Raw genomic sequence first — 115,343 nt, forward strand, 5'->3', positions numbered from 1 at the left:
ACTGCTCGCCAACACCGCCGCCGCCATGGCCCGCGAACGAGCAGAAGCCGGCCGCGAAGCCATGCGCGATCTCCTCGGCTGACACGTACGTGTCAACCAACCCACCCGCCCTTGACACGTACGTGTCAAGAACCTGCCACCCCGAGTAGGAAGGACCACCCCATTTGACCGCACCCACGATTGACGCTCCGGCCAAGGCGCTCTACCGGATCACTGAGGCCATGCGACTACTCAGCCTGTCGCGGACCGTGATCTACGAACAGATCCGCGCCGGCCGACTGCGCACCGTCCGACAGGGCCGATCCCGCCTCGTCCCCGCCGCCGCCATCACCGCCTACGTCGACCTGCTCGAACACGAAGCCCAGAAAGGAGGCACCCGATGACCACACGCCGCGCCCGAGGCGAAGGCGGCCTGCACTGGGACGAGTCCCGGCAACGCTGGATCGCCACCATCACCGTCGGCTACACCCCAGCCGGCAAACGCATCGTGCGCAAAGGCAGCGGCAAGACCAAGACCGAAGCCCGCACCAAACTCCGCGAGAAGATCCGCGACTACGAAGACGGGCTCGCCATCACCGAGCACCACTACACCGTCACCGAAGCCGTCACCGACTGGCTCACCTACGGACTCAACGGCCGATCAGACCGCACCAAGACCAAGTGCGAGATCCTGTGCCGCACCCACATCATTCCCGCGTTGGGCGCTCGGAAGCTCCGCGAGCTTCGCGCCCAGGACGTCGACCGCTGGTTAGCCGACAAGGCCACCACCCTCAGCACCCGCACACTTGGCGACCTCTACGGGTGCCTTAACCGCTCGATGAACCGAGCGATGGCCCGGGACAAGGTGAAGCGCAACGTCGTCGCGCTGTGCACCGTCCCGCGTGGCCAAGAGGGCAGGCCCTCAAAGTCTCTGACACTCGCTCAGGCCAAGGCGGTCCTCATCGCCGCCGAGAGCACTTGGCTCTACGCCTATGTGGTGCTGTCGCTCCTCACGGGAGCGCGCACCGAGGAACTACGCGCGTTGCGCTGGGATCATGTCGACCTTGATGGGCGACCGGACCTTGACCCGCCGCTGCCACCCTCCATGCAGGTGTGGCGCTCCGTTCGAGCCGGTGGTGACACCAAGACCAAGAAGTCGCGACGGACACTCGCACTTCCCCAGCGGTGCGTGATCGCGCTGCGGCTGCATCGAGAGCAGCAGAACCGGCACCGGGCTAGAGCCGGCAAGGACTGGCAAGCCCTCGGCCTCGTCTTCACGACCGGCTTCGGCACCGCCCTCGACGCGGCCAACGTCCGCCGGGCCTTCCGCCGAGTCGTCACCCTCGCCGGCCTCGACCCGGCCGACTGGACGCCCCGCGAGCTGCGGCACAGCTTCGTGTCTCTGCTCTCCGACAGCGGGGTGAGCCTGGAAGACATCGCGGACCTGTGCGGCCACGCAGGAACGACCGTCACGGAGAAGGTGTACCGGCATCAACTTCGGCCGGTTCTTCTCGGCGGTGCGCAGATCATGGATGCCATCTTCGGCGTGAAGCCGTAGTCACCCAGATAGTCACTCAGGAATGGAAAGAGGCCCAGATCATCAATGTGATCTGGGCCTCTACCTGGTGGGCGATGCTGGTATCGAACCAGCGACCTCTTCGGTGTGAACGAAGCGCTCTCCCACTGAGCTAATCGCCCTCAGCGCCGCTGACTCTACCCGATCGTGGAACCCGACCGGAAATCCGGGGTCAGTGCGTCGCGAAGTAGTGCATCGCCTTGGCCACCACGTCGACGCCGAGGCTGTACTTGAGCGACAGCCAGACCACCGTGGCCACGAAGACCAGGCCGACGGAACCGAGCACTATTCGCACCAGCAGTGATTGTCGCGTCACCCACTGTGTCCAGCCCTGGACGTGCCGGCGGGTGAACCCGAGCAGCCGTTGCGCCCAGTGGTATTCGACGGCCCAGATGCCCAGCCCGGCGATCACGAGCAGCCAGCCTGGCCCGGGTAGCGGGATGAGGGCGATGCCGATGGTCACCACGAGCGCCCCGGCGATCGCGATGAAGATCTTGAGGGCTATCCGGCCGGTGGGGTTGGCTCGGATGAGGTCGAGGGTTATCGAGATCCGCTCCCGCCAGCGAGGGCGGCGCGGCGGGTCCTGCACGACGATGACGCCACTGCCACGAACAGGGCCAACGAGCGACGGCTCGGCGCCACCGCCACGGCCTGCGCCGCCGTGAGACCGGTCGGCGTCGTCACCGCCGGGGCGATCGGCTCCGGACCTCGGCCGACCGGCCTGCTCGGGCTTCTCCATCCGCACTCCGTACCCCCGCTTTTCGGCTGCTCGGACCGCGACGTTCGGCGGGCCGGGTGCCTCCGCCGGATCCATTGAGGATCGCTTCGCCACCATTTCACCCCCCAGTGTCGCTCGCGCCCGTCACTGCAACGGCCGACTGGACGTTACCGGAGTAAGTCGACGACTGAACCACCCGATGCCGGGCGGGATCACGCACTGGGCAGAACCGGAAATCCTACATGAATGCTCACATTCACGCGGCCTTTCCGTCCCCCTTCCCACCACTGGGTGAAGTCAGCGTATGGCGGAGCGTAGCCAGGAGTAGCACCTGAGTATGGGAAAAGCGGGACACGCGCGTTCCGCAGCGGTGCCGGGGGGAGAACGTCCATGAGTGTCATCCGACCGACGACCGTAGAGGTCGAGACGTCGCTAAGGCTCGTCGCGCCTGACGCCACCGCATTGCCGGTGCGTGCCAGTCTGCGTTACGACCCTGCTGACCCGTATGCGGTCCATGTCCTGTTCCATGCCGAATCTGCCGGCGGCGAGGCGGTGAGCTGGTCCTTTGCTCGCGAGCTGCTCGTCACCGGCCTGGACGAGCCAGCCGGTATCGGGGATGTGCGGGTCTGGCCCTGGGCCACACCGCGCGGCGATTTCGTCGCGCTGGCCCTCTCGTCACCGGACGGCAACGCCCTCTTCGAGGTGCCGCGCAGCGTCCTGGTGCGTTTCCTTCGACGGACCTACGTCGTCGTCCCGCGCGGCCGCGAGGCCGAGCACCTGGACGTCGACACGGCGGTGAACCGGCTGCTCGCCGGTCGCTGACCACCGCCCGAACGGGCAACACCGGCCATCACGGGGCCGCGCGGATCTGCCGACCGCGCGGCTCCGGCACACCCGGGGGTACGCGGGCCCGCCCGCCCCGGGTCGGTCGGTGCTCAGCCGTGCGTGGTGATGCCGCCGTCGACGGGAATGACCGCGCCCGTGAGGTACGCGCCGGCCCGCGACGAGAGGTAGATGGCCGTTCCGGCCATGTCCTCCGGGCGCCCGATGCGGCCCAGCGGCACCTGCTGCTCGATGCTGGCCCGGCTCGCGGGGTCGCTCAGCGCGAACGCCATCATCTTGCTCTCGAACGGGCCGGGCGCGATCGCGTTGACAGTGATCTGCTCGCCGGCCAGTTGGTGGGCCAGGCTGCGGGTGAGCATGTGCACGGCCGCCTTGGTGGCGGAGTACGCGTACACCTCCATCCACGGCACTCGGATGCCGTCGATCGACCCGATGTTGATCACTCGGGCCGGGTCGTCGGCGCTGGCGGCGGCGCGCAGCGCCGGCAGCAGCGCGGTGGTGAGTCGGAAGACGGCCTTGACGTTGACGGCCCAGAGCTTGTCGAACGCGGCCTCCGGGTAGCTCTCCAGCGGGGCACCCCAGGTCGCTCCGGCGTTGTTGACCAGCACGTCGAGGCGGGGGAAGCGCTCCCGCACGGCGGCAGCCAGCCCTTCGGCGCCGGCGTCGTCGCCGAGGTCGGCCGGGATGGCCTCGCAGCGGCCCTCGGCGGAGAGTTCCTTGGCGACGGCCTCGCAGACGTCCGCCTTGCGGGACGAGATGATCACGTGTGCGCCGGCCCGGACGAAGCCCTGGGCGATCATCAGACCGATCCCCCGCGAACCGCCGGTGACCAGGACCGTCTTGCCTTCTACCGAGAACAGCTGCGTCATGCCCATCCCATCGCGAGTCGGCGGGGACCGTCGGCCGGACCGCGGACCGGACGGCGCTACCGCCGGGTAACGTAGCCCGGCCGCCCGGATCACTACAAGACGGTAGCCGCGCCGCGCTGGCTTCGGACCGACGGGCACCGGCGGCCGGGATGCGGTGACCTGCCGTTCGGGCTACCGTCGAAGCGATGGCCTCTACCGATCCCTCCCCCGCGCCGCCGATCGGAACGGCGCCACCCCTACCCGACGAGATTTCCACGTTCGCGCTGGCCGACCTCGCCGGCGACCCGGGCTGGCGCCGGCCGGTGCTCGTCGAGCGGGAGTTGCTGATCCTCACCACCCGGGGGCATGGCGACGCCGAGCTGGATTTCCACCTGTTGCCCTGCCGGCCCGGCACGTTGCTGCGGGTCCGCGCCGGTCAGGTGCTGCGCTGCGCCGGCCCGCAGTTCGACGCGACGGTGGTCGGGTGGACCTCCGAGGCGCTGCGCGGTCTCGACGTCGACCTGGACGCGCCGGTGACCTGGCGACAGTTGGCCGGTGAGGACGAAGACGCGGTGATCACCGAGGTGAGCCAGCTGGCGGTGGACTGTCAACGGCACGGCGATGGCCCCGCCGCCGCCCGTGCGCTGCTGCGTCACCAGCTTGCCGTGCTGCTGCTGCGCCTGGCCCTGCCCGGCGTGGACCGCTCTCCCCCGCGACCCGAGGTGGAGACGTTCCACCGGTTCTGCCGGGAGGTGGAGCACGCCTACCAGGGGACCCGGCGAGTCGAGGACTACGCCGCGGCGCTCGGGTGCTCGGTGCGGACCCTGACCCGAGCCTGCCTGGCCGTCACCGGGCGCAGCGCCAAGCAGGTCATCGACGAACGGGTCGCCTTGCAGGCCGGCCGGCTGCTCGCCGCGACCGACGAGCCGATCGCGCAGATCGGCCGGCAGCTCGGTTTCTCCGAGCCCACCAACTTCGGCCGATTCTTCACCCGGGAGACCGGAATCAGCCCAGGCGCGTTCCGGGCCGCCCGCGACCAGAGGGCAACCGGCCGGGTCGTCCGACCCCGACCGTCGGCCGAGACGGTGGGCACCAACAGCGGGCGGTTCCGCTCCGGCACGCTCGGCGAACCGGCCAACGGCGGTCACCCCGCGCGCCCCGGGTCGCCCACCGGCCCGGCAGCCAGCGCCGGCCGGGCATGATGACAGGGTGCAGATCTCCGCGCGCGGCGACTACGCGGTACGGGCAGCGCTGAGCCTCGCCACCGCGTACCCCTCGCTGTTGTCCACCCAGGCCATCGCCGCCGAGCAGGACATGCCCCGCAAGTTCCTGGAGGCGGTCCTGGCCGACCTGCGCCGGGCCGGTGTCGTTCGGGCGCAGCGCGGCGCGGAGGGTGGCTACACCCTCGCCCGGCCGCCCCGAGAGGTGACCGTCGGCGCGGTGCTGCGCGCGGTGGAGGGCCCGCTCGCCGGGGTGCGCGGCCTGCGCCCGGAGGAGACCCGGTACGAGGGTGCGGCGGAGAACCTGCCCGGCCTCTGGGTGGCCGTGCGGGCAGCGGTGCGGCGGGTCGTCGACGAGGTCAGCCTCGCGGAGATCGTCAGCGGCCGGCTCCCGGCTCACGTGCGGAAACTGACCGCCCTGCCGGACGCCTGGGAGCCACGCTGACGCCAGAGCGGCGGAGCAAGCGCCGCACCTGTCCTCAGCGGCCGAAGAGCTTGTGCAGCCAGGCGAGCTGTTCACGCTGGTGAGTCGCCTCGCCACCTTCGTGGTCGTTGAACTCGTACACGCGCACCTCCTTCTCACCGCCGTAGCGGTGGTAGGCGGCGAAGCAGGTCGAGGGCGGGCAGATCTGGTCCATCATCGCGATGGAGAACAGCGCGGGCGCGGTCGCGCCGGGCGCGAGCACGGCGGCGTCGACGTACGACAACGTACGGAACACCTGGTTGCTCCGGTCTCGGTACAGCGCGAGGTACTCGGCGACCTCGCCGTACGGGCCCTGACCCGCGACCTGGACACCGCGCCGGAAGTCACACAGGAAGGGCACGTCGGGCATGACCGCCGCCACGCCCGGGAACAGCGCGGCCACCGCGAGCGAGAGGCCGCCTCCCTGGCTGATGCCGGTGACCACGACCCGGTCGGGGTCGACGGCGGGATGCTTCTGGGCAGCCTGGGCGAACCGAACCGCGTCGGTGACCAGCCTGCGGTAGTAGAGGTCCTCCGGGTTGGTGACACCGCGGGTGAGGAAGCCCGGAACCGTGCCCGCTGGATACGGGTGCGGGTCGGCGGTGACGCCGGGCGCGGCGCTCCAGCCCTGGCCCCGGGTGTCCATGATCAGGTGCGCGAAGCCCGCCGCGGCCCAGAACAGTTTCTCGTGGGGCAGGCCACGGCCACGGCCGTACCCGAGGTACTCGACCACGCAGAGCAACGGCCCGGTGTCATTCGCTGGCAGATGGAGCCAACCGTGCACGGGCTCGCCGCCGTAACCGGCGACGGTGACCGAGTAGGTGCGGATCTGGGTGAGACCCGTGTCGACCGGCTCGTACGTCGCCGCCGCCGCGGGTTCGTCGGCACTCAGCGTCCGCTCCCAGAAGGCGTCCAGGTCCTCCGGAACAGCCAACTCGGGTCGGTACGCCCAGCACTCGGCGAGGGTGAGATCGCTCAAAGCCACAGCATGGCCTCCGTGACAGCAGGATTGTCAGTTGTGAGTACGGCGACGCCCGTCCGAGCAGGACGGCCGTCCCGTGGGGTGTGCCTCAGCCGCTACCGGGCGTCCGCCATCGCCTTCGCGAACCAGCCGGTGATGGTCGTGGGATGGGTGATCGCCGTGCCGACCACCACCGCCCACGCCCCGGCCCGCAGCGCCTGCGCCGCCTGCTCCGGGGTGTGGATCCGGCCCTCCGCGACCACCGGCACGTCGATCGCGGTGGCGAGCTGAGCGACCAGGTCCAGGTCCGGGCCCGGTTGCCTGGTGGTGTACGCGGTGTAGCCGGCCAGGGTGGTGCCGACCAGGTCGGCGCCCGCCGCGGCGGCGGCGATTCCCTCGTCGAGGGTGGAGCAGTCCGCCATCACCAGGGCCCCGGTCTGCTCGTGGACGGCGGCGATGGTCTCGTCGAGGGTTCGGCCGTCCGGCCGGGGCCGCGAGGTGCCGTCGAGCGCGACGACGTGCGCGCCGGCCCGGGCCACAGCCAGGGCGTGGTCGAGCGTGGGGGTGATGAAGACGTCGTCGTCGCCGTCCTTCCACAGCCCGATCAGCGGGAGGTCGACCGCGTTCCGGATGGCCGCGATGTCCGCCAGACCCTGGGCGCGGATGCCGGCGGCCCCGCCCCGCACGGCGGCGAGAGCGACCCGGCGCATCGTGTCCGGGTCACGCATCGGCTCACCGGGATACGCCTGGCAGGAGACGACGAGTTGATGACGGAGCCGCTCGATCAGTGCGTTCATGTGGTGCCCTCCCAGGCGAGTGAGGCGGCGCCGAGGAGTGGGGCGTCCGACCCTAGGGCCGAGGCCAGGACGGGCACGCCGTCCAGGCTGGGCAACGTCTCCCGCCGCACGGCGTCGCGAAGTGCCTGCCACCAGGGGTCGCCGAGGCCGGCGACGCCGCCGCCGACCACGACGGCACCGGGGTCGAGCATGTTGACCAGCCCGCCGACAGCCGAACCGACGGCGGCCCCGCCCAGCAGGACCACCTCCCGGGCCGTCGCGTCGCCGTCCGCGGCGCGCGCGGCCACCGCTCGCAGGTCGTCGACCGACTGGCCGGTACGCCGCACGTACTCCTCGGTGAGGCCCGGCCCGGAGGCGATCGCCTCCAGGTGACCCTGCCCGCCGCAGGTGCACGCCAGCCGCCCGGCGTACGGCGAGGGCTGGTGACCGGCGTGGCCCGCTGTGGAGTGGGCGCCGGCGAGCACGGTGCCGTCGATGACGAACGAGGCACCGATGCCGGTGCCGACGGCGATGAAGAGCGTCGTCTCGTAGCCGGCCGCCACGCCGTACCGCGCCTCACCGAGGGCGTGCGCGTGCACGTCGTTGATGACGGCGACGGGCAGACCCAACTGCTCTCCCAGTCGCCCTCTCAGGTCCGTGCCCGCCCAACCGGCCAGGGCGTCCGTGGCCGAGAGCACCTGGCCCGTTCGGTGGTCGATCACCCCGGCGCTGCCGACCCCGAGGGCACGGATGCGTGTCCCCGTCGCCCTCGCCCGCAGGCGATCGACGAGGTCGGCCGCCGTGTCGAGGATGGCGGTCGCGCCGGCCCTACCGGGGGTGGTGGCGGTGACCCGGTCGACGACCTCGCCGTGGCGCGTCACGATGGCGGCGGCCGTCTTGGTGCCCCCGATGTCGAGCGCGGCGACCGCCTCGTCGACGACCGGGGGCTTGCGTACCTTGGACATGACTAGAGGAGCCCCGCCAGTTCCAGCTGGGTACGCACTCGGCTGGTCTCGTCGGCGTCGAGCGGCCGCAGTGGCAGTGACACCGCGTTGCTGTCGATGACACCGAGCAGGGCCAGTGCGGTCTTGAACGCGCCCACACCCCGGGTCGCCCCTCCCGCCGTCGCCGGGTCCGCCGCGTCGACGATCCGGAACAGCCGGGTCAGGCGGTCCTGCTCCGCGCGGGCGGCATCCCAGTCGCCGCTGACGCAGGCCCGGTGGAGTCGCACGTAGCCCGCCGGGTCCACGTTGCCCAACCCGGGGACGGAGCCGGAGGCGCCGGCGAGCATCATCGCGTCGACCACCACCTCGTGCCCGGTCAACAGGCTGAAGCCAACGTTCGGCGCGTGTTCCGCGATCGCCAGCACCAACTGGCGGAAGGAGACGTCGTCGCCGCTGGAGTCCTTGACGCCAGCAAGGACGCCCTCGATCGCGAGCCGGGTCAGCAGGCCCGGGGAGAGCTTGGCGTGCACGCAGACGGGAATGTCGTACGCCAGCAGGGGAAGCTCGACCGCCGACGCGAGGGACCGGAAGTGCCGCTCGATCTCGTGGGGGCCGACGATGGCGTAGAAGGGCGCGGTCGCCACCAGGCCGTCGACACCCAGCCGCGTCGACGCGGCGGCCCGGTCGAGGACCCGGCGGGTGGTCGGCTCGATGCAGCCGGCGATGACGGGTACGGCGCCTCCGACGGTCTTCACGACGGTTTCGAGAGCCTGGTCCCGCTGGCTGTCGGTGAGGAACACCGTCTCGCCGGAGCTGCCGAGGGCGAAGATGCCGTCGACGCCGGCGGCGAGCATCCGCTCGACGAGCCGCTCGAGGGAGGCGACGTCGACCGCGCCCTCCTCGGTCAGGGGGGTGACGACCGGCGGCACGACTCCGGCGAACCGCGGGGCTGGGGTGGTCACGCTGACTCCTCGACATGTAGGGGGGTGGTGCGGCCGGTCGCTGCTCTGGCGAGTTCGACCAGCTCTGTGTTGCTGGATCCAGCGGGAACGGGGTGGTAGCACCGGAACTCGTGGGAGCCGCCCGCGTCGCCGCCCGGTTGGGTCGGTGGCATCTCGGTGGCGCACACGTCGGTGGCCTTCCAGCACCGCGTGCGGAACGGGCATCCGCGGGGCGGCCGGGTGGCGAGCGGCACGGGGCCGACAAGAGGGATCGGATCGAGCGGCGAGAGCAGCCCCGGCGTGGCGGAGAAGAGCGCCCGGGTGTACGGGTGCTGTGCGCTCTCGGGGAGCCCGGCGGCGGGTGTCTGCTCCACGATCCGGCCGAGGTACATCGTGACCACGCGGTCACTGATCCGCTTGACCGTCTGGATGTCGTGAGAGACGAAAACCATGGCCAGGCCGAGACGCTCCTTGAGGTCCAGGAGCAGGTTGAGGATCTGCGCCCGTACCGACACGTCGAGGGCGCTGGTGGGCTCGTCGGCGATGACCAGGCCTGGCTCAAGAGCCAGGGCACGTGCGATGGACACCCGCTGGCGTTGACCACCGGAGAGCTGGCTCGGCAGGACATCGGCGACCGACCTGGGCAGCCCCACCAGGGCCATCAGCTCGTTGACCCGCTCCTCACGCTGCTTGCGGGTGCCGCGACGGTGCACGTCGAGCGGGTCGCGCAGGATGTCGCGGACCGGCATGCGCCGGTTCAGCGACGTGGCCGGGTCCTGGAAGATCATGCCGACGCCGGCCCCGATGTGTTGGCGTCGTTCCGCCGCGTTCATCGACCACACGTCCTTGCCGGCGAAGGCGACCGAGCCGCTCGTCGGCCGCTGGAGGCCCACCAGCACCTTGGCCATCGTGGACTTGCCGCAGCCGGACTCACCGACGACACCGATGGTCTCGCCGGCCCGAACTGTCAGGTCCGCGCCGGTGAGGGCGTACACCCGCTCGCGGCTGAACATGCCGCCCCCGCGGGTGCGGTGAACCACGTGCACGTCGCGCAGCTCGACGATCGACTCGCGCGGGACTGACGCACTCATCGGGCCAGCTCCTCTTCCGTGACGGTGACGGCCGGGTGGTGGCAGGCGTACCGGTGGCCCTCGATGCCCTCGAGACGGGGCACCGTCTCCCGGCAGACCTCGGTCACCATGGGGCAGCGATCAGCGAACCGGCATCCCGGTGGGAAGTCGGCCGGCGACGGCACGACGCCGCGGATCTGGGTGAGCCGCTCCGCGCCGACCTCAAGGGAGAGCACGGAGCCGAGGAGGCCACGGGCATAGTGGTGCGCGGGCGCCCCGACCACGTCGGCGGTGACACCGCTCTCGACGATCTGGCCGCCGTACATCACCACGACGCGGTCCGCGACGTCGCTGACCAGCGCAAGGTCGTGGCTGACCAGGATCAACGCGAAGCCCAGCTGGCCGCGCAGCCGCAGCAGCAGCTCCATGACCTGCGCCTGGACCGTGACGTCGAGCGCGGTGGTCGGCTCGTCGGCGATGATGAGGCGCGGGTCCCGGGACAGGGCCATCGCGATCACCACGCGCTGCCGCTGCCCGCCGGAGAGCTCATGCGGGTACGCGGACAGGGTGCGCTGCGCGTCCAGGCCCACCAGGTCCATCAGCTCCTCGGCCGACCGGGTGCCGCCACGGCTGATCATCTGGGCGAGCTGAGGGCCGATGCGCAGTGAGGGGTTCAGGGCCGAGAGGGCGTCCTGGTAGACCATCGCGATCTCGCGCCCCATCAGGGCACGACGCCGTTTCGTACTCACCGTCAGCAGGTCGGTGCCCTGGAAGCGGACCTCGCCGCGGACCCGGGCGCCCTGCGGCAGCAGGCCCATCACGGCGAGGGAGGTCAGGGACTTGCCGGAGCCGGACTCCCCCACCAGGCCCAGCACCTCGCCGGGGCGGACGTCGAAGGTCAGGTCGTCGACGATGTCGACGCCCCGGTGGCGTCCCTCGAACCCGATCGACAGGTTCCGGACCTCGAGGACGGGCTCACCCTGCGGGAGCGGACGGGCGCGCTCGCGCAGCCGCAGCGCCGCCTCGGCCAGACCGGGCAGCTGAATGATCTCGCCGGAGCCGGGCTGCGCCTCCTCCTGCGCGTCGCCGGCCTTCGTTGCGGTGGCCCGCCGCGCCGCCGGGGCGGCCCAGGCGTCGGACATCCCCTCGGAGAGCACGTTCAGGGCGAGCACGGTGAGCAGGATCAGCAGGCCGGGGAAGAACGTGGCCCACCAGCCGCCGATCTGGACCATCTCCTTGCCGAAGGCGATGACCGAGCCCCACGAGGAGGCCGCCTCCTGGGGCGCCAGCCCGCCGCCGATGAAGGAGAGGGACGCCTCGAAGACGATGGCGTCCGCCACCATGACGGTGACGAAGACGAGGATCGGGGCGGCGCAGTTGCGTAGGACGTGCCGCCAGAGGATGTGCGGTCGCCGGGCGCCGATGATCCGTTCGGCCGCGACGTAGTCCTCCCGGTACTGCGAGAGCACGTTCGCGCGCACGATTCGCGCGATCGAGGGGATGAAGACGAAGCCGATCGCGACCACGAGGACCAGAAGGCTGTTCTTGCCGAAGGAGATGATCAGCAGGGCGGAGAGCACGATGGCGGGGAAGGCCATGACGACGTCGAGGCACCGCATGACGACCTCGTCGACCGCGGGCCGGCTGGTTCCCGCCAGCGCGCCCAGGATCGCGCCGACCACCAGGGCGATGCCGGCGCTGCCGAAGCCCACGATCAAGGAGCGTCGGGTGCCGGCGACCAGCCTCGAGAACACGTCGCGTCCGAGCTTGTCCAGGCCGAACCAGTAGTCGCCGTTGGGGCCGGTCAGCGCGGGACCGAGCCCGGCCTGCGCGGGGTCGTGCCGCAGGATCAGCGGCGCGAAGATGCCCACCACGACGATGAGCAGGACGAAGCTCAGTGCGATCCGGGCGGTGACGCTGAGGCGTTTGAAGGCGATGCCGGGAGCCGACAGCCGGGCGGTGAGTGTTCGGCGCATCAGTGGGCTCCGCGCAGTCGGGGGTTGGCGAAGAGGTAGAGGATGTCGACCACCAGGTTCACGAAGACGAAGCCGATGGCGATCGTCAGCACGGTCCCCTGCGCGAGGGCGGTGTCGTTCTGCTGCACCGCGCTCATGATCTGGGTGCCCATGCCGGGCAGCGAGAAGATGGCCTCGATGACGACCGTGCCGCCCAGCAGGTAGCCGATCCGCAGGCCCAGCACGGTGAGCGGGTTGACGAGCGCGTTGCGCAGCACGTTGCGTCCGACGACCACGCGGGGCGGCAGCCCGGCGCCGATGGCCGTACGCACGTAGTCCTTGTCGAGTTCCTCGACCATCGACGTCCGCACGATTCTGGCCAGCGAGCAGCCGACCGGCACGGCGAGAGCCAGCGCGGGCATGGCGAGGGACTGCAACCAGAGGGAGAAGGAGTCGCCGGGGTTGACGTACCCACCGGTCGGGAAGACCGGGCGGCGGACCGAGAACTCCTGGATCAGCAGAAGGGCCAGCCAGAACGACGGCATGGCGATCCCGGCCATCGAGATGAACCGGATGACCTGGTCGGGCCAGCGGTCCCGGTACAGCGCGGCGGGGATGCCCAGGGCCAACGCGATGACCAGCGCGCCGACGATCCCGAGAGCCGTCAACTGGATCGTCAGCGGCAGCGCGGTGGCGATCTTGTCGGCGACCGGGACGGACGGCGGGAAGGTCATGCCCAGATCGCCCCGGACCAGGTCGCCCAGGAAGTGCAGGTACCGCAGGGGCAGCGGGTCGTCCAGGCCGTTGGCGGCCTTGAACGCCGCCACCTGCGCGGGGTTCGCCTGGTCGCCGAGGACGGACAGCGCGGGATCGATCGGGGAGAACTGCATGATCACGAAGACGAACATCGTGATGCCCAGCACCAGGGGTATCAGGGTCAGGAGTCGTCGCGCGACCAGGCTCAGAACACTCAGCATGGTGTCTTTCTCTCGTCGAGGGCCGCCGGGACGTCCCGCCCAGCCCGAGGGTGTCAGGGGCTGGGCGGGACGTGGAGGGGCCGGGGTTCGGGCCCCCGAGACGGGCTCAGCTCTTTCGGCTGGCGTCCAGGAAGTACAGGCCGGTCGTCGAGGCACCCGAGAAGCCACTGAGCTTGCCGGGGTCGTACGCGGTGACGACCTTGGTGTGCAGGATCGGGTACAACGGGGCCTCGTCGGCCACCTTGTCCAGGGCCTGCTTCCACAGGGCCTTGCGGGCCGCCTCGTCGGAGGTCTGCGCCGCCTTGTCGAGCAGGTCGGCCATGGCCTTGCGGTCCGCGGCGTTCCAGCGGTAACGCTGGCCCGGCCAGGTCTCGCCGTAGTAGAACCAGCGCATCAGCAGGTCGGTGTCGACGCCGAAGACACTGGGGTCACCGGTCGCCATCAGCACCCGGAAGGTGTCCTTCGGAACGATGTCGCCGTAGATGGCCGACGAGGGCACCGTGTTGAGGCTGGCGGTGACGCCGATCTTCTTCCACTGCTCGATGACCAGCGGGGCGACATCCTTCACGACGGAGTTGTCGGTGGTGTCGAGCTGGAACGACAGGTTCGTGACACCGGCCTCCTTGAGCAGGGCCTTGGCCTTGTCAAGGTTGTAGTCGTAGACCGTAGCGGCCTGCTGGTAGTCCTTGTTGCCCTCGTCCAGGTAGCTCGTTGCCGCGGTGCCGTAGCCGTTGAGCGCGGTCTTGATGACCGCGTCCTTGTCGATGGCATAGTGCAGGGCCTGGCGAACCCGCTTGTCACTGAACGGCGCTGCCGACGAGTTGAACATGAGGAAGACCTGGTTGAAGGCCTGCTTCGCGTCGACGGTGTACTTGCCCTTGAGCGAGTCGACGTTCAGGTACGGCACCGACTCGATGGCCTGGACCCGGCCGCCCTGAAGGTCCGACACCCGCGCCGAGGCCTCCGACGTGGTGTTCCACGTCATCGTGTCGACCTTGGCGGGACGGGGTCCGCCGTAGTTCTCGTTCTTGCTGAGCTTGATGCCCGACTCCTTGGACGCGCTGTCCATCTTGAACGGGCCGGAGCCGATCGGTGCGGTGTCGAAGGCCTTCGAGGCGGCCGCGTCCGCGGTCTTCGCCTTCGGAAGGATCTTGATCACGGCGATCCGCTCGGCGAACAGCGCGAACGGGTACTTCAGCTTGAACTCGGCCGTCGTCGCGTCCTTGGCGGTGACCGAGTCGATGAACGACACGAACCCCTGCATCAGCGGCGGGGCCTTGGGGTCCGCCGGCTTCAGCACACGCTCGAAGGACCAGGCGACGTCCTCGGCGGTGACGGGGGTGCCGTCGGAGAACTTCGCGCCGTCACGCAGGGTCACGGTGTAGGTGAGCCCGTCCGCGCTGGGCATCGGGTCTGCCTTGGCCAGGGCCCGGTAAGGTTCGCGGGTGACCGGGTCGAGATCAACGAGACCCTCGAAAATGTGCTGGTTGACCGCCGTCGCCACCGCCGACGAGGCGTTCGCTGGGTCGAACCCGCTAGAGAGGGTGAACGCCAGGGTGGTCTCGATCGAGGATTTCCCCCCGTTTCCGCCCTCGACGGCGTTGGTCGAGGCCGGGCCGCCGCTGCACGCAACGAGACCGAGAGCGAGGGTTGCCGCAGTGGACGCGACGGCCAGCGAGCGGAACCGGCGCGGGGGGACGCGCCGACTCCCCGATGGCTTAACGGTGGTGCTCACGTAGCTGCCTCCATAGGCTCTTCATGCGCTCGCGTGACCGCTCGCGCTGAGGGATTCGAAGATAATGGGGTCTGACGTCTGACATCTGATGCCGATAGGGTGAGCGTGTCAGATTCGTGAGGGAAGGGCAAGTGGCAGATGACGACCATTGACGCGACTCCGTTACGCGGTTCGGAGCGCCCAGGTCCCCGCCGGCAGGAAGTCGCAACCAAGATCAAGGAGTACATCCTGCGCAACCGCCTCAAGCCAGGGAACCTCCTTCCCACCGAGGCGGAACTGTGCGAGGCGGTGGGTGCCAGCCGGTCCAGCGTGCGCGAGGCCGTCAAGATCCTCTCTGCCCTCGACATCGTCGAGGTGCGGCACGGTCACGGAACCTTCGTCGGCCGCATGTCCCTCGCCGCGCTCGTGGAAAGCCTGACCTTCCGCGGTCTTCTGAGCGGCGAGGAGGACCACCATGTGCTGGGGCAGGTCGTCGATGTCCGCCAGACCCTCGAGCAGGGGCTGGCGGCCCAGGTCATCGCCGTCCTCGACGGTGAGCAGCAGGCGGCCCTCTCCGCGCTCGTCGACGAGATGGAGAACCTGGCCGCCCAGGGGAAGGACTTCCTCGACGTCGACCGGGCCTTCCACGTGAAGTTGCTGGAGCCCCTCGGCAACGACCTGATCCTCCAGCTGACCGAGGCGTTCTGGCAGGTCCAGGCCATCGTCGCTCCCACGCTGCGTACCGAGCCGGAGGATCGGGTGATCACCGCCCAGCGGCACCGGGCAATCGTGGACGCGGCCGCGGCCGGCGACGTGGCGGACCTACGCGCCGCGATCGCCGAGCACTACGCGCCCGTCCGGGCGAGCATCGCCCGCGTCGTGCAGTCCTGAAGCGACACCACCATCGCCGCCCGATCCGAGATCGGGCTGCTGAATCGGGGCGAGATCCCGAGTAGACGGAAGGTCCACGGCCCGAGCCACGTCGTCACGTGGCCGGGGCCGCCAGGACGGTACGGGTGCTCCACGGCCACGGCCAGCAGCGCGGCTCCGGGCCAGCCTGGCGCTCTACGCCGGTCGAGTCGTCGAGACGTCGGAGGAGCAGCAGTGAGCGTGACGACCGAGGCGTTGCTGGAGGCGGGGGCCGTCGTACCTCTCGCGGGGCTGTCACCCGTCGGCTGACGCTCGCCGCAATCGCGCGGTTCTGAGTGGCCCGGTCACAGTGCCCGGCGGAGCCACTCCTCGACACCGGCGACGTGCACGGTGGCCCAGGAACGCGCGAGATCGGCCTGCCCGATCGTGATCGCGTCGACGATCGCCTGGTGCTGCTCCCGAGTCCGGGTGACGGCGCCCTCCTGGGTGACACCGCGCCAGATGCGGGCGCGGGTGGTGGGCCCGGAGAGCCCATCGAGCAACGAGCACAGCACCGTGTTTCCGGAGCCGACGGCGATCAGGCGGTGGAACTCCAGGTCGTTGGCGACCAGTGCCTCGACGTCGGGAGTGTCGCCGAGGCTGTCGAGCACCGCCTGGAGGTCGGCGATGTCCTCGGCACCCATCCGCTGCGCGGCCAACGCCGTGGCGGCTGGCTCAAGGATGCGCCGGACCTCCAGGAATTCCAGCACGGTGTCGTCGCGGTGGAAGTCCACGACGAAGCCGAGCGTGTCGAGCAGCAACTGTGGGGCAAGGCTCGTGACATAGGTGCCGTCGCCCTGGCGGACATCCAGGATGCGGATGATGGACAGCGCCTTCACCGCTTCGCGCAGGGAGTTGCGGGACAGACCGAGCCGCCGGGCCAGGTCCGCCTCCTTGGGCAGTCGATCGCCGGGGCCGAGCTCACCCGACGTGATCATCGTCTTGATCTTGCCGATCGCCTCGTCGGTGAGAGCCATCGCTGCCTCCGCAAAATGTTCAGGGTAGGGGCCGTTGCCATGATCGCGGGGGTTACACCCTCAGTTGGTAGACCCGCGCCGCGGTGCCTCCGAAGATCGCACTGGAGTCTGCCTCGGACAGCGGCGGCAACGCCTGGTGCAGCGCCGCCCGGACCCGGCCGTAGCTGCCGGCGAGCAGGCACACCGGCCAGTCGGAACCGAACATCAAGCGGTCCGGCCCGAAACGGTCGAGCGCCTCGCGGACGAACGGTCGCAGGTCGGTGGCGCGCCACGAGGCCCAGTCCGCCTCCGTCACCAGCCCGGACACCTTTGCCGTGACGTTGGGCTGCTCGGCAAGCGCCGCCAACGACCCGCGCCACCGGGCCAATCCGGGCGTGCCTGCCCGGATCTCCGGCTTGCCCAGATGGTCGAGGACGAAGCGGACGTGCGGCAGCGCTGCCGCGGCCCGGGCCGCGGCAGGCAACTGGTCCACCCGGACGACCAGGTCGAAGGCCAGCCCGGCCGACGCAACGACACGCACGCCGTGGCGCGCGTCCGTGCGGTCCAGGTAATCCGGGTCCGGCTCGGCCTGGATCTGGGCGCGGACACCGACCACCCGTTCGCCACCGGAGCGCCGGAGGTGCCGGGCAATGCGGGCCTCCAACCCGGGGTCGGTCAGGTCCGCCCACAGCACCACGCCGGTGATCTGCGGCGCCTCGGCCGCCCACCGGAGCAGGTCATCCGACTCCGCCTCGTCGCATCGCCCGCCCTCCACGAGAACGGAGCAGTCGACCTGGGCGGCGCGCAGTTGCGCCTGCCACTGGCCCACCGTGAACGGGCGACGGATCGACCGCATCCGGTCGTCGTCGAGCCAGGCGTAGGCGGCCGGATTTTCCCAGAGGTGATGGTGCGCGTCGACGGTCAGCACGCGGGCTCAAGGATGGCCGCGCGTTCCTCGCCGGGATGCCCTACTCGTAGAAGCTTCACTCGCACCGTCCCGCAAACATCGGGTGTTTCTGAAGGTATGAGCTCGGACATCGGATGTCTAGCAGGTGCCGTCGATCAGAGCAATAGGCCGAGATGGGCTGGCGGTTCGCCATCGAGGTCGCGATCTTCGTCGCGGGTGACCACATCAGACTTAGGCGTTCGAGCCATTGACAAAAATATACATCCCACGTTAACTCCCATGGCATAGAGGAGGCCCTATGCCTGTGACCGGCAGTATCCAGAAAGTCCTGCGGGCCGCAGCCGCGGTCCTTCTCGTGGCCGCGTGCCTGACCTCCGTGTCCGGCTTCGCTCCAGCCGAGGCGGAGGCCGAGGCCGAAGCCGCCGCCGACCCCGGGCTGGCGCTCTGGTACGACGAGCCCGCCGCCAACTGGGAGAGCAACGCGCTGCCGCTGGGCAACGGCGCGCTCGGTGCCATGGTCTTCGGTGGCATCCAGACCGAGCGCCTACAGCTCAACGAGAAGACACTGTGGACGGGCGGGCCCGGCGCCACCGGTTACAACCACGGCAACTGGACGTCACCACGGCCCGGAGCCCTGGCTGGCGTGCAGGCCCAGATCGACCGGGACGGACGGATGGCGCCCGGCGCGGTCGCCACCGCGCTCGGCCAGCCGGCCACCGGATTCGGGTCGTACCAGAACCTCGCCGACATGTACCTCGACATGACCGGCACCCCGGCCACGGTGAGCGGCTACCGACGCGAGTTGGACCTCGCCGAGGGCACCGCCCGCGTCGGGTACACCCACAGCGGGGTGACCTACCAGCGCGAGTACTTCGCCAGCTACCCCCGCAACGTGATCGTCGCCCGGCTGTCGGCCAGCCAGGCCGGGAAGGTCTCGTTCGTCCTGCGTCCCGCCTCGGCCCAGCCCGGCAGCACCGTCACGGTGGCGAACGGCCGGATCACCGCCCGAGGTGCGCTGCCCGGCAACGGGCTGATCCACGAAACCCAGTACCGGGTGGTGACCACCGGCGGCACCCGGACCGATGGCACCGACCGGATCACCGTCGCCGGCGCCGACTCGGCGTTCCTCGTGCTGTCCGCCGCCACGTCGTACGCCGACACCTACCCCGCCTACCGCGGCGCCGACCCCCACGCCCAGGTGACCCAGGCGGTCGATGGTGCGGCGGCCTCCACGTTCGCGGCACTGCGCACGGCTCATCTCGCCGACTACAAGACGCTCTTCGACCGCGTCCGGCTCAACGTGGGCGGGCAGATGCCGAACATCCCCACCGACGAGCTGCGCTCGGCCTACACCGGCGCCGCCGGACGGGCCCAGGACCGCGCGCTGGAGTCGCTGTACTTCTCCTTCGGCCGGTACCTGCTCATCGCGTCGTCGCGCGGCGGCTCCCTACCCGCCAACCTGCAGGGCATTTGGAACAACTCCAACAACCCGCCGTGGCAGGCCGACTACCACACCAACGTCAACGTCCAGATGAACTACTGGCCGGCGGAGACCACGAACCTGTCCGAGACCGCCACGCCGCTGTTCGACTTCATCGACGCCCTGCGGGCGCCTGGCCGGAGCACCGCGCAGAACATCTACGGTACGACCGGCTGGGTCACCCACCTCAGCACCAACCCGTACGGCTTCACCGGTGTCCAGGACTGGGCGACCGCCTTCTGGTTCCCGGAGGCTGCCGCGTGGTTGTGCCAGCACCTCTACGAGCACTACCGCTTCACCCGCGACACCGCGTTCCTGCGCGATCAGGCGTACCCGGCGATGAAGGAGGCCGCGGAGTTCTGGCGGGCCAACCTGCGCGTCGATCCTCGCGACGGCAAGCTGGTCGTCTCACCCAGCTACTCACCGGAGCAGGGTGACTTCTCGGCCGGCGCGTCGATGAGCGAGCAGATCGTGTGGGATCTGCTCACCAACACCATCGAGGCGAGCACCACGCTCGGCGTCGACGCCACCCTGCGCTCGCAGTGGCAGACCACGCTGAACAAGCTCGACCCCGGCCTGCGGATCGGCTCCTGGGGCCAGTTGCAGGAGTGGAAGGCGGACTGGGACAGCCCGACGAACGACCACCGGCACGTCTCGCACCTGTACGCCCTGCACCCGGGTCGGCAGATCTCGCCACTGACCACCCCTGCCCTCGCCAACGCCGCCAAGGTTTCCCTGACGGCACGCGGCGACGGTGGCACCGGCTGGAGCAAGGCCTGGAAGATCAATTTCTGGGCTCGGCTGCTCGACGGCGACCACGCCCACAAGATGCTCGCCGAACAACTCAAGAGCAGCACGCTCGCGAACCTGTTCGACACCCACCCGCCGTTCCAGATCGACGGCAACTTCGGGGCCACCGCCGGAATGGCGGAGATGCTGCTGCAGAGCCAGAACGGCGTCCTCGACGTCCTGCCAGCCGTGCCGGTGGCATGGCCGGTCGGTTCGGTCAGCGGCCTCAAGGCACGCGGCAACGTGACCGTGGACGCGGAGTGGCGCAACCGGCTGGCCAGCCGGATCACGTTGACCGCCGGCAGCAGCGGCACCCTGACGGTTCGTAACCCGCTGCTGGCGACCGCACCGCTGGTCGACCTGACCACCAACCAGACCGTGCCGGTGACCCGCTCCGGCAACCAGGTGAGCTTCACCGCCGAGGCCGGCCACCGCTACCAGGCGGTGTCCGCCACCACGGACGGCACGATCACCGGGGTGGCCAGCGGCCGCTGCGTCGACGTACCCGGCGCCGCCACCGCCGACGGCACCGCCCTGATCCTCTGGGACTGCTCCGGCGCGGCCAACCAGACCTGGACCCGCCAGGCCGACAACACCATCCGCAACCGCGGCAAATGCCTCGCCCCCGCCGGCACCACCGCCGGAACCGCCGCCACCATCACCACCTGCGGCACCGCCACCAACCAACGCTGGACCTACGACACCACCGCCAAGACCCTCCGCAACCAGGCCACCGGCACCTGCCTCGACGCCAACGGCGGCGGCACCACCAACAACACCACCCTCATCCTCTGGCCCTGCACCACCGCCACCAACCAGCAGTGGCTGATGTAGCAACCGCCTCACATCGCACACCCCCGCACCACCCCTTTCTGACCCGTGCCCGGAGAGGACACCCCGTGACCCCCACCCTGCGCCGCCCCGCGCGCGTCAGCGGCACAGCCCTGGCCACCCTGGCCCTGCTCGGCACGTACCTGGTCCAGCTCACCGCACCGGCAGCACCGGCCGCCGCGGCCCCGGCCGCCGCCGACGGCACGATCGTCGGGGTGGCCAGCGGCCGCTGCGTCGACGTACCCGGCGCCGCCACCACTGACGGCACCGCCCTGATCCTCTGGGACTGCTCCGGCGCGGCCAACCAGATCTGGACCCGCCAGGCCGACAACACCATCCGCAACCGCGGCAAATGCCTCGCCACCACCGGAACCGCCGCCACCATCACCACCTGCGGCACCGCCACCAACCAACGCTGGACCTACGACACCACCGCCAAGACCCTCCGCAACCAGGCCACCGGCACCTGCCTCGACGCCAACGGCGCCAGCACCGCCAACAACACCCCACTGATCCTCTGGCCCTGCACCACCGCCACCAACCAGCAGTGGCGCGTCGCCGCCGCCGACTACCAACCGCTGCTCGACGTCGGCTTCAGCGGCACGTTCACCTCCACCACCGGCTACACCCCCTCGACCGGGGAACTGGTCGACGGGCAACTCACCCGACTGGCCGGCAGCGAGACGATCAGCGGCTCGGCCGTCACGCTCACCGGCGGCGGCACCGGCATCGGGTTCTCCCCCCGGGTCCCGGTGACCAGCGCGAAGTACGTCAACAAGAGCCTGCTGGCCGAGGCGCTGGTGCGCCGTCAGAGCGGCGCCACCATCACCTTCGACACGGTGCTCAGCCTCGCCGGCGGCGGCTACTACCGCTATGCCAGCGGCTCACAGAACACGACCGAGTTCGGCATGTACGGGCCGGACGCGCCGTACCACGACACCCGGCAGAGCGGGCCCAACCTGTCCAACACGCAGGACACCCACGTGGCGCTGGCCTACGAGTACGTCAGCGACTCCACGGCCCGCCTCAACGCGTACGTCAACGGCTGCCAGATCGGCACCACCGTCACCACGCCGGTCGCCGCGGCCAACGCCGCACAGGGTCTGTTGAGCTTCGGCAACGACGCCGGCACGCGTAACCGCGGCTGGCACGGCACGCTGGACGCCATCGCACTCGCGTCGATGACCGGTGCCGCCGGCCCGGCCGACTTCCAGCTCGACGCGCCGATCTGCGGTGGCACACCACCGCCGGCCGGCTGCGCGGGCAATCCCGGCACCAGCGGCCCGGTCACCCCGGCCAACGTCATCGCCGTCGACCCCTGCGACACGCTCGACCGGATCCGGCAGAAGGCCGCCCAGGTCACCCCCACCACCGGCCAGCTGGCGTGGCAGCAGCGCGAGCTGACCGCCTTCCTGCACTACGGCATGAACACCTTCACCGACGTCGAGTGGGGCAGCGGCAACGAGGACCCCGCCCAGTTCAACCCCACCACGGTCAACCCCACACAGTGGATCGACGTGCTCAAGCGCAACGGCTTCAAGCAGGTCATCCTGACCGTCAAGCACCACGACGGGTTCCTGCTCTACCCGTCGCGGTACAGCTCCCACTCGGTACGCAGCAGCCCCTGGTGGGGCCGGACGAGCCAGAGCGACATCCTGCGCGCCACCGTCGACGCCGCCCGCGCCGCCGGTCTGGCCGTGGGCTTCTACCTCTCCCCCGCCGACGGCGCGGAGATTCCCGGCCGGCGCGGCGGCGACCGTTTCGGCAACGGCAGCGCCAAACGGTCGGTGACCATCCCGACGCTCGTCGCCGGGGACACTCGCACCCCGACGCAGACGTACGCGTACAACGCCGACGACTACAACGCCTACTTCCTCAACCAGCTCTACGAACTGCTCACCGAGTACGGGCCGATGGCCGAGGTGTGGTTCGACGGGGCCAACCCGTACACCGCGTACCCGCAGGCATACCAGGTCGGTGACTGGTACCGGCTGATCCGGACCCTGCAACCCGACGCCACGATCGCGATCAACGGCCCGGACGTGCGCTGGATCGGCTCCGAGTCCGGGGCGTTCCGCGCCGACGAATGGAGCGCCCTGCCGTTCAAGGGCACCGATCCGGGTGCGTTGAACCGCGACGACGACCTGCTGGGTGGTGCCGCATCGAGCGATCTGGGTTCCAGCGCGCTGATCGGACGCAACCTGGGGACGATCACGTACCTGTCGTGGTACCCGGCCGAAGCGGACGTCTCGATCCGACCCGGCTGGTTCTGGCACTCCGCCCAGAACGGTTCGGTCAAACAACCGGACGCCCTCCTGCGGCTCTACGAGAACGCGGTGGGTCGTAACGCCAACCTGCTGCTCAACATCCCGCCGAATCGGGCCGGCGTGATCGACGCACCCGACGTCACCGCCCTCGACGGGTTCGGCGCCACCAAACGCGGCCGGTACGCCCGGGAACTGTTCGCCAAGGCCGGTGCCACCGGCACGCACGCCGCCCTCACCGATGCGGCCCTGGGCACGTACTGGTCGCCCACGGGCAGCGCCACCACCGGCTCGGTCGAGCTGACCGCCTGTCGGGCACGCACGTTCGACCGGGTCCTGCTTCAGGAGTCGGTCGGCAACGGCCAGCGCATCGAAGCGTTCGCCGTGGACGCCTGGGTCAACGGTGCCTGGCAGCAGGTCGCCGCAGCCGGATCGGTCGGATACAAGCGGATCGTGCCGCTGTCCGCCGCCGTGACCAGCGACCGGCTGCGGCTGCGGGTGACCGCCGCGCGCGGCGTCCCGCAGGTCGCGACGCTCACCGCGTACGCGACCGACAGCACCGCCAACCCGTCGTCCTGCTGATTTCCAGCGTTTTCTTGAGAGGAGCGGTTCATGCGTCTTCGACGTATCAGCGTCACCGGAGCGGTGGGAGTCCTCGCCGCCGCACTGTTGACCGTGCCAGCGACACCGGCCTCGGCCGTACCGGGTGATCTACAGGTCATCCCGGCACTGAAGCAGTGGACGGCGGGCACCGGCAGTTACACCTTCGGCGCCACGACCCGCATCGTGGTCGATCCCGCGTACACCGCGCAGCTCAACGACGACGCGGCCACGTTCGCCGCCGACCTGCGTGACCTGACCGGCCGCACCGTCCCGGTCACCACCGGAACCGCCGCCGCCAGCGACATCCGGCTGACCCTGGGCGGCAGCCAACCCGCCGAGGGCTACACGATGACGGTCGGGTCGAGCATCGCCATCCAGGGCTCGACCGACGCTGGCGCCTTCTACGGGACCCGGACCGTACTGCAACTGCTCAAGCAGTCCAGCACGGTGCCGGCCGGCACGACCACCGACGCCCCGACGAAGTCCGAACGCGGTCTGATGGTCGACGTGGGCCGCAAGTACTTCACCGTCGACTGGCTCCGTCGACACGTCAAGGAACTCGCCTACCTGAAGATGAACCGGTTGCACCTGCACCTGTCCGACACGTTCGGATTCCGGCTGGAGAGCACCACCCACCCGGAGGTGGTGTCGGAGCAGTACTACACCAAACAGCAGATCCGCGACCTCATCGCCCTGGCCACCCAGTACCACATCGAGGTCATTCCCGAGATCGACATGCCGGGCCACATGAACGCCATCCTGGCCGACCACCCGGACCTCCAGCTCGCCGACACCAACGGCAACCGCAACCCCTACTACCTCGACCTGTCCAAGCCCGGCGCCTACACCCTCGCTCGGGACCTCATCACCGAGTTCCTGCCGCTGTTCCCCGGCCGGTACTGGCACATCGGCGCGGACGAGTACGTCGGCAACTACGCCTCCTACCCGCAGCTGCTGACGTACGCCCGCGCGACCTACGGGCCGAACGCCACCGCGAAGGACACCTACTACGGTTTCATCAACTGGGCCAACGACATCGTCCGTGCCGGCGGCAAGACCACCCGCATGTGGAACGACGGCATCGGCACGGACGGCACCATCCGGCCGGCATCGAACATCCACGTCGAGGTCTGGTACAACTACGGCATCACCCCGCAGGCCCTACTGGACCGCGGGCACACCATCTCCAACCAGGCGTGGAACCCCACCTACTACATCCTCGGCGTCGGCAAGCCGAACGTGACGTGGGGCTACGAAAGCTGGAACCCGGATCTGTTCCAGGGCAACAACACCGTCAACGCCCCCTCCCGCAACCTCGGCACTGTCGTGCACGTCTGGTGCGACTACCCAAACGCCGAGACCGAGGAGCAGGTCACCGCGGGCATCCGGACGATCCTGCGCGTGGTCGCCCAGCAGACCTGGGGGTCGCCGAAGCCGGCCGCCACGTACACCGCCTTCAGCGCGATCATCGACCGCATCGGTCGGGCTCCCGGCGGCCCGGCCGTGGTGACCGGCAACCTGGCAACCAACCGTCCGGTGACCGCGTCGTCGACCGAGACGGCCGCCTTCCCGGCCTCGGCGGCGGTGGACGGCGACCTCGGCACGCGCTGGTCCTCGGCCTACACCGACCCGAGCTGGATCCAGGTCGACCTCGGCAGCAGCCAGGAACTCTCCCGCGTCGCACTGCGCTGGGAGGCCGCCTACGCGAGGGCGTACCAAATCCAGACCTCCACCGACGGCACGGCCTGGACCACCGCCGTGACCGTCACCGCCGGGGACGGCGGCCTCGACGAACACCTGCTGAACACCACCGCCCGGTACGTGCGCATGCAGGGAACCGCACGGGCCACCACCTTCGGCTACTCCCTCTGGGAGTTCGAGGTCTTCGGCCCGAAGAAGGGCGTCATCACCGGCGCCGCGAGCAGCCGCTGCGTCGACATTCCCGGGAGCAACACCACCAACGGCACCGCGGTCAACCTCTGGGACTGCAACAGCGGGCCCAACCAGACGTGGACCCACCGCAATGACGGCGCCCTCACCGCCCTCGGCAAGTGCCTGGAACCGGCGAACGGAAGCCTGACCGACGGCACCACGATCGTGATTGGTGCCTGCACCAGCGCCACGACCCAGCGCTGGACCTACGACGCCGCCTCGGGCAGCTACCGGACCGGCGGCAAGTGCCTCGACGCCAACGGCGGCGCGACCGCCAACGGCACCAGGCTCATCCTCTGGCCCTGCACCAACGCCGCCAACCAGCGCTGGAGCACTCCCACCGCCTGAATCACCGTTGGAGGAGCGATGCAGCACAGAAGAACACGGTCGCCACGGCGACCCGTCACGATCGCTCTGGTCCTCGGCCTCGTCGCCGGTGCCGTCGCTACGGTCGGGGGCCACCCGGCCCCGGCCGGCGCGGCGGTCCCGGCCGACCCGGCCTACACCGACGCCGCCGGCCTGGTCTTCCCCGGTGTGCAGCCGGGGGCGGCCACGGCGTCGCTGTCCGGCGGCAGCTTCACCCTGGCCAACGCGGCGCTGTCGACCACGTGGAGCGTGCTCGGCAGCACGGTGTCGCTGACCCGGTTCGACAACCGGGCGGCGAACACCACCGTGCCGATGAGTCTGCGCGGGCTCTTCAGTCTCACCCTGGCCGACGGCAGCACCATCACGACGGCGAACACGGCGGTCTCCGCCGGTCCCGTGGTCAGCGACCTGCCGGCGAACGCCGGGTCGGCGCGGCTCGCGGAACGCTTCGCCGGCCAGGCGGTGACCACCACCTTCCGGTACGGCGGCGGCACGCGGACGCTCGACGTGCAGTGGCAGGTACGGCTGCGCGGCGGGGCAAACTCCGTTCAGCACCGCTTCACGGTGCGCTCGGTGGCCGGCACGTTCGACGTGACCTCCCTGCGCCTGGTGGAGCTGGGCCTGACCAACGCACGGGTGCTCGGCAGCGACGACGGCAGCCCGGTCGTGCACGGCACGGCCGGCAACGAGACGGTGTTCGTCGGCATCGAGAACCCGATGGCGAAGGCGACCGTGAACGGGTCCGCCGTCGACATCGTGGTGCCCCGCGCCGGGGACCTCACCGCCGGCACGTCGTGGGTCTACACCGCCTCCATCGGTGTCTCGCCAGCCGGGCAGCTACGCCGCTCGTTCCAGTACTACCTGCAACGCGAGCGGGCCCACGACCGTCGGACGTTCCTGCACTACCAGAGCTGGCTGGACCTCAAGCCACCCGGCGAGGTGATCAACAGCGCGGAGCTGACCCGGGCCATCAACCTGTTCGGCACCCAACTGCGCAACCGCGGCGCCACCATCGACAGCTTCTGGGTCGACGACGGCTGGGACTATCTGCGCGTCCCACAGGTCGACGAGACGAATCTGAACGTGTGGTCGTTCGACCCGACCCAGTTCCCCACCGGCTTCGCGCCGCAGAAGACCGCCGCCGCGCAGTACGGCGCATCGATGTCGGTGTGGATGTCACCGTTCGGCGGGTACGGCAGCAGCGCCGCCACCCGCCAGGCCGTCAACGCGAGCAAGCCGGCCGACCAGCGGCTGGAGACCCACAGCGGCGGTCAGTTCAAACTCGGCGGCGCCCGCTACTACGACCGGTTCCGGTCGGTCGCCTTCGACATGATGGACAACCAGGGGGTACGCGGCTTCAAGCTCGACGGCATCGGCGGCGGGCTCTACCAGTCCGGGCCGAACGCCAACTACATCGCCGACTACGAGGCCCTGCTCGGGCTGACTGGCGACCTGCGCGCGCACCAGAAGGACGTGTTCGTCAACGCGACCGTCGGCACCTGGGGCTCGCCGTACTGGCTGTGGTACACCGACTCCATCTGGCGCGACGGGCACGACGCGGGCCTGGTCGGCGCCGGCAGCGCACAGCAGCGCTACGTCAACTACCGCGACTCGGAGACGTTCCGCAACATCACCACGCAGAACCCGCTGTTCCCGATCCCGAGCCTGATGAACCACGGGATCATCTTCTCCGACCGCACACCGCAGTTCACCGCCGACTACGACCTGACCAAGCCCAGTGTCCAGGCCGAGGTGTCCCAGGACATCCGCACCTACTTCGCGCTCGGGCTCAGCCTCCAGGAACTCTACGTACGCAACACGCTCGTCGACGCGAACCGGCCGGGCGCGGCCTGGTTCTGGGACACCGTGGCGGCCAACGCCACATGGGCCCGCGCCAACCAGGGGCTGCTCAGCGACGTGCACTGGGTCGGCGGTGACCCGGCTGCGGGCGCGGTCTACGGCACGGCCGCCTGGAACTCCTCGGCGGGCGCGTCCAAGGGGATGCTGATGCTGCGTAACCCGTCGGCGTCCACGCAGAGCTTCACGGTCAACCCGCAGACGGCCTTCGAGCTGCCTGGTGGGACCCACCAGCGGTACCGGTTCACCGAGCGCGACGGGCGGCGCTCCGGCTTCGTGTCGGGTCCGGCCGCACCGGTGAGCATCACGCTGGCGCCGTTCGAGGTGGCCGTGTTCCAGGCCGTACCCACCGACGAGCCGATCGGCGGCGGAGACAGCCCGCAGCTGCCCCGTAGCCGCTGGACCGCGACGGCGGACAGCGTCGAGACCGTCGGCGAGAACGGCGTCGCCGCCAACGCCATCGACGGCAATCCCGCCACCATCTGGCACACCCGTTACGTCGGCGGTGTCGCCCCCATGCCGCACCAGCTCACCATCGACCTCGGCGGCAACTTCCGCATCGACAGACTCGACTACCTTCCCCGTCAGGACGGAGGCACCAACGGCACCATCGCGGACTACCAGATCCAGACCAGCACCGATGGCACCACCTGGACCCAGATCGCCGCCGGCACCTTCGGCCCCGGCAGTGCCCTGAAGTCGGCCGTCTTCGCGCCCACCACGACCCGGCACGTACGTCTGCGCACCACCCGCGCCGCGAACGGGGCCGGGTACGCCTCCGCCGCCGAGATCAACCTGTACGGATCGGCGGCCTGACCGCCCTCGCCGTCCCGGGGCGCCCCTATCATCGCCCCGGGACGGCAGCACCTGTCGCCCTCAGCGGGCGAGGACGTGGGCAAGAATCGCCACACCACCGACCGCCACCAGCGTTCCGGCAACAGCCAGCAGAGCGGCGCCGTCGGAGCGCCCGAGCCCGGTGGGCAGCCGGATGGTGCGATACCGGCGTCGAGCCAGCGCGGCCACCGCGACGGCCAGCGGTGCGCAGGCCAGCACGATCCCAGCGGCGAACGGATGACGTGGCACCAACTCCCGGCCGACGGCAACCAGCACCGTCGCCGTCGCCAGAGCCGTACGAAGCCACGCGAGCAGAGTGCGTTCGGCCTGCGCTCCCCGGTCGGCGAGCCGCGGGGGCTCCATCAGATGAGCACCACGACGGCGATCATCACGCCGGCCGCGACCACCCCCACCGCCGACACGACCGCGACGGGGGTGGACGGCAGCGGTAACTGAAGCCGCAGCGCCCGTTCATTGCGGCTCCACCGGGGGAACGCTTCGGCGGCCACCCCGACGGCGAGCACCGCCAGGACGACCGCCGCCCACTGCGAGCCGTCCGTGCCGAAGGCCTTGACGGCCGCGGCGGCCACCATGAGACCCAGCGCGGTCCGCAGCCACGCGAGGAACGTACGTTCGTTGGCGAGGGTGAACCGCGGGTCCGGCTCCGTGCCCACCCCGTAGACCCGGCGCGGCCAGCGGCGGTCGGCTGGTCCCGTCGGCTCGCTTCGGCTGGTCGACTCGTCCGTCACCCGATGACCGGCACCGGGGACTGCCACGGGGCGTCACCACACTCCCGCTGGACGCGGGCGAGTTCCTCGGTGAGCGCCGCCCGGATCTGCGCGTACGCCGGGTCGTCGTGGACGCTGCGCATCTCCCAGGGGTCGGCCCGCAGGTCGAACAGCTCCCACTCCGGTTCCTGTGCCGTGGCGGAGGTGCCGGGCAGGCCGAGCCCGTCGGCGTAGTAGTAGACGAGCTTGTGGTCGTGGGTGCGTACGCCGTAGTGCGCCCACACGTGGTGTTCGTCGTCGTCGTGTTCCCAGTAGCGGTAGTACACCGACTGCCGCCAGTCGACGATGTCCTCGCCGCGCAGGAGCGGTCGCAGTGAGCGTCCCTGCATGCGGGGGTCGGCCGGCACGTCGGCGTAGTCGAGGAACGTCTGGGCGAAGTCGACGTTCATGGCGAGCGCTCCGGTGGTGGAGCCGGCCGGGATCTCCGACGGGTAGCGGATCAGAAACGGCATCCGCAGCGATTCCTCGTACATGAACCGTTTGTCGTACCAGCCGTGGTCACCGAGGAAGAAGCCCTGGTCGGACGTGTAGACGACGATGGTGTCGTCGGTCAGACCATGCTCGTCGAGGTAGTCGAGCAGGCGGCCGACGTTGTCGTCGACGCTGGCGACGCACCGCAGGTAGTCCTTGATGTACCGCTGGTAGGTCCAGAGCGCGGCCTCGTCGGGATCGAGGTGTGGAGGCAGCATCTCCTTGATGTCGTCGGCGGTCAGGTCACGGTCCACCCGCATCCGGGCGGCCCGAGCGGCAGCGGCGTGCCCCGAGTGGTCGTCGTCGAACGATCCCGGCACGGCCACGTCGTCGAGGTACATGTCGCGGTGCTTGTCGTCGGGTTCCCAGTTGCGGTGTGGTGCCTTGTGGTGGACCAGCAGGCAGAAGGGCCGCTGCGGGTCACGCTGGTCGAGCCAGTCGACGGCCAGGTCGGTGATGATGTTCGTGCAGTAGCCCGGACGGACCTGTTCGCTGCCGTCCATGCCGATGAAGACGGGATCGCGGTAGCGGCCCTGGCCGGGCACCACCTCCCAGTAGTCGAAACCACGGGGGTCGTGCTCGCGACCGTGCCCGAGGTGCCACTTGCCGACGAGGGCGGTCTGGTAGCCGGCGCGACGCAGCAGCTCCGGGAAGACGAGTTGCCGGTTGTCGAACTCGGTCGACAACGTCTGCACGCCGTTGACGTGGTTGTAGGTGCCGGTGAGGATGGTGGCCCGGCTGGGCGCGCACAACGAGTTGGTGCAGAAGCAGTTCTCCAGCAGGGCACCGCCGACCGCGATGCGGTCGATGTGCGGCGTCTCGTTGATCTTGCTTCCGTAGGCGCCCACCGCGTGCGCGGCGTGGTCGTCGGCCATGATGAAGACGATGTTGGGCCGCACGGGTTGATCCTTTCTCACGCGACTGGGCTCAGGACGCGTACGCGGCGGCGTCGTAGTAGGTGCTGGGGTCGACCACGTTCGGCAGCTTGCCCAGGTCCTTGAAGAGGCCGTTGAGGCTGGTGAGCCAGCCCGCGACGGTGCCGTCCTGCGACTTGGCGGCAAGTTCCGCCGACGGCAGGAACCGGGCGTTGGTGGCCTCGGCGCGCAGTTGGTCGACCGGGGCCGACTTGAGGAACTTCGCGGTGACCTCGACCGCCCGGTCCACGTCGGCCGCCCGCTCGTCGTTGGCGGCACGCAGCACCGCGAGCACCTTCTTGACCAGTTCCGGCTTGCCGGTCACCACGTCGTTGCGCCCGACATAGGCGGACGGGAAGCTGATCTCCGGGTAGAAGTCGTCGTTCTTGGCCAGCTCCGCCAGCTTCGGCACCCGCTTCTGGATGGTGCCGATGAGCGGGTACCAGATGCCGGCCGCGTCGATCTGACCCGACCCGAACGCGGTGACCACCGTGCTGGGGTCCATCGCGACCTTCTGCACGTCGTCGATGGAGAGCCCGGCGCGCTTCAGGGCCAGCCGCACGATCATGTCGCCGGAGGTGCCCTCCGGCACGCCGATCTTCTTGCCCTTGAGCGCGGCGACGGACGTGATGCCCGGCTGGGCGATGAGCCGGTCGGCGAAACCGAGCGAGTTGATGGCGATGACCCGGGCCTTGCCGGAGGCCGGCAGCCACAGAGCGCCCGGGCCCAGGTAGCCGAAGTCGAGGTCGCCCGCGCCGAGGGCCTGCACCTGCAGGGGCCCGTTGGTGAAGACCTTCAGGTCCGGCTTGAGGCCGTGCTGGGCCCACAGCTTCTTGTCGTCGGCGATCGCCATGAGGCTCGCGCCGGTGAAGTCGGCAATGTAGCCCAGCTTCACCGGCTGGCTGCCGGAGCCGCCGGATCCGGACTGGTCGTCGTCGCCGCAGGCGGCGAGGGCTGCGGTGGCGCCGAGGCCGGCGAGACCGGCGAGCACGGCGCGACGGGAGAGAGGGCTCATAGCGATGCACCTTCCTGAGGGGTCTGGTGGTAGACAGCGCGCCAGACCCGATTACGGATCCGGGAGAATTCCGGCGAGAGGCGGACGGCTTCGGTACGCGGGTACGGCAGGTCGACGTCGATGACCTCGTGCACCCGGCCTGGCCTGGCCGCCATGACGACGACCCGGTTGGCGAGGTAGACGGCCTCGTCGACGTCGTGGGTGATGAACAGGACGGTCCGTCGCTCGGAGCCCCAGGTGGCCAGCAGTTGATCCTGCATCTGCACCCGGGTGAGGGCGTCGAGGGCGCCGAAGGGTTCGTCCATGAGCAGGACGCCGGGGTCGACGGCGTACGCGCGGGCGATGGCGCACCTCTGCCGCATGCCACCGGACAGCATCCGGGGCAGCGCGTCCGCGAAGTCGGTGAGGCCCACGAGGTCGATGAAGTGCTGCGCCCGTCGTCGCCGCTCGACCCGCCCGACCTTGGCGATCCGGAGACCGAACTCGACGTTCTGGCGCACGGTCAGCCAGGGGAAGAGGGCGTACTGCTGAAAGATGACGCCGCGCTCCGGGCCGGGCCCCCGCACCGGCCGCGAGTCGACGAGCACCTCACCGCCGGTGGGTTCGATCAGGCCGGCCGCGATGTTCATCAGGGTCGACTTGCCGCAGCCGGACGGGCCGACCACGGTGACGAACTCACGGTCGGCGATGTCCAGGTCGACGTTCTGCAGCGCGTGGAACGGCTTGCCGCCCACCTCGAAGGTGCGGGTGGTGGAGCGGAAGGAGATCTTCTCGGTCATCGGCCTTCCTGCCATCCGGTGAGGCGCTTTCCTACGGTGAGCAGGAGCCGGTCCATGATCAGGCCGAGCACGCCGATGGTGATGAGGCCGACGAAGATGCTCGGCAGGTCGTAGTAGATCTGCGCCTGCTGCATCCGGTAGCCGAGGCCTTCCTGCGCGGCGATCAGCTCGGCGGCCACCAGGGTCGCCCACGCCGCGCCGAGGCCGACGCGCATGCCGACCAGGATGAACGGGGTGGAGGCCGGAACGATGACCCGGCGGAACACCACGGCGTCGTTGGCACCGAGCACCCGGGCAGCGTTGATCATGGTGGTGTCGACGCTCACCACGCCCTGGAACGTCGACACGACGCAGGACAGGAACGCGGCGAGGAAGATGACGAAGATCTTCGGGGTCTCCCCGATGCCCATGAGCAGGATGGCCAGGGGGATGACGGCCAGGGGCGGGATCGTGCGGAAGAACTGCACGTAGGGCTCGATCAGGCCGCGGGCGGTGCGGTACCAGCCCATGAGGAAGCCGACCGGCACCGCGAGGGCACTGCCGAGCGCGAACCCGATGAGCACCCGGCGCAGGCTGGCGAGGCTGTCGTCGAGCAGGGTGCCGTCCATCGCGAGTTCACCGGCGCGGATGGCGACCGCCTTCGGCCCGGGAAGGCCCGACACCCCGACCCGGGCGAGAACGGTCCAGATGCCGAGGCCGAGCACGACGGCGATCACGTTCCACACCAGCAGCGGTACGGCGCGGCGCGGCGGCGACGCCGCACGGGTGGTTTCCGGCCCACGTGTCCGGGGCGGTTGGACGTCTATCGGCACGGTGGTCCTCCGTAGACCAGGTCGGACATTGGGGGTGCCCCTTTCCCGGCAGGCGGCTCAAGGTAAGCGAATCTTTGGCGACTCGACGAATCCTGTCAACCCTCCGGACTAAAATGGCCGAGCTGAGCGCGCCGCTTCGCGTTGTAAGACGTCGGATGTCTGGAGTCGACAGCCTAGGGGCGACTGCTCGACGGCGACAACGCCCACCCCTTGCCGACTCCTGCGCGCCGGGCGGCCGATTAATGTGCAACCCATTGACTGAATTGAAGAGCTTGGACAGACTTCGGCGTACCGAGCCACCCCAGCCGCCCGGCGATCCGGGCGACGGACGAAGGAGTCCCATGTCGATTCCGCGCTCCCGCCCCACCACCCGACCGAGACGCCGCCTGATCGCGGCACACGTCGCCGTGGTGATCGCCGCGACGCTCGGCGCACCGGTCCCGTCCGGCACGCCGGCCGTGGCCGCCGCGGCGCCGGTGAACCTGGCCCGGACCGGCACCGCCACCGCGTCGAGCGTCGAACTCGACCGCGCCGACTTCGTCGCCGCGCACGTCAACGACGGTGACCGCAACACCCGGTGGTCGTCGAAGTACCAGGACGACAACTGGGTGCAGGTCCGGCTGGCATCCCCCTCGACGGTCGACCACGTCGTACTGAGCTGGCCCAACGCCTGCGCCCGTGACTTCACCCTGCAGACCTCGGCCAACGGCACCACCTGGACCGACGTCACCCGCGTCCAGCGCGACACCTGCCCTCGCACGGACGTCATCGCGGTGAACTCGTCGCAGCCGGTGTCCCACGTGCGGATGCAGGGGCACCGGCGGTGGGCCGGCTACGGCTACTCGATCTCCGAGTTCGAGATCTGGAACGACACGGCGCCGGCACCCGCGCCCACACTGGGCCTGCTGCCCAAACCGGTGTCGATCACGGAGAACGGCGGCACGCCGTACACCCTGAACCGGAGCACGCCCATCGTCGCCGTCGGGTCGCAGGCGACCGCGCCCGCGACCTACCTCGCCGGCCTGCTACGCCCCGCCACCGGATATGCCCTGCCGGTGGTCACCCAGAGCACCGCGCCCGCGCCCGTCGTCGTCGAGGTCGGCCCCGGCAAGGGCCCCGTCGGGCAGACCGCCGAGGGGTACCGGCTCGTCGTCACCACCGCAAAGGTCCAGATCAGTGCCGACACGGCCAACGGCGCGCTCAACGGTGTGCAGACGCTGCGGCAGCTCCTCCCCCAGTGGGTGGAGTCCGACACCGTCGTCGGCGCCGCCTGGACGGTGCCGACGGTCACCATCACCGACTATCCACGGTTCGCCCACCGGGGCATGATGCTCGACGTCGCCCGCAGCTTCTACCCGATGAGCGAGATCAAGGCGTACATCGACGGCGCGGCCCAATACAAGATCAATCGTCTGCACCTGCACCTGACCGACGACCAGGGCTGGCGGATCGCCATCGACAACCCGGCGAGCAACCCGGCGAGCATCAACTACGGCCTGCTCACCACGGTCAGCGGCCGCACCGCCATGACCTACAACGACAACGGTCAGCTGATGGGCACCGAGTTGGGTGTCACCGGCTTCTACACCAAGGCTGACTACGCCGAGATCGTCCGCTACGCCGGCCTGAACGGCATGACCGTCGTACCGGAGATCGACATGCCGGGGCACACCAACGCGGCGCTGCACGCCATCCCCCAGTTGAACACGACCGGCGCCCAGCCCAAGCCGGTCGCCGGGCAGCAGACCGCCCCGGCCAACGGCACCGGCAACGTCGGGTACTCGACGTTCGACTCCGCCAGCACGGCGACGTACGAGTTCGTCACGCAGGTGCTGACCCAGATCGCCGCCATGACCCCGGGGCCGTACCTGCACATCGGCGCCGACGAGGCCCACGTCACCAGCCATGCCAACTACACCACGATGGTGAACGCCTTCAGCGCGACGGTCGCCTCGCTCGGCAAGACGGTGGTCGGCTGGAACGAGTACGCCGGCACGGCGCTGCCGCAGAACAAGGCCGTCGTGCAGTACTGGAACGGCGACCGCACGGCGGTGGCCAACGCGGTGACCGGTCGCGGCGCCCAGGTCGTCCTCTCCCCCGCCCCCCACACGTACGTACCGCAGAAGCAGGACTCCCGCCAGCCACTCGGCGGCACCTGGGCCTGCGGCGGGCCGTGTGGGCTGGACCGGCACTACAACTGGGACCCGGGCACCTTCATCCCGAACATCGCCGAGACCAGCGTGCTCGGGGTCGAGTCGGCACTCTGGGGCGAGTTCATCCGCCGCGTCGGCCAGGCGCAGTACTACAGCTTTCCGCGCCTCATCGCCACCGCCGAGGTGGGCTGGACGCCGCAGGCGCAGCGCAGCTACGCCGACTTCACCACCCGTCTCTCCGTCGCCGGAGGCCGGTTGACGGTCCAGGGCGTCAACTTCTTCCCAACGGCCGACGTGGCGTGGCGCAAGCAGGCGATCGGCCGGTCAGTCGCCGTCGCCGTCGGCGTACCGGCTGGCGCGAACTGGACGGTCACCGCCCCCGGACTCCGCTCCACCGACCTGGCGGCCACGGTCACCTGGAGTGACGGACGGGTGGAGTCGTTGGCACCGACCGCCACACGCGAGCCGAGCATCCCGGCGATGCAGGTCAACAGCGCGTTCACCGTGGTGTCCCGACGCACGTTCGGCACCGCGGGAACATACACCGGGATGCTGTCGGTGCGCTCGGCCGGACTGGCCCCCGTCCAGGCGGCGCTGACCGTCACCGTCCGGGCCGCCTGACCGACGGCCGCCGCCGTCGCCTCGCCCGGTGACGGCGGCGGCTACCGGGCCGTACGCTGCCGCGACGACATGCGAAAGCAGGTATCGGTCATGATGGTGCCGTGATCGAACGCCCGGATGCCATGCAACGCGTGCGGCTCGCGCACACCGAGGCCCTGCTGGCCCAGCTCCGCAGCGCGGGCCCGCTCAGCCGGGCCGACCTCATCCGGCTGACCGGGCTGTCGCGCACCACGCTGTTCGACATCATCGGCGACCTCATCGCCCGCGGTGTGGTCGTCGAGCGCGAGCCGGCGCTGTCCGGCCACCGGGGCCGGGGCCGGCCGTCCACCACCGTCAGCCTCAACCCGTCCGCCGGCCGGATCGTCGGCATCGACCTCGGCCGCGCGACGATCACCGTCATCGTCGCCACCCTGGGCCACGACATCCTGGCCCGTGGCAGCCGCCCCGTCGCGCTGGCGGCGGGCCCGGCCCGCCGCGCCAACGCGGCGATCAAGCTGATCGACGACCTCGTGCAGGAGCACGACATCGACCTGCGCGCTCTGGAGGCGATCGGCCTCGGCCTGCCGGGCCTGGTCGCGGGCCGGGGTCGTCCGGCCGGCGGCAGCAGCCCTTCAATGGCCGCGAAGCAGGTCAGCACGCGAATCCAGGACCGGTACGGCGTCGCCGTCGTCACCGACAACAACTCCCGGCTGGCCGCGCTGGCCGAAGGCACCTGGGGAGCCACCCGCGACGTGCGGGACGCCATCTACGTCCGGTGGAGTGACGGCGTGGGCGGTGGGCTCATCGTCGACGGCCGGCTCGCCCGCGGCGCTAACGGCGCCGCCGGCGAGATCGGCCACGTCAGCGTCGAACCCGATGGCGACCCCTGTCCGTGCGGTGGCCGCGGCTGCCTGGAGCTGCTGATCCGCCCGTCGGCGCTCATCGAGCAGTGCGCCCGCCGTGGTGTGACCGTCGCGGACCCGGCCGATCTGGTCGCGCGGGCGCGTGCCGGCGAGCCGCCCGTCGTGGACGTGGTGCGGCACGCCGCGACACTGCTCGGCCGAGTGCTGTCAGGAATGGTGGTGCAGTTGGACCCGGGCAAGGTCGCCATCGGCGGCACCCTCGCTCACGCCGGCGACGCGGTGCTCGAACCGGTCCGGGCGACGATCGGCCAGCTGGCGATCCCGCGACACACGCGTCGCCTGGACGTCGTGACCGCCCAGTTCGGCGACGAGGGCGGTGCGCTGGGTGCCGTCGCGGCGGCCCTGCGACTCAACATGTCCGACCCTCTGCCGGCCCTTCCCACGACATAGGGCCAGCGCCCCCGGCCGGACAGTGCGGCGTAGGACCAGCACCCCGTCCGGACAGTGCGGCGGCTGGCTACGGTGCCTCGGGCAGGAGCGTGAGCAGCCGCTCGACAACCCCGGTCACCGCGTCCCGTCCCGCCGCCAGATACCGGCGCGGGTCGCGGGATTCCGGCACGGCGGCACGGACCGCGTCGGTGAACGCCACGTTGAGAGCCGTACCGACGTTGATCTTCACCATGCCACGACCGACCGCCGCGCGGATCTGCTCCAGCGGCACCCCGGAGGAACCGTGCAGGACCAGGGGCACGGGTACGGCGTCGCGGATGGCCGCCACCAGGTCGAGATCCAGCGAGGCGGTGCGGTCGGCCATCGCGTGGGAACTGCCCACCGCGACGGCCAGCGCGTCGACGCCGGTCTCGGCGACGTACCGGGCGGCCTCGGACGGGTCGGTACGGACACCGGCGGTGTGGGCGCTCGCCGGGGCGTCCGGTTTACCGCCGACGTAGCCGAGTTCCGCCTCCACCCACAGCCGGTGGTCGTGTGCCCAGTCGGTCGCCTTGCGGGTGGTGGCCACGTTGGCGGCGTACGCCAGCGCGGACGCGTCGACCATCACGGAGCTGAAGCCGGCGTCGGGCGCCTGCTCCAGCAGGCTGATGTCGTCGACGTGGTCCAGGTGCAGCGACAGGTTCGCGCTGGACTTCCAGGCGATTTCGGCCGTCGCCGCGGCAATGGCCGACACGCCGGAGTGGTAGCGCGCAGCGTTCTGGCTGATCTGCAGGATCGCCGGCCGACCGGCACGCTGCGCCGCGGCGGCGATCGCCTGGGCGTACTCGATTGTGATCACGTTGAACGCGAGCACGCCGGTACCGGCGGCCCGGGCCGCCGCCACCAGGTCGGCGGTGGGGACGAGGGTCATCAGGCGACCGGCGCGGTCAGGACGACGGACCGGGTGAGCAGCCGGGGCTGGTCCGGATGCAGGCCGCGACGGACCGCAAGCTCGACCGCGAGCCGCTGCGCGGTGGTGAGGTGCGCCATGGCGTCGACGTCCTCGTGGACCACGATCGCGCCGGTGTCGGCCAGATCGTCGAGGAGGCCGGGCACCACCGGCCCGAAGATCCAGACCACGGACCGGTGGTCCACCACGCTGATCGGACCGTGCCGGAACTCCATCGCCGGGTACGACTCGGCCCACACCTGTGCCGCTTCCCGCAGCTTGAGGGCCGCCTCGTGCGCCAGTCCCACGGTCCAGCCGGTGCCGAGGAAGGTGAACTGGTCCCGGCCGACCACGGCCGGGTCGAGTGGCGTGCTCAGCTGGGCCCGCGCCTGACTGATCGCCTCGGTCAGGTCCTGCCCGAGACCGGCACGCCAGACGGCGAGCGCGGTCGTGGCGAAGCGCGTCTGCACCACCGACTGCTCGTCGGCGAAGTCGAGGACGACGCAGTCGGTCACGAGCCGGTTCACCGGGCGGTCGGCGTCGGTCGTCAAAACGGTCGAACGGCTGCCGGGCGGCAGGTGCTCAAGGAGCCGGATCACCTCGGTGGTGGTGCCGGAGCGGGTGATGGCGATGACGCGGTCGTAGCGCCGCCCGGCGGGGAATTCCGAGGCGGCGAAGGCGTCGGTCTCCCCCTGGCCCGCCGACTCCCGCAGCGCCGCGAAACTCTGCGCCATGAAGTACGAGGTGCCGCAGCCCACGACGGCGACCCGTTCACCGGGCTGGGGCAGGGCCCGCGCCACGCCCGGCTGGGCGACCAGGTCCACGGCGCGACGCCAGGTCTCTGGTTGGGTGGCTATCTCTGAGGCGACGTGCGACACGGTTCCTGCTCTCTGTCGGTGCGGTGCTCTTCCAGTGTTTCCACTTTGGTTCCGGCCAGCAGCCGGGAAGCCACGTCGTCGTCGTACTCGCCCGCCCACGGGCAGGCGACGGCGGCAGCCGAGACGGCGGCGCCTCGGGCGAGGACGTCCCGCCACGGCGCGCGAGTGACGAGCCCGTACGCGAGCACGGCCGCGAGGGCGTCGCCGGCGCCGGTCGGGTTGCCGGACACCCTTTCGGGCGCGCGGGCGCTGTAGGCGGACCCGCCGGTAACCGCCACGAACCCGTCCTCGCCACGGGAGACGACGCCGGCGCTGGCGCCGAGTCGGACGAGCCGGTGCGCCACCGCCACGGCGTCGTCACGGGTGCGTACCGGGCGGCCGAGCAGATCCGCCGCCTCGTGGGCGTTCGGTTTCGCCAGCGCCGGCGCCGCGGCCAGCGCGTGCAGCAACGCGGCACCCTCAGCGTCCACGATGGTCTCGGCTCCACCGGCCCGCGCGATGGTGACGAGTTCGGCGTACGCGGTCTCGGGCACGCCCGGCGGCCGGCTGCCGGACAGCACCACCACCCGCGCTGCCCGGACCCGCTCCGCGAACGTGTCTCGGAAAGCCGCCCACTGCGCCGCGGTGACGTGCGGGCCGGGTTCGTTGAGGACCGTCGCCGTGCCCTGCGCGAGGACGGTCACCGTCCGGCGGGTCTCGCCGCCGATGCGGGTGAACTGCGCCGGCATGCCGGCCGCCGCCAGCTCGGCTTCGATGTGGTCGCCGACGGCGCCGCCGAGCAGGCCCAGGACCATGCTCTCGGCCCCCAGTTGACGCAGCACCCGGGCGACGTTCAGGCCCTTGCCCCCGGCACGGGAGACCACGCTCGTGACCCGGTGCGACGTGTCCGGCACCAGTTCGGGCACGGTGTAGGTGATGTCCAGGGCCGGATTGAGCGCCACCGAGATGACCAGGTCACCCCGCGCCCGGGCCTCTGGCGACAGATGTCGATCCATATCCGCCTCTTCCGGAAGATGCCGGCCACACGAGCCTGCATGATCTTTCGTGACATCCGAACGCCAGAATCAATCAGGATGTTGCAGACCCTAGGATGTGGCACCACCGCCGTCAAGCTCCCCACCACACCAGCCCCGAAGTCCTGGCTTCGAGCGAGAGGCACGGCAGGCGCGGGAATCTGCGCGGTACGGCCAGGTGTCGGAGCCCGTCAGCGAGCCGACGCGCAGCGCGTCCGCACCGGGCCTACATTGCAGGAAGTTGCAGAGGGGTACGTCGACAGCGCTGGATCTCCAACGGCCGCACGGGATCAGCGGCGCCTACGGCGGTCTCTTGACGAGCATCGATAAGGCTCGTAAGTTCGTCCGACATCTGACGTAGGACAATCCCCCCGCTGTCCGAAGGACGAGTATGACCACACGAATCCCCCGCCGCGCGGTCGCTGTGGCAGGTGCCGCCGGTGCCCTCGCCGCCGTCGTGCCGCCCGGCCGGGCCGACGCCGCGATCGCCTCAACGTCCCTCCCGGTCCTCGCCGTCACCGACGACTGGAACGCCGTCCTCGCCCGCACACCTCAGGTGCAGCTCGCACCCGGCGCCACGTACACCCTGTCGGCTCCCGTCGCCCTCCCCGATCGCTGCCTCATCGTCGGCAACGGCGCGACGGTCACCGTCTCCAACGACCAGACCGGCGCGCTGTCCATAGTGGGCCGCAGCAACGTCACCATCAGCGGCGTCCACTTTCTTGGGCGCCAGGCCAGCCCGGTCGACTCAGCGCCGCAGTTCGCGCACGTGGGCATCCGAATCAGCCGCAGTACCGGCGTCCGGATCCTGGACTGCGACTTCACGAACTGGCGCGGCGCGGGCCTGGCGGTAACCGGGTCGACAGCCGACGACTACTTCGGCTACCGGCTCAAGGTGAGCGGCAATGCCTTCCACCGCTGCTACTTCGGTGTCTCGTTGGCGGACCGCAGCGAATACTCGCAGTTGACCGCGAACAGCTTCACGTCGTGCCGACTCGCGATCTGGAACTCGTCCGGGAATTGGACGATCAACGGCAACGTCGTCGTCGGGTGTTACGGCGCCTACTACTCGTTCGCACAGACCAGTCCGTACGGGACGCTCGCCAGTGACAACTGGGGGCACGGCAGCCTGACCGGCAACACCATCAACCACTGCAACGGCGGCGGCCCCGTGCGATGGAGCACCGCGCTGCCCTTCCCCATCGGTGGAGTCAGTCGCAATCCCGGCACCGGTGTGGTCATCGACGGCGTCCTGCCACCGACCTTCACCGGCAACACCCTCTGGTACAGCGACATCCGCGCCACGAACCTGCTGGGCACCCGCTGGATGGTGTCCGGTTGCACCCTGTCCAATCTCACCGTCAGCTGCACCGGCACCACTCCGGTGCACCTGCTGGGCACGCAGGCCAACAGCGGAAACCTGCCCCTGTTGCAGGGCAACGTCAGGGATCTCCTACCGCTCTGAACGATCGGAGGTACGCGACCGTGTTCTCATCCCGCAAGCGGCTTCTTGTTCTCGTACTCGCCTCCCTGCTGGCCGGCGTGGGGCTCCAGGTTCCGTCGGCGGCGCACGCGGCCAACCCGGTGCCCCAGGTCGCGCCCAGTGTCCGGGAGTGGACCGGTGGGACCGGGACCTGGACCCTGACCCCGGGCTCCCGGCTCCTGGTTGACCCTGCCCATGCCGTCCAGTTGTCGTCGGCGGCGACGTCGCTACGCGTCGATCTCGGCTCGATCAGCGGTGTCGACGTACCGGTCATCTCGTCGGCGGCGCCGGCGACCGGCGACATCCTGCTCACCCTGTCCAGCACCGACGCCGGCATCGGGGACCAGGGATATCTGCTGACGGCCGGCTCGACCATCGTGGTCCGTGGGAACGCGGCGGCCGGCGTGTACTACGGCACCCAGACCCTCCTGCAAATGATCAAGCAGAGCACGACGGCGACCACCGTCCCGGCGGGAACGATCCGGGACTACCCGCAGGTCCGGGACAGGGGGGTGATGCTCGACGTCGGCCGGCACTTCTACGAGATGGACTACCTGGAGAACCTGCTCCGCCGCATGGCGTGGCTGCGCCTGAACACCCTGCGCCTGCACCTCACCGAATGGAACGGCTTCCGTCTGCGCAGCGACCGGTACCCCGGTCTGGCCTCGGCACAGTCCTACAGCAAGGCCGACCTGCGCCGGTTGCAGGACGTCGCCAAGCGGTACCACATCACCATCGTTCCCGAGATCGACCTGCCGGGGCACGCCACCACGATGACGACGTACGACCCGACGATGCGGTTCACCTGCCCGTCGATGGACTACGCGCCCTGGCCCGGTGGGTCGAACGGCGGCTGGACGCTCAACCTGACCAAGGACTCCGCCCGGACGTTCGTCATGAACCTGCTGTCGGAGTTCGTGCCGCTGTTCGACGGCCCCTACTTCCACATCGGCGGCGACGAGTACCAGAACGACACCGCCAAGAACAGCTGCCCGGAGCTGGTCAGCTACGCGCAGGCGCGGGGCTTCCCGTACGCCGGTGACGTCTTCACCGAGTTCATGAACCTGATGAACGACAAGGTGCGGTCGTACGGCAAGACCGCCCAGCTCTGGAACTGGTGGGAGACGAACGGCCAGCAGACGAGCATCAAGCCGTCGACCAGCATCGTCCTCACGCCGTACACCGGTTCGTTGAACTACTTCTACAACCTGGGCTACACGGTGGTCGGCGTTCCGGAGAGCACGTTGTACGTGACTCCCGGCCTGAACCTCTACGTCAACTCGAAGAACGTCTACGAGAGCTGGGTTCCGGACCCGAACGCCAAGGTCAACGGCTACCAGATGGCCCGCTGGTCGGACGCGATGGAACACCAGACGGACGAGTGGTTCGACCAGTACGCCAAACGGCCGACCGAGGTTCTCGCGGAGCGCCTGTGGGGCGGCCCACGGTCGAGCACGGCTGAGGCGTTCTTCGCCCGCGTGGACGCTGTCGGGGATGCCCCGGGCGTGCCGAGCGTGATCCAGGTCAACGACACCACCACCGGGACCGGCGACAACCAGTTCAGCTACTCGGGCACCTGGCAGTACGGGGCCAACGGCACCCAGCAGTTCCAGCGCGACGACCACTACAGCAGCACGCTCGACAGCGCCTACCAGGTGCGATTCACCGGCAACAAGATCAAGCTCTTCGCCGCCAGGGCCGCGAACCACGGGCGGGCGGCCGTCTCGATCGACGGCGGCCCGGAGACGGTGGTCGACCTGTACGCCGCCACCCGGGTCGACCAGGCGATGGTCTTCAGCAGTGGACAGCTCCCGCAGGGCGCGCACGTCCTACGGGTGCGGGTGCTGAACACCAGGAACGCCAGCTCGTCCGGGACCGCGGTCACGGCGGACAAGGTCGAGGTGTCCGCGGCGGCGACCCCGACCGCCGTGTTCGACCCGTCGACGGAGTACCGCGTCGTCAACCGCAACAGCAGCAAGGTCCTGGAGGTGCCGGCCGGCAGTGGGGACGGCGGTGGCGCCATCCAGTGGTCGAGCAACGGCGCGGCGCATCAGCGCTGGATTCTCACCGAGGCCGGCGGCGGCTACCACCGCATCGTCAACCGCAGCAGCGGCAAGGCGCTGGACGTGTCCGGCTCGTCCACGGCCGACGGGGCGAACGTCGTCCAGTGGACGTACCACGGCGGCGCGAACCAGCTGTGGAGCGTCATCCCGGTCGGAACGCACTACAAGATCATCAACAGGAGTTCCGGCAAGGCTCTCACCGTGGCCAGTGCCGCGACCAGTGACGGCGCCGCCGCCGTCCAGTCGACCTACCGTGGAGGTACCGATCAGCAATGGACCATCACCCGATGAGCATCCGGTCCCGGGCACGCCGCCGCCCGACGGCCCGTGCCGGCACCGCCGCAACAGCCGCGCTGATGCTTCTGCTGGGCCTGCTGATGCCGGCGTCCGCCGGGCACGCCGCAGCCACCGCGACGCTGAACTATCCGGTCAACCAGGCGTTCAACGGCAGCAGCACCTTTCTCGACAAGTCCGGTGACCTGCCCGGCGTGGCGAACCTGACCCAGGGGGCGATCGCGGTCCGGTTCCGGTCCACGAGCACCGCCGTCGCGAAGAGCTTCTTCAGCGCGTCGCACACCGCCGACGAGTCCAGCAACCTGTCGTTCTCCCTCAACGGCGGATCGGTGTACTTCGAGAACCGGGAGAACGGGGCGTACGCCACCCAGGTCACGTCCACCGGCGGCCCCTACAACGACGGCGTCTGGCACACCGCCATCCTGACCGTCGGAGCCGAGGGCACCCGCCTCTACGTCGATGGCACGGTGCGCGCCACACACCCCTCCACCAGGTTCTTCGCGAACGTCCGAGACCTCAACGGGATGTGGGTCGGCCGCAACGTCGACGCGCAGGGAGCCCAGTGGCACTACAGCGGTGACCTCGACTACGTGCGCGTCTACGGCACGACGCTCACGGCGGGTGAGATCAGTGACCTCAGCATGCGCATCGACTACACCATCCCGTTCCTGGACCTGAAGGACGACACGCGCCGCCAGGTGCTCACCGACCGCCAGGCCGGGCAGTACCTCGGGCACCCCGACACGGTCCTGCTCGACGACGGACGCACGATGTTCGCCGTCTACCCCCAGGGCCACGGCACCGGCCCGATCGTCCTGAAGCGCAGCGACGACGGTGGCCGTACCTGGACGGGTCGGCTCCCCACGCCGGCGACCTGGGCCACCAGCAAGGAGACCCCCACCCTCTACAAGGTGGTGAAGCCGTCCGGGGCGACCCGACTGCTGTTGGTCAGCGGCCTTCCGGCGAGTCCGGGCGGGTTCAAGACCGCGTACTCCGACGACAACGGCCGGTCCTGGTCGGAGTTCACCCACCACTTCGCCGACTCCGGCTACAACGGATGGGTCGCCCACGCCACCCTGGTCCGTCTGAAGAAGGCCGACGGGTCCTGGGACTTCCGCTACATGGGCATCTTCCACGACGGCGGCTACAACAACTGGAAGACGTACCTGACCTTCGACGCCAGCGGCAACGCCGTCTGGAGCACGCCGACCCGGCTCCTCTCGGCGCACAACACCATCGAGAAGTACGCGGGCCTCTGCGAGATCGAGATCATCCGCTCGCCCGACGGTCGCCAGCTCGCACTGCTCGCCCGAGCGCAGCACAAGCGCACGAACGCCATGGTCGCGTTCTCCAATGACGAGGGCACCACCTGGACCGAGCCGCGCGAGATGCAGGGCGCCCTGATGGGCGAGCGTCACGCCGCGACGTACGACCCGGCCTCCGGCCGGCTCGTCATCACCTTCCGCGACATCATCCGGAACAGCGTGAGCAACACCGGCGCGTGGATGGCCGGCGACTGGGTGGCCTGGGTCGGCACCTACGACGACCTGGTCAACTCCCGCGAGGGCCAGTACCGGGTCCGGCTGCTGGAGGACTTCACGCCCTCGGTCAAGAGCGGCGACACCGGCTACGCGGGCAACGTCGTGCTTCCCGACGGGACGTTCGTGCTCACCTCCTACGGATACTTCGACCCGCAGGACACGAGCTACCCGTACATCATGACCACCCGTTTCAGCCTGAAGGAACTCGACGCCCTGAACGGCTCGTTCGATCCGAACGCGAACTACACGATCACGAACCGGGCCAGCGGGAAGGTCATGGAGGTCGCGGTCGCCGCGCCAGGTGACGGCGGCGATGCCGTCCAGTGGGCCGACAACGGTGGCCTGCATCAGAAGTGGTCGATCGTCGCGGTCGGGGACGGGTACTACCGCATCGTCAACCGTCGTAGCGGCCGCGCCCTCGACGTGGCCGGCAACTCGACCGCGGACGGCGCCGACGTGATCCAGTGGACGTACACCGGGTCGACCAACCAGCAGTGGCGCATCACGCGGGTCGGCACGCATGTCACCATCACGAACCGGAACAGCGCTCGGGCGCTCGATCTCGACGGAACGATCACGGACAACGGCGCGGACGTCATCCAGCGGACCGCCAGCGGCGCGACCCGTCAGCAGTGGTCGTTGTCCTAGTCAGCACCCCACCGTTCCCGGTCTCGGGGCGTGGTGGTGGCCCGTCGGACAGGACTTCGGCCCTGTCCGACGGGCCACGGCCTCCTGGGGTCAGCTCCCGGACGCCGAAGGCGTCGCGGTTCCGGTGATCGCCAGGTCGGCCATCGTCGTCCACGGCCCCCGGGCACCGGCCTCGCTCAGTGCCCGCAGACGCACGTACCGGCCGCTGCGGGCAGCGCTGAACGGCACCACCTTCTGTGTTGCCGAGTCGGCGAACGTCCCCGACGCCACCGGAGTGCCCCAGTTGATCAGGCTGTCCGAGACGTACACCTCGTAGCGGCCGATCCGGCCGTTCACTCCGCCGTCCTGCCGTGGCAGGTACCGCAGTCCATCGACCTGGTAGGTGGCGCCCAGATCGATCTGGATCTCGTGCGGCAGGGGTGCGGCGGTGGACGACCAGGCGGTGTGCCAGAAGGTGGCCGGATTGCCGTCGAAGGCGTTGGTGGCGGCGCCGTTCTCCGCGCCGGTCTCCTCGCTGTCGGCGTACACGAGTCGCCAGTTGCCACGCGGGATCGGCGGCGGCGTCGTGCTGGTGCCGGCGACCGGCAGCACGGCGCCGTCGATCCGGGTCTGGAAAGCGGTGTTCCGCGACCCGGCCTTGATCCGCAGGACCCCGTCCGCGTAGAACCACCCGCTGCTCGCCGAGTCGTAGGCGGCACGCGTGCTCAGCGACGGCAGCGTCTGACCGGCAACGGTCACCGCTCGCGGCGCAGCCGCCAGGTGCACGGTGAACTCGTAGGAGCGCGACGACGGCTTACCGGCGTACGTGCCGGTGGAGGCGCCCACGTCCACGGTGACCGTTCCGGTGCCGGATGCCGGCGCCGCCATCCTGACCTGTTGGGTGGCATAGGCCCCGTCACGGTAGGCGCGGGTGATGCCGTCGTCCTCGTAGAGCGTGAAGCTCGACGTGCCACGCGGATACAGGTCGTAGGTGAGCGTGGAGACCCGCTTCTCGCCGGTGTGGTTCATCTGCGGCCACATCGGCACGATGGAACCGCCCCGGACGAACAGCGGCAGCCGATCGAGCGGTGCCGCGTACCCGTTCAGCGTGAGCGGGCCCTGATAGACCCGCCCGGTCCAGTAGTCGGTCCAGGTGCCGGCCGGCAGGTAGATGCCGTCGCGCAACTCGGTGTCGGAGACCACCGGCGCCACGAGGAAGGCGTCACCCGCCATGAACTCCCCCGCCGTGGCGTTGCCGCGCGCGACCGGGTCGTTGGGATACTCCAGCACCAGGGCCCGGGTCGCCGGCACGCCGGTCACGCTGGCCACGCGGCTCATCGTGTAGTGGTACGGCATCAGCCGCATCTTCAGTTGCAGGTACCGGCGGTTGATCGACAGGTACGGCTCGGCGTAGCGCCAGGGCTGCTTGTCCTGGTAGCCGGGTGCCGGATTGGTCGCGCCCCAGCCCGACATCGTCATGAACGCCGGCGTGAACGACTTCCACTGCAGGTCCCGCACGTAGGTGTTCGGGCTGCCGCCGAAGATTCCGTCGACGTCGCCGGTGGCGTAGTTGAAGCCGGACAACCCCGCGCCGGCGACGGCCGGCACGGTCCACCGCATGTCGTCCCACTGCCCGTATGTGTCACCGGTCCAGACGACGGCGTTGCGCTGGGTGCCGGCCCAGCCGTCGACGGTCCACACGTAGCGCCGCGCGTCGGAGTTGCGCTCGATGCCGTCCACCGCCTGCTGGACACCACGGAACGCGTCACGGTACCCGCCGCCGACCCAGGCGACGTCCGTCTTCACGCCCCGGCTGCCGGCGGTGCCGACCTCCGCGTCGATGGCTCCCAGCCCGGTGGAGGTCCACAGGCCGGTCTGGAAGCCAAGCGCCTTGGCGCCAGCCACGGTCGACGGCAGTTCGGTATAGCCGCAGCCATACCCGTCGTTGGGCAGGAACCACCCGGAGGGCATGTCCTTGGCTCGGGCTTCCCGGGCGTACGACAGCACGTCGGGTGTCCGCTGGTGCCCGGCCCGGTTGTGGTCGCCCTGGTAGGCCGGATTGGATGCGTTGAAGCAGTCCGCGTTGCCGAGTTCGAGGCCCCACATCGGGCTCAGGAACGGCTTGCCGGTCACGTCGGTGTACGCCCCGAGCACCGCCTTGAGCGAATCACCCACGAAGTAGTACGCGTCGAAGCGCTCCTCGTTGTGCGTGGTGGTCACCGGGTCGGTGAAGCCGTACGAGCCGGCCGCCCACGTGTTGCGCAGGACGCCGTAGCCGTTGGTGGACAGGTAGAAGGGCGCCGGGCTCGCGTTCGTGTTCTCCCGCCACCGGTTGTCCACGGCGATCGGCACCGTCTTGTCGCGCAGCGCCCACTCCCCCAGGCGCAGGCCGGTGCCGTAGAACTGCTCGTCCGCGTCGCGCGCCAGGCGCTGCGTGGTACGGCCTGCGGACCAGTCCAGCGGTTGCGACTCCCGCCAGATCGGCCGCCCGTCCGGGCGGTAGGCCTGCATCGTCAGGGGGTTCTTGTTGATTCGGATGACCAGCGCCGCGGTGGTGATGCGGAAGGTCGCGCCGTCGTCAGTCGACGTGCTGGCGACCCCGCCGAAGTCGGTCCGCACGGTGATCTCGTTCGCGGCCGGTTCGGTGAACGCGCCGTCCGGTGCGACCCAGACGCGGAAGATGTCGGCGCGTACCAGCGTGAGCCGGATACGGGCGGCCGTGCTGGTGGCGACGGTGTACGTGTTCCCGGCCCGCGTGAGGCCGGTCGCGCGTCCCGGGGTGCTCGCCTGGGCGGGGACGGCGAGCAGCATCGCGGCGAGCAGGATGAGGACCACGATGGCAGCCCGGACGGCGGTGCGGCGGCGATGCGCGGGCAGCGATGACCAGATCATCGTTTTCTCCCGGTGTGGTGAGGGACGATGCGACTCTTGACATTCACGAAGGCCGATAGGCTCGAATGCTGCACCCGCTTGACTCAAGATGCAAGAATTTGGCGGCGATTTCGCATCGAGTTCCATCTTTGCCGGTTCCCGGCGTCGGCGGGATTCTTCGGCAGAGGTCGTCCCAGACGACAAGCCAGGACCCGCATGGCGGCACCTCGGGCGGGCCAGGGGTCAGCGGCGGTCAGGCATCCTCGATGTCGGCGCCGTCTTCTTGACGTAGCAGGCGATTCTCTGCCGTTGCTGGCGATCAGACCTGGACCACCTTGACCCCGGCCTGCTCGACGAGGCTCACCTGTTCAGGGTCCGCCGCCTTGTCGGTGATCAGGGTGTCGATGTTGCCCAGCGGACAGATCCGGTTGAAGCTCCGGCGACCCAGCTTCGAGGCGTCCGCGACCACGATCGTCCGCGCCGCGCTGGTCACCATGACGTGGTTGATCGCCGCCTCGCCGTCGTTGTGCGCGCTGGCGCCGTGCTGGTGGTCGATCGCGTCCACCCCGAGCACGACCACGTCCAACGCCACGGACGCGAGCATCGTCTCGGCGATACGGCCGATCAGCTCGTACGACTGCGGTCGGGCGGTCCCGCCGGTGAGCACCACCCGGATGTGCGGCCGCACGATGAGTTCGTGGGCGATGTTCAGCGCGTTGGTCACCACGGTGACCGCCGACAGTTGCCCGTTCGAGTCGGTGCGCAGCGCGAGGGCCCGAGCCACTTCGGTCGTCGTGGTGCCTCCGTTGAGCCCCACCGTGCTCCCCAGTGGGATCAGCGCGACGGCGGCAGCGGCGATCCGCTGCTTCTCCGATGCCTGCCGCACCGCCTTGTAGCGCAGCGGCAGGTCGTAGGACACGTTGGTGACGACGACGCCGCCCCGGGTACGCGTCACCAACTGCTGGGTGGCGAGCTCGTCGAAGTCACGTCGGATGGTCGCCGTGCTCACGCCCAGCTCACGGGCGGTGGACTCGATGTCGAGCTGGCCCTCGACCGCGACCATCTCCAGGAGCCGGTGCCACCGCTCGTGCTGGTTCACGGCTCACTCCGGTCACTCGGCCTGCCCATGCGGCCATCTTTGCATCTCCGATGCAACGTCCGTACCGCGCCGTGGCCGAGAACGCCCCCGGCGGACGTCGACCTCTGCCGCCGCCGGGGACGCCTTCCACCACCTCGATTCGATCAGATCAGCGCGGCGGATCGCCGCCGATGTCAGGCCGGGGTGAGCCGCCAGTGCTGGGCGGCGCTGCCGGTGTCGCTCTGCTGCACGATGGCGGCCCCGTCGGTGGTCGCCCCGCCCGCCACGGCGAGGACCTTGCCGGTCTGCACGTTGACGAGTTTCACGAAGTCGCCGGTCACGGTGACGACCCGCCACTGCTGGTTGCCGCCGCCGGTCGCGGTCCACTGGATGACCCGCGCCCCGTCCGCCGTGGAGCCGCCCTCGACGTCCGCGAGCAGGTTCGAGTTGACGTTGGTCATCGTGGTGACGCCACCCACCGCGCCGGCCATCAGCCACCTCTGGTTGGCCCCGCCGTTGGGGCTCCACTGCACCAGCTGCACGCCGGTGATCCGGGACCAGCCCGGTACGTCGAGGGCCTTGCCGCTGGCCCGGTTGACCACGCTGTACCGGGTGGCGCCCGCCTGCCCACTCAGGGTGGCCTCGAAGGTAATCGGCTGTGCCTGCACCTGGTGCAGGTCGAAGACGACGATCTCGTTGGCCCCGACCCGGAGCCACGGAGCCGGGCAGTAGAGCCGCTGCTGTGGCCCCACCTTCCAGTAGCGGCCGAGGTTGCGCCCGTTGACCCAGACCACGCCCTTGGTCCACCGGGACATGTCGAGGTAGGTGTCGCCGGTCTGGGTGAGATTCACGGTGGCCTTGAAGAAGATGCCGGGCCGTGAGCTGTTGCCGATCACCGGCCGGAGCCCGGCCACGAACGCCTCGTCGATGGGCAGCAGATGGGTCTGCCATCCGGTCAACGTGCCGGTCAGTGCGCCCGCGTCAACCAACGACACCCGTTCCAGGATGCCCTTGCGGTCGACCAGCGCCTGGCCGTAGTTCGTCCGGCCCATGCCCTCGACCAGGATGTCGAGCGTGGGGCTGCCACTCGCCGAGGTCTTCAACGGCAGCGGCGCGTCCTGCACGGTCACGCCGAGCGGAGTCGTGTAGGCCGCCGCGAGGTTGCTCCGGGACATGCCGCCCTGGTAGACGCCGTCGAGGAACACCGTCGCATAGTCGCGCACCGACCTGATGTCCAGCGTGCCCCGCGTGTAGCCGGGCAGGACCCGGCGGTAGAGCATGAAGCCGGAGTTCTGCCCGTACATCTCCATCGGTTGTGGATTGACCGTCTGCGCTGCCGGCAGCGCGGCCGGCAGGTTGTCCCACAGCGAGGCGTACGGCGCGGGCACCACCGCCTGACTGCCGGTGCGCACGATGGTGGGGATCGGCGCCGGTACGGCCGGCAACGTCACCCCGAGGGCCGTGCCGATGATCTCGCGGTACGCGGGGTACAGGCGGGCCGGGCCGCCCTGTTCGGTGATCGGCGCGCCGTAGTCGTAGGTGGTGATGTCCGCCTGGTAGCCGGACCCGTTGTCGGCGGCGTTCGCGCCCGCGGAGTATCCGAAGTTCGTGCCGCCGTGGATCATGTAGAGGTTGAACGACAGCCTGCCGGCCATCAGGCCCCGCAGCTGGCTGGAGATGTCGGTGTTCGATCCGGCGAAGCCGCCGTCGCCCCAGTGGGTCAACCAGCCCGGGTAGAGCTCGCCGGACATGGCCGGAACGGTCGGGAAGGACTGGCGGGCCGCGGCGATGGCCGCCGCATCGCCACCGCTGAGCGCGATCGCGCCACCGCTGACGACCGTACGGTTGCCCTGCACCTGACCGAGGCCGTCCTCGGTGTAGAACGGTCCGGTGATCCCGGCCCGCAGCCACAACTGTCGCAGTTCCTCGAGGTAGACGACGTCGCTGCCGTACGACCCGTACTCATTCTCGATCTGGACCATCAGGATCGGTCCTCCGTTGGCCACCATGAGCGGCTTGACCAGCGCGGCGAGCGCGTTGACATAGCGCGTGACGGCCGCCATGTAGTTCGGGTCGGCGGCGGTGCGGACCCGCAACCTGATGCCCGGGTTGCGCAGCAGGTACGGCGGCAGCCCACCGAGGTCCCATTCGCCGCAGACGTAGGGGCCGGGGCGCAGCAGCACGTACATGCCTTCGGCCTGGCACAGACGGATGAAGCCGGCGATGTCGCGCCGGTCGGTGGTGAAGTCGAAGACACCAGGGCGTTCCTCGACGTGGTTCCACATCACGTAGATGGCGATCGTGTTCATGCCCATCGCCTTGGCCATCTGGATCCGGTGGCGCCAGTACTGCACCGGGATGCGGGCCGGATGCATCTCGCCGCTGCGGATCTGGAACGGCTGGCCGTCGAGCAGGAAGTTGCTGCCATCGGCGGAGAACCCGAAGGTCTGCGCCGCGGCGGCGGCACTGGCCGGGCCGCCCGATGCCAGCATCGCCGCGAACGGGCTGAGCACACCGAGGGTCAGGAGTTGGCGCCGTTCCATGGGGTCTCCTTTGGACACGCATCGGCGGCGGCGGTCGCGGGCCGAGGACGGTTCCGATCGCCGAGATGATGAAGATGGTCGATGTAGACCGAGCCTGCCAGACGACGCAACATGATGTAAATATGTGCGCCCAATTAAGCACCATCGATCAGCGTCCCCAACAACCCGCCGCGCCCACCACGCCCGCGCGCCCACCCCACCCACCCGCGCCCGCCGCGCCCGCCCAGCCGCGCCGATCTAGGGCATATCAGCGTGAGTTGATCTTCCAGGACGGTGATATGCCCTAGATCGACGCGCTGGGGGCGGGCGCGGCGCGGAGGGTCCACTGGGGAGCCGCGCGCTCCTGAAGGCGTCCGTCCGTCGATCTATTGACGACCCGCGCGACGCCCCTTAGCGTCGTGACGTCAGATATCCGACGTCTGATGGCCGATTTCCTCCGTTCCCCCCACCCCCGTCCCCGGAAGGAATCCTGTGTCTCCTGTCCGAGCACTGCCGCGCCGAGTGATAGCGGTCGTCGCCTCCGTCCTCGGCGTGGCCGCGATCCTGCCCGCCACGCCAGCCCACGCCGCCCCCGCCGGAGTGAGCGCGACCGCCAGCGCCGACTGCACGACCGGTCGGCTCAACCTGCTGCTCAGCAACGCCAGCACCACCGCACAGACCTTCACCGTCACCTGGCCGGGGCGCACCAACTCCCCCTGGACCCGAACGGTCGCCGCTGGCAGCAGCAGCAGCGAGCTGTACTGGACCCTCCCGGCCGGCACCGCGTACACCCTGCGGACGACCACCCCGACCGGGTTGGACGACACCACCGCCGGCATCTTCCACTGCGGCACCGGCATGTCCGCGGTGGCCAGCTACGACTGCACGGCCGGCCGGCTACAGCTCGCGCTGGAGAACCGCACCACGACCGCCCGGGACTTCACCGTCACGTGGCCCGGGCGCACCGGATCCCCGTGGACCCGCAGCATCGCCGCCGGTGGCAACTTCCTGCACTACTGGACGGTCGGCTCCGGCACCGCGTACACCCTGCGGGTCACCGCCCCCGGTTTCGACACCACCCTGCGAGGCACCGCCGGGTGCGGCCTGACCGCCGGCACTCCGCAGATGAACGCCACGACGGTTCTGACCACGCAGACCGTCATCCGCAACCTCAACGGCGCCAACGGCCGCTACGACGGCACCGCCGCCTCGGTCCGCATCCCGGGCATGGCCGTCACCAACAACGGCACCGTCATCGCCGTCGCCGACGCCCGGGTCAACGGCCAGTACGACCTGGGTGGCGGCACCAACAACATCCAGATCGCCATGACCCGCAGCACCAACGGTGGTCGCACCTTCGAGCAGCCGCGTGTCATCCACGCCCCCGCCACCATCAGTGAGGGAGCGGGCGACCCCAGCCTGCTGGTGGACCGCAACACCGGCGTCGTCTACTGCTTCTACACCTACTCCCCCAGGCCGGGCATCAGCTTCTGGTCGGGCTCCTCCGGTCTCAACACCGCCAACGACCCGAACAGCATGCACCTGCAATACATCACCAGCCGGGACAACGGCGCCACCTGGAGCGCCCCGGTGGAGTTGAACCCGACGATCAAGCTCCCGACGTGGCAACAGGCGTTCTTCTCCTCCGGGCACGGCATCCAGAGCAGCACCGGGCGCCTGATCCAGCCGTTCGTCTACCGCGACGCGGCGGGCCTCACCCAGACCGGCAACATCTACAGCGACGACCACGGTACGACGTGGCGGCGCGGTGGACCCGCCGGTGGAAACATCAACGAGAGCAAGGCGATCGAGCGCGGCACCGGAGCCATCGTGCAGAACATGCGGCACAACAGCACGCGCAGCCGGTTCTACTCGACGTCCACCGACGGCGGCGCCACGTTCGGCACGGCCACGGCCAGCGCCCTGCTGACCGACCCGCTCTGCAATGCCGACGAAGTGTCCTACCTGCGCCCGTCGGAGGTGGGTGCCAACGGCGCGCCGGTACGCACCCGTACGGCGCTGTTCAGCAACAACGCGGCCCCGACCGCGCGCAACGACCTCACCGTCCGGCTCTCCACCGACGACGGTGCCAGCTGGCCGGCTCGTGCGCTGGTCAAGCCGGGCGCCGCGGGCTACTCCACGATGGCCGTGCTGAACGACGGGACGATCGGCAACCTGTACGAGGTGGGCGGCACCGGAGGCATCTTCTTCGCCCGCTTCACCCTCGACTGGGTCAAGGGGGCCTGACCCGGAACGTCCCGCCCCCGGTGCCGGCCCTGTGCTGGCACCGGGGGCGGTGCCGTTGTCCGGTGTCGAGGCGCACCCCTCAGCGGCACGACGGCACGCCGTCAGGTTCACCCCGCGTCGTGGGTGCGGATCACCTCTCCGGTGTCCAGCCGGGGCAGGCGTGGATGCCCCACCTCCGGGCCGGCGCGCCCGACGTTGAGCAGGAGCAACACTTCGTGGCGACCGTCGGGGAAGAACTCCCGCTGGACGCCCGCTGCGTCGAAGCCCGCCATCGGGCCGGCCGCGAGCCCCGCCGCGCGGACACCCACGATCAGGTAGCCGATCTGCAGGGTCGCGTTGAACCGGGCGTGCTCGGCTCGCGCCGTCGGGTCCGCGAGCCAGTCCCGGGCCTGCGGGCGGTGTGGGTACAGCTCGGGCAGCCGCTCGTGGAAATCCACATCGGCGGAGAGGACCACGGTCAGCGGAGCGCTGGCCGTCTTGGCCCGGTTGCCGCTGGAGACGTACGGCAGCAGTCGCGCCCGGGACTCCGGCGAACGGAGCAGCAGCACCCGCAGCGGCTGGCCGTTGAGCGCGGTCGGCCCGTACCGGATCAGGTCGTGGATCGCCGCGACCTGGGCGTCGGTGACCGGCTCGTCGGTGAACGTGTTGGCCGTGCGGGCCGCCCGGAACAGCAGGTCCTGGGCGGCCCGGTCCAGCGCGAGCAGGTCCGGCGTGGTCGGTGCGCTCACACCGACACCGGCGGGACCGCGGTGGTGTACCCACCCCGGTGGTGCACCAGAGGCGCGCCGTCGCCGCCGTCACCGAGCGCCATCGGCTCGGCGATCACCAGCGTGTGGTCGCCGGCCGGCACCCGGTGGACCACCCGGCAGAGCAGCCGGGCCAGCACTCCGGTCAGCAACGGCACCCCGAACGGGCCGGGTGCCCAGTCCGGGTACGCGGCGAACCGGTCGATGCCGCTGGTGGCGAAGACGGTCGCGGCCTCCCGCTGCTCGGCTGCCAGCAGGTGCACCGCGACGTGCTCGGCGCGGGCCAGCACCGGCCAGCTCGACGACGCCGTCCCGAGGCAGAACGAGACGAGCGGCGGGTCCAGCGACACCGACGTGAACGAGGTGGCGGTGAACCCGGCCCGGATCGGCGCGCCGATCCGGCCCAGGCAGGCGGGGTCGGTGGCGCGGGCGACCGCGGTGACCACGGTGACGCTGGTGGCCTGCCGCCGCAGCAGAGCGCGGAACAGGTCCGGGCTCACCGGTCGCAGCTCGGCCGCGTCCACCGCCGGACGCTCCACGGTGGTCACGCCGACACCAGGGCCGACGCGGCGTACGCGCTGACCGGTCGGGGCAGGCCGTAGTGCTCGCGCAGGGTCCGGCCGGTGTACTCCGTGCGGAACAGCCCGCGGGCGCGCAGCACCGGCACCACGTGGTCGACGAAGTCGGCGAGCCCGCCGGGCAGGTGTGGCGACATGATGTTGAAGCCGTCGGCGGCGCCCTGGGTGAACCACAGCTCGATCTGGTCGGCGATCTGCTCGGGCGTGCCGGCGACCACCCGGTGCCCCCGACCGCCGCCGAGTCGGCCGATGAGCTGCCGGATGGTGAGCCGTTCCCGGCGGGCCAGTTCGGTGACGAGCTGGTAGCGGCTCTGGTGGGCCTGCACGGTGCCAGCATCCGGCAGCTCCGGCAGCGGCCCGTCCAGCGGCAGGCCGGTCAGATCGATGCCGAGCATCCCGGAGAGCTGGGCGAGGGCGTAGTCGGGGACGATCAGCTCCTCCAGCTCGGCGGCGAGCGCCTGTGCCTCAGCCTCGGTGCCGCCGATCACCGGCGCGAGGCCGGGCAGGATCTTCACCAGGTCGGGGTTCCGGCCGGCGGCGGTGACCTGCCGGCGCAGCTCGGCGTAGAAACCCTGGCCGTCGGCGAGGGTCTGCTGCGCGGTGAAGACCGCTTCGGCGTAGCGGGCGGCGAAGGCGATCCCGTCCGGCGACGACCCTGCCTGCACCAGCAGCGGTCGACCCTGCGGCCCACGGGGGATGTTCAGCGGGCCCCGGACCTGGAACTCCGGCCCTCGGTGCGCCACCTCGTGCACCCGGTCGGTGTCGGCGAACACCCCGGCGGCGGTGTCGAAGACCAGCGCGTCGTCCTCCCAGCTGTCCCAGAGCTTGATCGCGACGTCGACGAACTCGGCTGCCCGCCGGTACCGGTCCGCGTGCGCGGGGTGGCTGTCCCGGTTGAAGTTGGCCGCCTCCCGTTCCTGGGCTGAGGTGACGATGTTCCAGCCGGCCCGACCGCCGCTGAGATGGTCGAGCGAGGCGAATTTGCGGGCGGTGTGGAACGGCTCGTTGTAGGTGGTGGAGACCGTCGCGATGAGACCGATGTGTTCGGTCACCGCGGCGAGCGACGCGAGCAGGGTCAGCGGTTCGAAGACGGCCTGGATGTTGTGCCGGGGGTTCGGCCCGACCGAGAGGCCGTCGGCGAGGAACAGCGAGTCGAGGGTGCCGCGCTCGGCGATCCGGGCCAACTCCTGGAAGTGCCGCACGTCGGTGACCCGACGCGGGTCGGTGCGGGGGTGCCGCCAGGCGGCCTCGTGGTGGCCGACGCCCATCAGGAACGCGTTGAGGTGCAGGGTTCGAGGCATGAGAGTGTCCTATCCAGCGGATACGTCGACGCGCCAGGTGGAGAAGCGACGTTCGAGGGCGACGAGGAGTTGGTTGACGACCAGGCCGATGGCGGAGATGGTGATGATCCCGGAGTACATGTCGGGGATCGCGAAGTTGTACTGCGCGTAGTTGATGAGGTAGCCGAGGCCGGCCTTCGCGCCGACCATCTCGGCCGCGACCAGCACCAGGATCGAGTACGCCCCGGCCAGCCGGACGCCGGTGAAGATGGTCGGCACCGCCGCAGGCAGGATCACCTTCTGGAACAGCCGCAGGTGGTTGAGCCCCATCGAGCGGGCCGAGCGGATGAGTAGCGGGTCGACGCCCTTCACCCCGGCGATGGTGTTCAGCAGGATCGGCCAGGAGCACGCGTACAGCACCAGGGCGATCTTGGAGGTCTCCCCCAGGCCGAGGATGAGCACGAACACCGGCAGCAGGGCCAACGCGGCGGTGTTGCGGAAGACCTCCAGCAGGGGGCTGAGCAGCTCGGCGAGCGGCCGGTACCAACCGATCAGCAGTCCGAGCGGGATGGCGGTGAGCACCGCCAGGCCCAGCCCGGCCAGTGACCGGGTGAGGCTCGCACCGACATGCTCGGCGAGCTGCCCGCTGCGCAGCAGCTCCCACCAGGCGACCAGCACCTCGGACAGCGGGGGCAGGAAGACCCGGTCCACCAGCCCGAGCCGGGGTGCTCCCTCCCAGATCGCGGCCAGCGCGGCGATCGCGACGGTGCGGTGCAGAACCTTCCCCCCGATGCCGAGCAACCGAGCGGCAAGACTGGAGGCGGCATTGTCGGTCGCTGCTCCGGGAACGGTTGGTGGGCCTGCGAGTCGGGTGGGACGTTCGGCGATGTCAACCAACGCGGGCCTCCTCGGTGTGGCTGACGCCGGTGCCTTCGGCCGCCTGGGCGGCGCGCACCTCATCGCGCAGCAGGGTCCAGATCTGGTGCCGGTGATGGCGGAACGCGTCGGTGGAGCGGACGTCCTCGACCGCGTCCCGGTCGCCGAGGTCGATGTCGATGACCTGTTTGAGCCGTCCGGGCCGGGAGGTCAGCACCGCCACCCGCTGACCGAGGTACACGGCCTCGTCGATGCCGTGGGTGATGAACACGATGGTCTTGCCGGTGCGGGCCCAGATCCGCACCAGCTCGTCCTGCAACGAGTCGCGGGTCTGCGCGTCCAGCGCGGCGAACGGCTCGTCCATGAGCAGCACGTCCGGGTCGTATGCAAGGCTGCGGGCGATGGCCACCCGCTGTTTCATCCCGCCGGACAGCTCGTGCGGGTAACGGTCGGCGAAACCACGCAGGCCCACCAGGTCCAGGTGGTGCTCGATCAGGGCGGCACGCTCGGCCCGGGGCACCCCCTTGGCCTCCAAACCGAACGCGACGTTGCCGGCGGCGGTGCGCCAGGGCAGCAGCGCGTACTGCTGGAAGACGATGCCCCGGTCCAGGCCGGGTCCGGTGACGGGCCGACCGTCGACGAGCACCTGCCCTGCGGTCGGCTGGGTGAGCCCGCCGAGCAGGTCGAGCAGGGTGGATTTGCCGCAGCCGCTGGGACCGACGACGACCAGGAACTCGCCGGGGCGTACCCCGAGGGTCACCCGGTCCAGCGCGATGACCGCGCCGGCGCGGCCACGCCGGGTGGTGCGGACCGGGAAGGTCTTGCTCACCCGATCGAAGAGGATCTTGTCGGTGCTCACGCGCCGCCGCCGTCCACGAAGGGGTTGAACCGGTTGGTGTAGATGTCGGCGGGCTTCGGCCGGTCGCCCTTGAGCTCGCCCTCGGCGGCGAGCCAGTCGATCCAGGTGCCGAACTCCTGCTCGTCGATCACGCCGCCCCGACCGGCGACGCCGCTGCTCTTCCAGTACGCGACAAGCGACGGGTCCTCGTTGCGGCCCCGCTTGGTGATGATGTCCCGCATCCGGGCGACCACCGTCTCGCGGGGCTCGGTGCGGGCCCACTCGATGGCCTTGCCGACCCCGGTGACGAACGCCTTGACGGTCTCCGGGTGGCGTTTGATGAAGTCGTCGCGGAAGACGTACGTGCCGGCGCTGAACGCGCCGAGCAACTCGTGGTCGGTGAAGATGGTGCGGATGCCGCCGCCGGCGATCGCCTTGTCCCGGATCACCCCGCCGAGCACCGCGACGTCGATCTGCTTCTGCCGCAGTGACTGCTCGGTGTTGACCGGTGGCAGGGCGACCAGCTCGACCTGCTTGATCTCGGCCGGGTTGAGGCCGCCGCGAGCGAGCCAGGTCTTGAGCACGGCCTCGGCGTGCGCGCCGAGGGTGTTCATGCCGACCTTCTTGCCGATCAGGTCGTGGGGGCCGCGGATCGGGCTGCCGTCGAGCACGTAGTAGCCCTGGAAGGTCTGCGCGTCGGAGCCGTAGTAGCTGACCACGGCGGTGATCGGGGCGTTGGCGGCGGTGAGCTTGACGATGGCGCCGTTGAACGCGCCGCCGAAGTCGCTCTGCCCGGTGGCGGTGGCCTGGATGTCCTGCGGGCCGCCGGTGACGTTGCCGATCCAGTTGAGCCGGACCTCGCCGAGGTAGCCGAGGTCGGCGGCGAGTTCGGGAAGCGTGACCTGACCGACCGAGCCCTGGTAGCGCAGCTCGGTGGACTGGCCGCCACCGGCTGCGGCGTCGCCGCCGCAGCCGGTGGTGGTGAGCAGAGCCAGCGCGGCAACGGTGGCGAGGGTATGCAGGACGGCACGACGGGGTGGGGACATGAGGAGTCTCCTGATCTGTCCAGGATGAACGGGGACGCCCAGGTGAGGGCGCGAAGGCACGCTGCTCCGCGTTGAGCGGGCGGGCGGTGGGAGTGCGGCGCTGGAGCCGAGCCGGATGGACCGGTCAGCTCAACAGAGCGCGCTCGCGTGCCGGACCAGGTCGACGTGCACACGAGCGGTGAGGAAGAGCTCATCCCGCTGCGACATGACCTCATGCTGCCGGGGACGGGATCGACCGGTCAACGGTCTTCCAGAAGGTGAGACTTGTATCGCTGCCTATGTTACGAAGCGCCTCTAGCAGCGTTTACCGTGGCGCAACACCTATCTGTTGGATAGAGATTCCGGTGCGCGACGGCAACTGTCCAGGACGGACACCGAGAGGGTTTCAGAAGTTGTCGGTTCGGGCATGTTCGATCTCGACACGGCAGGAAAACAGGTGACGAGGGGAGTCCTCCGATGGGCCTCATGTTTCGCAAGCGCAAGAAGTACGGTCCGATCATCCTGAACTTCACGGAGAACGGCTTCTCCTCGTGGAGCATCAAGATCGGGCGCTGGTCCTGGAACTCCAAGGCCAAGGCGCACCGGGTCGACCTGCCGGGTCCGCTGTCCTGGAAGCAGGACAAGTCCCGGTCGTAGTATCCCGGGGGTCGAGCGGGGTGCCGGTGATTCACCGGCACCCCGCTCGGCGTCTGTGGGGTGCGGCTCTCAGCGCGCCACTGTGATGATCTCGTCGCCGGCCAGCCTGCCGGACTCGCGGTCACGCCGCACGTCACCCACGTCGAGCAGGTCGGCGAGCGCCCGATTGGCGTCGGCGGCACGGTAGACGGTCGCGGTGAGAGTGTGCCGGCGCAGCTCGGTGACCGGCCGTGGCCCGCCCCGGCGCAGCTCGGCCAGCAGCTCGCGGGCCAGTGGTTCGAGGTCGGGATCGCCGGCCACGTCGACCGTTGTGCCCGTCGGGTCGAGCGGGTCGCGGTAGCGCACGCCCAAGTCCGCACCGACCGCCCAGAGCGCGTCGCGGACCGCCTCCAGACTCCGGTCGGAGCGGCTGCCGAACGCGATCACACCGGCCGCCTCGCCGTCCGGCAACACCGGCCCGACCTCGGCGACAAGGGGGAAGCCGGCGGAGATGAGCGCGTCTCGGGCGCTGCCGCTGGTGTGCAGCAGCAGCTCTCCGGTGCGGCCGTTGGCCGCGGCGGTGAGCGGCTTCGGCGTCACCGCGCCGGGCAGGTCCACGAAGGAGAACAGCGGGGCGCCGGCCGCCCCGGCGGCCTTCACCGCGACCGGTAGCCGGTAAGGGGCACCGGGCAGCAGGTGCACGGTGACCTCGGCGGGTAACTCCGCCTCGATCGGGCCGAGTCGGGCCGGCAGATCGGGCGCGCCGTCGGCCAGCACCAGCACCGTCACCTGCCGGCCGCGCAACTGGTCGGCGTGGCCGGCGACAACCCGCAGCGCGGCCTCCGCGGCGGCTGAGTCGGCGCCGGCCAGTGCCACGGTGGCCCGCCGAGAGCGGTGCAGGGCCGCGGGCAGCCAGGTCGTCAACTGGCGGACCAGCAGCTCGCGGAGGAAATCGGTGGTCCGGTCAGTCGGCATCGGTCCGTTCTACCGTACGACCGATCAGGCCGGGACGGAGATCCCCACCCCGCCCCGGGTCTGCCCGCCGTAGCGCTGCCGCTCGGCGTCGAGGTCGAGCCGACCGATCTGCTTGCGGGCGGCCAGCGCGGCGTCGTCGAGCAGGTCGGCTGGGATCAGCCAGACCACCTCGAACTCCAGGCCGTCCGGGTCCTGCCCGTAGAGACTCTTGGTCGTGCCGTGGTCGGAGGTGCCGACCAGTGCGCCGGCGGCGGCGAGCCGCTCGGCGGTGGCCGCCAGCTCGTCGAGGGTGTCCACCTCCCAGGCGAGGTGGTAGAGGCCGACGGTGGCCCGGCCTGCGGTCGACCGCCCGGCGCCGGCGCCGATCTCGAACAGGCCGAGGTCGTGGTCGTTGGTGGAGTCGGATGCATGGAGGAAGGTGGCGCCCCGAAAGCCGTCCGGGGTCATCGCCACCGGGCGGAAGCCCAGCACGTCGCGGTAGAAGGCGACGCTGCGGGCGAGGTCACTGACGTAGAGGACCGCGTGGTTGAGCCGGTGGATACCCATGACCCGAGACTAGCGCGTTTTAGTTGAGCGTTCAACTATTGGGAGTATGATGACGGTCATGACCCGCTGGCTCGACTCCGACGAGCAGCGCACCTGGCGCGCGTTCCTCGCCGCCTCCCGGGCGCTGATGGACACGCTCGACCGCGAGCTGCAACGCGACGCGGGCATGCCGCACGCGTACTACGAGATCCTGGTCCGGCTCTCCGAGTCCCCCGGCCGCCGCCTGCGGATGAGCGACCTGGCCGAGGCCACCGGGTCGTCCCGCAGCCGGCTCTCGCACGCGGTCGCCCGGCTGGAGGCGGCCGGATGGGTGCGCCGCGAGGAATGCCCCACCGACCGACGTGGGCAGGTCGCGCTGCTCACCGACGAGGGTTTCGCCACTCTCGCGGCCGCCGCACCCGGCCACGTCGACGGGGTACGCCAGCACCTGTTCGACGCGTTGAGCCCGGCCCAGGTCGACCAACTGCGCCGAATCAGCGAGACATTGGCCGAGCACCTGAGGAGATCCTGACCAATCGACACCGGCGCGGGTCTTGTACTTACCGTCGTCAGATGAGCACGATGGGGCGTGTCTTCCGGCTTCGGTGAACTGACTGATCAAGCGCACCACCTCGTGTCAGCTGGCGATCTGGCCGGCGCGCAGCAGCTGCTCTCCGACGCGCTCACCGACGCCGACCCCCGCCCGGCCAACGCCACCCCCGAGCTGGCCGAGGCGGCCAGCCTCCAGGCGCGGGTGCTGGTCGCCCTCGGTGAGCCGCACTCGGCCCGGGGATGGGCTGCCTTCGCGTACGCGGCCACCACCCGACTGCACGGCCGCTCCGACCCGCGCACGGTGGCCACCGCGGCGACCCTGGCCGCGGTGCTGCACCGGGTCGGCAGCCACTCCCGGGCCGCACGGCTCTACCAGGAAGTCATCATCGAGCTGACCGCACAGGACGGCCCGGAGTCGCTGCGGGTGCTCGCCGCGCACGCCGACCTGGCCACCGTCGAGTACGCGCGTGGCCAGTGCACGGTGGCCCGCGACCGACTACAGGACGCCTGGGAGCTGCACCACGAGGTGTACGGCGACGGACACCCCAGTGGCATCAAGATGCTGGCGCGGCTCGGGGCCATGCAGCGCGACTGCGGGCAGTTCGCCGAGGCACACGACAACCTGGCGCTGGCCCGCGAGCTGTGCCGGCAGCATCTGCCCGCCGACGACCCGCTGGCCGCGCAGGTGGCGGCGCTGGCCCGGGCGGCGGCCAATCCCGACCACGCCTGCGCCGACAACCCGCCCACGGCCCGAGACACGCCAGTGGTGCCGGCGGCCCGCATCCCACCCGGGCCGGCCGAGTCCGGCTACCACCCGCCGACGCCTCCGCCACACCACCCCGGACCGGCTGCGGCTGGCGGGGCGGTTCCGAATCCCCGAGCGCCAGCCGACGAACCAGTCGGGTCGACGGGCACCCGATGGCCACCCGAGCCGGCGGACGAGCCCGCGCCCCACTCCACCGACACCTCGGTGCCCCCGTCGGTGGTCGGGCTGGCCGGCGGCACGGAGGAGCAGTCCGGGGTGTACCGGCTACACCGACCCGCCGCGCCGTCCGAGTCGTACGCGTCGTCTGACCCGTACACGCCGCTTCAGCCGTACACGCCGCCTGACCCGTACGCGCAGCTTGAGCCGTACACGCCGTCCCGGCTGCTGCCGGTGCCCGTGCACCGGGCGCCTCCGGCGCAGCGCAACCGGCTGGTGCCGATACTCGTGGCCGGTGTGGTCGTGGTGCTGCTCGGCGCGGCCGCGGTGATCGCCGGGGTGGCCCGGGTCGACGGCGACGACGAACCGACCGCGCCGCCGTCCATCGGCTCCCCCACCGCCGGTTCGCCGGTCACCACGGCGCCTGCCCCGGCCAGCTCCGCGCCCACTACCGTCGCCGCACCGCCCGGCAGTCCGCCCGGCGCGGTTACGCTGCGCGACACCCGGGACAGCATCGCGCTGCGCTGGACCTACCCGGCCGGCAGCGAGGGCCCGGTGGTCGTCGCCGGCGGGCGCACCGGCCAGGACGGCAACGTCTTCGCGACACTGCCCGCCGGCACCACGAGCTACGTCATCTACGCGCTCAACCGCACCAACGACTTCTGCTTCACCGTCGCCGTCGTCTGGTCCACCGACACCGTGGCCAGCTCCGAGCAGGTCTGCACCCGCCGCCGCTGATCCGCCACCTCACTGGGCGGGTAGGACCAGCTCAGGGCCCTCCTCGGCCGCCGGGAGCAGCAGACACACGCGTAGCCCTCGCTGATCCTCGGCGTCGGTCAGGGTGATGCTGCCGCCCGCACGTCGGACCAGTTCCCGAACGATGGCCAGCCCCAGGCCGGCACCACCGTCGTCGCGGGCCCGTCCGTCATCCAGCCGGGTGAACCGGTCGAAGACCCGCTCCCGATCCGCCGGCGGGACACCCGGGCCGTCATCGGTCACCGTCACCAGGTGGTACGCCTCCGCCCTCGACCCGAGGCCAGGCCCGACCGTCCGCCACGCCGCTGCCGGCACCGCCTCGGCGGCGAGCACGACACTGCCGTACGCGTGCCGGACCGCGTTGTCGAGCAGGTTGGCCAGCACGCGACGCAGCTCGTCGACGTTGCCGGTCGTCCAGAGCGGGCCCAGCGGCAGCGCCACCCGCACCGGCGGCGGCGACGGGTAGCGGGCGGCGACCTCGGTCAGCAGCGCGCCCAACTCCACCGGGCCGGTCCCCCTGGCTGGTGGCGCCTCGTCCAGGCGGGCCAGCAGCAGAAGATCGTCGACCAGCCGGCTGAGCCGCTCGGTGTCGGTGAGCAGGTTGGCGGTCACCGCCGTCCAGTCCGTCCGGTCGGCGAGGCGCTGGGCCACCTCCAGCTCGGTCCGGATGTTGGTCAACGGGCTGCGCAGCTCGTGTGCGGCGTCGGAGACGAACGCCCGCTGCCGGACCCGGGCGGATTCCAGCCGGTCCAGCATGCCGTTGAGGGTGACCGCCAGCCGGTGGATCTCGTCGGCCGACGCGGGCACCGGTAGCCGGCCGGCGCCGGCCCGCCCGGTGATCTCCTCGGCGCCCCGACGTAGCGCCTCGACCGGCCGCAGAGTCGCGCCCACCACCCGCCACGCCACCCCGGCCAGCACGGCCACCAGCAGTGGAAACGCCACCAGCAGGATGACCCGGACCACATGGGTGCTGTGCCGCACGTCGGCCATCGAGCGGGCGACCAGCACGGTGAGCGGGTCGGCCGCGGTGCCGGCGGGTACGGCGACCACCCGGACCGGGCCCGCGAGCCCGACCCGCTCCGCCGGCACCTCCAGACGCTGCCGACGGTCGCGGTTCAGCCGCTCGGGGCGGACCATCGGCACCAGCCGGTCCGCGTCGATCGAGGCGGCCCTGATTCGCCCCTGCGCGTCGACGACCTGGACGCGGACCTGCCCGCCGGCCACGGGCAGCGGGTCGGGCAACGCGTCCTCGGCGGCGAGCAGGGCTACCGCGTCGGCGGTTCGGAACGCCTCGGTGTCGACCGTTCGCTGGAGCACGAAGCCGAGCGCGCCGAGCAGCACCACCCCACCCAGGGCCAGCCCGACGGTGAGGCCGAACACTCCGAGAGCCATGAGCCGCCCCCGCAGCCCGAGCACCGGCATCCAGCCGTGCCACGCCCGGCGGGCACGCGCCGAGCCGTCAGTGGTCACGTCGCCAGCCGGTAGCCGGCGCCCCGGACCGTCTCCAGCCGGTCCCGGCCGAGCTTGCGGCGCAGGTAGCCGACGTACACCTCGACGGCGTTCGGCGCGGTCTCCAGGCTCGCGTCCCAGACGTGGTCCAGCAACTCGGTCTTGGAGACCACCTGACCGGGCCTGCGCATCAGGTAGTCCAGCAGCGCGAACTCCCGCGCGGTCAGCGCCACCTCGGCGTCCGCCCGGGTGACCCGTCGGCGGGCCGGGTCCAGTCGCAGGTCACCGACCGCCAGCACCGTCGGGCGTTCCGGCGCGCCCCGACGCAGCAGCGCCCGTAGCCGGGCCAGCAACACCACGTACGAGAAGGGTTTGGTCAGGTAGTCGTCGGCGCCGCAGTCGAGGCCGTCGGCCTGGTCGTACTCGCCGTCCTTGGCGGAGAGCATCAGCACCGGCAACCAGTGCTGCTCCGCTCGCAACCGCCGGACCAGCTCGTAGCCGGAGAGGCCGGGCAGCATCACGTCGAGGATCATCGCGTCGTACCCGCCGTGCCGGGCCGCGTCCAGGCCGGCCGGGCCGGTCCCCGCCACATCCACCGCGAACCCCTCCGCCTGCAGGCCGCGTTGTAGGGCAGCCGCCAACCGGGCCTCGTCCTCCACCACCAGCAAGCGCACAGCTCAAGGGTGCCACCTGGGTCAATCGAGGCGGATCGGCGTCCTCAGCCCATTCACAGCGGCAACCGGGCAGGATGGTCGCAGGAGGTGCCCACATGTCCGTTCTGAGAAGTCGTCCCATCCTGCGCTGGCTGGTCCCGGCGACCGCCGCCGTCGCCGTCATCGGCGGTGGCGCCGCGGTCGGCACGTTCGCGGCCGAGGCTGAGCCGAGCCTGCCGCCACGTACCGCCGCCCAGCTCCTGGTCGATCTGCAGACCTCCCGGCTGGAGGGGTTGTCCGGGACCGTCGTGCAGCGCGCCGACCTCGGCCTGCCGCCGCTCGTCGGGCTGATCCCCGGCAACGACCTGACCACCCTGCTGACCGGCACGCACACCCTGCGGGTCTGGTATTCCGGCCCCGATCAGCAACGGGTCGCGCTGCTGGACACCCTCGGCGAGCAGGACGTGATCCGCAACGGGCGGGACCTGTGGACCTGGCAGAGCCGCACCAACACCGCCAGCCACCGCACGCTGGGCGACCCCGCGTTCGAGAAGCCGGCTCCCGAGGCGACGCCGAGCATGCCGGCCACCCCGCAGCAGGCGGCCGACCTGGCGTTGGGCGCGATCGACCCGAGCACCGAGGTCAGCGTCGGTCGGTCGGCCACCGTCGCCGGCCAGGACGCGTACGAGCTGGTGCTCCAGCCGCGCGACCGTGACTCACTGGTGCACCAGCTGCGGATCGCCATCGACGCCAAGCAGCACGTGCCGCTGCGTTTCGAGGTGCTCGCGAAGGGCAGCGACCAGCCGGCGTTCGAGGTGGCCTTCACCCAGGTCGACTACCGCCGCCCCGACGCCGACCAGTTCGCCTTCAACCCGCCGCCCGGCGTGACCGTCACCGAGGAGAAGGCCGAGCGGCCGGCCGCGGGTAAGCCCGGCCACGTCGAGCCCGCCGGTGATCCGGAGGTACGCGCGGTGGGCACCGGCTGGACCACGGTGCTGGCCGCCCGCCTCGACGGGGCCCTCGGCGGCAAGCCGGCCGACGCGAAGCCACCCGTGCCATCGGCCGACGCACCGGCCGTCGACATGTCCAAGCTGCTCGGCGGGCTGCAGGCGGTCAGCGGCGACTGGGGCAGCGGTCGGCTTCTCACCAGCAAGCTGTTCAGTGTGCTGCTCACCGACGACGGCCGGGTGCTCGCCGGCGCCGTCACCCCGGAGCGGCTCTACCAGGCCGCCCGCGGCTGATCTACCGGTGTACGCGCCGGGTCGACCCACCGGTCGGCCCGGCGCGTCGTCGTGTCAGGCGCCGAGAGCGGTGAGGTAGGCGTCGGCGAGCACCGCGTGGCCGGGCAGGTGGGGATGGACGCGGTCGTCGGCCCAGCGCTTCGCCGGGCTGACCGCCAGCACCCGGTCGAACGCCGCCTGGTTGGGCACGTGTACCGCGTCGAACTCGGCGGCCAGCCCTGCCACCACCGCCGCGTACCGGTCGGTGTCGGCGCGTTGCGGCTCGCTGCGGTCGGTCTCGATGAGGAACGGGTCACCGAGGATCAGCCGGCAGCCGGTGGCGGCAACAGCCCGACGGAGCAGGTCGCGCAGGGTGCGCTCGTACTCGTCGATTCCGACGGCCTCATCCGGCCGGTCGCCGTAGCGCCGCCAGATGTCGTTGATACCGATCAGCACCGAGAGCCAGTCGGGGCGCTCGGCGATGGCGTCGTCATCCCAGCGGGCGGCGAGGTCCCGAACGGTGTTGCCGCTCACACCCCGGTTGACCCACACCAGCTCCAACTCGGGGTGCCGCGCGTCGACCAGGGCGCGCACCAGGCTGACGTAGCCGCTGCCGTAGGGCGCGGCGTCGTCGCGTCGACCACAATCGGTGATGCTGTCCCCGATGAAGACCACCCGTTGCCCGGTCCGCAGGATCATTTGCCGCCACCTCGCGATCACCGGCGCGCCGGCCCGCCCGGCTTGGTGAGAACCGGCGGAACGCGCTATCTTCAACAGTTCGAGGGCACAAAAAAGAACGGCTAATAGCCGTTCCTGCAAAGGATTCTAATCTTTAGGGAGACGGCTTGTCAAGGCACTCCGGCGGTTCCGGCGAATTGCCGCTCGACGACGAGATCGGTCGCGAGCAGGAGTACGTCTCGATGCTCTACACCCGGCTGGATGGGCTGCGTGAGCAGGCCGCCCACCGGCTCACCGCCGAGCTGCGCAACACCGGCGGCACCCTCCAGGACCGCTCGCAGCGCGACAGTTCGGTGGCCATGTACGCCGATCAGGTCGAGCAGTTCTCCGCCGTGGAGAACGGGCTCTGCTTTGGCCGTCTCGACGGCGATGACGACTCCCGCCACTACATCGGCAGGATCGGGATCTTCGACACCAGTGGTGACTACGACCCGCTGCTGATGGACTGGCGGGCTCCCGCCGCCCGCCCGTTCTACCTCGCCACCGCCGCCAACCCGCAGGGCGTACGCCGCAGGCGGCACCTGCGCACCCGGCAGCGCAAGGTGACCGGGCTCAACGACGAGGTGCTCGACATCGGTAGCGCCTCCCCCGGCGCCCACGAGGAGCTGACCGGTGAGGCGTCGCTGCTCGCCGCGCTCAACGCGGGCCGCACCGGCCGGATGCGCGACATCGTCGAGACCATCCAGGCCGAACAGGACGCGATCATTCGTGCCGAACTGCCGGGCGTCATGGTGGTCCAGGGCGGTCCTGGCACCGGTAAGACCGCGGTCGCGCTGCACCGGGCCGCGTACCTGCTCTACACGCACCGCCGCGAACTCTCCAGCCGGGGCGTGCTGCTGGTCGGCCCGAACGCGACCTTCCTGCGCTACATCTCCCAGGTGCTGCCGACGCTGGCCGAGACCGGCGTGCTGCTGCGTACCCAGGGCGACCTCTTCCCGGGGGTGAGCGCCGAACGCGCCGAATCCGCCGATACCGCCGCGCTCAAGGGCCGGGCGGTGCTGACCGAGGTGCTGGCGCTGGCCGTACGAGACCGGCAGTGGGTGCCCGACGAGCCGCTGGAGATCGAGGTCGAGCGGGAGGCGCTGATCCTCGACCCGGAGACCGTGCGCGTCGCCCGGGACCGGGTACGCCGCGTCGACCGGCCACACAACCTGTCCCGGGCGCTGTTCGACGTGGAGATCGTGCACGCGCTCGCCGATCAGATAGCCGAGCGGATCGGCGCCGACCCGCTGGGCGGGGACAACCTGCTCGACGAGGCAGACCGGGCCGAGATCCGCCGGGAACTGCGGGACGAACCGGAGATCCGGGCCACTCTCGACCGGCTGTGGCCGGTGCTGACCCCGCAGCTCCTGCTGGCCGACCTGTACGCCGACCCCGACCGGATCGCCACCGCCGCGCCGATGCTCACCGACGGCGAGCGGGCACTACTGCACCGGGAGCCGGGTGGCTGGACCCCGGCCGACGTACCGCTGCTGGACGAGGCCGCCGAGCTGCTCGGTGAGGACGAGCGGGCCGCCGCCGCCCGTCGGGATCGCGTCCGCAGAATGGAACGCGAGTACGCGGAGGGCGTCCTTGAGATCGCCCGGGGTTCCCGCTCGATCGACGTCGAGGACGAGGCCGAGGGTGGCGAGATCCTCGGCGTGACCGACCTGATCGACGCGGACCGGCTGCTGGAACGGCAGGAGGAGACCGACCGCCTCACCACCGCCCAGCGTGCCGCCGCCGACCGTACGTGGGCGTTCGGCCACGTCATCGTGGACGAGGCGCAGGAGCTGTCGCCGATGGCCTGGCGGCTGCTGATGCGACGCTGCCCGAGCCGGTCGATGACCATCGTCGGAGATGTGGCGCAGACCGGCGCGCTCAGCGGCACGCCCTCCTGGGCGGACGCCCTCGCCCCGTACGTGGCACAGCGGTGGCGCCTGACCGAGCTGACGGTCAGCTACCGCACCCCTGCGGAGATCATGGCGGTCGCGGCCGACGTGCTGGCCGAGATCGACCCGGGGCTGCGGCCGCCGCGCTCGGTGCGGGAGAGCGGCGTACCCCCGTGGGACCGGGCGGTGCCCGACGGGCGGTTGGCGGCGGAACTGGTCGCGGAGGCAACCCGGGAGGCCGCCGGGCTGACCGAGGGCCGGCTCGGTGTGCTCGTGCCGGCCGGCCGGGTGGACGAGCTGGGCTCGGCGGTGACCGCCGCGTTGCCGGAGGCCGCCGTGGGCGAGCATCCTGAGCTGGAGAGCCGGGTGGTGGTGCTGACCGTCGCGCAGGCCAAGGGGCTGGAGTTCGACTCGGTGCTGGTCGTCGACCCGGATCGGATGGTGGCCGAGTCGCCACGCGGGCGCAGCGACCTCTACGTCGCGCTCACTCGCGCCACGCAACGGCTCGGCATCCTGCGCCCCAGCAGCTGATCGGGCACCCCTGGACATTGCGCCGCCCCCGCCGAGTGGTCGCTCGGCGGGGGCGGCGGTGCGATCTCACTCGGTGGATCAGTCGCCGACGGATCTGTCCCGGATGGACTTACCCGGACCGGTCGCGGACGTGGACTGGTCGCTGGTGCTCCCACCCATCGGGGTGCTCAGGCCACCGGTCGTCGCGTCGCCGGTCGTCGTCGGGGCGACCTTGCCCCGGTGCCGTTCCGGCTGCCGGGCCACCCGGCGCACGCTCGCCGGGCCCGCGGTGCCACCGGTGGTGGTCACCGCGCCCTGCCCTCCGACGGGGCCGCCGTCGCGCAGCACGGTCGGGTCGATCGGCTGGTGCGCCGGATCGTACGGGTCCTCCTCCTGGATGATCCGTTCCACGTCCGTGCGGGGCAGCGTCACCTCTTCGACGGCGCCCTTGCCGTACACGCCGCCAGCGATCCGGTCCTCGGCCTCGCGGGCGGCGTCCTGCCGCATGTCGTCCTCACGCACGTCCATCACCTCGCAGAAGCTGTGGAACCGACTGCGTGCCCGGCCACCGGCCGACCAAACCCGGCGTGACCGGGAGGGTGGTCCACGGCGGTTCACCGTCGCGCCGCCCGCAGGCCGCCTGCCCGCCGCCGGAGATGTCCATGCTGTCCAGCGACCGGTGGGAGATGCCCGCCGACAGGAGGGAATGACAGCGTGCGCACAGTACGCCGTACCGCAGTCGCGGCCCTGGTGGCCGCGACGGTGACGACCGGGCTCGCGGTGCCCGCCGAGGCGAAGCCGCGACCGGACCGGACATTCGACGTGCAGGCCCACCGGGGCGGCCTCGGGCTGCGGGTGGAGAACACCCTCGCCTCCTTCGGCAACGCCCTTCAGCTCGGGGTGAGCACCCTCGAACTGGACGTGCAGATCACCGAGGACGGTCAGGCCGTCGTCACCCACGACCGGAAGATCAGTGGTGCGAAGTGCATCGACACCACTCCGGTGACGCCCGGCGACCCGGAGTTCCCGTACGTCGGGAAGTACGTCAACACGCTCACCCTGGCCCAGGTGCGTTCACTCGACTGTGGCTCGAAGACGCTGTCGGACAAGCCAGGCCAGCTCGTCGTCCCGGGTGCCCGGATGCCGTTGCTGCGTGAGGTTTTCACCCTGGTCAACCGCTACCAGGCGAAGGACGTGAAACTCAACGTCGAGACCAAGGTGGAGGCCGGCGCGCCGACCGAGACCGCGCCCCGGGAGCAGTTCGTCCGGGTCACCGCGGCCGAGGTCCGTGCCGCCGGGCTGCTCAAGCAGGTCACCGTCCAGAGCTTCGACTGGGGCGCGCTGATGCGCATGCGCCAGGTCGAGCCGAAGCTGCCGCTGGTGGCCCTGACCAACTACGACTTCCTGCAGACCGGTCAACCGGGCGCCTCGCCGTGGCTCGGTGGGCTGGACATCGACGACTTCGGCGGCGACCCGATCCGGGCCATCCGCAGCTTCGGCGCCAGCGCCTTCTCGCCGGTGCACGGCTTCCCGCAGAACGGCACGGTCACCGACCCCGGCTACAAGCCGTACGTCACGAAGGAGATGGTCGCCCAGGCGCACCGCTACGGGATCAAGGTGATCCCGTGGACGGTCGACGACGTGCCGACCATGGCCAAACTGATCGACGACGGCGTGGACGGCATCATCACCGACTACCCGGACCGGCTGCGGGGCCTGCTGGCCCAGCGCGGCTACCGGCTGCCGGATGCGTACGCGGCGCCGTTCGACATCCAGGCGCACCGCGGCGGTCGGGCCACCCGGCCGGAGAACACCCTGCCGGCGTTCGCGAACGCGCTGGCCAACCGGGCCATCTCCACGCTGGAGCTGGACACCGGCGTGACCGCCGACGGCAAGCTCGTGGTGCTGCACGACCGCACCGTCAACGGGTCGCACTGCGTGGACACCGCCCCGGTGCGCCCCGGTGACCGTAGGTTCCCGTACGTGGGCAAGCCGGTGCACGAGCTGACCCTGGCACAGCTCAAGACCGTGGACTGCGGCACGAAGACGCTGCCCGAGATGCCCGCGCAGGTGCCCGCGCCGGGTGCCCGGATCCCGACCCTCGACGAGGTCTTCACCCTGGTGAAGGCAAGTGGCCGCCGCGACATCGGGATGAACATCGAAACGAAGATCAGCCCGGTGGTGAACGACACCGAGCCGTACCGCAGCTTCACCCGCAAGCTGGTCGACGCGATCCAGCGTGCCGGCTTCACCAACCGGGCCACCATCCAGTCGTTCGACTGGCGCACCATCACGTACGCCCGGCAGCTCGACCGGCGGATCGGCACGGTCGGCCTGGTCTGGCAGTACGGCCCGGCCGAGTGCGCGACCCTCGCTGACGAGTGCTCGCTCCAGGCGGCGTACGGGAACCCGTCGGTGAAGAGCCCGTGGACCGGTGGACTCGACTGGTGGAAGTACCAGGACCTGGGCAAGCTGACCCGGGCCGCAGGTGCTGGCACGGTGTCCGCCAACTGGCAGGTGCACGACCCGAAGCAGGGCACCGTCGCCTCGGCCGACTGGTACCTGCGGGAGAACCCGGCGTACTTCCACGGACCGGACGTCCGGACCCTCCAGACGCGCTACGACCTGAAGGTGATCCCGTACACCGTCGATGACGCGACGGTGATGCAGCGGGTCATCGACCTCGGCGTCGACGGCATCATCACCGACGACCCCGACCTCCTGGTGAGCGTCGCGATCCGCAACGGCCTGCGCTGACACACGCTGTCCACCCGATCGCCGGCCGGATTTTCCGGCCGGCGATCGGTGTTACCTGCTGCCGGGCCTCGGGTAGTCGGGGGGTGTCCCCGCCGTGCAAGCGAACCCTGCCGTGGCCGAAACGCGGTAGCGGGGCGAGGGAATGCAGGTACGCCTCATCGCATCCTGAGGAGGACCAGATGAGCACGCAGGCTGCTTCCACCCGGCCGATGAACCGGCCTATGAACGACCCGCAGAACCCCGCTGCGATGCGCGACACGCAGCAGATGCCGGTCATGCACGACGGGCATCGCAACGACATGCGGGCACCTGGCACGGAGACCAAGCAGGCGTTCAAGACCACCGAGTTCTGGATCTACTTGATCGCCGTGGCCGCCGTCCTGGGCGCCTCGCAGGTCGTCGGACAGAACTCGGCCGGCGTGGATATCTTCCGGGCCGACAACGCCTGGTTCCTGATCACCCTGCTGACGCTTGGCTACCTCGGTAGCCGTGGCCTGGCCAAGGCTGGCAGCGCCTGGCGCAGCGGCGAGGAGCGCAAGACCCGGCACTGACCGGGTAAGCGGCTTCACAGCGCGCGGTGGCCTCCGGGAGAACCTCCCGGAGGCCACCGTCGTCTGTGGACGACTACTCGTCGCCGCCGAAATCTCCGCCGAAGTCGCCCTCGAACGCGTCCTCGATCATCTCGCCAGCGATCATGCCACCGGCGACGCCGAGCGCCGCACCGGCCACCATGCCGCCCATTCCGGGCCCACGGCGTTGACCATGCCCGTGGCTGGGGCCGTACTGCGAGCGCAGGCTGCCGTAGCGGGACGTGGTTTCGCGCAGCCAGCCGTCGACGACCTGCGCCCAGTCCACCCGGTCAGCGTCGGTGTGCGCCACCTGGTAGCGGCCGAACGCGTCGTGTCCGGAGCTGAGGAACCCACCGCGCTTGTCGCACTCCAGGATGACCTCGACGCCGCGCTGACTGGTCACGAAGGTCAGCTCGACCTCACTGATCGTGCTCGAGTATCGCGGCGAGGCGAAGAACTCGATCTCCTGATAGAACGGCAGCGTCTGCTGGACCCCCCGGATGTGACCGCGCTCCAGGTCCGCGTGCTTGAACTGGAAACCGAGCTGCTGGAACGCCTCGAGGATCCGCTCGTGCACCGGCAGCGGGTGCACCGCCACCTGGTCCAGGTCGCTCTTGTCGACCGCGCGGGCGATCGCCAACTCGGTGCGCAGGCCCATCGTCATGCCGCGCAGGCGCTGGCCGTACACGTCGGTGATCGGGGTTTCCCACGGCACCGGCAGCTGGAACGGGATCGAGAGCTGCTGCTTCGGGGCGAGCTGGAGCGGGCCGCTGACCACCATCCGGTGGAACTCCATCGTGCCCGCGTACTCGGTGTCGTGTCCTTCGATTTCGACCCGGGTGACCAGGCCGATCACCACCTGCTCGATGGCTGCCTCAGCGTCGCCACCGATAAGGTTGACCTGCCCGTCGAGGGTCAGGCCGGGCCGGGTGTTGGGGTTGGTCAGCACGGTGTCCACGCTGGGACCGCCCACACCGAACGCGCTCAACATCTTCTTGAAGACCATCGAAACTCCTGTGCGACGCCGACCGCTCCAGGTTGGAGTCGGACGTTGACTCGACGGGACCTTATCCAGCACCCCTGTGAGGTGGCTGTGAGGCGCCCCGCATCCCGCCCGCACTCACGCTTCGACGACGACCAACTCACCGACCTGCTCGCCGATCGTGGTACGCGCCTCGGTCGGCAGCCCGACGTCGGTGATCAACACGTCGGCTGCCTCCAGTGGGGCGATCGTCGCGATGCCGATGGTCTCCCACTTGGTGTGGTCGGCGAGCACCACCAGCCGGCGGGCGGCCCCGATCAGGCAGCGGTTGACCCCGGCCTCCAGCAGGTTCGGTGTGGTGAACCCCGTCCGTGGGCTGAGGCCGTGCACCCCGAGGAAGAGCAGGTCGACGTTGAGCGCACTGATCGCCGCCTCGGCCACCGGCCCGGTCAACGCGTCCGACGGCGTGCGGATGCCCCCGGTCAACACGACCGTCTGGTCGGCACGCGGGTTCTGGTAGAGCGCGTCGGCCACCGGGATCGAGTTGGTCACCACGGTCAGCCCGCGTACGTCCGAGAGCAGGGTGGCCAGCGCGGCGGTGGTGGTGCCCGCGGAGAGCGCGATGGCCATCCCCGGCTCCACCATCTTCGCCGCCCATTCGGCGATGGCCCGCTTCTCCGCCTGCTGACGGATCGACTTCGCCGCGAAGCCGGGCTCCTCGGCCGAACCCGGCCCGGCGAGCGTCGCGCCGCCGTGCACCTTGTCGACCAGGCCGCGTTCGGCCAACACCTCCAGGTCACGCCGGATCGTCATGTCGGAAACGCCGAACCGGCTGACGAGTTGACTCACCCGTACACCGCCGCGTTGGCGGATCAGATCAAGGATGGCGGTCTGCCGCTGCTGGGCGAGCATCTGAGGAACCTCCTTCGCGCCGTGACTGTCGTCAGGATCAGGCCGAATCGTCGGTCGGTTCCTCACGGACGACCGCCACCTCACCGGCCGGCAGTGCCAACTCACCGGCGCACCGCGCTCCGGTCAACAGCTCGACGCCGTGGGCCGGGAGCCGCACCTCGGTCTCGGTGTGGTTGATCGCGAACAGCCAGGTCCGATCGCCGTCGCGGCGGCGGACCACCTCCACCCCGGACGGCGCCGACGCCGCCGGGCGGACGCCGGCCTCGGCGACGAGCCGGGCGACCAGCCGGTCGGTGGCCGGCTCGTCCAACCGGGTGCCGACGTACCAGGCTGCGCCGTCGCCGACCTCGTGCCGGGTCAGCGCCGGCACGCCCGGCAAGGGCCCATCGGTGTACGAGGCGAGCACCTCGGCGCCGTCGGGGTGCAGCCACTCGGTCCACACGTCGGCGGTGCTGCCGTCGTCCAGCTGCACCTGCTCGCCCTCGCGCAGCGGGAAGAACTCCTCGGTCCGTACGCCGAGCAGCTCCCGGAACGCGCCCGGGTAGCCGCCCAGCCGGATGTGGTCGTTGGAGTCCACGATGCCGCTGAAGTAGGTGACCGCAGCGGTGCCACCGGCCTCGACGTACCGGCGCAGCGCGTCGACGTCAGCGTCCCGGACCAGGTAGAGGGTGGGCGCCAGGACCAACCGGTAGCCGCTCAGGTCCGCCGACGGGTGGACGATGTCGACGGTCACGCCGGCCCGCCACAGCGCGCCGTACAGCGCGGTCAGCCGGTCGGCGTAGTCGACGTCGACGCTGGGGTGGGAGTCCAACTCGACGCCCCACCACGCTTCCCAGTCGAACAGGATCGCGACCTCGGCGTCCACCCGACTGCCGCGTACCTCGGCCAACGCCTTGAGGTCCGCGCCGAGCTGACAGGCCTCGCGGAACACCTTGGTGTCCGGCCCCGCGTGCGGCACCAGCGCGGAGTGGAACTTCTCCGCGCCGGCCCGGGAGGCACGCCACTGGAAGAACAGCACCCCGTCGGCGCCGCGGGCGACGTGCGCGAGGCTGTTGCGGCGCAGCTGCCCGGGCAGCTTGGCCACGTTGCGCGGCTGCCAGTTGACCGCGCTGGTGGAGTGCTCCATGAGCAGCCACGGATCGCCACCGGCGACGCCGCGGGTGTGGTCGGCGGCGAGTGCCAACCCGACGTGCGCCAGGGAGTCGGCGGCGGTCAGGTAGTGGTCGTTGGACACGAGGTCCACGTCGTCGGCCCAGGAGTGGTAGTCCATGTGCTTGATGCCGGTGCCGATCATGAAATTGGTGGTCACCGGCTGGCGGACCAGCGTGTTCAGCAACGCGCGTTCGGCGCGCAACTGGGCGCGCTGCTCGTCTGACGAGAAGCGCAGGAAATCCAGCTGCTGTGTGGGGTTGGCGAAGGTCGGCGCGGTGCGCGGCGGGTTGATCTCGGCCCAGTCGCCGTATCGCTGGCTCCAGAACGCCGTGCCCCAGGCGTCGTTGAGCCCATCCAGGTCGCCGTAGCGCTCGCGCAGCCAGTCGCGGAACGCCTGCGCGCTGACGTCGCAGTAGCAGTGCACGTTGTGGCAGCCCAGCTCGTTGGAGACGTGCCACATCACCACGGCGGGGTGCTCGGCGTACCGGCCGGCAATCGCCCGCACCAGCTCCAACGACCGCTCGCGGAACACCGGGGAGCTGGGACAGTACGCCTGTCGTCCACCCGGCCAGAGGATCGTGCCATCGGCCCGGCGGGGCAACGTCTCCGGGTACGCCCGAGCCAGCCAGGGCGGCGGGCTGGCGGTGGCGGTGGCCAGGTCGACCTGTATGCCGCCGTCGTGCAGCAGATCCAGCACCCGGTCCAGCCAGCCGAACTCGAACCGGCCGGGAGTGGGCTCCAGCAGGGCCCAGGAGAAGATGCCGACGGAGACCAGGTTGACCCCCGCCCGGCGCATCAGCTCGACGTCCTCGGACCAGGTCTGCTCGGGCCACTGTTCGGGGTTGTAGTCGCCGCCGAAATAGATGCCGTCACCGTGCCATCGCCGCATGAGAGCTGAGGGTGCTCCTGGCAGGACACGAAAGTCAACAGGTTCCAACATCGATTTCTTTCCAACGTTTACCTCGTAACGGCCGTATCACGACTGGGTTACCGGAGGCGAACTGCCCTCTTGACAGCGCTCCCGGGACGGGTAGCTTGAGGCCCCAATGGCCGTTCGTGTTCGCCAATGTGGATTCTCGGTGGATACCAATGTGTGATCACGACGCCGGGCCTGCCTTCACCACCCCTGACGACCCCTGGGCGTAGCACCTCTTCATCCGCAGGAGGCACAGATGTCCCGTCCCCAATCCCAAGCCGAGTACCTGGCTCGGCTCGTACCGTCATCCGTTGCCGGCATCAACCGACGCTCGCTGCTGGCCGGCGCGGCCGGCACCGGCGCGCTGCTCGGCACCGGCCTGCTCGCCGGCTGCGGCGACGACTCCGGCTCCGGCTCCGGCGGGTCCACGAAGGACGTGTCGCTCGGCTCGAACCAGTCCGACCCGAAGCCGAAGGACGTCATCGCCAAGGTCGCGGACGGGTTCAAGACCTCGTCCGGCGTCCAGGTCGCGGTGAACACGGTCGACCACAACACGTTCCAGGAGAACATCAACAACTACCTGCAGGGCAAGCCGGACGACGTGTTCACCTGGTTCGCCGGCTACCGGATGCGCTTCTTCGCCCAGAAGGGCCTGGCCAGCGACATCAGCGACGTGTGGGGCAAGCTCTCCGGCTACTCCGATGCCTTCAAGAAGGCGTCCACCGGCGACGACGGCAAGCAGTACTTCGTCCCGGCGACGTACTACCCGTGGGCGGTCTTCTACCGCAAGTCGGTCTGGCAGCAGTACGGCTACCAGACGCCGAAGACCATCACCGACTTCACCAACCTCGGCGCGCAGATGAAGAAGGACGGCCTGACCCCGATCGCGTTCGCTGACAAGGACGGCTGGCCGGCGATGGGCACCTTCGACATCCTCAACCTGCGGATCAACGGGTACCAGTTCCACATCGACCTGATGGCCGGCAAGGAGGCCTGGACCTCCGACAAGGTCAAGAAGGTCTTCGACACCTGGGCCGGCCTGCTCCCCCTGCACCAGCCGGACAGCCTCGGCCGCACCTGGCAGGAGGCCGCACAGTCGTTGCAGCAGAAGAAGAGCGGCATGTACCTGCTCGGTCTCTTCGTCGGCCAGCAGTTCAGCAACGAGGAGCAGAACGACCTCGACTTCTTCACCTTCCCCGAGATCGACCCGGCCATCGGCGCCAAGGCCCTGGACGCCCCGATCGACGGCTACATGATGGCCCGCAAGCCCAAGAACGAGGACAACGCCCGGAAGCTGCTGGAATACCTCGGCAGCAAGGACGCCGCGAACATCACGGTCAAGAACGACCCGGCCACCCTCGTCGCCAACACCGGCGCCGACGTCAGCGGCTACACCGCGCTGCAGAAGAAGGCGGCCGAACTGGTCGGGTCGGCCACCGAGATCGCCCAGTTCCTCGACCGGGACACTCGGCCGGACTTCGCCTCCACGGTGATCATCCCGGCGCTCCAGCAGTTCATCAAGGACCCCAAGGACATCGGCGGGCTCACCTCGTCCATCGAGAACCAGAAGAAGTCGATCTTCACTGACTGACGGCGGAAGGGGAAGGACATCGTGTCCGACCTGCCCCTGATCCAAGCGGATCGCGCCGTGCCGCCGCCGGCCACGACCACCTCCACGGGTGGTCGTCGCCGGCGGCTACGGCTCCTGTCCCGCACCGACCGCGTGGTCATCACGCTGATGGTGCTCGTCCCGCTGCTGCTCGTCACCGGGTTCGTCTGGCTGCCGGCGGCGGCCACCGTGCTGCTCTCCGGCACCAACTGGGACGGCATCGGCCCACTCAACGACATCGAGTTCGTCGGCGCGCGCAACTACAGCGACGTGGTGAACATCTACCCGCCGTTCGTGCCGGCGGTCCAGCACAACCTGCTCTGGCTGGCGGCACTGTTCGTGATCGCCACCCCGTTCGGCATGTTCCTGGCCGTCCTGCTCGACAAGGAGCTGCGCGGCAGCCGGTTCTACCAGACCGCGCTCTACCTGCCGGTGGTGCTCTCGCTGGCGCTGATCGGCTTCGTCTGGCAGCTGCTCTACTCCCGCGACCAGGGTCTGATCAACGCGGTGTTCGGCAGCAGCATCGACTGGTACGGCGACTCGAACGTCAACATCTGGGCGGTCATGGTCGCTTCCGGATGGCGGCACGTCGGCTACATCATGCTCCTCTACCTGGCCGGGCTGAAGGGCGTCGACCCGTCGCTGCGGGAGGCCGCCGCGGTCGACGGCGCCTCGGAGAGCCGAGCCTTCTTCCGGGTGGTGTTCCCGGTGCTGCGACCGATCAACATCATCGTGCTCGTGGTGACGGTGATCGAGTCGCTGCGCGCGTTCGACCTGGTCTGGGTCGTCAACAAGGGTCGCAACGGGTTGGAGCTGATCTCCGCGCTGGTCACCCAAAACGTGGTGGGTGAGGCGAGCCGGATCGGGTTCGGCTCGGCACTGGCGACGATCATGCTGATCGTCTCGCTGGTCTTCATCACCATCTACCTGGCGACTGTGATGAGGGAGAACCGGGAATGAGCACCGCGACCAGCACCCGGCGTACCGAGGGCGGACCCGACGCGCCGCAGCGCCGCCGCAAGATGACCCCGCTGCGGATGCTGCTGCACGGCTTCCTGATTGTCGTCTCGCTGATCTGGCTCTTCCCGATCGCCTGGGCGGTCCTGACCTCGCTGCGTTCCTACGAGTACACCGCAGCCAACGGCTACGTATCGTTCGGCGGCTGGACCTTCGACAACTACGTCACCGCCTGGCGGACAGCGGAGTTCGGCCAGCACTTCCTCAACTCGGTATACATCACCGTGCCGGCGGTGCTGCTGACCCTCTTCCTCGCCTCCTGCGTGGCGTTCGTCATCGCGCGGTTCAGCTGGAAGCTCAACCTCGTGCTGCTCGGGGTGTTCACGGCGGCCAACCTGCTGCCCCAGCAGGCACTGCTCATCCCGCTGTTCCGGCTGTTCACCGAGGTGCCGCTGCCGGAGTTCATGAGCGACTCGGAGCTGCTCTACGACAGCTACTGGGGCCTGATCCTGATCAACGTGGCCTTCCAGTGTGGATTCTGCGTCTTCGTGCTCAGCAACTACATGAAGGCGTTGCCCCGCGAGCTGTACGAGGCGGCCATGGTCGACGGGGCGACCATCTGGCGGCAGTACTGGCAGGTCACCATGCCGTTGTGCCGGCCGGCCCTGGCCGCGCTGGCGACCCTGGAGGTGACCTGGATCTACAACGAGTTCTTCTGGGCCACCGTCCTGATGCGGACCGGCGACAAGTTCCCGGTCACCAGCTCGCTCAACAACCTGCGCGGCGAGTTCTTCACCGACAACAACCTGGTCTCGGCGGGCAGCGTGCTCGTCGCGATCCCCACCCTGGTGATCTTCTTTATGCTCCAGCGGCACTTCGTCCGGGGCCTGACCTTGGGAGCCTCAAAGGGATGACGATCCTGCACCTGCGCCGCGCGCGGACCAGCCTGGTGCTCGACGCGCGCGGCCCAGGGCTGCCCCGGGTCGTGCACTGGGGCGGCGACATCGGCGACCTCGACGACGACGGCCTGCGCCAGCTCGTCGACGCGACAGTACCGCCGGTGGTGCCGAGCAGCTTCGACGAGCCGACCGTGCTGTCGCTGCTGCCGGAGCCGAGCGCCGGCTGGAGCGGCCGACCTGGCCTGGCCGGGCACCGCGACGGCACCGGCTGGTCCACCGCGTTCCGACTGGACGGCCTCGACGTCGACCAGCCCGTCGAGGGCTCGGCGCGGGTGACCGTGCGGGCCAGCGACCCGACCGCCGAGCTGTCGCTGACGGTGGAGATCGAGGTGGACCCGAACGGGTTGCTGCTGCTGCGCCACCGACTGCGCAACGACGGCGACAGCGCGTACGAGCTGCGGGAGCTGACCCCGGTGCTGCCGGTGCCGGCGGTCGCCACCGAGTTGCTCGACCTGACCGGCCGGTGGTGCCGGGAACGGTCCCCGCAGCGGCACCCGTGGCAGCAGGGAAGCTGGGTCCGCGAGGGCCGGCACGGGCGCACCGGGCACGACGCCACGCTGCTGCTGGTGGCGGGCACCGCCGGGTTCGGCTTCGGCCACGGCGAGGTCTGGGCGGTGCACACCGCGTGGAGCGGCGACCACGTCACCTTCGCCGAGCGTCGGCCCACCGGCGAGTCGACCCTCGGCGGCGGCGAGTTGCTGGCCCCCGGCGAGATCCGGCTCGGGCACGGCGAGTCGTACGACACTCCCCTGCTCTACGCGGTCTGGTCCGACGCCGGGCTCGACGGGCTCAGCGACGTGTTGCACACCCATCTGCGGGCCCGACCCGGGCACCCGCGCTCCCCCCGCCCGGTGACCCTCAACGTCTGGGAGGCGGTCTACTTCGACCACGACCTGGACCGCCTGCGGGCGCTCGCCGACCGGGCCGCGCAGATCGGCGTGGAGCGCTTCGTGCTCGACGACGGTTGGTTCCGGGGCCGGCGCGACGACACCGCCGGGCTCGGCGACTGGTACGTCGACGAGAGCGTCTGGCCCAACGGCCTGCAACCGTTGATCGACCACGTGACGGGCAGAGGCCTGGAGTTCGGCCTCTGGGTCGAGCCGGAGATGGTCAACCCCGACTCCGATCTGTTCCGCGCGCACCCCGACTGGCTGCTGGCCGTACCGGGACGACTGCCGCCGGCCTGGCGCAACCAGCAGGTGCTCGACCTGGGCCGCTCGGAGGCGTACGACCACCTGCTGGAACGCCTCGACGCGCTGCTCATCGACCATCCCGGCATCAGGTACCTCAAGTGGGACCAGAACCGGGACCTCACCGAGGCCGGGCATCACGGCCGGCCCGGGGTGCACGAGCAGACCCTGGCGGTCTACCGGCTCCTCGACGAACTGCGCCGCCGGCACCCCGGCGTGGAGATCGAGAGCTGCGCGTCCGGCGGCGCCCGGGTGGATCTGGCCATCCTGGCCCGTACCGACCGGGTCTGGGCCAGCGACTGCAACGACGCCCTGGAACGGCTCAGCATCCAGCGTTGGACCGGGTTGCTGCTGCCACCGGAGCTGGTCGGCACGCACGTCGGCCCGGAACGCTCGCACACCACCAACCGCGTACACGACCTGTGCTTCCGGGCGGCCACCGCGCTCTTCGGCCACCACGGCATCGAGTGGGACATCGCGTCGATCAGCATCACGGAGCAGACCGAGTTGGCCGCCTGGGTGGCGCTGCACAAGCGGCTCCGCTCGCTGCTGCACGCCGGCCGGGTGGTCCGGGTCGACCACCCGGACCCGGCCGTCTGGGCGCACGGCGTGGTCGCCCACGACAACACCCGAGCGGTGTACGCGGTGGCGCGGCTGGCCACCTCGGTGACGCAGACCCCGGGCACGGTACGACTGCCCGGCCTGGACCTGGGCCGGCGTTACCGGGTGCGGCCAGTGTCGGGCGTACCCGCTCCGGCCACCATCGACCGGTCCGCGCCCGCCTGGCTGACGGGGGGTGTCACCCTCAGCGGGGCGGCGCTGGCCCGGGTGGGTGTGCAGCTGCCCGCGTTGCACCCGGAGCAGAGCCTGGTGCTGGAGGTCGACGCCGTCGACTGAAAAGATTCCGGGGAATCTTCTGCCGGGGTGTCGAGAAGGGTGCCGCCTGCTTCTACCTCAGGGTGAGAGCACCGACGAGGGTGCGCAGGCGTGAGGAGCGAACCATGAAGTACATGCTGCTGATGCAGTTCAGCGCCGCCGGGACAGACTTCCCGGGCATTGACACCTGGACTCCGGACGAGGTCCGGGCACACATCGCGTTCATGGGCGAGGTCAACGGCAAGCTCACCGCCTCCGGGGAGTGGGTCGACGGGCAGGGCCTCGGTGGCCCACAGCAGGCCCGGATCGTCCGCGCCGGTGAGGGCGGGACGCCGGTGGTCACCGAGGGGCCGTTCGCCGAGACGAAGGAGTTCCTCGCCGGCTTCTGGATCGTCGACTGCGACAGCCCGCAGCGGGCGGTGGAGCTGGCCGCGTACATCTCCACCGCACCCGGCCCCGGCGGCCGGCCACTGAACATGCCGATCGAGGTGCACCCGGTGATGTCCGCCCCACCTGAGGAGCTGTGAGGGCTGACCACCGATCCCCGCATCGAGGACCTGCTGCGCGAGCTGGCGCCGCAGGTCCTCGGCGTGCTCGCCCGCCGTTTCGGTGATTTCACCACCGCCGAGGACGCGGTGCAGGAGGCGCTGCTGGCCGCCGCCACCCAGTGGCCAGCCGAAGGGCTGCCGGCAAACCCACGCGGCTGGCTGATCCAGGTCGGTTACCGGCGCATGATCGAGCTGGTCCGTGGTGAGCAGGCCCGGCGCCGTCGGGAGGACCTGGTCGCCCGCCAGGATCCGGACGATCGGGCGTACGCACCGGCCGCGGACGAGGAGTTGACCGCCGAGCGGGACGACACCCTGGTCCTGCTGATGCTCTGCTGCCACCCGGCGCTCGCCCCGACGTCGGCCGTGGCGCTGACCCTGCGCGCGGTCGGCGGGCTGAGTACCGCCGAGATCGCCCGCGCGTTCCTGGTGCCCGAGGCGACCATGGCACAGCGGATCAGCCGGGCCAAGCAACGCATCCGCGCGTCCGGGCTGCCGTTCCGGATGCCCGAGCCGGCGGAGCGGGCCGACCGGTTGACGGCCGTCCGGCAGGTGCTCTACCTGGTCTTCACCGAGGGGCACACCAGCACCACCGGCCCGGACCTGCGCCGGATCGACCTCGCGGCGGAGGCGATCCGGCTGACCCGCGCGCTACACACACTGCTGCCCGACGACAGCGAATCAGCCGGTCTGCTGGCGTTGATGCTGCTTACCGAGGCGCGCGGCCCGGCACGCACCGGGCCCTCTGGCGAGCTGATCTCACTCACCGATCAGGACCGCAGCCGCTGGGACGCGGCGGCGATCGCCGAGGGCGTCGCACTGGTCACCCGTGCGCTGCCGCGTGGGCCGATCGGCCCGTACCAGGTGCAGGCCGCCATCGCCGCGCTCCACGACGAGGCGCCGAGCACCGGCGAGACCGACTGGCCGCAGATCCTGGCGCTCTACGAGGTGCTGGAACGGCTCGCCGGCAGCCCGGTGGTTGCGCTCAACCGAGCTGTGGCGACCGCCATGGTGTACGGGCCAGCGGCCGGCCTCGCCGCCCTCGACGTGCTGGCCGACGACCCCCGACTGGCCGAGCACCACCGGCTGCCCGCCGCCCGTGCGCACCTGCACGAGATGGCCGGTGACCGGGTCCGGGCGATCGCCGACTACCGAGCCGCAGCCCAGCGGACGAGCAGCCTGCCCGAGCAGCGCTACCTCACCATGCGAGCGGCCCGACTAGCCACCGAACCGGAACCACCCGCCGCCACCGCCCGTCGCCACCGCCCGTTGATCTAGGGCATATCGTCGCGATTCGAGATCCACTAGCAGCGATACGCCCTAGATCGGCGAGGACCGGGGCCGGACGGCGGCGGACGGCGGCGGCGGCGGCGGCGGCGCTAGCCTGACCACCGACGCGTTTCCCGCCGAACACTCAGGACTGAGGGCCGCATGGCGTACGTGCTGCTGGGGATCGCCATCCTCGCCGAGGTGCTGGCCACCAGCCTGCTCAAGAGCACCGCCGGGTTCAGCCGCCTCTGGCCGACGCTGGGATGCATCGGCGGTTACCTGCTGGCGTTCATCCTGTTGGCCCAGGCGGTCAAGGAGATCCCGGTGGGCGTCGCGTACGCCCTCTGGTCGGGTCTGGGCACCGCCACCATCGTGGCGATCGGGGCCGTGTTCCTGGACGAGCCGGTCGGGCTGGCCAAGGTCGCCGGGATCGCGTTGATCATCGCCGGGGTGGTCATCGTGAACCTGGCCGGGGAGCACTGACAGGGGTCACGGTGGCCGGGCCCGTCGCGGGGCCCGGCCACCTGCCCATCGGTCAGCTGGCGGTGCAGCTCACCGCCGGCGTGGCGTTGCTGCCGGTCCAGCCGCCAATGAAGCCGAAGCTGGTGCTGGCACCGGCCGCCAGTCGGCCGTTGTAGTCCACGTTGCGGGCGGTCACCGCAGCTCCGCTGCTGGTCAGCGTCGTGTTCCAGGACTGGGTGACGCTCTGGCCGTTGGCGAACGTCCACCGGGTGGTCCAGCCCGTGATCGCGCTGGAGCCGGCGGTCACCCGCACCTCACCCTGGAAGCCGCCCTGCCACTGGTTGGTCACCGTGTACGTCGCCGTGCAGCCACCGGCAGGCGGAGGCGTCGTCGGTGGGGGCGTGGTCGGTGGAGGCGTCGTCGGCGGAGGCGTCGTGGGCGGAGGCGTCGTGGGCGGAGGCGTCGTGGGCGGAGGCGTGGTCGGCGGGGGAATGCTGTCGAAGACGCTGGCCTGCCGGGCGGTCTGCCGGATGCCGTTGGCGCCGTTGAAGAGCCGCTGACCCCAGGTGGTCAGGCTGGCCGGGTTGAAGGCGGTGGCCAGGTCCAGATACTCCACGCCACCGCCGTTGCCGCTCCACGACCAACCCAGCCAGCCGATCCCGTTGGCCTGGCTGTACGCGAGGATGGTGTCCTCGTCCGGGTCGCCGTCGGAGTGGTTGAAGCCGAACTCACCGACCACGATGGGCAGCCCGGCGGCGCGGAAGCGACCCAGGTAGTCGGTGATCTCCGCGGCGGTGTCGAACACCCCGTACATGTGGATCGAGAAGACGGTGTTGCGTGCCGGGTCGGCGGCGAAGACCGACGCGGCGTTGTCGCGCATGGTGAACGACCAGTCCTGCCCCCAGTTCGGCGCGTCCACCATGATGGTGTGGGTCAGCCCGCCGGTGCGCAGCCGCTTGATCGCGTTGGCGTTGTCGGTGGCCCAGGACGCGTAGTTCTGGTTGCCGTACGGCTCATTGCCGATGTTGACGATGACGTATCTTTCCTGGCCGGCGAGGACGTCGGCGAGGCTGAGCCAGTAGTCGACGGCCCGGGCGAGGGTGATTGCCCCGCTCTGCTCGCCGTACCCGGTGGTGTCGTGCACCTCGAGCACGCAGATCAGCCGATTGGCCTTGCACAGCGAGATGACGTTCGCGACGTCGGCGTTGGTGTTGCGGGTCCACCGGTCGCCGCTGGAGAGCACCACCCGCACGGTGTTCGCGCCCAGCGCCTTGACGTTGGCGAACGAGCTGGTCTGCTGCGGGTACCAGGTGTGCGCGTGGTTGACACCGCGCATGACGAATTCGGTGCCGTTGGCGTCGTACAGCTTGCCGCCCGCGACGGAGAAACCAGCTGCGGCGTGCGCCGGCTGGCCGAACGCCAGCACGGCGACGAGCAATGCGAGCAGGGCCGCGCCTGCGGCGGAGAGTCGAGTCTTCATGGCCTTCCTCAGGGAGGACCCCCGGTGCCCGACAGGGGTGGGATGTGACAGGGGAAGGCGGCTGCAGCCCGGCAGCCGCCGCCCGACTCACGGCGCGCACGCATCAGCGTAGGACGATGGATTGGTCGGCGCAACCGGTTCAGTGACCGGGCCTGAGCTGTGGACAGCCGTGACGGCCCACGCAGGCGCGGGCCGTCACGGGGCGATCATCCCCACCACAGGATGTGCGCCACCTCCGGCTCTTAACCGGTTAAGAGGGACCGTAGGCAGGTCGCCGCCATCCGTCAAGCACTGCCGGGGCAGAACCGGACGGGAGGGTTGACCGCTGCCGACCTGGGTATCCCGGGAACGATCCGTCGGTGGAAGGGGATACCAGGATGGTCAGCGTCGGCTACACCCTGATGAGCGAGCAAGCCGGTCCCAAGCAACTCGTCGACCATGCGATACGGGCCGAGGCTGCCGGTTTCGACCAGCTGGTCATGTCCGATCACTACTACCCCTGGTTGGACTCCCAGGGCCACTCCCCGTACGCCTGGTCGGTGCTCGGCGCGGTCGCCCACGCGACCTCCCGCGCGCAGCTCATGTCCTTCGTGACCTGCCCGATCCGCCGTTACCACCCGGCCGTGGTCGCGCAGAAGGCCAGCACGATCGGCGCACTCTCGGACGGCCGGTTCACCCTCGGCCTCGGTGCCGGCGAGAACCTGAACGAGCACGTGGTCGGCGGCTGGCCGCACGTACAGCAACGGCACGAGATGTTCGAGGAGGCGCTGCAGATCATCCGGCCGCTGCTCAACGGGGAGACGCTCACCTTCTCCGGCAACCACTTCGACGTGCCCGACGCCTACATCTGGGACCGCCCGGAACAGCCGGTGCCGATGGCCGTCGCCGCGTCCGGCCGACAGTCCGCGACGCTGGCCGCCGAATACGGCAACGGCATCATCTCCACCCAACCCGACCGGCGCATCATCGAGATGTACGACGACGCCGGGGGCGCCGGCCAGCCCCGCTACGGGCAGGTGGCCATCTGCTACGGCCCCGACGAGGCGGAATGCCGCAAGATCGTGCACGACCAGTTCCGCTGGTTCGGAATGGGCTGGAAGGTCAACGCCGACCTGCCCGGCCCGGAGTCCTTCGCCGCCGCCACCCAGTTCGTCCGGGAGGAGGACGTCGCCGAGGGCATCTCCTGCGGCCCGGATGTGGACGCGCACGTCGAGGCGTTCCGCAAGTTCGTCGACACCGGTTTCACCCACGTGGCGATCGTCCAGGTCGGCGGAGAGACCCAGCCGATGTTCCTGGACTGGGCGCAGGAGCAGCTGCTGCCCCGGTTGCGCGAGCTGTGAGACTCAGCCCGTCCGGGCGGTTCAGTCGGGCGGAACTGCGGCTCGCCATGGCCGCGCCCAGGCCGTCCGCCGGACTGACCAGCGAGTGGCAGCTCGTCGACGGACTGCGCACCCACACCCGGCGCAGTGCGGACCCGGGGACCGGCGCGCCGCCCGTGGTGCTGGTGCACGGCCTGGCGGTCTCACACCGTTACCTCACCCCGCTGGCCGTCGCGCTCGCCACCACCCACCCGGTGTACGTGCCGGACCTGCCCGGCTTCGGGCTGACCGAACGCCCCCGGGGTGCGTACGACGTCCGCCGGCATGCCGACCACCTCGCCGCCTGGCTGGCCGCGTACCGGCTGCCGCCGGTCTGTCTGCTGGGGCACTCGTTCGGCGCGGAGGTGGCCGCCTCGGTCGCCGCGACCCACCCCGCTGCGGTACGCGCGCTGGTGCTGGCCGGGCCGACCAGCGACCCGGCGGGCCGGTCCCGACGAACACAGTTCGGCCGGTGGCTGGTGGATACGACGCGCGAGGCGCCGTTGCAGGCACCGATCCTGGCCCGGGACATGTGGAACGCCCGACCCTGGCGGGTCGTCGCGACGCTGTCGCACTCGGTGCACAACGCGATCGAGGCGGACCTCGTCCGCATCACCGCGCCGACCCTCGTCCTGGCCGGCGATCGCGATCCGGTCGTACCGGCACGTTGGCGGGACCAGGCGACCCGGCTGGTGCCGGACGCCAGCCTGGTGGTGGTCCCCGCCGCCGCGCACAACGTGGTCACGACGGCCCCGACGGCGGTCGCGACCGCGATCCGCCACATCCTCTCCCCCGATCCCGCTCTCACGGACAGGTGAACCTCATGCGCTTCGGAAACACAGAGATCCGCCCGCTCGGCGGTGGCGTCGGCTGCCTCCTGATGATCCTCTTCTCGATCCTCGCCTCGGTCGTGCTCACCGTCCTGCTCAACCTGGTGCTCTGACGTCGACACCTTCCTAGGTGACCCCGAAATCTGGGTACGGGAGGGCTCGGGTGAGCCCTCCCGTACCGCCCACGAGGGTCAGAGGAGTCGGATCGCGTCCCACTGCCACGCGGCGCTGGTCGGGACGATCAGGCTGTTGGTGTAGGCACCGAACCCGCCCGAGGCGTTCGCCAGCGCGGTGTGCATGGTGATCGAACCGTTCGCCTGCGCGTACATGGCCCCCAGGTCGTCGCGGCCGTCACCGTTGAAGTCACCGGTGGTGCTGCGGAACGACCCCCACTTCCAGGAGTTTGCCGGAGTCTTGTAACTGCCGGTGAAGGCACCGAACCCGCCGCTGGGGTTGCTCAGCGAGGTGAACAACTCGATCGACTTGTCCGAGTAGTGGTAGAGCATTCCTGCGTCGTCACGGCCGTCACCGTTGAAGTCCCCAGTGGTCAGGCGAATGGAATCCCACTGCCAGGCCGCACTAACCGGCACGGTCAGGCTGCCGGTGTAGGCACCGAACCCGCCCGAGGCGTTCGCCAACGCGGTGTGCATGGTGATCGACCCGTTCGCCTGCGCGTACATGGCCCCCAGGTCGTCACGACCGTCACCGTTGAAGTCACCGACGATCGTCCGGAACGAGTTCCACTTCCAGGAATTGGCGGGAGTCTTGTAACTGCCGGTGAAGGCGCCGAACTCGCCGCTGGGGTTGCTCAGCGAGGTGAACAACTCGATCGACTTGTCCGAGTAGTGGTAGAGCATTGCCGCGTCGTCACGGCCGTCACCGTTGAAGTCACCACTGGTCAGGCGAATGGAATCCCATTTCCACGACGCGCTGGCCGGCACGGTCAGGCTGCTGGTGAACGCACTGAACCCACCCTGGGCGTTCGCCAGCGCGGTGTGCATGGTGATCGACCCGTTCGCCTGCGCGTACATGGCCCCCAGGTCGTCACGACCGTCACCGTTGTAGTCACCGACGATCGTCCGGAACGAGTTCCACTTCCAGGAATTGGCGGGAATCTTGTAACTGCCGGTGAAGGCACCGAACCCGCCGTTCACGTCGCCCAGCGAGGTGAACAGTTCAATGGAACTGTCGCGGTAGCGATAGAGCATCACCGCGTCGTCACGGCCGTCGCCGTTGAAGTCACCGGAACGTTGCACCACACCGGGCTCTTCGACCGGAATCGTTCCGGACCCCTGGTTGAGCCACTGCTCCACGGTCTCTCCGCGCAGAACGCTCAGAAGCGCGGCCTTGTTGTCGTAGCCGGTTACCTTGTCCCGATCCTCACTGAGGTGAATGTGCCACAGATGCGACGAGTCAGATGTGACGGCTTCGTCGTACCGGAAGTCCCAGCCTTCCACGGTGCTGTCGCTGTCGGTCTGTCCGTAGAACTCTCTCCACCCGTCCAGGCGGGGATCGTTGGCATTCTGGCCCGCAGCCAGCAGGCGACTGGAATAGCGGGCGATATTGCTGTAATCCGAGTTGGCAGCTCGCACGTTCTGCGGAAGGCGTAGATCCGGGGTCGCGGCCTGGCCGGCCACCAGAGCAAGGCTCTGGGCCTCCGGGAAGGTCCAGTCGTAGGCGGCGGCCTTGTCCGACGGACCACCCTGGTCCTCGGCGTCCCGGACCGAGTAGTCGTCCGAGTCGTTGCCCGCCCGGGTGTTGTGGTAGCCGGACTTGTCCGCGTAGATGCCGCCGTTGTCCGTGCCTGGCTCAAGCTTCAGAAGCTCCTGCATCAGCCACCAGGAGGCGTCGGTGATCTTCGACGGATCCGGGTTGTCCGCGGCGCTCGCCGGGCTCGGCGCCCCAACGGCACTGGCGAAGATCATTGCCGAGGTGGCGACGGCAAGAGCGCGGAGAGCCCGCAGTTTAGGCATTTTTTGCGTACGGATTTTGGGCATGGCGAGGTGCATCGTGCTCCTTTACGGAACGGCAGATTTCAGAATCTCACAGAAAGGCGCGTGTGGCCGAAGTCGGGAAGCAATGATCGACTACCGACAAGCCAGACAGCCCCACCAACGAGCAAGCGGTGGCGCTACGGGAGGATGGATCGGCTCAAGCGCCAGGGTGATGTGCTGCGGACGAAACTATTCGCTCATCCGTCGCTGGCAGCCGCAGCGGAGCAGCTGTCAAGGCGGGCATCGCAGCACCAACCGGTGATTGGTTCTCGGTGCTCGTGCACATGCAAGAGGGCCCCCGTACTCATTTCGACTCTCCTCTTTCGAATTCGAACGACCTCAGCGGGCCTCCGCGACGTTAATGTCACATCGCATTCGGGGCCGAACACCGGCCGATGATCGCCGACTCTATCCAGATGATTTACCCATGTCAATCATTTGCCACGCGACGCAAGCCGAGGATCAACTTCCCACTCGACGTGGGTGTGCGCATCACCGGCGCGATATACGGCTGCCCGAGCGGTCAGCTACCGGCGAGGTCCACTTCGGCCAGCAGCGGATAGTGGTCGGAGGCGGTGTCCGCCGCTCCGCCACGGATCACCCGGCAGTCGCGGACCCGCTCGGCCAACGCGCGGGTGCCGAGCAGGTAGTCCAGTCGCATCCCGGCGAACTCGGCCCCGCCGAGCCGGGTGGGGACGGTGAGCCCTTCGGTCTCCGGTGCTCCGGCGGCGGACGAGGGCCACAGGTCGACCAGGCCGGCGGCGAGCAGCCGGGCGATCGCGCGGGTGTCCACGTCGCCACCGGACCGGCGCAGGTGCCGCCGCCGGTAGAGGCTGGGCATGCCGCCGAGGCGGGCGGTGTGATCGACGGTCGGGTCGAGCGAGTTGAGGTCACCGGTGATCAACGTCAGCGGCCCCTCGGAGCGTCGCATCGCGGCGACCAGCCAGTCGACCTCCATCCGCCGTCGTCCCCCGGAGTACGGATAGAGGTGGGTGCCGAGCACGGTGAGCGGGCCGGCGGAGGTGGCCACCACGACGCGGGCCGCGGCGTGATGGAACGGCCGGCGCAGCGTCCCCGCCTCGATGGCCTGCAACGGCGGCCGGACCAGCACCGCCACGGGCTGCCCGAAGCAGGACCGGGCCAGGCGGGGCGTCATCCCCACCCGGCCCGCCACCTCAGCCATGACCCCGGCGCGGTCGAAGCCGCGCAGCTCCTGGAGAGCCAGTACGTCCGGTGCCTGCTCGTTGACGACCTGGACCACCTGATCCAGCCGGTCCGGGCCGCCTCGATCCCGACCGCCGGTGCGGATGTTCCAGGTCATCACTCGCAGCACGGCGGTGCTCAGTCGGCTCGGCCGGCCCGCGCCAGCTCGTCGTCGAGGGTGTCCACATCCTCGGACTCGATGGCCGGCTGGTTGCCTTCCTTCAGGTCGGCGTTCGGGCGGATGACGAGGTAGAGCAGCCCGATCCAGAGCGCGGAGAGCAGGATCGCGCCCATGAAGTCGGTCGGGTGGTGCATCCCCCGGTACATGCGGGAGGTGGCCACCCCGACCGGCATGATCACAGCCAACGCCACGAAGATCCAACGCCACCACCGATCGGTACGCGGCAGCACGATGACGGCGATCGCCAGCCAGATGCAGATCGTGGCCGCGATGTGCCCCGACGGGAACGACGAGGTGGGCATCTGCCCGTCCAGGTTCTCCACGGCCGGGCGCGGCCGGTCGACCGCGCGGGCCGAGGCGAGGAAGAGGGTCAGCTCACCCACCATCGCCAGCGCCACGAAGAGCACCGGCCGCCAGCGCCGCCAGACCGCCAGCACCAGTGGGCAGAACACCAGCGAGATCAGCAGGATCGCGTGGGTGTCACCGAACTTGCTCCACCACCAGCTCACGTCGGTCAGCACGTCGGTGTGCCGCTCGGCGAACCAGCGCGGCACCTCGGTGTCGAGCGTGGCGAAGATGGTGCCCTTGGCGTGGTAGCTGACGTACGTGCCGAAGCCGTACAGCGCCCCGAACACGAGCACCCAGCCGACCAGCAGCTCGGCCACCGCCGAGCGGGGATGGGCCAGCACGTGCTCCTCGGCCGGGGCGGGGGCGATGTCGTGCCCCGCCTCCGGCTCCAGGCCCTCGGTCAGTGGCGCCACCGGGCGCCCGCGCTCGCGCCGCCACATCCGGAAGGCGTACGCGGTGACGCCCAGCCACGCGGCGCCGAGCAGCCAGCCGGCCAACACGTCCGAGATGAAGTGCACGCCCAGCGCGATCCGGGTCAGGCCGATCAGCGCCACCAGCACGCCGACACCGACGATCGCCAGCTTGCGCCAGCGGGGGGCCATCGCCGGCAGGAACACCAGCAGCAGGGCCCCGTACGCGACGAACGAGCCCAGCGCGTGCCCACTCGGGAAGCTGTTGCCCGGGGCGCTGGCGATCGGCACGTCCACGACCGGGCGGAGCCGGCCGACCAGCGTCTTCAGTGACGGGTCGAGGATCAGGCCACCGACCCCGGTGATGATCAGGTAGACGGCGAGGCGTGGCTGGCGCCGGATCAGCAACCCGACCACGGCGATGGTGACCAACCAGATGAGGATCGGCCGGCCGCCCAGGTCGGTCACCGCCTCCAGGACGGTGACGAGTGCGTGGTGCGGGGCGACGAGCCCGTTGAACCACTCGGCGACCGCGTGGTCGGCGTCCTGCAACGGGCTCCACCGCACCCGGACGAGCAACAACAGCAGCCCGAAGGCCACCCCGGCGCCGGTGACGGCGACCAGACCAGCGATGCTCCGCTCGGTGAAATGACCGATCGGACGCCGCGCCACCTCTTTGACCGCGGTCACCCCGCACCTCCCTTGTCTGCCTGGCGGTGCGCTTTACCCGATCTGCGCGGCCCGTACACCACGGGCCGCTAGAGCGCCGTCATGTCCCCGGTGTCCAGAAGCTCGGCGCGGTCGGCCTCGGGCTCCCACAGGTCTGGTTGGGCGGGCTCCTGCACGCCGATGCGCAACGCCTCCAGCTGGGCGGCGAAGGCCAGCCCACCGAAGAGCGCCATGCCGGTGAGGTTGGCCCAGAGCAGCAGCGCCATCATCCCGGTCAGCGCGCCGTAGGTCTGCCCGAAATCGTCGCTGAACCGCACGTACGCGGCGAGCAGCAGGCTGGCCAGCCACCACAGCGCCGTGGCGATGCCGGCGCCGAAGAACAGCCAGGAGAGGCCGGGCTGCCTGCGGCGCGGCGCGCGCCGGAACAGCACCGCCACGGCGAGCACGGTCAACCCGAGGCTCAGGGGAAAGCGGACCACGTTCCAGACGCCGTTAGCGAGGGCACCCCACTCGTAGTGCTCCCGCACCGAGTCGCCCACCGCCCCGCCGGCGACCAGGATCAGGAAGCCGGCCAACGCGGGCAGGCCGGCGGTGACGGCCAGCACGGCGGCACGGAGGTACTTCGACAGCGCCGGGCGGTCCCGCTCCACGCCGTAGATGCGGTTGGCACCCCGTTCGATCTGAGCCATCGTGGTGGTCAGCGCGACCAGCCCGGTGAGCAGGCCGAGGGTGAGCGCCAGCTCGCCAGCGTCCTCGACACGTTCGCCCTCGCCGAGCAGCCCGGCGACCATCTGCTCGCTCTGGCCGGGGGTGAGCGCGAGGACGGTGTCGGCGACCACGCGGCCGCCCTCTTCGACGCCCAACTCGCTGATCAGGCCGGTGAGGGCGATCAGGAACGGCACCACGGCGAGGCAGAGCTGCAGGGCGAAGGCGCGGGAATGGCTGAACCCGTCGCCGTAGCGAAAGCGGATGAAGGCGTCCCGCAGCAGGTGCCAGCCGCCCTTGCGGCGCAGGGTGCGCCAGGCGTCGTCGGCGGACAGCTCCGCGTCGGCCATCAGCCGGGTCTCCGGCACGATCCGGGTGCTACTCACGGCGCGCTTCCTCGATCAGCTGCTCGCCCCGCTCCCCGGCGCGTTGCGCATCGACGGCAAGGTCGGGGGCGTCCTCGGGTTGTGGGACGCAGAGCCAGAGCGCCTGGGGCCGGACCTCCGCCAACAGCTGGCGGCCCGGGGAGATGAGGTCGCCGTCCAGCTCCCGAGGCTGGTCCCGGTTGCTGGTGACCACCACGCGCCGGCCCCGGAACACCTCCATCTGCGGCACCTTGCCGCTGCGGCGGATGACCGCCCAGCCGAGTGCGAGCCAGTGCCGCAGGTTGCGCGGAGTGAGCACGGCGACGTCGAGCCAGCCGTCGTCCGGCTCGGCCTCGGTGAGCAGGCGTACCCCGCCCTGGAGCCGGCCGACGTTGGCGATCAGCACCGAGCGGGCCCGGCGGCGCACCGGCGGGCGGTCGTCGATGCGGATCTGCACCCGCATCGGCCGGTCCCGTAGGTGGCGGGCGGCGCCCACCACGTACGCCGGCCAGCCGATGCGGGCCTTGGTGGTCTCGGAGGTGGCGGCCAGCATCTGGGCGTCGAAGCCCATGCCGGCCATCACGGTGAAGTACTTGTCCTCGACGGCGCCGACGTCGAGGAGCCGTCGGCCGCGCTCGATGGCGACCTCCAGCCCGGCAGCCATGTCGGTGGAGAGCCCCAGGTTGGCGGCGAGTAGGTTGCCGGTGCCCTGCGGCAGCACGGCGAGGGCCACGTCGGTGCCGACCAGCGCGCTGACGCAGGACATCACGGTGCCGTCACCGCCGCAGGCGAAGACCAGGTCGACGCCGGCCTTGACGGCCTGCTCGGTCTGACCGCGGCCCGGGTCGTCAGCGGTCGTCTCGTACCACTGCGGCGCGGGCCAGCCGGCGGCGGTCAGGGCATCCTCGACGGTGCGGCGCAGTTCGTCGAGATCGTCGACCTTGACCGGGTTGACCACCACCGCGGAGCGCAGCCCGCCGTCGCCGCCCGAGGGCCGCCTGTCGTGTCCAGCATCCACGGCGCCAGTGTGCAGCACCCGGACGGCTTCAGCGACCCGGCGAGCGGCCGACGTCGGAAGTGCCACAGACAGGTTTCAACGCGCTCGCGCCCGTCACGCCGCCGCCCGGAGCGCGAGCTCCACCCGTCGGCGCAGATCGTCGAGGTCGACCCCGGATTCGGTGAGCACCAGCGCGCCCAGCCCGTGCCCCTCCCGGAGCACCCCGAGCAGGATGTGCTCGGTGCCGATGTGGCGGTGGCGCAGGCGCAGCGCCTCCCGCAGTGACAACTCCAGCGCCTTCTTGGAGCGGGGCGAGAACGGGCCGCCGAGGTATCGCTTGCGCGTCCAGCGGCGGCGCGGTGCCGGCACCGCCTCGCGCAGCGCGTCCGGGCCGAAGGACTGCTCGATGCGGGCCACGATCGCGGCCAGGTCGATGCCGATCTCCCGAAGGGCCGCAGCGTCGGCGTCGCCGAGGCCGGCACCGCCGCTGACGGTGTGCCGTCGGACGCGCTCGCGGAGGTCGTCGGCGCGCACCCCGGCGTCGGTGAGCACCTGCCTGGCCAGTCCGGCGTCGTCGGCGAGCAGGGCGAGTAGCAGGTGCTCCGTGCCGACTGGCCGCTGGCCTTCGGCCCGCGCCTCCTCCAGCGCACGTCGCACGACGTCGCGCGCCCGGTCGGTGAACCGTTCGAACATCACGCCTCCCAGGATGAGTTGATCGCCGGTCGCCCGGCGTGCTTCTTGTGCACCGCCTGCCGGCTGACCTCGAGCGCGTCGGCGATCTCCTGCCAGGACCAGCCCTGTCGACGGGCGTTGTCCACCTGGACCACCTCAAGCCGCTCGAGCAGCCGGCTCAGCGCGCGGACGGCGCGCAGCCCGACCCGGGGGTCGGTGCTGCCGGCTGCCGCCGCGAGTTCTGTCGCCTGACTCATGCCGTCAACATACGTTGACAGCGCCACTCGTGTCAACCCCAGTTGACGAGCCCGTGAACGGTGGCAGCCCGAGCCCCCGCCAAGGACGGGCCCGTGGACGACGAAAGACGCTTCTATAGTGGACAGATGGCATCGGTCAAGCAGGTCCAGGTCACCTTCGACTGCACAGAACCTGAGCGACTCGCTCGTTTCTGGTGCGAGGTGTTGGGCTACGTCGTGCCGCCGCCACCGGAGGGGTTTGCCACCTGGGACGATTTCGATCGCACGCTGCCGCCTCCGGATCAGGGTTCAGCGTTCGCCTGCGTTGATCCCTCGGGTGTGGGCCCGCGACTGTTCTTCCAACGTGTTCCCGAGGGCAAGGTCGTCAAGAATCGGCTGCATCTCGACGTGCGGGTCGGCACCGGGCTCGTGGGTGACGAGCGCCTGGCCGTGCTTGAGGCCGAATGCGCGCGACTGGTCGCGCTCGGCGCGGCACGCGTGCGACTCCTGCCTGCCGATGACGACAACGAGTCGTGCCTCGTGATGCAGGACATCGAGGGCAACGAGTTCTGTCTCGACTGAGTGGCCGCGAACCTGGCACCTTCGCTGGGAACCCACACCGATCCGGCCCGCCGCCGCGCCTATCCGACTACCCTCGGTCAGGGACAGCTTGGCCGTGCCGGGCGCGACGCCCGGGAGGTGATGTGGGATGGCCGCACCCGCCGACGCAGCGGTGCTGGTCGGCCTCGGGTCGGATCTCGACCTCCCGGTCGTCGAACAGGCCGCGCAGGAGGCCGCCGGGCAGGGCCGGCCACTGCACCTGCTGCACACCTTCGACTGGCACGCTGCCTTCGCCGCGGACACCGTCGCCGTGCCCCGCGACCAGGCCGAAGAGCTGATCACGCGGGCCGCCCAACTCGCCCACCAGACCGAGCCAGGGCTGACCGTGCAGGCCGAGATCGTCGAGAGCGCCATGCTGCCCACGCTCATCCGCCGGTCGGAGGCGGCCTTCCTGCTGGCCGTCGGCGACAGCGGAATGGCAGGCAGCGGCCAGTGCGTCCCGGCCGAAACGCCTGCCGTGCAGTTGGCCGCACGGGCCGGCTGCCCGCTGTTGGTGGTCCGCCGCGAGCCGCCGCCGCAGGGCCCGGTGCTGGTCGGGGTGGACGGCTCACCCAGCTCACACCTCGCTCTGCAGTGGGCCGTGATGTGCGCGGCCCACCGGGGCGCCCGGCTTGTGGCGCTGCGAGTGGTGGAGTACGACGAGGACACCGACGCGGTCGCCGAGCAGCTCAGCGAGGCGCTGGCCCGGCACACCGTCAGCCACGGCGCGATGCCTACCGAATGCCGCGTCGTGCGTGGCGATCCCAGCCAGGTGCTGATCGACACGTCCCGCACCGCACAGGTGACGCTCGTCGCCGCCCGCGGCGACGAACCCGCCCGGGCCATGCTGGGCGCGGTCGCCCAGTCCCTGCTCTACCACTCCCCGGCCCCGGTGGTCGTCGTCCGCGGCCTGGCCGAGGTGCCGCTGACCGGGCCCGACGCCCGCCCGGTGCGGGACCAACGGCCCTGACCCGGGGCGTCCGCAGCGGCGAAGCTGGACGCTGGACGGCCCCCTACCCGCGAGAGGCAGCATGATGGACACCGCTCTCGACGTGCACCGCGCCCTCACCGACGACGAGCTGCGCCGGCTGGACGCCTACTGGCGCGCCGCGAACTACCTCACCGTCGGGCAGATCTACCTGCTGGGCAACCCGCTGCTGCGGGAGCCGCTGACCCGCGATGACATCAAGCCTCGACTGCTCGGGCACTGGGGCACCAGCCCCGGGCTCAACCTGATCTACGCCCACCTCAACCGGGTGATCGTCGCGCGCGACGTCAACGCCATGCTGGTGACCGGCCCCGGGCACGGCGGCCCGGCCATCGTGGCCAACACCTGGCTGGAGGGCACCTGGTCGGAGCATTACCACGACGTTGCACGCGACGAGGCGGGGATGTCCAAGCTCTTCCGCCAGTTCTCCTTCCCGGGCGGCATCCCCAGCCACGTCGCGGCGGACGTGCCGGGCTCGATCCACGAGGGCGGCGAGCTGGGGTACGCGTTGAGCCACGCCTACGGCGCCGCGTTCGACCACCCGGACCTGGTGGTGGCCTGCGTGGTCGGCGACGGCGAGGCGGAGACCGGGCCGCTGGCCGGCAGCTGGCTCTCCGACGTGTTCCTCAACCCGGCGCGCGACGGTGCGGTGCTGCCCATCCTGCACCTCAACGGTTACAAGATCGCCAACCCGACGGTGCTGTCCCGGATCCCCGAGGCCGACCTGCTCGATCTCATGCGCGGATCGGGCTACCAGCCGTACGTGGTGGCCGGCGACGACCCCGCCCAGGTGCACCGCATCCTCGCGGCGACACTGGACCGCGCTCTGGACGAGATCGCCGAGATCCAGCGGCGAGCCCGCTCCGGGGGCGTCGTCGAACGTCCCCGCTGGCCGATGATCATCCTGCGTACGCCGAAGGGCTGGACCGGCCCCCGCGAGGTCGACGGCACCCAGGTGGAGGGCACGTACCGCGCCCACCAGGTGCCACTGTCGGGGGTACGCGACAACGCGGCGCACCTGGCCGAGCTGGAGCACTGGCTGCGCAGCTACCGGCCGGAGGAGCTGTTCGACGCCACCGGCGCGCCGGTGGAGGAGCTGCGGGCCCTGCCGCCGCGCGGCGACCGGCGGATGAGCGCCAACCCGGTCACCAACGGCGGCCTGGTGCTGCGCGACCTGGCCCTGCCCGACTTCCGCGAATACGGCGTGGACGTCCCCGAACCGGGCAAGACGATGGCCAGCGCGACCGGGACGCTCGGCCCGTGGATCCGCGACGTCATCGCCGCCAACCCGCGGACGTTCCGACTCTTCGGCCCGGACGAGGTCGCCTCCAACCGGCTGGGCGCAGCGTTCGAGGTGACCGACCGGGCGTGGGTGGCCGTCACCGTGCCCGGTGACGACCACCTCTCCCCCGACGGCAGGGTCATGGAGGTGCTCTCCGAGCATCTGTGCCAGGGCTGGCTGGAGGGCTATCTCCTGACCGGCCGACACGGCGTGTTCACCAGCTACGAGGCGTTCATTCACATCGTCGACTCGATGCTCAACCAGCACGCCAAGTGGCTGAAGGTGACCCGGGCCATTCCCTGGCGGCAACCGATCGCGTCGCTGAACTACCTGTTGTCCAGCCACGTCTGGCGTCAGGACCACAACGGCTTCTCCCACCAGGACCCGGGCTTCATCGACCACGTGGTCAACAAGAAGGCCGAGGTGGTGCGGGTCTACCTGCCGCCGGACGCCAACACTCTGCTCGCCACGACGGACCACTGCCTGCGCAGCCGGCACTACATCAACGTGGTGGTGGCCGGTAAGCAGCCGGCACCGAACTGGCTGACGATGGCCGAGGCGATCCAGCACACCCGGCGTGGCCTGGGAATCTGGGAGTGGGCCAGCAGCGACGGCGACAGCGAGCCGGACGTGGTGCTCGCCTGCTGCGGGGACGTGCCCACCCTGGAGACGCTGGCCGCCGCCGAGCTGCTGCGCCAGCACCTCCCCGAGCTGAAGGTGCGACTGGTCAACGTGGTCGACCTGATGCGACTCCAGCCGGACACCGAGCACCCGCACGGCCTGACCGACAGCGAATTCGACACCATCTTCACCGAGGACCGGCCGATCATCTTCGCGTACCACGGCTACCCGTGGCTGATCCACCGACTCACCTACCGCCGCACCAACCACGACAACCTGCACGTGCGCGGCTACAAGGAGGAAGGCACCACCACCACCCCGTTCGACATGGTGATGCTCAACGACCTGGACCGCTTCCACCTCGTCATCGACGTCATCGACCGGGTGCCCGGCCTGGGCGCGCGCACGGCGCACCTGCGCCAGCAGATGGTCGACGCCCGCCAGTCGGCGCGCGACTACACCCGCCAGTACGGCGAGGACGACCCCCAGGTCGCCGAGTGGCGCTGGGTCCGCGAAACCGACCCGACCAACCCCTGAGGAGGACGACGTGCGTGACGCGGAGATCCTGGTTGGCTACGACGGCTCCACCGACGCCTCCGTAGCCCTGAACTGGGCGCTGGAAGAGGCTCGGCACAGCGGCCAACCGGTGCGGCTGGCGTACGTCTTCGAATGGTTGACCGTGGCCGGCTGGGTCGGCCCGGGGGTGGCGCCGGGGATCTGGCCGGACGACACCGCCCGCCGGCAGGTCGAGGACCTGGTGCGCAAGGCCGCGGCGGACGCCGGCGCCGCGCACCCCGGGCTCACGATCACCGGCGAGGTGTACGACGGGCCGCCGGCCCTGGTGCTGCAGGAACGCTCCGCCGAGGCCGGGCTGCTGGTGCTCGGCAGCCGAGGCCACGGCGGGTTCGGTGGTCTGCTGGCCGGGTCGACGGCGGTATCGGTAGCCGCGCACGCACACTGCCCGGTCGTGGTGGTCCGGGACGGGCCCGGTAGCGCTCTGACCGACGCGTCGCCCGGCCCGGTGGCGGTCGGCGTGGACGGCTCGGAGCAGTCGCTGGTGGCGCTCGGCTTCGCGGCCGAACGGGCGGCGCAGCGGCAGGTGCCGCTGCGCGTGCTGCACGCCTGGACACCGGGCCCCGGAGGGGCGGCCGGGGTGCCCGACGAGCGGGCCGCGGTGGAGCAGGCGCTGGAGCCGTGGCGGCGGACGTTCGCCGAGCTGACCATCAGCGTGGACCTGGTCCCGGGCAGCCCGGCGGCGATGCTGATCGAGGCCAGCCGCGACGCGCGGCTGGTGGTGGTCGGCAGCCGGGGCCGGGGCGGGCTGGCCGGGATGCTGCTCGGCTCGGTCAGCCAACAGCTGATCCAACACGCCGACTGCCCGGTCGCGGTGGTCAAGGAACGCTGACCCTGGCAGGCGTGACGAACCGGCTGGTCGGGACCTGCGACCCGTGCGGGACGCCGCCGCATGTCACAGGATGGAGCGGCGAGCCACGCACGAACCGCGCGGTGAGGCACGATGGGCAGAGACGAAAGGTCGTGAGAATGAGTCAGGAAAGTCAGGTGGCCACCGCGCTGGCGGAGGCTGCCGCGACCGCCGGCCACGCCCCTTCGGTGCACAACACCCAGCCGTGGCGGTGGCGGGTGCTGCCCGACGCGCTGGAGCTGCGCTCGGTCGCCGACCGGCAGCTCGCCGCCACCGACCCGGAGGGCCGACTGCTCGCGATCAGCTGTGGCACCGCCCTGCACCACGCCCGCTTGGCGCTGGCGGCCGAGGGGTGGCGCGCCGTGGTGGAGCGGCTGCCCGACCCGGGCGACAGCGAGCTGCTGGCCCGACTGACCGACCTGAGCCGGACCGCGGCCGACCCGGACGCCATGCGCATGGTGCAGTGCATGCAGATCCGACACACCGACCGGCGGCCGGTCAGCGACGAGCCGGTGCCGTCCACCGCGATCAAGGAGATCATCCAGGCGGTCACCGCCGAGGGCTGCCGGCTGCAGATCCTCGACCACGACCAGATGTTGGAGCTGGCCGCCACCGCCGGGCACGCCGACACGGTCGAGGCCGAGGATCCGGAGTTGCGCGCCGAGCTGGCGTACTGGACCAGCCGTGCCGGCGACGGCACCGGCCTGCCGCCGGAGGTGCTGCCCGAGCAGCCTCCGCAGACCACCGTGCCGGGCCGCGACTTCGGCCGCCCCGGCAGCCTGCCGGTCGGTCCCGGCCACGACCGCATGGCGATGTACGCGATGTTGCACGGCGACGAGGACGAACCGGACAGCTGGCTGCGCGCCGGCGAGGCGCTCTCCGCCGGCTGGCTGACCGCCACTCGGCTCGGCGTGTCGGTGGTGCCCCTCAGCGCGGTGGTGGAGGTGCCCGGCACCCGGCAGACGCTGCGCCAGCTCCTCTCCGGGATCGGCTTCCCGTACATCGTGCTGCGGTTGGGCATCGCGGACCCGGAGCACGCGGGTCCGCCGCACACGCCGCGGCTGGCCACCGCGCAGGTGGTCGACACCTCCGCGGTCCGCTCCGAGCAGGGCTGACGAGTCTGACCCCGAGGGAAACCGGAGCTACCATCGCCCGGTGACCAGCAGCGTGCCGCACCCCCGTCAGGAACCGCCAGCGACCCCGTCGCTCGGGCTGAGCCCGCTGTCACGTGTGCGCCTCGACGAGCTGCTGCAGGAGATGCTGGTCCGGGTCGGCGAGGTGGTCACCAGCCGGGAGCGGCTGCGCGCCCTGCTCGACGCGGTGGTCAGCATCGGCACCGACCTGGATCTGCGCACCACCCTGCAACGCATCGTGGAGGCGGCCTGCGAGCTGGTCGGCGCCCGGTACGGCGCGCTGGGCGTGATCGGTCCGGACCGGTTGCTGTACGACTTCATCGTGTACGGCATCACCCCTGAGCAGCACGAGCAGATCGGTGACCTGCCACACGGGCGGGGCGTCCTCGGCCTGCTCATCGACGACCCCCGGCCGCTGCGGATGCCGGACATCACCCAGCACCCGCTCTCGTTCGGCTTCCCGGCCAACCACCCGCCGATGCACAGCTTCCTGGGGGTGCCGGTCCGCATCCGCGACCAGGTGTTCGGCAATCTCTACCTGGCGGAGAAGCAGGGCGGCGCGCAGTTCACCGAGGACGACGAGGAGATCGTCGTCGCGCTCGCCGCCGCCGCCGGCGTCGCCATCGAGAACGCCCGCCTGTACGCCCTGGCGCACCGGCGGGAACGCTGGCTCGCCGCCACCGCCGAGATCACCACGGTGCTGCTCGGGGAGGTACGCCGTACCGACGCGTTGGCGTTGGTCGCCCGCCGCGCCCGGGAGGTCGCCGAGGCGGAGCTGGCGCTGGTGCTGCTCTACGACACCGACAGCGCGCAGTTCACGGTGGAGGTGGTCGACGGCGCCGACGAGCAGGCCCGAGGGCTGGTCGGCGCGGTCCTGCCGTTCGCCGACACCAGCTTCGGCGCGGCCGTCGTCAAGGGCCAGCACGACCAGGTGGACAATCTCGCGCACGCCGCACCGTGGCCGGCGGTGCTGGACACCGGGCCGGCGGTGATCTCACCACTGACCACCGCCGAGACCCTGCACGGCGTGCTGGTCGTGGCACACCGCCCCGAGCGCGGCGGTGGTGCCAGCGAGGAGGACGTGGCCCTGCTGGGCAGCTTCGCCGGGCAGGCGGCGCTGGCCATGGAGCGTGCCCGTGGCCAGGAGGAGCGGGAGCTGCTGGTGGTCCTGGAGGACCGCGAACGGATCGCCCGCGACCTGCACGACGTGGTGATCCAGCGGCTCTTCGCCACCGGCCTGCAACTACAGAGCGCCGCGCCGATGATGGCCCGCCCGGAGGTGGCCAAGCGGATCAACGCGGCCGTCGACGACCTGGACGCCACCATCCGGGACATCCGCCGGACCATCTTCGAGCTGCGTACGCCCATGACCGCGGCGCTGCGTACCGAGATCCGTGAGGCGATCGAGGTGGCCGCCGAGTCGCTGGGCCACAAGCCCCGCCTGGAGCTGACCGGGCCGGTGGACAGCGCGGTCCCGGACGCGGTCCGCCCGGACCTCACCGCCGTGCTGCGCGAAGCGCTGTCCAACGCGGTCCGCCACGCGCGGGCCAACCAGGTCACCGTGGCCGTACGCGTCGACGGCGGCCACGTCACCGTCACCGTCACCGACGACGGGGTGGGCTGCGACCCGGCCGCCGCCCGGGGCGGGCTGGTCAACCTGCGCGAACGCGCCGAACGTCACGCCGGCACCTTCACGGTCCGCCCGGTCGAGCCGCACGGCACCGAGGTGAGCTGGTCCGTGCCGCTACGCGACTGACCTGACCCACGAGGGTCGGGTCAGGGGGTCTTGCCGAGCAGGCGGGTGGCCAGGACGGCGGCCTGGGTGCGGCGCTCCAGACCCAGCTTGGCCAGCACGCTGGAGACGTAGTTCTTCACCGTCTTCTCCGCCAGGAACATCCGCCCGGCGATCTCCCGGTTGGTCAGCCCCTCCGCCACGTACTCCAGGATTCGCCGCTCCTGCTCGGTGAGCGACTTCAGCTCGCGCGGCTGCTCGACGCCGTTGCGGATGCGCTCCAGCACCCGGGTGGTGATCGCCGGGTCGAGCAGCGACTGACCGGCCGCCACCCGGCGCACCGCGTCGACCAGGTCGGTGCCACGGATCTGCTTGAGCACGTACCCGGCGGCACCCGCCATGATCGCCGCGAACAGCGCCTCGTCGTCCTCGTACGAGGTGAGGATCAGGCCCTTGATGGACGAGTCGACGGCGCGGACGTCGCGGCACACGTCGATGCCGTTGCCGTCGGGCAGCCGTGCGTCGAGGATCGCCACGTCGGGCCGCAACGCCGGGATACGCCGGGCCGCCTCCTGCGCGGAGCCGGACTCGCCGACCACCTCGATGTCGCCGCTGCTCTGCAGCAGGTCGGCCAGGCCACGGCGGACAACTTCATGGTCATCGAGGAGGAACACGCGGATCATCCCTCGTTTCTACCCGCATCGTGCGTCAAGTGCACGGGCCGAAGGTCCCGACCAGGCCGAACCGAGGTCCGGGGCGGTGGCGATCGAACCCGCGCAGGGCGGTCGGGTCCGACGAATCGGGACGTACGGCCCTGCTGGTCACCCACCCGGCGGGCGGAGTGTAGGGGTGGCCAGCGGTCGCGGCGTTCTCCGCCGCCGGCCCACCGCGAAGGGAGCACCGCCATGGACATCGTCGGCTATACCGCGGACCACCTGCGGGCCGCCGCCGTGGACGCGGTCCGGGCACCGTCGTTGCACAACACCCAGCCGTGGCGGCTGCGGCTGCGCGACGGCGGCATCGAGGTGCTGGCCGACCCGACCCGCCGGCTGCCGGCGACCGACCCGAGCGGCTGGGGTGTCCGGATCGCCTGCGGCGCGGCGCTGTTCAACCTGCGGATGGCCCTGGCCGTGGCCGGCGTCCCGGCCCGGGTGCGGCTCCGGCCCGACCCGGCCGAGCCGGACCTGCTGGCCCGGCTGGTGCCGGACATCCCGTGCCGACCCTCCCCCGCCGAGCAGAGCCTGTACGCGGCCATCCCCCGCCGGTTCAGCAACCGGATGCCGTTCTGGCCCGACCCGGTGCCGGCCGACGCCCGGTGGCGGCTCGGCGAGGCGGCCCGTGCCGAGCAGTGCTGGTTGGAGCTGCTGATCGGGGTGAGCGCGGTCTCCGCGTTCGGCGAGATCGCCCGCAGCGCGCACCGGGTGCTGGAGCGGGACCCCGCGTACCGGGCGGAGCGCGAGCGGTGGCTGCGCCGGGAGCCCGCGCCGGACGGCGTACCCGCCTCGGCCGGCGGCCCCCAGGGTGAGCCGCAGGACCTGCTGCCGACGCGTGGCTTCGGTGGGCGTGACCGGGCCTCGGGGCGGGACTTCGAGCCGGAACCCCTGGTGGGGGTGCTCGGCTCGGTGGGCAACACCGCCGTGGACCAGGTGATCGCCGGCCAGGCCCTGCAGCGGCTGCTGCTCACCGCCACCGATGCCGGGCTCAGCGTGTCGATGCTCTCCCAGCCGATCGAGGTGCCCACCGCACGGGAGCAGCTGCGGCTGTCACTGGGGCGGTTCGGCACGCCGCAGATGGTGCTGCGGATCGGGTACGGCCAACCGGGCCGGCCGACCCCCCGGCGGGGCGTAGCCGAGGTGCTGGACCTGCCGGTGGTGCGGAGCTGAGCCGGCACCTCACACCGTCGACGGCGAACGCCCCGTTCAGGCCATGAGCAGCTCCGCCTCCCGGGCGGCGTCCAGCCCCACCGGCTCCCGGGCCGGCCGACCGGCGCGCGGCGGCACCGACCCCACCGCGCGCAGCCAGCGCCAGGTGTCGGCGGCGGTGTCGGCCACCGGGCGGCAGGTCAGCCCCGCCGCGTACGCCTTCTGCACCCCCCGCTCCTGCATCCACCGGAACTCGTGACCCTTCGGAACCCAGATGGGCAGGTCGTTCCACGGGACCACGCCCGCGGCCAGGATCGGCGCCGGGTCGGTCCAGCGCAACCGGGCGTCGGAGCCGGTCACCGCCACGACCGCTTCGAGCAGCTCACCCATCGTGGTGTGCCCCGGTTGGCTGATCACGTTGAACGCACCGCCGACCCCCTCGGCGGCGCGGTCCAGCGTCCATGCGGCCAGGTCGCGCACGTCGATGTACTGCACGGGCAGATCCGCCGGGCCGGGCGCGAGCACGTCCCCGCCTCGGGCCACCCGCTGCAACCACCAGGGCAGCCGGCCGATGTCCTCCCCCGGCCCGAGGATCAGCCCGGCGCGCACCAGCAGCGCCCGCTCGCCGAAGACCTCCGTCGCGGCCAGTTCCCCGCCCGCCTTGCACTCCGCGTAGTCTCCCCCGGTGGCATCGGCGGCAGCCGTGTCCACAGTGGGCGCGTCCTCGCCGACCTGCGGCGGCACCGGCAGGGCGTAGACCGAGCCGCTGGAGATGTAGGCGTAGTGCGGGACCGCACCGACCAGCGCGCGAGCCGCGTCCCGGACCGCCCGCGGGGCACTGTCCCAGGTGTCGACCACCAGGTCCCATTCGCCGCCGGCCAGCGCCGCCAGGCCGTCCGGCGCCGTCCGGTCACCTCGCAACCGCTGGACGCCGGGCGGGACCGTGCCGTGCATCCCCCGGTTGAACACGGTCACCGACCAGCCACGGCGGACCGCCTCGGTGACCGTCGCCCCACCCACGAAACCCGTCCCGCCCAACACCAGCAGTCTCATGCGCTCCACCCTGCCGGCACGGGACGGCAGACGACGCCCCTGTTCACCGGTAGCGGATCTGCCCGTGGCAGAACCGTCAGGTGAGCAGCTGGTCCAACGGCCGCGGAAAGCCGCTCGGGTCGAGGGCGCGCACGAGCGCTCGGGCGTAGCGGGCCTTACGGCCGCTCATCGTGCCCATGAAGCGGCGTAGTTGCCGCTCGATCGGCCGCCCGCGCTGCGCGGGCTGGTTCTGGAAGATCCGGAACCTGGCCAGATCCCGCTCGGCGGCGATGACCCGCTCGACGCCGGAGCTGCCGAGCGCACGGATCAGCTCGTCCTCCAGGTCGGTCACGCACACGTGGAAGCCGAGCGCCTGCATCGTCGAGCGGGACAGGCCGGTGCCGAAGCCGGCCTGCTCCAGCCCCCGCCGGAAGAAGCCCTCCTCGGCCTCGTCGCAGAGCCCTCGTACGGTCAGCGCCAGCCCTTGCGCCCCGAAGAGCCGCAGGTAGCGAGCGACACCCATCGCGCCACCGATCGGGACGACGCACACGCCCTCGCCGGCCAGGTCGCGGTCACGCCGCTCGGCCAGCGTCTCCACCGCACACTGATCGCTGAACCCCTCGACGAGCACGACCACACGCAGGTCGCCGGCCAGTTCACGGGCCACTGTGGCAGCTGCCGCGGCGTCCGCGCCGCCGGCGGCCCACGTGTGCACGGCGGTTCGGAAGCGGTCCGGCTCTCGCACAGGTCAGAGTCTCGCAACGGCCGACGAGGACCGCCACCGGATTGTGAACGGGAACGGCTCGTCACCGGGTCTCCGGTAACGAGCCGTCTTTTCTGGTGGGCGATACTGGGTTTGAACCAGTGACCTCTTCCGTGTCAGGGAAGCGCGCTCCCACTGCGCCAATCGCCCGTGGTGACCGCCCGACCCGGAAGCCAGGCCCTCAGGGCAGATCGCGAGCGGACGACGGGATTCGAACCCGCGACCCTCACCTTGGCAAGGTGATGCGCTACCAGCTGCGCTACGTCCGCACGTCCCCGACAAGCGTCGGCGACAGGTGAACTCTACCCGATGCCAAGATCGCTTGGCCCGGCACCCTGCGGCGGTCGCGATTGCGCTGGTCGACAGTGGGGTAATGAAGAACCTCGACAGCGCACCCCCATCCCCCTTAAGGAGGCTGTCGTGGGTATCGGCACCAGCATCTTCCTGATCGCGCTCGGCGCGATCCTCACCTTCGCGCTCGACGCGAGCGTCGGCGGCATCAACCTCGACGTGGTCGGCTGGATTCTGATGGGGGCCGGCGTGCTCGGCCTGATCATGACCACGCTGATCTGGGGTCGCCGCCGCCAGGTGGTCACCACCACCGAGCAGCCGGTGGAATACCGGCAGGTCGAGGAGCGGCGGGACATCGCTCCGCCGCTGTGACACGACCAGCGTCCATCGCCAGCGGATCACGCGATCTCGGGCCGGCCACCTCGATGAGGGTGGCCGGCCCGTCGCACCCGTGCACGCCGCAGGAGGCTCCGAGCACGGCGCAGCCCGCAGTGCTCACCGCATCAGCGCGTTGAGCGTGCCGTAGTCGAGGGCGTTCGCCAGCGCGCCGTACGTGCCCGCACCGAGCGCCTCGTCCGCCGCGCGGCGGGCAACCGCGTACGCGGCCTCCGCGACCGACGAGCCGAGGCTCACCCGCGCCACCCCCAGCCGGGCCAACTCCCCCACCGAAGGCGCACCCGGGCCGGCGAGCACGTTCAGCGGCGCCGGCACCGCCTGCACCAGCGCGCGGATCGCCACCGGGTCGACCACACCGGGCACGAAGATGCCGTCCGCGCCGGCCGCGAGATAGGCGGTGGCCCGGGCGACGGTCTCGTCGACGTCCTCAGCGCCGCTGAGGAACGTGTCGATCCGGGCGTTGACGTAGAGCGGCAGCCCTGCCGCGTCGGCCGCGCCCCGCACCGCGCGGATCCGGGCACACTGGTCGGCCACGTCGCGCAACGGCGCGCCGGCCTCACGTCGGGCGTCCTCGACGTTCACGCCGACGGCACCGGCATCGAGCACCGCGCGGGTGGTCACGCCGACCTCCTCCGGTGTCGCACCGTACCCGGACTCGATGTCCGCGGTGACCGGCAGCGACACCGAGGCGGTAACCCGGCCGACCAGGTCGACGGCCGCGTCGCGGCCGAGGACGTCGCCGTCGGGTACACCCAGGCTCCAGGCGACACCGGCGCTGGTGGTGGCCACCGCGCGGGCGCCGGCGGCCGCCACGATGCGGGCGCTCGCGGCATCCCAGGCGTTGACCAGGACCAACGGTGACCCGGGGATGTGTAGGGATCGGAACAGTTCAGCTCGGGTGTGGTGTTCGCTCACCCGGCAAGTCTCGGCTGGCCACGACCCCGGCGGTAATGTTTCAGTCCCAGCTGAATCCACCGGGGGTGCCGTGGTCGCCATCAGCCTGTCGGCGGGTGCCGTCGCCCGCATCCGGTTCGCCGTCTCCTGCCTGTGGGAGGCCGTCGCGAGCGTCCGGGTGCTGCGCGACCCCGGGGACCACGCGGTCCACCTGCCCTGGGTACGCCGGGTCCGTCCACCGCTGGTCGAGGCCGGGTTGGTCGGCCCGGACGGCGGGCTGCTCTGGCAACTGGTGCCGGCCCCGCACGGCTACCTGGCCGATTTCCTCACCCCGCCGCCCACCGGCCTCATCCCGGACCTGGCGGCCGAACTGACCGCCCTGCGGGCCACCCCGGCCGGCCTCGTCCGCGCGCACCTGGACCTGTACCCGGGCGAGCGCACGCCGGCACTCGCCGCCCTCTACGCCGACCCGCCGGCCGGGCTGCGCCGACTGACCGATGAGATCGAGGCGTACTGGCGGATCGCCCTCGCCCCGGACTGGCCACGGCTGCGGCTGCTGCTCGACGCGGATGTCACCGCCCGCGCCCGCCTGCTGGCGGAGGACGGCGCGGCGGTGCTCCTCAACGACCTGCACCACCAGGTCCGGTGGGAGGCCGACACCCTGCTCGTCGCGCAGCGGCACTGCCTGGCCCCGGACGTCGCGGACGGCCCGGGCCTGGTGCTGGTCCCGTCGGTCTTCGTCTGGCCGTCGGTGCTGAGCGTGTCCGCCGGGGACGCGCCGCAGCTCGCCTATCCCGCCCGTGGGCTCGGCACCCTCTGGGAGCGCCCGAACGGCGTCCCGGAAGCGCTGGCGGCCGTGCTCGGCCGCGGGCGGGCCCGGCTGCTCACCGAGTTGACCTCGCCGGTGAGCACCACCGAGCTGGCCCGGCGTAGCGAGATGTCGCCCGGCGGGGTCTCCCAGCACCTCACCGCGTTGCGCGCGGCGGGTCTGGTGGTGACCCACCGGCGGGGCCGGACGCTCCTCAGCGCCCGCACCGACCTCGCCGAGGCGCTGCTCTCCGCGACCGGGTAGGCCGTGGTGCGCCAGCGCGCTCCGGTGCCGCTGACGGCGTCAGAAGTCGATGACCAGCCGGCCGCGTACCCCTACCTGGTCGTGCGGTCAGCCCAGGCAGGTGAGCGCGACCTCGGCGTAGCGCGTCAGCGCGGCTCGGTCCGGGCTGATGGCACCCATCACCCGCAGACCCTGGAGGCTGGTCACCAGGAAGCCGGCCAGGTCACTGGCACTGCGGTCGGCGGGGATCTGGCCCCGCAGCTGCGCCTCGGCGAGCAGGTCGTAGAGCGCCGACTCCAGGGACTGGGTGGTCGAGCGAAGCCGCTCGGCGACCCGCACGTCCTGGTGCGCCCGTTCCATCGACGCCCCGACGATGAGGCAGGAGAGGTGCCGACCGTCGCCGGTGACGTCGTCCACCGTGCCGACGAACACCTCGCGGATGACCGCTCGCGCGTCGTTGCCCGAGCGCAGCAGGTCGACCATCGGTGCGGCGTAGCGCTGCCGGTACAGGTCGAGCACCGCCAGGTAGAGGCCGTCCTTGCTGCCGAACGCGGCGTAGATCGAGCCGCTGCCCAGACCGGTCGCCTCCGAGAGGTCGCGCATGGAGGTGCCCTCGTAGCCCTTGCTCCGGAACACGTCCATGGCGGCGGTGACCGCGGCGTCGAGGTCGAACTCACGGGTACGTGCCATGCCTGAACGCTACCCGCTATCTGGAACGATCGACAAAGTACCGCCGGTCACAGGTGCCGAAACTTGACCTTCTGAACCGGTCCGCGAGGCGATGGCCGGCCTGACCAAACCATTGACTATGGGGGTCAGACAGCGTTGTCTTTCACGTGGCGCCTGGTGAAGGAGAGCAGTGGTCCAAGACGTTTCTCTCGTGTTCTGCGTTAGCGCTGACGTATCGGTGCGTGAACGAATGGTCCGACGGCTGAACGGGCTCGGCACCCTGGTGATCTGCACCGACCTCGCAGAGCTGCAGGCGATGATCGGCCCGCCCATGATCGGCGCACCAGCCCCGCTCCTCGGCCCCGCGACCACTCCGGCCGCCGCTCCACCAGCCGGCATCCCCGTCGCCGGTCGGATCAGCATCCGCGACCTCGACATCGATCCGCTCGACCATCTGGTGACCTGGCGCGGACAGCCGCTGGCCCTGACCCGCCTCGAACGCAACCTGCTCACCCAGCTCGCCACTCCACCGGTCGGAGTCTGGACGTACGAGAGGCTCTTCGAGTCGGTCTGGGGCTGTGCGTACCTCGGCGACACGTCGATCCTGCACTCGGCCGTGAAGCGGTTACGCCGCAAACTGCGCGCGGCCGATGACACCCTGAGCGTGCACACCGTACGCGGGATCGGTTACCGGCTCAGCGTGACCTGAGGCCGCGCCCAGGGGGACCAGTCCGCGCCCGGACGACACAAGCGAAACGGCTCGCCACCGGAGATCCGGTAACGAGCCGTCGACCTGCTCATCCAACTGGTGGGCGATACTGGGTTTGAACCAGTGACCTCTTCCGTGTCAAGGAAGCGCGCTCCCACTGCGCCAATCGCCCGTGCTTGTTGCCGAGGTGGGGACGGGATTTGAACCCGCGTACACGGCTTTGCAGGCCGTTGCCTCGCCTCTCGGCCACCCCACCGAGGTTGCCCCCGTCATTACGTGGCGGCAGCTCCGAGCGGACGACGGGATTCGAACCCGCGACCCTCACCTTGGCAAGGTGATGCGCTACCAGCTGCGCTACGTCCGCACGCCCCCGGACGTTCCCGGGTGACGGATGAGAACTTTAGCCGAGCCGGTGAACGACTGCCAACTCGGGGTCGCCTCGGCGCGTCCCACCGAGGAAGGGGCAGGATCGGGGTCACCGTCGGCGGGCTTCCTAGGGGGCTGGCCTGGTGTCCCCGACCTGCTGTTGACGTCACACTCCGGCATCGCCGGTTCATGATCACCAGCCCGGCGCCGGACGCCGGCCGGTCGACCTCTCCGCGCTCCGGCCAGTGGTAGCCGACCTCGACGAACGCTCCCAGGAGAACGATCCACGGCACCCCGAGGAAGTGTCCGGCTTCCGACTGTCGCGTCGCGGATCGGACGGTAGCGGTAACTGTTCGTGTTCAGTCGGATGGGTTACGGTAACGGTCGTGACGAGACGTGCGGCCGAGATCCGCCTGGATGCCCTGCTGCGCACCGCCTGTGACGTAATTGTGGAGCGCGGGCTGGCCAACACCCGGACAGCGGACGTGGCGCAGGCCGCCGGCGTGAGTCAGGCGTTGGTTTTCTACCACTTCGCCACCAAGGACCGGCTGCTCGCGCAGGCTTTCGCGTACGCCGTCGAGCAGGATCTGGCCCGGTTGGACGCCGTGACCCGCTCCTCGGCCCCACCGCTGACCAAGCTACGCCGGATCCTCAAGCTCTACACCCCGGCCGGGCGGGCAACCTCCTGGTCAATGTGGATCGACGGCTGGTCCGAGTCGCTGCGTACCCCCGAGCTGGAGAAGGTCTCCCGCCGGCTCGATCTGCGCTGGCGACAGGACCTGGCCGCGGTGATCTCCGCCGGGGTGGCCGAGGGCACCTTCCAGTGCGCCGACCCGGACGGGGCCGCCTGGCGGATCAGCGCGGTGATGGACGGCCTTGCCGTACAACTCGCCGTGCACGACCGGGTGATCTCTCGCCGGCAGTTCGGCGAGTGGGTCCGGCTGGTCACCGCCCGGGAGCTCGGCCTCGACCTGGCCGACCTGGACTGAGCCGGGCGGCCAGTCACCGATCCCCCACACCAGGCCGGGCAAAACGGCTCCGCCCGCCCCGCCGACCGGAACAATCGGCAGCATGGATCTGCTGGAGGCGTACCGCCGGAGCCTGGCCGAGTTCATCGACCGGGTGGACCAGGTCGAGCCCGGCCAGTGGTCCGACCCGACACCCTGCCCGGACTGGGACGTGCGCGCGCTGGTCAACCACGTGGTGAGTGAGGACCGGTGGAGCGTCCCGCTGCTCGCCGGCCGGACCATCGACGAGGTCGGCGACCGGCTCGACGGCGACCTGCTCGGCGCCGACCCGATCGCGGCGGCGCGGGAGGCGGCCGCGCAGGCCGAGATCGCCGCCACCCATCCGGGCTCGATCGACCGCACCGTGCACCTCTCCGGTGGCGACGCCCCGGCGGCGGAGTACCTCCAGCAGCTCCTCGCCGAGCACCTCGTGCACGGCTGGGACGTGGCGGTGGCGATTGGGGTGCAGCCGCGGCTAGACCCGGACGCGGTGCACGCGGCCACCCAATGGTTCGCCGGCCAGATCGACGCCTACCGGCGCAACAACCTGGTCCAGACCGGGGTACGGGTGTCCGACGACGCCGACGAGCAGGACCGTCTGCTGGCCGCCTTCGGCCGCGACCCGGACTGGGCGCCGGGCGACTGAGCACGCGCGTCGTGCCGGGCGA

The 115,343-nt window shown here is 70.6% G+C and carries 98 protein-coding genes, 6 tRNA genes and 1 pseudogene (1 of these 105 cut by a window edge); 45 read left to right on the forward strand and 60 right to left on the reverse strand.

Features of this window, described 5'->3' with window-relative positions; all coding sequences use genetic code 11:
• The 3 genes from ABZT18_RS00480 to ABZT18_RS00490 form a co-directional block, all read left to right on the forward strand.
• On the forward strand, window positions 1-82 hold the 3' end of the coding sequence (locus ABZT18_RS00480) for a replication initiator (RefSeq protein ID WP_355250061.1). 1,352 nt of this gene lie to the left of the window's left edge; only the last 82 of its 1,434 coding nucleotides appear in the window; its start codon lies beyond the left edge, outside the window; the stop codon is at window positions 80-82.
• Between the two features lie 82 nt (window positions 83-164).
• Complete coding sequence (locus ABZT18_RS00485; RefSeq protein ID WP_355250064.1) at window positions 165-383, forward strand: helix-turn-helix domain-containing protein; 219 nt, start codon at window positions 165-167, stop codon at window positions 381-383.
• Entirely contained in the window at window positions 380-1,537 is a 1,158-nt protein-coding gene (locus ABZT18_RS00490; RefSeq protein ID WP_355250067.1) for a site-specific integrase, read from the forward strand. The genes ABZT18_RS00485 and ABZT18_RS00490 overlap by 4 nt, the downstream gene beginning before the upstream one ends.
• Window positions 1,538-1,602: 65 nt before the next feature.
• Here the strand turns inward: ABZT18_RS00490 and ABZT18_RS00495 are convergent.
• Both ABZT18_RS00495 and ABZT18_RS00500 read right to left on the reverse strand, forming a co-directional pair.
• Window positions 1,603-1,677: transfer RNA gene (locus ABZT18_RS00495), tRNA-Val, on the reverse strand.
• Window positions 1,678-1,727: 50 nt separating this feature from the next.
• On the reverse strand, window positions 1,728-2,369 hold the full coding sequence (locus ABZT18_RS00500) for a TIGR02611 family protein (protein WP_354993498.1): 642 nt from the start codon (window positions 2,367-2,369) through the stop codon (window positions 1,728-1,730).
• 294 nt (window positions 2,370-2,663) lie between these two features.
• Here ABZT18_RS00500 and ABZT18_RS00505 point away from each other — a divergent pair, with 294 nt between their 5' ends.
• On the forward strand, window positions 2,664-3,095 hold the full coding sequence (locus ABZT18_RS00505; RefSeq protein ID WP_007457244.1) for an SsgA family sporulation/cell division regulator: 432 nt from the start codon (window positions 2,664-2,666) through the stop codon (window positions 3,093-3,095).
• 113 nt (window positions 3,096-3,208) lie between these two features.
• On the opposite strand, the gene ABZT18_RS00510 is transcribed toward ABZT18_RS00505, so the two are convergent.
• Complete coding sequence (locus tag ABZT18_RS00510) at window positions 3,209-3,985, reverse strand: glucose 1-dehydrogenase (RefSeq protein ID WP_354993497.1); 777 nt, start codon at window positions 3,983-3,985, stop codon at window positions 3,209-3,211.
• 185 nt (window positions 3,986-4,170) lie between these two features.
• On the opposite strand from ABZT18_RS00510, the gene ABZT18_RS00515 reads away from it, so the two are divergent.
• The gene (locus ABZT18_RS00515; RefSeq protein ID WP_354993496.1) at window positions 4,171-5,166 is read left to right on the forward strand and encodes an AraC family transcriptional regulator; all 996 of its coding nucleotides are present in this window, start codon (window positions 4,171-4,173) and stop codon (window positions 5,164-5,166) included.
• A gap of 7 nt (window positions 5,167-5,173) precedes the next feature.
• Window positions 5,174-5,629 carry an Rrf2 family transcriptional regulator gene (locus ABZT18_RS00520; RefSeq protein WP_354993495.1) on the forward strand — a complete coding sequence of 152 codons (456 nt, stop codon included), beginning with the start codon at window positions 5,174-5,176 and terminating at the stop codon, window positions 5,627-5,629.
• A 34-nt stretch (window positions 5,630-5,663) separates the two neighbouring features.
• Here ABZT18_RS00520 and ABZT18_RS00525 read toward each other — a convergent pair whose 3' ends face one another.
• The 8 genes from ABZT18_RS00525 to ABZT18_RS00560 form a co-directional block, all read right to left on the reverse strand.
• Entirely contained in the window at window positions 5,664-6,632 is a 969-nt protein-coding gene (locus tag ABZT18_RS00525) for an acetylxylan esterase (protein WP_354993494.1), read from the reverse strand.
• 92 nt (window positions 6,633-6,724) lie between these two features.
• Complete coding sequence (locus ABZT18_RS00530) at window positions 6,725-7,405, reverse strand: N-acetylmannosamine-6-phosphate 2-epimerase (protein ID WP_354993493.1); 681 nt, start codon at window positions 7,403-7,405, stop codon at window positions 6,725-6,727.
• On the reverse strand, window positions 7,402-8,349 hold the full coding sequence (locus ABZT18_RS00535; protein ID WP_354993492.1) for an ROK family protein: 948 nt from the start codon (window positions 8,347-8,349) through the stop codon (window positions 7,402-7,404). Before ABZT18_RS00535 ends, ABZT18_RS00530 begins: the two co-directional genes overlap by 4 nt.
• Before the next feature lie 2 nt (window positions 8,350-8,351).
• On the reverse strand, window positions 8,352-9,290 hold the full coding sequence (locus ABZT18_RS00540; protein ID WP_354993491.1) for a dihydrodipicolinate synthase family protein: 939 nt from the start codon (window positions 9,288-9,290) through the stop codon (window positions 8,352-8,354).
• Window positions 9,287-10,360, reverse strand: coding sequence for an ABC transporter ATP-binding protein (locus ABZT18_RS00545; RefSeq protein ID WP_354993490.1), 1,074 nt, complete (start codon window positions 10,358-10,360; stop codon window positions 9,287-9,289). The genes ABZT18_RS00540 and ABZT18_RS00545 overlap by 4 nt, the downstream gene beginning before the upstream one ends.
• Window positions 10,357-12,315, reverse strand: a complete 1,959-nt coding sequence (locus ABZT18_RS00550; RefSeq protein WP_354993489.1) for a dipeptide/oligopeptide/nickel ABC transporter permease/ATP-binding protein — start codon at window positions 12,313-12,315, stop codon at window positions 10,357-10,359. Before ABZT18_RS00550 ends, ABZT18_RS00545 begins: the two co-directional genes overlap by 4 nt.
• Window positions 12,315-13,271, reverse strand: coding sequence for an ABC transporter permease (locus ABZT18_RS00555; RefSeq protein ID WP_354993488.1), 957 nt, complete (start codon window positions 13,269-13,271; stop codon window positions 12,315-12,317). The genes ABZT18_RS00550 and ABZT18_RS00555 overlap by 1 nt, the downstream gene beginning before the upstream one ends.
• Window positions 13,272-13,377: 106 nt before the next feature.
• A complete protein-coding gene (locus ABZT18_RS00560) occupies window positions 13,378-15,006 on the reverse strand; it encodes an ABC transporter substrate-binding protein (RefSeq protein WP_354993487.1) in 1,629 nt (542 codons plus the stop codon).
• Window positions 15,007-15,144: 138 nt separating this feature from the next.
• On the opposite strand from ABZT18_RS00560, the gene ABZT18_RS00565 reads away from it, so the two are divergent.
• Complete coding sequence (locus tag ABZT18_RS00565) at window positions 15,145-15,876, forward strand: FCD domain-containing protein (protein WP_354993486.1); 732 nt, start codon at window positions 15,145-15,147, stop codon at window positions 15,874-15,876.
• A 323-nt stretch (window positions 15,877-16,199) separates the two neighbouring features.
• Here ABZT18_RS00565 and ABZT18_RS00570 read toward each other — a convergent pair whose 3' ends face one another.
• Together ABZT18_RS00570 and ABZT18_RS00575 are read right to left on the reverse strand one after the other, a co-directional pair.
• Window positions 16,200-16,871 carry a FadR/GntR family transcriptional regulator gene (locus tag ABZT18_RS00570; protein WP_354993485.1) on the reverse strand — a complete coding sequence of 224 codons (672 nt, stop codon included), beginning with the start codon at window positions 16,869-16,871 and terminating at the stop codon, window positions 16,200-16,202.
• Between the two features lie 52 nt (window positions 16,872-16,923).
• Window positions 16,924-17,778, reverse strand: a complete 855-nt coding sequence (locus tag ABZT18_RS00575; protein ID WP_354993484.1) for an amidohydrolase family protein — start codon at window positions 17,776-17,778, stop codon at window positions 16,924-16,926.
• A 283-nt stretch (window positions 17,779-18,061) separates the two neighbouring features.
• Between ABZT18_RS00575 and ABZT18_RS00580 the strand changes: the two genes are divergently transcribed.
• The 4 genes from ABZT18_RS00580 (at window position 18,062) to ABZT18_RS00595 (ending at window position 28,695) form a co-directional block, all read left to right on the forward strand.
• Window positions 18,062-20,860: a glycoside hydrolase N-terminal domain-containing protein gene (locus ABZT18_RS00580; protein ID WP_354993483.1), complete on the forward strand. Its 2,799-nt coding sequence runs from the start codon at window positions 18,062-18,064 to the stop codon at window positions 20,858-20,860.
• A gap of 65 nt (window positions 20,861-20,925) precedes the next feature.
• Window positions 20,926-23,703 (forward strand): alpha-L-fucosidase, encoded by a 2,778-nt coding sequence (locus ABZT18_RS00585; protein ID WP_354993482.1) that lies wholly within the window; start codon window positions 20,926-20,928, stop codon window positions 23,701-23,703.
• A 30-nt stretch (window positions 23,704-23,733) separates the two neighbouring features.
• Window positions 23,734-26,004, forward strand: a complete 2,271-nt coding sequence (locus ABZT18_RS00590) for a family 20 glycosylhydrolase (RefSeq protein WP_354993481.1) — start codon at window positions 23,734-23,736, stop codon at window positions 26,002-26,004.
• An 18-nt stretch (window positions 26,005-26,022) separates the two neighbouring features.
• Window positions 26,023-28,695, forward strand: a complete 2,673-nt coding sequence (locus tag ABZT18_RS00595) for a discoidin domain-containing protein (protein WP_354993480.1) — start codon at window positions 26,023-26,025, stop codon at window positions 28,693-28,695.
• 60 nt (window positions 28,696-28,755) lie between these two features.
• Here the strand turns inward: ABZT18_RS00595 and ABZT18_RS00600 are convergent, their stop codons facing one another.
• Genes ABZT18_RS00600 through ABZT18_RS00625 form a run of 6 tightly spaced genes read right to left on the reverse strand, consistent with a single transcriptional unit; the run spans window position 28,756 to window position 33,492 of the window.
• Window positions 28,756-29,076 carry a DUF202 domain-containing protein gene (locus tag ABZT18_RS00600; protein ID WP_354993479.1) on the reverse strand — a complete coding sequence of 107 codons (321 nt, stop codon included), beginning with the start codon at window positions 29,074-29,076 and terminating at the stop codon, window positions 28,756-28,758.
• A complete protein-coding gene (locus tag ABZT18_RS00605; RefSeq protein ID WP_354993478.1) occupies window positions 29,076-29,462 on the reverse strand; it encodes a DUF202 domain-containing protein in 387 nt (128 codons plus the stop codon). Before ABZT18_RS00605 ends, ABZT18_RS00600 begins: the two co-directional genes overlap by 1 nt.
• The gene (locus ABZT18_RS00610) at window positions 29,459-30,871 is read right to left on the reverse strand and encodes a sulfatase (protein ID WP_354993477.1); all 1,413 of its coding nucleotides are present in this window, start codon (window positions 30,869-30,871) and stop codon (window positions 29,459-29,461) included. Before ABZT18_RS00610 ends, ABZT18_RS00605 begins: the two co-directional genes overlap by 4 nt.
• A 28-nt stretch (window positions 30,872-30,899) precedes the next feature.
• A complete protein-coding gene (locus tag ABZT18_RS00615; protein ID WP_354993476.1) occupies window positions 30,900-31,901 on the reverse strand; it encodes an aliphatic sulfonate ABC transporter substrate-binding protein in 1,002 nt (333 codons plus the stop codon).
• The gene (locus tag ABZT18_RS00620) at window positions 31,898-32,680 is read right to left on the reverse strand and encodes an ABC transporter ATP-binding protein (protein ID WP_354993475.1); all 783 of its coding nucleotides are present in this window, start codon (window positions 32,678-32,680) and stop codon (window positions 31,898-31,900) included. Before ABZT18_RS00620 ends, ABZT18_RS00615 begins: the two co-directional genes overlap by 4 nt.
• Entirely contained in the window at window positions 32,677-33,492 is an 816-nt protein-coding gene (locus ABZT18_RS00625; RefSeq protein WP_354993474.1) for an ABC transporter permease, read from the reverse strand. Before ABZT18_RS00625 ends, ABZT18_RS00620 begins: the two co-directional genes overlap by 4 nt.
• Before the next feature lie 341 nt (window positions 33,493-33,833).
• On the opposite strand from ABZT18_RS00625, the gene ABZT18_RS00630 reads away from it, so the two are divergent.
• Both ABZT18_RS00630 and ABZT18_RS00635 read left to right on the forward strand, forming a co-directional pair.
• Window positions 33,834-36,266 carry a family 20 glycosylhydrolase gene (locus ABZT18_RS00630; RefSeq protein ID WP_354993473.1) on the forward strand — a complete coding sequence of 811 codons (2,433 nt, stop codon included), beginning with the start codon at window positions 33,834-33,836 and terminating at the stop codon, window positions 36,264-36,266.
• A 101-nt stretch (window positions 36,267-36,367) separates the two neighbouring features.
• The gene (locus ABZT18_RS00635) at window positions 36,368-37,558 is read left to right on the forward strand and encodes an ROK family transcriptional regulator (protein ID WP_354993472.1); all 1,191 of its coding nucleotides are present in this window, start codon (window positions 36,368-36,370) and stop codon (window positions 37,556-37,558) included.
• Between the two features lie 67 nt (window positions 37,559-37,625).
• On the opposite strand, the gene ABZT18_RS00640 is transcribed toward ABZT18_RS00635, so the two are convergent.
• The 3 genes from ABZT18_RS00640 to ABZT18_RS00650 are packed head-to-tail and all read right to left on the reverse strand — an operon-like array spanning window position 37,626 to window position 40,359.
• On the reverse strand, window positions 37,626-38,468 hold the full coding sequence (locus tag ABZT18_RS00640; RefSeq protein WP_354993471.1) for a class II fructose-bisphosphate aldolase: 843 nt from the start codon (window positions 38,466-38,468) through the stop codon (window positions 37,626-37,628).
• Window positions 38,468-39,364 carry an SIS domain-containing protein gene (locus tag ABZT18_RS00645; protein ID WP_354993470.1) on the reverse strand — a complete coding sequence of 299 codons (897 nt, stop codon included), beginning with the start codon at window positions 39,362-39,364 and terminating at the stop codon, window positions 38,468-38,470. Before ABZT18_RS00645 ends, ABZT18_RS00640 begins: the two co-directional genes overlap by 1 nt.
• On the reverse strand, window positions 39,340-40,359 hold the full coding sequence (locus tag ABZT18_RS00650) for a 1-phosphofructokinase family hexose kinase (protein WP_354993469.1): 1,020 nt from the start codon (window positions 40,357-40,359) through the stop codon (window positions 39,340-39,342). Before ABZT18_RS00650 ends, ABZT18_RS00645 begins: the two co-directional genes overlap by 25 nt.
• Before the next feature lie 409 nt (window positions 40,360-40,768).
• Here ABZT18_RS00650 and ABZT18_RS00655 point away from each other — a divergent pair, with 409 nt between their 5' ends.
• The 3 genes from ABZT18_RS00655 to ABZT18_RS00665 are packed head-to-tail and all read left to right on the forward strand — an operon-like array spanning window position 40,769 to window position 46,406.
• On the forward strand, window positions 40,769-41,842 hold the full coding sequence (locus tag ABZT18_RS00655; protein WP_354993468.1) for a right-handed parallel beta-helix repeat-containing protein: 1,074 nt from the start codon (window positions 40,769-40,771) through the stop codon (window positions 41,840-41,842).
• Between the two features lie 20 nt (window positions 41,843-41,862).
• Window positions 41,863-44,214 carry a family 20 glycosylhydrolase gene (locus ABZT18_RS00660; protein ID WP_354993467.1) on the forward strand — a complete coding sequence of 784 codons (2,352 nt, stop codon included), beginning with the start codon at window positions 41,863-41,865 and terminating at the stop codon, window positions 44,212-44,214.
• On the forward strand, window positions 44,211-46,406 hold the full coding sequence (locus ABZT18_RS00665) for an RICIN domain-containing protein (RefSeq protein WP_354993466.1): 2,196 nt from the start codon (window positions 44,211-44,213) through the stop codon (window positions 46,404-46,406). Before ABZT18_RS00660 ends, ABZT18_RS00665 begins: the two co-directional genes overlap by 4 nt.
• A 90-nt stretch (window positions 46,407-46,496) precedes the next feature.
• Here ABZT18_RS00665 and ABZT18_RS00670 read toward each other — a convergent pair whose 3' ends face one another.
• The 3 genes from ABZT18_RS00670 to ABZT18_RS00680 all read right to left on the reverse strand — a co-directional run bounded on the left by ABZT18_RS00670 (window position 46,497) and on the right by ABZT18_RS00680 (window position 52,877).
• The gene (locus tag ABZT18_RS00670) at window positions 46,497-49,277 is read right to left on the reverse strand and encodes a discoidin domain-containing protein (protein WP_354993465.1); all 2,781 of its coding nucleotides are present in this window, start codon (window positions 49,275-49,277) and stop codon (window positions 46,497-46,499) included.
• A gap of 298 nt (window positions 49,278-49,575) precedes the next feature.
• A complete protein-coding gene (locus ABZT18_RS00675; protein WP_354993464.1) occupies window positions 49,576-50,355 on the reverse strand; it encodes a DeoR/GlpR family DNA-binding transcription regulator in 780 nt (259 codons plus the stop codon).
• A 173-nt stretch (window positions 50,356-50,528) separates the two neighbouring features.
• Complete coding sequence (locus tag ABZT18_RS00680) at window positions 50,529-52,877, reverse strand: beta-galactosidase (protein ID WP_354993463.1); 2,349 nt, start codon at window positions 52,875-52,877, stop codon at window positions 50,529-50,531.
• A gap of 471 nt (window positions 52,878-53,348) precedes the next feature.
• On the opposite strand from ABZT18_RS00680, the gene ABZT18_RS00685 reads away from it, so the two are divergent.
• Entirely contained in the window at window positions 53,349-55,103 is a 1,755-nt protein-coding gene (locus ABZT18_RS00685) for an exo-alpha-sialidase (RefSeq protein WP_354993462.1), read from the forward strand.
• 107 nt (window positions 55,104-55,210) lie between these two features.
• Here ABZT18_RS00685 and ABZT18_RS00690 read toward each other — a convergent pair whose 3' ends face one another.
• The 7 genes from ABZT18_RS00690 to ABZT18_RS00720 form a co-directional block, all read right to left on the reverse strand.
• Window positions 55,211-55,831 carry a malonic semialdehyde reductase gene (locus ABZT18_RS00690; RefSeq protein ID WP_354993461.1) on the reverse strand — a complete coding sequence of 207 codons (621 nt, stop codon included), beginning with the start codon at window positions 55,829-55,831 and terminating at the stop codon, window positions 55,211-55,213.
• Entirely contained in the window at window positions 55,828-56,397 is a 570-nt protein-coding gene (locus ABZT18_RS00695) for a flavin reductase family protein (protein ID WP_354993460.1), read from the reverse strand. The genes ABZT18_RS00690 and ABZT18_RS00695 overlap by 4 nt, the downstream gene beginning before the upstream one ends.
• Window positions 56,394-57,728, reverse strand: coding sequence for an LLM class flavin-dependent oxidoreductase (locus ABZT18_RS00700; RefSeq protein WP_354993459.1), 1,335 nt, complete (start codon window positions 57,726-57,728; stop codon window positions 56,394-56,396). Before ABZT18_RS00700 ends, ABZT18_RS00695 begins: the two co-directional genes overlap by 4 nt.
• A 9-nt stretch (window positions 57,729-57,737) precedes the next feature.
• The gene (locus tag ABZT18_RS00705; RefSeq protein WP_354993458.1) at window positions 57,738-58,604 is read right to left on the reverse strand and encodes an ABC transporter permease; all 867 of its coding nucleotides are present in this window, start codon (window positions 58,602-58,604) and stop codon (window positions 57,738-57,740) included.
• Window positions 58,597-59,442 (reverse strand): ABC transporter ATP-binding protein, encoded by an 846-nt coding sequence (locus tag ABZT18_RS00710; protein ID WP_354993457.1) that lies wholly within the window; start codon window positions 59,440-59,442, stop codon window positions 58,597-58,599. The genes ABZT18_RS00705 and ABZT18_RS00710 overlap by 8 nt, the downstream gene beginning before the upstream one ends.
• Window positions 59,439-60,467 (reverse strand): ABC transporter substrate-binding protein, encoded by a 1,029-nt coding sequence (locus tag ABZT18_RS00715; protein ID WP_354993456.1) that lies wholly within the window; start codon window positions 60,465-60,467, stop codon window positions 59,439-59,441. Before ABZT18_RS00715 ends, ABZT18_RS00710 begins: the two co-directional genes overlap by 4 nt.
• A 129-nt stretch (window positions 60,468-60,596) precedes the next feature.
• Window positions 60,597-60,674, reverse strand: a complete 78-nt coding sequence (locus tag ABZT18_RS00720; RefSeq protein ID WP_354993610.1) for a putative leader peptide — start codon at window positions 60,672-60,674, stop codon at window positions 60,597-60,599.
• 249 nt (window positions 60,675-60,923) lie between these two features.
• Here ABZT18_RS00720 and ABZT18_RS00725 point away from each other — a divergent pair, with 249 nt between their 5' ends.
• Entirely contained in the window at window positions 60,924-61,103 is a 180-nt protein-coding gene (locus ABZT18_RS00725) for a DUF4236 domain-containing protein (protein ID WP_053653605.1), read from the forward strand.
• 69 nt (window positions 61,104-61,172) lie between these two features.
• Here the strand turns inward: ABZT18_RS00725 and ABZT18_RS00730 are convergent, their stop codons facing one another.
• Both ABZT18_RS00730 and ABZT18_RS00735 read right to left on the reverse strand, forming a co-directional pair.
• Window positions 61,173-62,057 (reverse strand): hypothetical protein, encoded by an 885-nt coding sequence (locus ABZT18_RS00730; RefSeq protein ID WP_354993455.1) that lies wholly within the window; start codon window positions 62,055-62,057, stop codon window positions 61,173-61,175.
• A 24-nt stretch (window positions 62,058-62,081) separates the two neighbouring features.
• The gene (locus ABZT18_RS00735; protein WP_355250070.1) at window positions 62,082-62,603 is read right to left on the reverse strand and encodes a VOC family protein; all 522 of its coding nucleotides are present in this window, start codon (window positions 62,601-62,603) and stop codon (window positions 62,082-62,084) included.
• Between the two features lie 49 nt (window positions 62,604-62,652).
• On the opposite strand from ABZT18_RS00735, the gene ABZT18_RS00740 reads away from it, so the two are divergent.
• On the forward strand, window positions 62,653-63,114 hold the full coding sequence (locus ABZT18_RS00740) for a MarR family transcriptional regulator (RefSeq protein ID WP_354993453.1): 462 nt from the start codon (window positions 62,653-62,655) through the stop codon (window positions 63,112-63,114).
• Between the two features lie 57 nt (window positions 63,115-63,171).
• A complete protein-coding gene (locus ABZT18_RS00745; RefSeq protein ID WP_354993452.1) occupies window positions 63,172-64,794 on the forward strand; it encodes a tetratricopeptide repeat protein in 1,623 nt (540 codons plus the stop codon).
• A gap of 9 nt (window positions 64,795-64,803) precedes the next feature.
• Here ABZT18_RS00745 and ABZT18_RS00750 read toward each other — a convergent pair whose 3' ends face one another.
• Window positions 64,804-66,204, reverse strand: a complete 1,401-nt coding sequence (locus ABZT18_RS00750; RefSeq protein WP_354993609.1) for an ATP-binding protein — start codon at window positions 66,202-66,204, stop codon at window positions 64,804-64,806.
• A 74-nt stretch (window positions 66,205-66,278) separates the two neighbouring features.
• On the reverse strand, window positions 66,279-66,935 hold the full coding sequence (locus ABZT18_RS00755) for a response regulator transcription factor (RefSeq protein ID WP_354993451.1): 657 nt from the start codon (window positions 66,933-66,935) through the stop codon (window positions 66,279-66,281).
• Window positions 66,936-67,030: 95 nt separating this feature from the next.
• On the opposite strand from ABZT18_RS00755, the gene ABZT18_RS00760 reads away from it, so the two are divergent.
• The gene (locus tag ABZT18_RS00760; RefSeq protein ID WP_354993450.1) at window positions 67,031-68,155 is read left to right on the forward strand and encodes a sigma-E factor regulatory protein RseB domain-containing protein; all 1,125 of its coding nucleotides are present in this window, start codon (window positions 67,031-67,033) and stop codon (window positions 68,153-68,155) included.
• Between the two features lie 54 nt (window positions 68,156-68,209).
• Here ABZT18_RS00760 and ABZT18_RS00765 read toward each other — a convergent pair whose 3' ends face one another.
• On the reverse strand, window positions 68,210-68,833 hold the full coding sequence (locus ABZT18_RS00765; protein WP_354993449.1) for an SGNH/GDSL hydrolase family protein: 624 nt from the start codon (window positions 68,831-68,833) through the stop codon (window positions 68,210-68,212).
• A gap of 146 nt (window positions 68,834-68,979) precedes the next feature.
• On the opposite strand from ABZT18_RS00765, the gene ABZT18_RS00770 reads away from it, so the two are divergent.
• Window positions 68,980-71,274, forward strand: coding sequence for an ATP-binding domain-containing protein (locus ABZT18_RS00770; RefSeq protein WP_354993448.1), 2,295 nt, complete (start codon window positions 68,980-68,982; stop codon window positions 71,272-71,274).
• Between the two features lie 78 nt (window positions 71,275-71,352).
• Here the strand turns inward: ABZT18_RS00770 and ABZT18_RS00775 are convergent, their stop codons facing one another.
• Window positions 71,353-71,775 carry a hypothetical protein gene (locus ABZT18_RS00775; RefSeq protein WP_354993447.1) on the reverse strand — a complete coding sequence of 141 codons (423 nt, stop codon included), beginning with the start codon at window positions 71,773-71,775 and terminating at the stop codon, window positions 71,353-71,355.
• A 192-nt stretch (window positions 71,776-71,967) separates the two neighbouring features.
• Here ABZT18_RS00775 and ABZT18_RS00780 point away from each other — a divergent pair, with 192 nt between their 5' ends.
• Both ABZT18_RS00780 and ABZT18_RS00785 read left to right on the forward strand, forming a co-directional pair.
• Entirely contained in the window at window positions 71,968-74,010 is a 2,043-nt protein-coding gene (locus ABZT18_RS00780; RefSeq protein WP_354993446.1) for a glycerophosphodiester phosphodiesterase family protein, read from the forward strand.
• Between the two features lie 179 nt (window positions 74,011-74,189).
• Complete coding sequence (locus ABZT18_RS00785; protein ID WP_354993445.1) at window positions 74,190-74,561, forward strand: hypothetical protein; 372 nt, start codon at window positions 74,190-74,192, stop codon at window positions 74,559-74,561.
• Between the two features lie 73 nt (window positions 74,562-74,634).
• On the opposite strand, the gene ABZT18_RS00790 is transcribed toward ABZT18_RS00785, so the two are convergent.
• The 3 genes from ABZT18_RS00790 to ABZT18_RS00800 form a co-directional block, all read right to left on the reverse strand.
• The gene (locus tag ABZT18_RS00790) at window positions 74,635-75,585 is read right to left on the reverse strand and encodes a sporulation protein (RefSeq protein WP_354993444.1); all 951 of its coding nucleotides are present in this window, start codon (window positions 75,583-75,585) and stop codon (window positions 74,635-74,637) included.
• Window positions 75,586-75,699: 114 nt separating this feature from the next.
• Window positions 75,700-76,473, reverse strand: a complete 774-nt coding sequence (locus ABZT18_RS00795; RefSeq protein ID WP_354993443.1) for a DeoR/GlpR family DNA-binding transcription regulator — start codon at window positions 76,471-76,473, stop codon at window positions 75,700-75,702.
• A 37-nt stretch (window positions 76,474-76,510) separates the two neighbouring features.
• Window positions 76,511-78,514 (reverse strand): beta-galactosidase, encoded by a 2,004-nt coding sequence (locus tag ABZT18_RS00800; protein WP_354993442.1) that lies wholly within the window; start codon window positions 78,512-78,514, stop codon window positions 76,511-76,513.
• Window positions 78,515-78,797: 283 nt separating this feature from the next.
• On the opposite strand from ABZT18_RS00800, the gene ABZT18_RS00805 reads away from it, so the two are divergent.
• From ABZT18_RS00805 to ABZT18_RS00835, 7 genes are all read left to right on the forward strand, one after another.
• Window positions 78,798-80,132, forward strand: a complete 1,335-nt coding sequence (locus tag ABZT18_RS00805; protein WP_354993441.1) for an ABC transporter substrate-binding protein — start codon at window positions 78,798-78,800, stop codon at window positions 80,130-80,132.
• A 21-nt stretch (window positions 80,133-80,153) separates the two neighbouring features.
• Entirely contained in the window at window positions 80,154-81,110 is a 957-nt protein-coding gene (locus tag ABZT18_RS00810; protein WP_354993440.1) for a sugar ABC transporter permease, read from the forward strand.
• Window positions 81,107-82,021, forward strand: a complete 915-nt coding sequence (locus tag ABZT18_RS00815) for a carbohydrate ABC transporter permease (protein ID WP_354993439.1) — start codon at window positions 81,107-81,109, stop codon at window positions 82,019-82,021. Before ABZT18_RS00810 ends, ABZT18_RS00815 begins: the two co-directional genes overlap by 4 nt.
• Window positions 82,018-84,153 (forward strand): alpha-galactosidase, encoded by a 2,136-nt coding sequence (locus tag ABZT18_RS00820; RefSeq protein ID WP_355250073.1) that lies wholly within the window; start codon window positions 82,018-82,020, stop codon window positions 84,151-84,153. Before ABZT18_RS00815 ends, ABZT18_RS00820 begins: the two co-directional genes overlap by 4 nt.
• Before the next feature lie 104 nt (window positions 84,154-84,257).
• Window positions 84,258-84,659: a YciI family protein gene (locus ABZT18_RS00825; RefSeq protein WP_355250076.1), complete on the forward strand. Its 402-nt coding sequence runs from the start codon at window positions 84,258-84,260 to the stop codon at window positions 84,657-84,659.
• A gap of 3 nt (window positions 84,660-84,662) precedes the next feature.
• Window positions 84,663-85,955 carry a sigma-70 family RNA polymerase sigma factor gene (locus tag ABZT18_RS00830; RefSeq protein WP_355250188.1) on the forward strand — a complete coding sequence of 431 codons (1,293 nt, stop codon included), beginning with the start codon at window positions 84,663-84,665 and terminating at the stop codon, window positions 85,953-85,955.
• 153 nt (window positions 85,956-86,108) lie between these two features.
• On the forward strand, window positions 86,109-86,429 hold the full coding sequence (locus tag ABZT18_RS00835) for a multidrug efflux SMR transporter (protein ID WP_354993436.1): 321 nt from the start codon (window positions 86,109-86,111) through the stop codon (window positions 86,427-86,429).
• A gap of 52 nt (window positions 86,430-86,481) precedes the next feature.
• On the opposite strand, the gene ABZT18_RS00840 is transcribed toward ABZT18_RS00835, so the two are convergent.
• Window positions 86,482-87,888 (reverse strand): cellulase family glycosylhydrolase, encoded by a 1,407-nt coding sequence (locus tag ABZT18_RS00840; RefSeq protein ID WP_355250079.1) that lies wholly within the window; start codon window positions 87,886-87,888, stop codon window positions 86,482-86,484.
• A 377-nt stretch (window positions 87,889-88,265) separates the two neighbouring features.
• Between ABZT18_RS00840 and ABZT18_RS00845 the strand changes: the two genes are divergently transcribed.
• Window positions 88,266-89,228 (forward strand): TIGR03557 family F420-dependent LLM class oxidoreductase, encoded by a 963-nt coding sequence (locus ABZT18_RS00845; RefSeq protein ID WP_355250191.1) that lies wholly within the window; start codon window positions 88,266-88,268, stop codon window positions 89,226-89,228.
• Window positions 89,225-90,064 carry an alpha/beta hydrolase gene (locus ABZT18_RS00850; RefSeq protein WP_355250082.1) on the forward strand — a complete coding sequence of 280 codons (840 nt, stop codon included), beginning with the start codon at window positions 89,225-89,227 and terminating at the stop codon, window positions 90,062-90,064. Before ABZT18_RS00845 ends, ABZT18_RS00850 begins: the two co-directional genes overlap by 4 nt.
• Window positions 90,065-90,267: 203 nt before the next feature.
• On the opposite strand, the gene ABZT18_RS00855 is transcribed toward ABZT18_RS00850, so the two are convergent.
• The 8 genes and pseudogenes from ABZT18_RS00855 to ABZT18_RS00890 form a co-directional block, all read right to left on the reverse strand.
• On the reverse strand, window positions 90,268-91,389 hold the full coding sequence (locus ABZT18_RS00855; protein ID WP_355250194.1) for a VCBS repeat-containing protein: 1,122 nt from the start codon (window positions 91,387-91,389) through the stop codon (window positions 90,268-90,270).
• Window positions 91,369-92,001: pseudogene (locus ABZT18_RS00860) on the reverse strand (hypothetical protein); the annotation flags it as partial. The pseudogene ABZT18_RS00860 and the gene ABZT18_RS00855, both read right to left, overlap by 21 nt.
• Before the next feature lie 592 nt (window positions 92,002-92,593).
• On the reverse strand, window positions 92,594-93,403 hold the full coding sequence (locus tag ABZT18_RS00865) for an endonuclease/exonuclease/phosphatase family protein (RefSeq protein ID WP_355250085.1): 810 nt from the start codon (window positions 93,401-93,403) through the stop codon (window positions 92,594-92,596).
• Between the two features lie 8 nt (window positions 93,404-93,411).
• On the reverse strand, window positions 93,412-94,902 hold the full coding sequence (locus tag ABZT18_RS00870; protein ID WP_354993432.1) for a phosphatase PAP2 family protein: 1,491 nt from the start codon (window positions 94,900-94,902) through the stop codon (window positions 93,412-93,414).
• 68 nt (window positions 94,903-94,970) lie between these two features.
• The gene (locus tag ABZT18_RS00875; RefSeq protein ID WP_354993431.1) at window positions 94,971-95,972 is read right to left on the reverse strand and encodes a YihY/virulence factor BrkB family protein; all 1,002 of its coding nucleotides are present in this window, start codon (window positions 95,970-95,972) and stop codon (window positions 94,971-94,973) included.
• Window positions 95,965-96,969, reverse strand: coding sequence for a diacylglycerol kinase family protein (locus tag ABZT18_RS00880; RefSeq protein ID WP_354993430.1), 1,005 nt, complete (start codon window positions 96,967-96,969; stop codon window positions 95,965-95,967). The genes ABZT18_RS00875 and ABZT18_RS00880 overlap by 8 nt, the downstream gene beginning before the upstream one ends.
• Window positions 96,970-97,062: 93 nt before the next feature.
• On the reverse strand, window positions 97,063-97,641 hold the full coding sequence (locus tag ABZT18_RS00885; protein WP_354993429.1) for a Clp protease N-terminal domain-containing protein: 579 nt from the start codon (window positions 97,639-97,641) through the stop codon (window positions 97,063-97,065).
• Window positions 97,641-97,877, reverse strand: coding sequence for an HTH domain-containing protein (locus tag ABZT18_RS00890; protein ID WP_354993428.1), 237 nt, complete (start codon window positions 97,875-97,877; stop codon window positions 97,641-97,643). The genes ABZT18_RS00885 and ABZT18_RS00890 overlap by 1 nt, the downstream gene beginning before the upstream one ends.
• 126 nt (window positions 97,878-98,003) lie before the next feature.
• On the opposite strand from ABZT18_RS00890, the gene ABZT18_RS00895 reads away from it, so the two are divergent.
• The 6 genes from ABZT18_RS00895 (at window position 98,004) to ABZT18_RS00920 (ending at window position 105,659) form a co-directional block, all read left to right on the forward strand.
• Window positions 98,004-98,438, forward strand: coding sequence for a VOC family protein (locus ABZT18_RS00895; protein ID WP_354993427.1), 435 nt, complete (start codon window positions 98,004-98,006; stop codon window positions 98,436-98,438).
• A gap of 127 nt (window positions 98,439-98,565) precedes the next feature.
• Window positions 98,566-99,426, forward strand: a complete 861-nt coding sequence (locus ABZT18_RS00900) for a universal stress protein (protein ID WP_354993426.1) — start codon at window positions 98,566-98,568, stop codon at window positions 99,424-99,426.
• Window positions 99,427-99,490: 64 nt separating this feature from the next.
• A complete protein-coding gene (locus ABZT18_RS00905; protein WP_355250197.1) occupies window positions 99,491-101,884 on the forward strand; it encodes a phosphoketolase family protein in 2,394 nt (797 codons plus the stop codon).
• A gap of 10 nt (window positions 101,885-101,894) precedes the next feature.
• Window positions 101,895-102,752 carry a universal stress protein gene (locus tag ABZT18_RS00910; protein ID WP_355250088.1) on the forward strand — a complete coding sequence of 286 codons (858 nt, stop codon included), beginning with the start codon at window positions 101,895-101,897 and terminating at the stop codon, window positions 102,750-102,752.
• Between the two features lie 137 nt (window positions 102,753-102,889).
• On the forward strand, window positions 102,890-103,885 hold the full coding sequence (locus ABZT18_RS00915) for a nitroreductase (protein ID WP_354993424.1): 996 nt from the start codon (window positions 102,890-102,892) through the stop codon (window positions 103,883-103,885).
• 97 nt (window positions 103,886-103,982) lie between these two features.
• The gene (locus ABZT18_RS00920; protein ID WP_355250200.1) at window positions 103,983-105,659 is read left to right on the forward strand and encodes a GAF domain-containing sensor histidine kinase; all 1,677 of its coding nucleotides are present in this window, start codon (window positions 103,983-103,985) and stop codon (window positions 105,657-105,659) included.
• A 20-nt stretch (window positions 105,660-105,679) separates the two neighbouring features.
• Here the strand turns inward: ABZT18_RS00920 and ABZT18_RS00925 are convergent, their stop codons facing one another.
• Window positions 105,680-106,318: a response regulator transcription factor gene (locus tag ABZT18_RS00925; protein WP_030336079.1), complete on the reverse strand. Its 639-nt coding sequence runs from the start codon at window positions 106,316-106,318 to the stop codon at window positions 105,680-105,682.
• Between the two features lie 222 nt (window positions 106,319-106,540).
• On the opposite strand from ABZT18_RS00925, the gene ABZT18_RS00930 reads away from it, so the two are divergent.
• Entirely contained in the window at window positions 106,541-107,518 is a 978-nt protein-coding gene (locus tag ABZT18_RS00930; protein ID WP_355250090.1) for a nitroreductase, read from the forward strand.
• Between the two features lie 36 nt (window positions 107,519-107,554).
• Here the strand turns inward: ABZT18_RS00930 and ABZT18_RS00935 are convergent, their stop codons facing one another.
• From ABZT18_RS00935 to ABZT18_RS00950, 4 genes are all read right to left on the reverse strand, one after another.
• A complete protein-coding gene (locus ABZT18_RS00935) occupies window positions 107,555-108,550 on the reverse strand; it encodes an NAD-dependent epimerase/dehydratase family protein (RefSeq protein ID WP_355250092.1) in 996 nt (331 codons plus the stop codon).
• 76 nt (window positions 108,551-108,626) lie between these two features.
• The gene (locus tag ABZT18_RS00940; protein ID WP_355250094.1) at window positions 108,627-109,274 is read right to left on the reverse strand and encodes a TOPRIM nucleotidyl transferase/hydrolase domain-containing protein; all 648 of its coding nucleotides are present in this window, start codon (window positions 109,272-109,274) and stop codon (window positions 108,627-108,629) included.
• A gap of 93 nt (window positions 109,275-109,367) precedes the next feature.
• Window positions 109,368-109,442 (reverse strand) — tRNA-Val (locus ABZT18_RS00945).
• 46 nt (window positions 109,443-109,488) lie between these two features.
• Window positions 109,489-109,561 (reverse strand) — tRNA-Gly (locus ABZT18_RS00950).
• A 151-nt stretch (window positions 109,562-109,712) separates the two neighbouring features.
• Between ABZT18_RS00950 and ABZT18_RS00955 the strand changes: the two genes are divergently transcribed.
• Window positions 109,713-109,955 (forward strand): DUF6458 family protein, encoded by a 243-nt coding sequence (locus ABZT18_RS00955; protein WP_091400768.1) that lies wholly within the window; start codon window positions 109,713-109,715, stop codon window positions 109,953-109,955.
• Between the two features lie 123 nt (window positions 109,956-110,078).
• On the opposite strand, the gene ABZT18_RS00960 is transcribed toward ABZT18_RS00955, so the two are convergent.
• The gene (locus tag ABZT18_RS00960) at window positions 110,079-110,894 is read right to left on the reverse strand and encodes an isocitrate lyase/phosphoenolpyruvate mutase family protein (protein ID WP_355250097.1); all 816 of its coding nucleotides are present in this window, start codon (window positions 110,892-110,894) and stop codon (window positions 110,079-110,081) included.
• Window positions 110,895-110,964: 70 nt separating this feature from the next.
• On the opposite strand from ABZT18_RS00960, the gene ABZT18_RS00965 reads away from it, so the two are divergent.
• Window positions 110,965-111,945 (forward strand): DUF5937 family protein, encoded by a 981-nt coding sequence (locus ABZT18_RS00965; RefSeq protein WP_354993419.1) that lies wholly within the window; start codon window positions 110,965-110,967, stop codon window positions 111,943-111,945.
• Window positions 111,946-112,032: 87 nt separating this feature from the next.
• Here the strand turns inward: ABZT18_RS00965 and ABZT18_RS00970 are convergent, their stop codons facing one another.
• Window positions 112,033-112,614 carry a TetR/AcrR family transcriptional regulator gene (locus tag ABZT18_RS00970; protein WP_354993418.1) on the reverse strand — a complete coding sequence of 194 codons (582 nt, stop codon included), beginning with the start codon at window positions 112,612-112,614 and terminating at the stop codon, window positions 112,033-112,035.
• Window positions 112,615-112,843: 229 nt separating this feature from the next.
• Between ABZT18_RS00970 and ABZT18_RS00975 the strand changes: the two genes are divergently transcribed.
• Window positions 112,844-113,302, forward strand: coding sequence for a winged helix-turn-helix domain-containing protein (locus tag ABZT18_RS00975; protein ID WP_354993417.1), 459 nt, complete (start codon window positions 112,844-112,846; stop codon window positions 113,300-113,302).
• 97 nt (window positions 113,303-113,399) lie between these two features.
• Here ABZT18_RS00975 and ABZT18_RS00980 read toward each other — a convergent pair.
• The 3 genes from ABZT18_RS00980 to ABZT18_RS00990 all read right to left on the reverse strand — a co-directional run bounded on the left by ABZT18_RS00980 (window position 113,400) and on the right by ABZT18_RS00990 (window position 113,666).
• Window positions 113,400-113,474, reverse strand: a tRNA-Val gene (locus ABZT18_RS00980).
• 13 nt (window positions 113,475-113,487) lie between these two features.
• Window positions 113,488-113,558, reverse strand: a tRNA-Cys gene (locus ABZT18_RS00985).
• A gap of 35 nt (window positions 113,559-113,593) precedes the next feature.
• Window positions 113,594-113,666 (reverse strand) — tRNA-Gly (locus ABZT18_RS00990).
• A 388-nt stretch (window positions 113,667-114,054) separates the two neighbouring features.
• On the opposite strand from ABZT18_RS00990, the gene ABZT18_RS00995 reads away from it, so the two are divergent.
• A complete protein-coding gene (locus tag ABZT18_RS00995) occupies window positions 114,055-114,657 on the forward strand; it encodes a TetR/AcrR family transcriptional regulator (RefSeq protein ID WP_354993416.1) in 603 nt (200 codons plus the stop codon).
• Between the two features lie 82 nt (window positions 114,658-114,739).
• A complete protein-coding gene (locus tag ABZT18_RS01000; protein WP_354993415.1) occupies window positions 114,740-115,321 on the forward strand; it encodes a TIGR03086 family metal-binding protein in 582 nt (193 codons plus the stop codon).
• Window positions 115,322-115,343 lie beyond the last annotated feature (22 nt).

It is taken from the genome of Micromonospora sp. NPDC005291 (genome assembly GCF_040607415.1).
In the GTDB taxonomy this organism is placed as follows: Bacteria; Actinomycetota; Actinomycetes; order Mycobacteriales; family Micromonosporaceae; genus Micromonospora.

Bases quoted from the DNA above. Each gene is read 5' to 3' on its own strand.
- ABZT18_RS00490 (WP_355250067.1), top strand. From the start codon at position 380: ATGACCACACGCCGCGCCCGAGGCGAAGGCGGCCTGCACTGGGACGAG.
- ABZT18_RS00500 (WP_354993498.1), bottom strand. From the start codon at position 2,369: ATGGATCCGGCGGAGGCACCCGGCCCGCCGAACGTCGCGGTCCGAGCA.
- ABZT18_RS00505 (WP_007457244.1), top strand. From the start codon at position 2,664: ATGAGTGTCATCCGACCGACGACCGTAGAGGTCGAGACGTCGCTAAGG.
- ABZT18_RS00510 (WP_354993497.1), bottom strand. From the start codon at position 3,985: ATGACGCAGCTGTTCTCGGTAGAAGGCAAGACGGTCCTGGTCACCGGC.
- ABZT18_RS00515 (WP_354993496.1), top strand. From the start codon at position 4,171: ATGGCCTCTACCGATCCCTCCCCCGCGCCGCCGATCGGAACGGCGCCA.
- ABZT18_RS00530 (WP_354993493.1), bottom strand. From the start codon at position 7,405: ATGAACGCACTGATCGAGCGGCTCCGTCATCAACTCGTCGTCTCCTGC.
- ABZT18_RS00535 (WP_354993492.1), bottom strand. From the start codon at position 8,349: ATGTCCAAGGTACGCAAGCCCCCGGTCGTCGACGAGGCGGTCGCCGCG.
- ABZT18_RS00545 (WP_354993490.1), bottom strand. From the start codon at position 10,360: ATGAGTGCGTCAGTCCCGCGCGAGTCGATCGTCGAGCTGCGCGACGTG.
- ABZT18_RS00550 (WP_354993489.1), bottom strand. From the start codon at position 12,315: ATGCGCCGAACACTCACCGCCCGGCTGTCGGCTCCCGGCATCGCCTTC.
- ABZT18_RS00555 (WP_354993488.1), bottom strand. From the start codon at position 13,271: ATGCTGAGTGTTCTGAGCCTGGTCGCGCGACGACTCCTGACCCTGATA.
- ABZT18_RS00565 (WP_354993486.1), top strand. From the start codon at position 15,145: ATGACGACCATTGACGCGACTCCGTTACGCGGTTCGGAGCGCCCAGGT.
- ABZT18_RS00570 (WP_354993485.1), bottom strand. From the start codon at position 16,871: ATGGCTCTCACCGACGAGGCGATCGGCAAGATCAAGACGATGATCACG.
- ABZT18_RS00590 (WP_354993481.1), top strand. From the start codon at position 23,734: ATGCGTCTTCGACGTATCAGCGTCACCGGAGCGGTGGGAGTCCTCGCC.
- ABZT18_RS00595 (WP_354993480.1), top strand. From the start codon at position 26,023: ATGCAGCACAGAAGAACACGGTCGCCACGGCGACCCGTCACGATCGCT.
- ABZT18_RS00600 (WP_354993479.1), bottom strand. From the start codon at position 29,076: ATGGAGCCCCCGCGGCTCGCCGACCGGGGAGCGCAGGCCGAACGCACT.
- ABZT18_RS00615 (WP_354993476.1), bottom strand. From the start codon at position 31,901: ATGAGCCCTCTCTCCCGTCGCGCCGTGCTCGCCGGTCTCGCCGGCCTC.
- ABZT18_RS00620 (WP_354993475.1), bottom strand. From the start codon at position 32,680: ATGACCGAGAAGATCTCCTTCCGCTCCACCACCCGCACCTTCGAGGTG.
- ABZT18_RS00630 (WP_354993473.1), top strand. From the start codon at position 33,834: ATGTCGATTCCGCGCTCCCGCCCCACCACCCGACCGAGACGCCGCCTG.
- ABZT18_RS00640 (WP_354993471.1), bottom strand. From the start codon at position 38,468: ATGACCCTCGTCCCCACCGCCGACCTGGTGGCGGCGGCCCGGGCCGCC.
- ABZT18_RS00650 (WP_354993469.1), bottom strand. From the start codon at position 40,359: ATGGATCGACATCTGTCGCCAGAGGCCCGGGCGCGGGGTGACCTGGTC.
- ABZT18_RS00655 (WP_354993468.1), top strand. From the start codon at position 40,769: ATGACCACACGAATCCCCCGCCGCGCGGTCGCTGTGGCAGGTGCCGCC.
- ABZT18_RS00665 (WP_354993466.1), top strand. From the start codon at position 44,211: ATGAGCATCCGGTCCCGGGCACGCCGCCGCCCGACGGCCCGTGCCGGC.
- ABZT18_RS00670 (WP_354993465.1), bottom strand. From the start codon at position 49,277: ATGATCTGGTCATCGCTGCCCGCGCATCGCCGCCGCACCGCCGTCCGG.
- ABZT18_RS00680 (WP_354993463.1), bottom strand. From the start codon at position 52,877: ATGGAACGGCGCCAACTCCTGACCCTCGGTGTGCTCAGCCCGTTCGCG.
- ABZT18_RS00700 (WP_354993459.1), bottom strand. From the start codon at position 57,728: ATGCCTCGAACCCTGCACCTCAACGCGTTCCTGATGGGCGTCGGCCAC.
- ABZT18_RS00715 (WP_354993456.1), bottom strand. From the start codon at position 60,467: ATGTCCCCACCCCGTCGTGCCGTCCTGCATACCCTCGCCACCGTTGCC.
- ABZT18_RS00720 (WP_354993610.1), bottom strand. From the start codon at position 60,674: ATGTCGCAGCGGGATGAGCTCTTCCTCACCGCTCGTGTGCACGTCGAC.
- ABZT18_RS00725 (WP_053653605.1), top strand. From the start codon at position 60,924: ATGGGCCTCATGTTTCGCAAGCGCAAGAAGTACGGTCCGATCATCCTG.
- ABZT18_RS00730 (WP_354993455.1), bottom strand. From the start codon at position 62,057: ATGCCGACTGACCGGACCACCGATTTCCTCCGCGAGCTGCTGGTCCGC.
- ABZT18_RS00735 (WP_355250070.1), bottom strand. From the start codon at position 62,603: ATGGGTATCCACCGGCTCAACCACGCGGTCCTCTACGTCAGTGACCTC.
- ABZT18_RS00740 (WP_354993453.1), top strand. From the start codon at position 62,653: ATGACGGTCATGACCCGCTGGCTCGACTCCGACGAGCAGCGCACCTGG.
- ABZT18_RS00750 (WP_354993609.1), bottom strand. From the start codon at position 66,204: ATGGCTCTCGGAGTGTTCGGCCTCACCGTCGGGCTGGCCCTGGGTGGG.
- ABZT18_RS00760 (WP_354993450.1), top strand. From the start codon at position 67,031: ATGTCCGTTCTGAGAAGTCGTCCCATCCTGCGCTGGCTGGTCCCGGCG.
- ABZT18_RS00765 (WP_354993449.1), bottom strand. From the start codon at position 68,833: ATGATCCTGCGGACCGGGCAACGGGTGGTCTTCATCGGGGACAGCATC.
- ABZT18_RS00785 (WP_354993445.1), top strand. From the start codon at position 74,190: ATGAGCACGCAGGCTGCTTCCACCCGGCCGATGAACCGGCCTATGAAC.
- ABZT18_RS00790 (WP_354993444.1), bottom strand. From the start codon at position 75,585: ATGGTCTTCAAGAAGATGTTGAGCGCGTTCGGTGTGGGCGGTCCCAGC.
- ABZT18_RS00795 (WP_354993443.1), bottom strand. From the start codon at position 76,473: ATGCTCGCCCAGCAGCGGCAGACCGCCATCCTTGATCTGATCCGCCAA.
- ABZT18_RS00800 (WP_354993442.1), bottom strand. From the start codon at position 78,514: ATGCGGCGATGGCACGGTGACGGCATCTATTTCGGCGGCGACTACAAC.
- ABZT18_RS00805 (WP_354993441.1), top strand. From the start codon at position 78,798: ATGTCCCGTCCCCAATCCCAAGCCGAGTACCTGGCTCGGCTCGTACCG.
- ABZT18_RS00815 (WP_354993439.1), top strand. From the start codon at position 81,107: ATGAGCACCGCGACCAGCACCCGGCGTACCGAGGGCGGACCCGACGCG.
- ABZT18_RS00820 (WP_355250073.1), top strand. From the start codon at position 82,018: ATGACGATCCTGCACCTGCGCCGCGCGCGGACCAGCCTGGTGCTCGAC.
- ABZT18_RS00825 (WP_355250076.1), top strand. From the start codon at position 84,258: ATGAAGTACATGCTGCTGATGCAGTTCAGCGCCGCCGGGACAGACTTC.
- ABZT18_RS00835 (WP_354993436.1), top strand. From the start codon at position 86,109: ATGGCGTACGTGCTGCTGGGGATCGCCATCCTCGCCGAGGTGCTGGCC.
- ABZT18_RS00840 (WP_355250079.1), bottom strand. From the start codon at position 87,888: ATGAAGACTCGACTCTCCGCCGCAGGCGCGGCCCTGCTCGCATTGCTC.
- ABZT18_RS00845 (WP_355250191.1), top strand. From the start codon at position 88,266: ATGGTCAGCGTCGGCTACACCCTGATGAGCGAGCAAGCCGGTCCCAAG.
- ABZT18_RS00885 (WP_354993429.1), bottom strand. From the start codon at position 97,641: ATGTTCGAACGGTTCACCGACCGGGCGCGCGACGTCGTGCGACGTGCG.
- ABZT18_RS00890 (WP_354993428.1), bottom strand. From the start codon at position 97,877: ATGAGTCAGGCGACAGAACTCGCGGCGGCAGCCGGCAGCACCGACCCC.
- ABZT18_RS00895 (WP_354993427.1), top strand. From the start codon at position 98,004: ATGGCATCGGTCAAGCAGGTCCAGGTCACCTTCGACTGCACAGAACCT.
- ABZT18_RS00900 (WP_354993426.1), top strand. From the start codon at position 98,566: ATGGCCGCACCCGCCGACGCAGCGGTGCTGGTCGGCCTCGGGTCGGAT.
- ABZT18_RS00905 (WP_355250197.1), top strand. From the start codon at position 99,491: ATGGACACCGCTCTCGACGTGCACCGCGCCCTCACCGACGACGAGCTG.
- ABZT18_RS00915 (WP_354993424.1), top strand. From the start codon at position 102,890: ATGAGTCAGGAAAGTCAGGTGGCCACCGCGCTGGCGGAGGCTGCCGCG.
- ABZT18_RS00925 (WP_030336079.1), bottom strand. From the start codon at position 106,318: ATGATCCGCGTGTTCCTCCTCGATGACCATGAAGTTGTCCGCCGTGGC.
- ABZT18_RS00930 (WP_355250090.1), top strand. From the start codon at position 106,541: ATGGACATCGTCGGCTATACCGCGGACCACCTGCGGGCCGCCGCCGTG.
- ABZT18_RS00935 (WP_355250092.1), bottom strand. From the start codon at position 108,550: ATGAGACTGCTGGTGTTGGGCGGGACGGGTTTCGTGGGTGGGGCGACG.
- ABZT18_RS00970 (WP_354993418.1), bottom strand. From the start codon at position 112,614: ATGGCACGTACCCGTGAGTTCGACCTCGACGCCGCGGTCACCGCCGCC.
- ABZT18_RS00975 (WP_354993417.1), top strand. From the start codon at position 112,844: ATGGTCCGACGGCTGAACGGGCTCGGCACCCTGGTGATCTGCACCGAC.
- ABZT18_RS01000 (WP_354993415.1), top strand. From the start codon at position 114,740: ATGGATCTGCTGGAGGCGTACCGCCGGAGCCTGGCCGAGTTCATCGAC.